General features: G+C 52.3%; 104 protein-coding genes and 6 tRNA genes (2 of these 110 cut by a window edge). 68 read left to right on the top strand and 42 right to left on the bottom strand.

What is annotated here, in order from left to right; translation table 11 throughout:
* The 6 genes from cysS to QMG15_RS08385 all read left to right on the top strand — a co-directional run.
* Positions 1-1,190 carry the 3' portion of a cysteine--tRNA ligase gene (gene cysS, locus QMG15_RS08410; RefSeq protein ID WP_281788228.1) on the top strand. It extends 184 nt beyond the left edge of the window, so only the last 1,190 of its 1,374 coding nucleotides appear in the window; the start codon falls outside the window, past its left edge; it ends in the stop codon at positions 1,188-1,190.
* A gap of 6 nt (positions 1,191-1,196) precedes the next feature.
* Complete coding sequence (locus QMG15_RS08405; RefSeq protein ID WP_233246944.1) at positions 1,197-1,838, top strand: DNA-3-methyladenine glycosylase 2 family protein; 642 nt, start codon at positions 1,197-1,199, stop codon at positions 1,836-1,838.
* A 21-nt stretch (positions 1,839-1,859) separates the two neighbouring features.
* Entirely contained in the window at positions 1,860-2,837 is a 978-nt protein-coding gene (locus tag QMG15_RS08400; protein WP_281788227.1) for an acetyl-CoA carboxylase carboxyltransferase subunit alpha, read from the top strand.
* The gene (tilS, locus tag QMG15_RS08395; RefSeq protein ID WP_281788226.1) at positions 2,800-3,768 is read left to right on the top strand and encodes a tRNA lysidine(34) synthetase TilS; all 969 of its coding nucleotides are present in this window, start codon (positions 2,800-2,802) and stop codon (positions 3,766-3,768) included. Before QMG15_RS08400 ends, tilS begins: the two co-directional genes overlap by 38 nt.
* 35 nt (positions 3,769-3,803) lie before the next feature.
* Entirely contained in the window at positions 3,804-5,072 is a 1,269-nt protein-coding gene (locus QMG15_RS08390) for an aspartate kinase (protein WP_281788225.1), read from the top strand.
* A 23-nt stretch (positions 5,073-5,095) separates the two neighbouring features.
* Positions 5,096-5,188 (top strand) — tRNA-Ser (locus QMG15_RS08385).
* Positions 5,189-5,433: 245 nt separating this feature from the next.
* Here QMG15_RS08385 and QMG15_RS08380 read toward each other — a convergent pair.
* From QMG15_RS08380 to QMG15_RS08350, 7 genes are all read right to left on the bottom strand, one after another.
* A complete protein-coding gene (locus QMG15_RS08380) occupies positions 5,434-7,119 on the bottom strand; it encodes a recombinase family protein (protein WP_281788224.1) in 1,686 nt (561 codons plus the stop codon).
* Positions 7,116-7,505, bottom strand: a complete 390-nt coding sequence (locus QMG15_RS08375; RefSeq protein WP_281788223.1) for a DUF2924 domain-containing protein — start codon at positions 7,503-7,505, stop codon at positions 7,116-7,118. The genes QMG15_RS08380 and QMG15_RS08375 overlap by 4 nt, the downstream gene beginning before the upstream one ends.
* Positions 7,502-7,780, bottom strand: a complete 279-nt coding sequence (locus QMG15_RS08370; protein ID WP_281788222.1) for a DUF3489 domain-containing protein — start codon at positions 7,778-7,780, stop codon at positions 7,502-7,504. The genes QMG15_RS08375 and QMG15_RS08370 overlap by 4 nt, the downstream gene beginning before the upstream one ends.
* 400 nt (positions 7,781-8,180) lie before the next feature.
* A complete protein-coding gene (locus QMG15_RS08365) occupies positions 8,181-9,278 on the bottom strand; it encodes a TRAP transporter substrate-binding protein (protein WP_281788221.1) in 1,098 nt (365 codons plus the stop codon).
* A gap of 278 nt (positions 9,279-9,556) precedes the next feature.
* On the bottom strand, positions 9,557-10,177 hold the full coding sequence (locus QMG15_RS08360) for a FecR domain-containing protein (RefSeq protein WP_281788220.1): 621 nt from the start codon (positions 10,175-10,177) through the stop codon (positions 9,557-9,559).
* On the bottom strand, positions 10,170-10,877 hold the full coding sequence (locus tag QMG15_RS08355; protein ID WP_281788219.1) for a response regulator transcription factor: 708 nt from the start codon (positions 10,875-10,877) through the stop codon (positions 10,170-10,172). Before QMG15_RS08355 ends, QMG15_RS08360 begins: the two co-directional genes overlap by 8 nt.
* A 9-nt stretch (positions 10,878-10,886) precedes the next feature.
* A complete protein-coding gene (locus QMG15_RS08350; RefSeq protein WP_281788218.1) occupies positions 10,887-11,723 on the bottom strand; it encodes a shikimate dehydrogenase in 837 nt (278 codons plus the stop codon).
* A gap of 268 nt (positions 11,724-11,991) precedes the next feature.
* Here QMG15_RS08350 and QMG15_RS08345 point away from each other — a divergent pair, with 268 nt between their 5' ends.
* From QMG15_RS08345 to QMG15_RS08330, 4 genes are read left to right on the top strand one after another with little or no spacing between them, the layout of a single operon-like run.
* Entirely contained in the window at positions 11,992-12,363 is a 372-nt protein-coding gene (locus tag QMG15_RS08345) for a polymer-forming cytoskeletal protein (protein ID WP_281788217.1), read from the top strand.
* A gap of 49 nt (positions 12,364-12,412) precedes the next feature.
* Positions 12,413-13,423 (top strand): M23 family metallopeptidase, encoded by a 1,011-nt coding sequence (locus QMG15_RS08340; protein WP_281788216.1) that lies wholly within the window; start codon positions 12,413-12,415, stop codon positions 13,421-13,423.
* The gene (locus QMG15_RS08335; protein WP_281788215.1) at positions 13,392-13,883 is read left to right on the top strand and encodes a polymer-forming cytoskeletal protein; all 492 of its coding nucleotides are present in this window, start codon (positions 13,392-13,394) and stop codon (positions 13,881-13,883) included. Before QMG15_RS08340 ends, QMG15_RS08335 begins: the two co-directional genes overlap by 32 nt.
* 32 nt (positions 13,884-13,915) lie before the next feature.
* Positions 13,916-14,614, top strand: a complete 699-nt coding sequence (locus QMG15_RS08330) for a helix-turn-helix domain-containing protein (protein ID WP_281788214.1) — start codon at positions 13,916-13,918, stop codon at positions 14,612-14,614.
* 45 nt (positions 14,615-14,659) lie between these two features.
* Here QMG15_RS08330 and hemH read toward each other — a convergent pair whose 3' ends face one another.
* Complete coding sequence (gene hemH, locus QMG15_RS08325) at positions 14,660-15,757, bottom strand: ferrochelatase (protein WP_281788213.1); 1,098 nt, start codon at positions 15,755-15,757, stop codon at positions 14,660-14,662.
* A gap of 21 nt (positions 15,758-15,778) precedes the next feature.
* On the opposite strand from hemH, the gene QMG15_RS08320 reads away from it, so the two are divergent.
* On the top strand, positions 15,779-16,474 hold the full coding sequence (locus QMG15_RS08320) for an HAD-IA family hydrolase (RefSeq protein ID WP_281788212.1): 696 nt from the start codon (positions 15,779-15,781) through the stop codon (positions 16,472-16,474).
* On the opposite strand, the gene hpnE is transcribed toward QMG15_RS08320, so the two are convergent.
* Genes hpnE through QMG15_RS08305 form a run of 3 tightly spaced genes read right to left on the bottom strand, consistent with a single transcriptional unit; the run spans position 16,415 to position 19,386 of the window.
* The gene (gene hpnE, locus QMG15_RS08315) at positions 16,415-17,701 is read right to left on the bottom strand and encodes a hydroxysqualene dehydroxylase HpnE (RefSeq protein ID WP_281788211.1); all 1,287 of its coding nucleotides are present in this window, start codon (positions 17,699-17,701) and stop codon (positions 16,415-16,417) included. The genes QMG15_RS08320 and hpnE overlap by 60 nt on opposite strands.
* A gap of 18 nt (positions 17,702-17,719) precedes the next feature.
* Positions 17,720-18,559 (bottom strand): presqualene diphosphate synthase HpnD, encoded by an 840-nt coding sequence (gene hpnD, locus QMG15_RS08310; protein WP_281788210.1) that lies wholly within the window; start codon positions 18,557-18,559, stop codon positions 17,720-17,722.
* Positions 18,560-18,606: 47 nt separating this feature from the next.
* Positions 18,607-19,386, bottom strand: coding sequence for a squalene/phytoene synthase family protein (locus QMG15_RS08305; protein WP_281788209.1), 780 nt, complete (start codon positions 19,384-19,386; stop codon positions 18,607-18,609).
* 148 nt (positions 19,387-19,534) lie between these two features.
* On the opposite strand from QMG15_RS08305, the gene QMG15_RS08300 reads away from it, so the two are divergent.
* The 11 genes from QMG15_RS08300 to QMG15_RS08250 all read left to right on the top strand — a co-directional run bounded on the left by QMG15_RS08300 (position 19,535) and on the right by QMG15_RS08250 (position 31,872).
* The gene (locus tag QMG15_RS08300) at positions 19,535-20,572 is read left to right on the top strand and encodes an efflux RND transporter periplasmic adaptor subunit (RefSeq protein WP_281788208.1); all 1,038 of its coding nucleotides are present in this window, start codon (positions 19,535-19,537) and stop codon (positions 20,570-20,572) included.
* Positions 20,573-20,579: 7 nt separating this feature from the next.
* Complete coding sequence (locus QMG15_RS08295; RefSeq protein WP_281788207.1) at positions 20,580-23,699, top strand: efflux RND transporter permease subunit; 3,120 nt, start codon at positions 20,580-20,582, stop codon at positions 23,697-23,699.
* Positions 23,700-23,751: 52 nt separating this feature from the next.
* Positions 23,752-23,838: transfer RNA gene (locus tag QMG15_RS08290), tRNA-Leu, on the top strand.
* 61 nt (positions 23,839-23,899) lie between these two features.
* Positions 23,900-25,210, top strand: a complete 1,311-nt coding sequence (tig, locus tag QMG15_RS08285) for a trigger factor (RefSeq protein ID WP_108359931.1) — start codon at positions 23,900-23,902, stop codon at positions 25,208-25,210.
* Positions 25,211-25,230: 20 nt separating this feature from the next.
* Positions 25,231-25,839: an ATP-dependent Clp endopeptidase proteolytic subunit ClpP gene (clpP, locus tag QMG15_RS08280; RefSeq protein ID WP_108359930.1), complete on the top strand. Its 609-nt coding sequence runs from the start codon at positions 25,231-25,233 to the stop codon at positions 25,837-25,839.
* A 35-nt stretch (positions 25,840-25,874) separates the two neighbouring features.
* The gene (gene clpX, locus QMG15_RS08275; protein WP_281788206.1) at positions 25,875-27,140 is read left to right on the top strand and encodes an ATP-dependent Clp protease ATP-binding subunit ClpX; all 1,266 of its coding nucleotides are present in this window, start codon (positions 25,875-25,877) and stop codon (positions 27,138-27,140) included.
* 31 nt (positions 27,141-27,171) lie between these two features.
* A complete protein-coding gene (lon, locus tag QMG15_RS08270) occupies positions 27,172-29,589 on the top strand; it encodes an endopeptidase La (RefSeq protein WP_281788205.1) in 2,418 nt (805 codons plus the stop codon).
* Between the two features lie 57 nt (positions 29,590-29,646).
* Positions 29,647-29,722: transfer RNA gene (locus tag QMG15_RS08265), tRNA-Gly, on the top strand.
* A gap of 49 nt (positions 29,723-29,771) precedes the next feature.
* Positions 29,772-29,845: transfer RNA gene (locus QMG15_RS08260), tRNA-Cys, on the top strand.
* 125 nt (positions 29,846-29,970) lie between these two features.
* A complete protein-coding gene (locus tag QMG15_RS08255; RefSeq protein WP_281788204.1) occupies positions 29,971-31,362 on the top strand; it encodes a hypothetical protein in 1,392 nt (463 codons plus the stop codon).
* Positions 31,363-31,377: 15 nt separating this feature from the next.
* Positions 31,378-31,872, top strand: a complete 495-nt coding sequence (locus QMG15_RS08250) for a hypothetical protein (RefSeq protein ID WP_281788203.1) — start codon at positions 31,378-31,380, stop codon at positions 31,870-31,872.
* Positions 31,873-32,059: 187 nt separating this feature from the next.
* Here the strand turns inward: QMG15_RS08250 and QMG15_RS08245 are convergent, their stop codons facing one another.
* Complete coding sequence (locus QMG15_RS08245) at positions 32,060-32,497, bottom strand: hypothetical protein (protein WP_281788202.1); 438 nt, start codon at positions 32,495-32,497, stop codon at positions 32,060-32,062.
* Between the two features lie 790 nt (positions 32,498-33,287).
* Here QMG15_RS08245 and QMG15_RS08240 point away from each other — a divergent pair.
* The 19 genes from QMG15_RS08240 to QMG15_RS08150 all read left to right on the top strand — a co-directional run bounded on the left by QMG15_RS08240 (position 33,288) and on the right by QMG15_RS08150 (position 58,086).
* Positions 33,288-34,496, top strand: a complete 1,209-nt coding sequence (locus QMG15_RS08240; protein ID WP_281788201.1) for a capsular biosynthesis protein — start codon at positions 33,288-33,290, stop codon at positions 34,494-34,496.
* Positions 34,497-34,500: 4 nt separating this feature from the next.
* On the top strand, positions 34,501-35,283 hold the full coding sequence (locus QMG15_RS08235) for an ABC transporter permease (RefSeq protein ID WP_281788200.1): 783 nt from the start codon (positions 34,501-34,503) through the stop codon (positions 35,281-35,283).
* The gene (locus QMG15_RS08230) at positions 35,280-35,951 is read left to right on the top strand and encodes an ABC transporter ATP-binding protein (protein ID WP_281788199.1); all 672 of its coding nucleotides are present in this window, start codon (positions 35,280-35,282) and stop codon (positions 35,949-35,951) included. Before QMG15_RS08235 ends, QMG15_RS08230 begins: the two co-directional genes overlap by 4 nt.
* A complete protein-coding gene (locus QMG15_RS08225) occupies positions 35,951-37,108 on the top strand; it encodes a chain-length determining protein (RefSeq protein WP_281788198.1) in 1,158 nt (385 codons plus the stop codon). Before QMG15_RS08230 ends, QMG15_RS08225 begins: the two co-directional genes overlap by 1 nt.
* Positions 37,109-37,110: 2 nt before the next feature.
* Entirely contained in the window at positions 37,111-38,850 is a 1,740-nt protein-coding gene (locus QMG15_RS08220; RefSeq protein WP_281788197.1) for a polysaccharide biosynthesis/export family protein, read from the top strand.
* Positions 38,851-40,362 (top strand): hypothetical protein, encoded by a 1,512-nt coding sequence (locus QMG15_RS08215; RefSeq protein ID WP_281788196.1) that lies wholly within the window; start codon positions 38,851-38,853, stop codon positions 40,360-40,362.
* Positions 40,363-40,496: 134 nt separating this feature from the next.
* Positions 40,497-43,010 carry a class I SAM-dependent methyltransferase gene (locus QMG15_RS08210; RefSeq protein ID WP_281788195.1) on the top strand — a complete coding sequence of 838 codons (2,514 nt, stop codon included), beginning with the start codon at positions 40,497-40,499 and terminating at the stop codon, positions 43,008-43,010.
* Entirely contained in the window at positions 43,007-44,149 is a 1,143-nt protein-coding gene (gene wecB, locus QMG15_RS08205; protein WP_281788194.1) for a UDP-N-acetylglucosamine 2-epimerase (non-hydrolyzing), read from the top strand. The genes QMG15_RS08210 and wecB overlap by 4 nt, the downstream gene beginning before the upstream one ends.
* A 12-nt stretch (positions 44,150-44,161) precedes the next feature.
* Positions 44,162-45,427: a UDP-N-acetyl-D-mannosamine dehydrogenase gene (gene wecC, locus QMG15_RS08200; RefSeq protein ID WP_281788193.1), complete on the top strand. Its 1,266-nt coding sequence runs from the start codon at positions 44,162-44,164 to the stop codon at positions 45,425-45,427.
* A gap of 91 nt (positions 45,428-45,518) precedes the next feature.
* Positions 45,519-47,861 (top strand): glycosyltransferase, encoded by a 2,343-nt coding sequence (locus QMG15_RS08195; protein WP_281788192.1) that lies wholly within the window; start codon positions 45,519-45,521, stop codon positions 47,859-47,861.
* Between the two features lie 416 nt (positions 47,862-48,277).
* Entirely contained in the window at positions 48,278-48,913 is a 636-nt protein-coding gene (locus tag QMG15_RS08190; protein WP_281788191.1) for a methyltransferase domain-containing protein, read from the top strand.
* Positions 48,914-49,158: 245 nt separating this feature from the next.
* On the top strand, positions 49,159-50,019 hold the full coding sequence (locus QMG15_RS08185) for a glycosyltransferase (RefSeq protein ID WP_281788190.1): 861 nt from the start codon (positions 49,159-49,161) through the stop codon (positions 50,017-50,019).
* Positions 50,016-52,166, top strand: a complete 2,151-nt coding sequence (locus tag QMG15_RS08180; RefSeq protein WP_281788189.1) for a capsular polysaccharide biosynthesis protein — start codon at positions 50,016-50,018, stop codon at positions 52,164-52,166. Before QMG15_RS08185 ends, QMG15_RS08180 begins: the two co-directional genes overlap by 4 nt.
* Before the next feature lie 26 nt (positions 52,167-52,192).
* Positions 52,193-53,356, top strand: a complete 1,164-nt coding sequence (locus QMG15_RS08175; protein WP_281788188.1) for a hypothetical protein — start codon at positions 52,193-52,195, stop codon at positions 53,354-53,356.
* Positions 53,349-54,716 carry a cytochrome P450 gene (locus QMG15_RS08170; protein ID WP_281788187.1) on the top strand — a complete coding sequence of 456 codons (1,368 nt, stop codon included), beginning with the start codon at positions 53,349-53,351 and terminating at the stop codon, positions 54,714-54,716. Before QMG15_RS08175 ends, QMG15_RS08170 begins: the two co-directional genes overlap by 8 nt.
* On the top strand, positions 54,716-56,104 hold the full coding sequence (locus QMG15_RS08165) for a cytochrome P450 (RefSeq protein WP_281790105.1): 1,389 nt from the start codon (positions 54,716-54,718) through the stop codon (positions 56,102-56,104). Before QMG15_RS08170 ends, QMG15_RS08165 begins: the two co-directional genes overlap by 1 nt.
* 35 nt (positions 56,105-56,139) lie before the next feature.
* Positions 56,140-56,445, top strand: coding sequence for a hypothetical protein (locus tag QMG15_RS08160; RefSeq protein WP_281788186.1), 306 nt, complete (start codon positions 56,140-56,142; stop codon positions 56,443-56,445).
* A gap of 23 nt (positions 56,446-56,468) precedes the next feature.
* On the top strand, positions 56,469-57,731 hold the full coding sequence (locus QMG15_RS08155) for a glycosyltransferase (RefSeq protein WP_281788185.1): 1,263 nt from the start codon (positions 56,469-56,471) through the stop codon (positions 57,729-57,731).
* A gap of 10 nt (positions 57,732-57,741) precedes the next feature.
* Positions 57,742-58,086 carry a hypothetical protein gene (locus QMG15_RS08150; RefSeq protein WP_281788184.1) on the top strand — a complete coding sequence of 115 codons (345 nt, stop codon included), beginning with the start codon at positions 57,742-57,744 and terminating at the stop codon, positions 58,084-58,086.
* A 62-nt stretch (positions 58,087-58,148) separates the two neighbouring features.
* On the opposite strand, the gene QMG15_RS08145 is transcribed toward QMG15_RS08150, so the two are convergent.
* Positions 58,149-58,721 carry a site-specific integrase gene (locus tag QMG15_RS08145; RefSeq protein WP_281788183.1) on the bottom strand — a complete coding sequence of 191 codons (573 nt, stop codon included), beginning with the start codon at positions 58,719-58,721 and terminating at the stop codon, positions 58,149-58,151.
* A gap of 642 nt (positions 58,722-59,363) precedes the next feature.
* Here QMG15_RS08145 and QMG15_RS08140 point away from each other — a divergent pair.
* On the top strand, positions 59,364-59,723 hold the full coding sequence (locus QMG15_RS08140; protein WP_281788182.1) for a DUF6876 family protein: 360 nt from the start codon (positions 59,364-59,366) through the stop codon (positions 59,721-59,723).
* A gap of 96 nt (positions 59,724-59,819) precedes the next feature.
* Entirely contained in the window at positions 59,820-60,134 is a 315-nt protein-coding gene (locus QMG15_RS08135) for a hypothetical protein (RefSeq protein ID WP_281788181.1), read from the top strand.
* A 3-nt stretch (positions 60,135-60,137) separates the two neighbouring features.
* Here the strand turns inward: QMG15_RS08135 and QMG15_RS08130 are convergent, their stop codons facing one another.
* Positions 60,138-60,872: a hypothetical protein gene (locus QMG15_RS08130; protein WP_281788180.1), complete on the bottom strand. Its 735-nt coding sequence runs from the start codon at positions 60,870-60,872 to the stop codon at positions 60,138-60,140.
* Between the two features lie 298 nt (positions 60,873-61,170).
* Here QMG15_RS08130 and QMG15_RS08125 point away from each other — a divergent pair, with 298 nt between their 5' ends.
* The 4 genes from QMG15_RS08125 (at position 61,171) to QMG15_RS08110 (ending at position 64,230) form a co-directional block, all read left to right on the top strand.
* Complete coding sequence (locus tag QMG15_RS08125; protein WP_281788179.1) at positions 61,171-61,449, top strand: hypothetical protein; 279 nt, start codon at positions 61,171-61,173, stop codon at positions 61,447-61,449.
* Positions 61,450-61,545: 96 nt separating this feature from the next.
* Positions 61,546-62,127: a hypothetical protein gene (locus QMG15_RS08120; protein ID WP_281788178.1), complete on the top strand. Its 582-nt coding sequence runs from the start codon at positions 61,546-61,548 to the stop codon at positions 62,125-62,127.
* A 150-nt stretch (positions 62,128-62,277) separates the two neighbouring features.
* Positions 62,278-62,544: a hypothetical protein gene (locus QMG15_RS08115; RefSeq protein ID WP_281788177.1), complete on the top strand. Its 267-nt coding sequence runs from the start codon at positions 62,278-62,280 to the stop codon at positions 62,542-62,544.
* 183 nt (positions 62,545-62,727) lie between these two features.
* Positions 62,728-64,230, top strand: coding sequence for a hypothetical protein (locus QMG15_RS08110; protein WP_281788176.1), 1,503 nt, complete (start codon positions 62,728-62,730; stop codon positions 64,228-64,230).
* 154 nt (positions 64,231-64,384) lie between these two features.
* On the opposite strand, the gene QMG15_RS08105 is transcribed toward QMG15_RS08110, so the two are convergent.
* On the bottom strand, positions 64,385-64,726 hold the full coding sequence (locus tag QMG15_RS08105) for a hypothetical protein (protein WP_281788175.1): 342 nt from the start codon (positions 64,724-64,726) through the stop codon (positions 64,385-64,387).
* A gap of 92 nt (positions 64,727-64,818) precedes the next feature.
* On the opposite strand from QMG15_RS08105, the gene QMG15_RS08100 reads away from it, so the two are divergent.
* Positions 64,819-65,208 carry a hypothetical protein gene (locus QMG15_RS08100; RefSeq protein WP_281788174.1) on the top strand — a complete coding sequence of 130 codons (390 nt, stop codon included), beginning with the start codon at positions 64,819-64,821 and terminating at the stop codon, positions 65,206-65,208.
* Between the two features lie 149 nt (positions 65,209-65,357).
* Complete coding sequence (locus tag QMG15_RS08095; protein ID WP_281788173.1) at positions 65,358-65,645, top strand: hypothetical protein; 288 nt, start codon at positions 65,358-65,360, stop codon at positions 65,643-65,645.
* 59 nt (positions 65,646-65,704) lie between these two features.
* Here QMG15_RS08095 and QMG15_RS08090 read toward each other — a convergent pair whose 3' ends face one another.
* From QMG15_RS08090 to QMG15_RS08080, 3 genes are read right to left on the bottom strand one after another with little or no spacing between them, the layout of a single operon-like run.
* Positions 65,705-66,976, bottom strand: a complete 1,272-nt coding sequence (locus tag QMG15_RS08090; protein ID WP_281788172.1) for a Y-family DNA polymerase — start codon at positions 66,974-66,976, stop codon at positions 65,705-65,707.
* Positions 66,973-67,794 (bottom strand): endonuclease, encoded by an 822-nt coding sequence (locus tag QMG15_RS08085; RefSeq protein WP_281788171.1) that lies wholly within the window; start codon positions 67,792-67,794, stop codon positions 66,973-66,975. Before QMG15_RS08085 ends, QMG15_RS08090 begins: the two co-directional genes overlap by 4 nt.
* Positions 67,794-68,234 carry a S24 family peptidase gene (locus QMG15_RS08080; RefSeq protein ID WP_281788170.1) on the bottom strand — a complete coding sequence of 147 codons (441 nt, stop codon included), beginning with the start codon at positions 68,232-68,234 and terminating at the stop codon, positions 67,794-67,796. The genes QMG15_RS08085 and QMG15_RS08080 overlap by 1 nt, the downstream gene beginning before the upstream one ends.
* Before the next feature lie 330 nt (positions 68,235-68,564).
* Here QMG15_RS08080 and QMG15_RS08075 point away from each other — a divergent pair, with 330 nt between their 5' ends.
* The 4 genes from QMG15_RS08075 (at position 68,565) to QMG15_RS08060 (ending at position 71,192) form a co-directional block, all read left to right on the top strand.
* Positions 68,565-69,164, top strand: coding sequence for a type IV toxin-antitoxin system AbiEi family antitoxin domain-containing protein (locus tag QMG15_RS08075; protein ID WP_281788169.1), 600 nt, complete (start codon positions 68,565-68,567; stop codon positions 69,162-69,164).
* A complete protein-coding gene (locus tag QMG15_RS08070) occupies positions 69,161-70,009 on the top strand; it encodes a nucleotidyl transferase AbiEii/AbiGii toxin family protein (RefSeq protein ID WP_281788168.1) in 849 nt (282 codons plus the stop codon). The genes QMG15_RS08075 and QMG15_RS08070 overlap by 4 nt, the downstream gene beginning before the upstream one ends.
* A 13-nt stretch (positions 70,010-70,022) precedes the next feature.
* Entirely contained in the window at positions 70,023-70,523 is a 501-nt protein-coding gene (locus QMG15_RS08065; RefSeq protein WP_281788167.1) for a hypothetical protein, read from the top strand.
* Between the two features lie 351 nt (positions 70,524-70,874).
* Positions 70,875-71,192 (top strand): hypothetical protein, encoded by a 318-nt coding sequence (locus QMG15_RS08060; protein ID WP_281788166.1) that lies wholly within the window; start codon positions 70,875-70,877, stop codon positions 71,190-71,192.
* 261 nt (positions 71,193-71,453) lie between these two features.
* Here the strand turns inward: QMG15_RS08060 and QMG15_RS08055 are convergent, their stop codons facing one another.
* From QMG15_RS08055 to QMG15_RS08035, 5 genes are all read right to left on the bottom strand, one after another.
* Positions 71,454-72,809: a DUF3987 domain-containing protein gene (locus tag QMG15_RS08055; protein ID WP_281788165.1), complete on the bottom strand. Its 1,356-nt coding sequence runs from the start codon at positions 72,807-72,809 to the stop codon at positions 71,454-71,456.
* Positions 72,806-73,687, bottom strand: a complete 882-nt coding sequence (locus tag QMG15_RS08050) for a plasmid partitioning protein RepB C-terminal domain-containing protein (RefSeq protein WP_281788164.1) — start codon at positions 73,685-73,687, stop codon at positions 72,806-72,808. The genes QMG15_RS08055 and QMG15_RS08050 overlap by 4 nt, the downstream gene beginning before the upstream one ends.
* The gene (locus tag QMG15_RS08045) at positions 73,684-74,586 is read right to left on the bottom strand and encodes a ParB/RepB/Spo0J family partition protein (protein WP_281790104.1); all 903 of its coding nucleotides are present in this window, start codon (positions 74,584-74,586) and stop codon (positions 73,684-73,686) included. The genes QMG15_RS08050 and QMG15_RS08045 overlap by 4 nt, the downstream gene beginning before the upstream one ends.
* 2 nt (positions 74,587-74,588) lie before the next feature.
* Positions 74,589-76,154 (bottom strand): recombinase family protein, encoded by a 1,566-nt coding sequence (locus QMG15_RS08040; RefSeq protein WP_281788163.1) that lies wholly within the window; start codon positions 76,152-76,154, stop codon positions 74,589-74,591.
* Between the two features lie 151 nt (positions 76,155-76,305).
* On the bottom strand, positions 76,306-76,758 hold the full coding sequence (locus tag QMG15_RS08035) for a hypothetical protein (protein WP_281788162.1): 453 nt from the start codon (positions 76,756-76,758) through the stop codon (positions 76,306-76,308).
* Between the two features lie 346 nt (positions 76,759-77,104).
* Between QMG15_RS08035 and QMG15_RS08030 the strand changes: the two genes are divergently transcribed.
* Positions 77,105-77,794, top strand: coding sequence for an NYN domain-containing protein (locus tag QMG15_RS08030; RefSeq protein ID WP_281788161.1), 690 nt, complete (start codon positions 77,105-77,107; stop codon positions 77,792-77,794).
* Between the two features lie 300 nt (positions 77,795-78,094).
* On the opposite strand, the gene QMG15_RS08025 is transcribed toward QMG15_RS08030, so the two are convergent.
* From QMG15_RS08025 to QMG15_RS08015, 3 genes are read right to left on the bottom strand one after another with little or no spacing between them, the layout of a single operon-like run.
* Complete coding sequence (locus QMG15_RS08025) at positions 78,095-78,496, bottom strand: hypothetical protein (RefSeq protein WP_281788160.1); 402 nt, start codon at positions 78,494-78,496, stop codon at positions 78,095-78,097.
* On the bottom strand, positions 78,493-78,789 hold the full coding sequence (locus tag QMG15_RS08020) for a DUF1330 domain-containing protein (protein WP_281788159.1): 297 nt from the start codon (positions 78,787-78,789) through the stop codon (positions 78,493-78,495). The genes QMG15_RS08025 and QMG15_RS08020 overlap by 4 nt, the downstream gene beginning before the upstream one ends.
* A gap of 11 nt (positions 78,790-78,800) precedes the next feature.
* Positions 78,801-79,052 carry a DUF3297 family protein gene (locus QMG15_RS08015; protein ID WP_108360046.1) on the bottom strand — a complete coding sequence of 84 codons (252 nt, stop codon included), beginning with the start codon at positions 79,050-79,052 and terminating at the stop codon, positions 78,801-78,803.
* Positions 79,053-79,099: 47 nt separating this feature from the next.
* Here QMG15_RS08015 and QMG15_RS08010 point away from each other — a divergent pair, with 47 nt between their 5' ends.
* Positions 79,100-79,555 (top strand): hypothetical protein, encoded by a 456-nt coding sequence (locus QMG15_RS08010; protein WP_108401511.1) that lies wholly within the window; start codon positions 79,100-79,102, stop codon positions 79,553-79,555.
* Between the two features lie 132 nt (positions 79,556-79,687).
* Here the strand turns inward: QMG15_RS08010 and QMG15_RS08005 are convergent, their stop codons facing one another.
* Positions 79,688-80,257, bottom strand: coding sequence for a twin-arginine translocation signal domain-containing protein (locus QMG15_RS08005; protein WP_281790103.1), 570 nt, complete (start codon positions 80,255-80,257; stop codon positions 79,688-79,690).
* A gap of 163 nt (positions 80,258-80,420) precedes the next feature.
* Between QMG15_RS08005 and QMG15_RS08000 the strand changes: the two genes are divergently transcribed.
* Positions 80,421-82,349, top strand: coding sequence for a radical SAM protein (locus QMG15_RS08000; protein ID WP_281788158.1), 1,929 nt, complete (start codon positions 80,421-80,423; stop codon positions 82,347-82,349).
* On the opposite strand, the gene mgtA is transcribed toward QMG15_RS08000, so the two are convergent.
* The gene (mgtA, locus tag QMG15_RS07995) at positions 82,343-84,910 is read right to left on the bottom strand and encodes a magnesium-translocating P-type ATPase (protein ID WP_281788157.1); all 2,568 of its coding nucleotides are present in this window, start codon (positions 84,908-84,910) and stop codon (positions 82,343-82,345) included. The genes QMG15_RS08000 and mgtA overlap by 7 nt on opposite strands.
* Before the next feature lie 85 nt (positions 84,911-84,995).
* Between mgtA and QMG15_RS07990 the strand changes: the two genes are divergently transcribed.
* Both QMG15_RS07990 and QMG15_RS07985 read left to right on the top strand, forming a co-directional pair.
* A tRNA-Gly gene (locus tag QMG15_RS07990) sits at positions 84,996-85,071 on the top strand.
* A gap of 63 nt (positions 85,072-85,134) precedes the next feature.
* Positions 85,135-86,061, top strand: coding sequence for a DUF535 family protein (locus QMG15_RS07985; RefSeq protein WP_281788156.1), 927 nt, complete (start codon positions 85,135-85,137; stop codon positions 86,059-86,061).
* A gap of 24 nt (positions 86,062-86,085) precedes the next feature.
* Here the strand turns inward: QMG15_RS07985 and QMG15_RS07980 are convergent, their stop codons facing one another.
* Positions 86,086-86,463, bottom strand: coding sequence for a hypothetical protein (locus QMG15_RS07980; protein WP_281788155.1), 378 nt, complete (start codon positions 86,461-86,463; stop codon positions 86,086-86,088).
* Between the two features lie 153 nt (positions 86,464-86,616).
* Between QMG15_RS07980 and QMG15_RS07975 the strand changes: the two genes are divergently transcribed.
* Both QMG15_RS07975 and QMG15_RS07970 read left to right on the top strand, forming a co-directional pair.
* Positions 86,617-86,706 (top strand) — tRNA-Leu (locus QMG15_RS07975).
* Between the two features lie 28 nt (positions 86,707-86,734).
* Entirely contained in the window at positions 86,735-87,364 is a 630-nt protein-coding gene (locus QMG15_RS07970) for a DUF6806 family protein (protein WP_281788154.1), read from the top strand.
* A 101-nt stretch (positions 87,365-87,465) separates the two neighbouring features.
* On the opposite strand, the gene QMG15_RS07965 is transcribed toward QMG15_RS07970, so the two are convergent.
* Both QMG15_RS07965 and QMG15_RS07960 read right to left on the bottom strand, forming a co-directional pair.
* Complete coding sequence (locus QMG15_RS07965) at positions 87,466-89,016, bottom strand: fumarate hydratase (protein ID WP_281788153.1); 1,551 nt, start codon at positions 89,014-89,016, stop codon at positions 87,466-87,468.
* 144 nt (positions 89,017-89,160) lie between these two features.
* Positions 89,161-89,472, bottom strand: a complete 312-nt coding sequence (locus tag QMG15_RS07960) for a c-type cytochrome (protein ID WP_108359920.1) — start codon at positions 89,470-89,472, stop codon at positions 89,161-89,163.
* 180 nt (positions 89,473-89,652) lie between these two features.
* Here QMG15_RS07960 and ilvD point away from each other — a divergent pair, with 180 nt between their 5' ends.
* The 6 genes from ilvD to QMG15_RS07930 all read left to right on the top strand — a co-directional run bounded on the left by ilvD (position 89,653) and on the right by QMG15_RS07930 (position 97,158).
* A complete protein-coding gene (gene ilvD / locus QMG15_RS07955) occupies positions 89,653-91,509 on the top strand; it encodes a dihydroxy-acid dehydratase (RefSeq protein WP_281788152.1) in 1,857 nt (618 codons plus the stop codon).
* Positions 91,510-91,527: 18 nt separating this feature from the next.
* On the top strand, positions 91,528-92,343 hold the full coding sequence (gene lgt / locus QMG15_RS07950; protein WP_281788151.1) for a prolipoprotein diacylglyceryl transferase: 816 nt from the start codon (positions 91,528-91,530) through the stop codon (positions 92,341-92,343).
* A gap of 116 nt (positions 92,344-92,459) precedes the next feature.
* Positions 92,460-93,128, top strand: coding sequence for a GntR family transcriptional regulator (locus QMG15_RS07945; protein WP_281788150.1), 669 nt, complete (start codon positions 92,460-92,462; stop codon positions 93,126-93,128).
* A 19-nt stretch (positions 93,129-93,147) separates the two neighbouring features.
* Positions 93,148-94,584 carry a malonyl-CoA decarboxylase gene (locus QMG15_RS07940; RefSeq protein WP_281788149.1) on the top strand — a complete coding sequence of 479 codons (1,437 nt, stop codon included), beginning with the start codon at positions 93,148-93,150 and terminating at the stop codon, positions 94,582-94,584.
* 71 nt (positions 94,585-94,655) lie between these two features.
* Complete coding sequence (locus QMG15_RS07935) at positions 94,656-95,609, top strand: tripartite tricarboxylate transporter substrate binding protein (RefSeq protein ID WP_281790102.1); 954 nt, start codon at positions 94,656-94,658, stop codon at positions 95,607-95,609.
* Between the two features lie 13 nt (positions 95,610-95,622).
* The gene (locus QMG15_RS07930) at positions 95,623-97,158 is read left to right on the top strand and encodes a malonyl-CoA synthase (protein ID WP_281788148.1); all 1,536 of its coding nucleotides are present in this window, start codon (positions 95,623-95,625) and stop codon (positions 97,156-97,158) included.
* 216 nt (positions 97,159-97,374) lie between these two features.
* On the opposite strand, the gene cphA (QMG15_RS07925) is transcribed toward QMG15_RS07930, so the two are convergent.
* Together cphA (QMG15_RS07925) and cphA (QMG15_RS07920) are read right to left on the bottom strand one after the other, a co-directional pair.
* A complete protein-coding gene (gene cphA, locus QMG15_RS07925; protein WP_108401506.1) occupies positions 97,375-99,957 on the bottom strand; it encodes a cyanophycin synthetase in 2,583 nt (860 codons plus the stop codon).
* Positions 99,957-102,170 (bottom strand): cyanophycin synthetase, encoded by a 2,214-nt coding sequence (gene cphA / locus QMG15_RS07920; protein WP_281788147.1) that lies wholly within the window; start codon positions 102,168-102,170, stop codon positions 99,957-99,959. Before cphA (QMG15_RS07920) ends, cphA (QMG15_RS07925) begins: the two co-directional genes overlap by 1 nt.
* A 195-nt stretch (positions 102,171-102,365) precedes the next feature.
* Here cphA (QMG15_RS07920) and QMG15_RS07915 point away from each other — a divergent pair, with 195 nt between their 5' ends.
* Both QMG15_RS07915 and QMG15_RS07910 read left to right on the top strand, forming a co-directional pair.
* The gene (locus tag QMG15_RS07915) at positions 102,366-104,651 is read left to right on the top strand and encodes an ABC transporter ATP-binding protein (RefSeq protein WP_281788146.1); all 2,286 of its coding nucleotides are present in this window, start codon (positions 102,366-102,368) and stop codon (positions 104,649-104,651) included.
* Complete coding sequence (locus QMG15_RS07910; protein ID WP_281788145.1) at positions 104,648-105,127, top strand: DUF1854 domain-containing protein; 480 nt, start codon at positions 104,648-104,650, stop codon at positions 105,125-105,127. Before QMG15_RS07915 ends, QMG15_RS07910 begins: the two co-directional genes overlap by 4 nt.
* Before the next feature lie 15 nt (positions 105,128-105,142).
* Here QMG15_RS07910 and QMG15_RS07905 read toward each other — a convergent pair whose 3' ends face one another.
* The 9 genes from QMG15_RS07905 to QMG15_RS07865 form a co-directional block, all read right to left on the bottom strand.
* The gene (locus QMG15_RS07905) at positions 105,143-106,792 is read right to left on the bottom strand and encodes a phosphoethanolamine--lipid A transferase (protein ID WP_281788144.1); all 1,650 of its coding nucleotides are present in this window, start codon (positions 106,790-106,792) and stop codon (positions 105,143-105,145) included.
* 33 nt (positions 106,793-106,825) lie between these two features.
* Entirely contained in the window at positions 106,826-108,190 is a 1,365-nt protein-coding gene (locus QMG15_RS07900; RefSeq protein WP_281788143.1) for an MBL fold metallo-hydrolase, read from the bottom strand.
* A gap of 46 nt (positions 108,191-108,236) precedes the next feature.
* The gene (dnaJ, locus tag QMG15_RS07895) at positions 108,237-109,376 is read right to left on the bottom strand and encodes a molecular chaperone DnaJ (RefSeq protein WP_281788142.1); all 1,140 of its coding nucleotides are present in this window, start codon (positions 109,374-109,376) and stop codon (positions 108,237-108,239) included.
* A gap of 104 nt (positions 109,377-109,480) precedes the next feature.
* Positions 109,481-111,403: a molecular chaperone DnaK gene (gene dnaK / locus QMG15_RS07890; protein ID WP_281788141.1), complete on the bottom strand. Its 1,923-nt coding sequence runs from the start codon at positions 111,401-111,403 to the stop codon at positions 109,481-109,483.
* A 71-nt stretch (positions 111,404-111,474) separates the two neighbouring features.
* A complete protein-coding gene (gene grpE, locus QMG15_RS07885; protein WP_281788140.1) occupies positions 111,475-112,053 on the bottom strand; it encodes a nucleotide exchange factor GrpE in 579 nt (192 codons plus the stop codon).
* A gap of 153 nt (positions 112,054-112,206) precedes the next feature.
* On the bottom strand, positions 112,207-112,557 hold the full coding sequence (locus QMG15_RS07880; protein WP_281788139.1) for an FKBP-type peptidyl-prolyl cis-trans isomerase: 351 nt from the start codon (positions 112,555-112,557) through the stop codon (positions 112,207-112,209).
* A gap of 118 nt (positions 112,558-112,675) precedes the next feature.
* Positions 112,676-113,863, bottom strand: a complete 1,188-nt coding sequence (locus tag QMG15_RS07875) for an ABC transporter substrate-binding protein (protein ID WP_281788138.1) — start codon at positions 113,861-113,863, stop codon at positions 112,676-112,678.
* A 69-nt stretch (positions 113,864-113,932) separates the two neighbouring features.
* Positions 113,933-114,637: an ABC transporter ATP-binding protein gene (locus tag QMG15_RS07870; RefSeq protein WP_281788137.1), complete on the bottom strand. Its 705-nt coding sequence runs from the start codon at positions 114,635-114,637 to the stop codon at positions 113,933-113,935.
* Positions 114,634-115,343 carry the 3' portion of an ABC transporter ATP-binding protein gene (locus QMG15_RS07865; RefSeq protein ID WP_108401504.1) on the bottom strand. It continues 19 nt past the right edge of the window, so the window shows 710 of its 729 coding nt (coding positions 20-729); the start codon falls outside the window, past its right edge; the stop codon is at positions 114,634-114,636. Before QMG15_RS07865 ends, QMG15_RS07870 begins: the two co-directional genes overlap by 4 nt.

Below are 115,343 nucleotides of genomic sequence, written 5' to 3'. Positions count from 1 at the left end.
TGACCTATGTGCGCAACATCACCGACATTGACGACAAGATCATCAAGCGTTCGTTAGAAAACGGCGAAACCGTGCGCGGCCTGACCGATCGCATGATCGACGCCTTGCACCAAGACGCCGACGCTTTGGGCATCGAGCGCCCCACGCACGAGCCCCGTGCCATGGACTATGTGCCGCAAATGCTGGCCATGATTGGCATCTTGCAAGACAAAGGCTTGGCCTACCAAGCCAGCAACGGCGATGTGAACTACGCCGTGCGCAAGTTTCCCGGCTATGGCAAGTTGTCCGGCAAGTCGCTGGACGAGTTGCAAGCGGGCGAGCGCGTGGCGGTCGACGATGGCAAGCAAGACCCGCTGGACTTTGTGCTGTGGAAATCGGCAAAAACAAGCGAGCCCGACGAAGTGAAATGGGCCAGCCCCTTTGGCGCAGGCCGCCCCGGCTGGCACATCGAGTGCTCGGCCATGAGCTGCGAGATGTTGGGCCAAAGCTTTGACATCCACGGCGGTGGCGCTGATTTGCAGTTCCCGCACCACGAAAACGAAATTGCCCAAAGCGAAGGCGCGAACGGCCAAAAGATGGCCAGCGTGTGGATGCACAACGGCTTCATCAATGTGGACAACGAAAAAATGTCCAAGAGTTTGGGCAATTTCTTCACCATCCGTGATGTGCTCAAAGAATTTGACGCCGAAACTGTGCGTTTCTTTGTGGTGCGCAGCCACTACCGCAGCCAGCTCAATTACAGCGATGTGCATTTGAACGACGCCCGTGGCGCCTTGAAGCGCCTCTACACCGCGTTGGGCACAGTGACGCCTGATGAAGTGACGATCGATTGGGCTGAGCCCCATGCCGCACGCTTCAAAGCCGCCATGGACGAAGACTTTGGCACCCCCGAAGCCGTCGCCGTGTTGTTTGAACTCGCCAGCGAAGTCAACCGCACGCAATCGGCGCAGACCGCTGGTTTGCTCAAAGCCTTGGGCGGCGTGTTGGGTTTGTTGCAAGACGACCCCAAAGCCTTTGCCCAAGCCGGTGCAGGCGTGGACGAAGAAGCCATTCAGGCCCAAATCGCGGCCCGCGCTGCCGCCAAGGCGGCCAAGAATTTTGCCGAGGCAGACCGCATTCGCCAAGCCTTAGCTGCTGATGGCATCGTGCTTAAAGATTCGCCCACGGGCACGACATGGGAGCGTGGCTAAGTGATCGTGGGTCAAGACAAAGTCACCATCGCCACGCCCGAGTATTGGGCAGAGGCATGCAAACACTTGGTTAAAAAAGACCGGGTGATGAAGCGCCTCATCCCTCAGTTTGGTGAGGCTTCGCTGCAGTCACGCGGAGATGCTTTTGTCACGCTGGCTCGTAGCATTGTGGGTCAGCAGGTGTCGGTCAAGGCCGCTCAAACTGTGTGGGACCGCTTTGTCAAGCTGCCTCGAAAAATCACGCCCGCCAATGTACTGAAGCTCAAGGTGGACGACATGCGCGCAGCCGGTTTGTCGGCCCGCAAGGTGGAGTACATCGTTGATTTGGCGCTGCACTTTGACAACGGCGCTTTGCATGTGAAAAAGTGGTCCGAGATGACGGACGACGCCATCATCGAAGAACTGGTGGCCATTCGCGGCATTGGCCGTTGGACGGCTGAGATGTTTTTGATCTTTCACCTCATGCGCCCCAACGTGTTGCCGCTGGATGATGTGGGCCTGATCAATGGCATCAGCCACAACTATTTTTCAGGTGAGGCGGTCAGCCGCAGCGAAGCCCGAGAAGTGGCTGCGGCATGGGCCCCTTATTGCAGTGTGGCAACTTGGTATATTTGGCGCTCGCTAGATCCGCTGCCAGTGGAATATTGAGCAGCTAAGGAGTAATTAATTTTGGCTAAAAAAACCTTCCTCGACTTTGAACAACCGATTGCTGAACTTGAAGGCAAGATCGACGAACTGCGCTATGTGCAAAGCGAGTCAGCAGTGGATATTTCGGACGAGATTGACCAGCTCAGCAAGAAAAGCTTGCAGCTGACCAAAGAAATTTACAGCGACCTCACACCTTGGCAAATCACCAAGATTGCCCGCCACGCCGAGCGTCCTTACACGCTGGACTACATCAACGACATCTTCACCGACTTCGTGGAAATGCATGGCGACCGCCACTTTGCCGATGACTTGAGCATCGTGGGTGGTTTGGCCCGTTTCAACGGCAACGCCTGCATGGTCTTGGGTCAACAAAAAGGCCGCGACACCAAAGAGCGCGCTGCGCGTAACTTTGGCATGAGCCGCCCTGAGGGTTACCGCAAAGCCTTGCGCTTGATGAAGACCGCCGAGAAGTTCAAGCTCCCCGTGTTCACGTTTGTCGACACGCCCGGCGCTTACCCCGGCATTGACGCGGAAGAGCGCAGTCAGTCCGAAGCCATTGGCCGCAACATTTTTGAAATGGCTCAGCTCGAAGTGCCCATCATCACCACCATCATTGGTGAAGGTGGCTCGGGCGGCGCGTTGGCCATCAGCGTGGCAGACCAAGTGTTGATGCTGCAGTACTCGGTGTACTCGGTCATCAGCCCCGAAGGTTGCGCCTCGATTTTGTGGAAAACATCTGAGCGCGCCGAAGACGCTGCGGAACAGCTGGGCATCACTGCCCATCGCCTGAAGGCTTTGGGCTTGGTTGACAAAATCGTGAACGAGCCCGTGGGTGGCGCACACCGCGACCCCAAGCAAATGGCGGCTCAGCTCAAGCGCGGCTTGAACGACGCATGGCGCCAAGTGACCGACATGAAGGTCAAAGAGCTGCTCGACAAGCGCTACGAGCGTCTGCAAAGCTATGGCCGTTACACCGACACCAAAGCTGACGCCCGCTAACTTTCCCTCGCTGGACGCGCTCCAGCATTTAGGCCCATTCGCCGTTGCGCTCAGCGGCGGGGCCGATTCCACCGCTTTAGTCATCGCTTGTGCCACTCGCTGGCCGGGCAGGGTGTATGCCGTGCATGTGCATCACGGCTTGCAAGCGGCTGCGGATGGTTTTGAGGCGCACTGCGTGGCTTTGTGCGAACGCTTGCATGTGCCACTGGTGGTGCAGCGCGTGAATGCCACGCACGTCGCAGGCGAAAGCCCAGAAGACGCGGCCCGCCAAGCCCGTTACCGCGCACTGGCCGAGGCGCTGCAAAACAACTGGGGTGGGCAGATCCAACACATGGCCTTGGCCCAACACGCGGATGACCAAGCCGAAACCTTGTTGCTGGCGCTCTCGCGTGGCGCGGGCTTGCCGGGGCTGGCGTGCATGCCTGCTGTGGCACAGCGCCAGGGTGTGACCTATCACCGCCCTTGGTTGGATGTGCCAGGCTCGCAACTGCGTGATGCTTTGAAAGCCGCAGGCGAGACTTGGGTCGAAGACCCCACCAACACTGACACGCGCTACACGCGCAACCGCATCCGTGCGGCGTTGCTGCCCGTGATTGAGCAAGCGTTTCCTTCATTCAGACAAACCTTTGCACGCAGCGCCTCACACGCGGCACAAGCGCAAACCTTGTTGCAAGAGGTGGCGGATCATGATTTGCAGCTTGTGGGCAACCCGCCCGCTATCAAAGCCTTGCAGCACCTGAGTGAGGCGCGGCAATCGAATGTGTTGCGTCATTGGCTGGCGCTCGAACATTCGCAAGCCAGTGCGGCGCAACTGCAAGCGTTACTGGTTCAAGTGAAAGCTTGCACCACGCGAGGCCACCACATCGACATCAAGGTGGGGCGTGGGTTTGTGCGTCGCGATGGGGCTGTGTTGCGTTGCTACAATCTGTAGGTTTTTTGCCCATAACACAACACTTTTAAATAAATATGGCATTGATTGTTCATAAATACGGCGGTACGTCGATGGGCTCAACAGAGCGCATTCGCAACGTCGCCAAGCGCGTGGCCAAGTGGGCCCGTGCGGGTCACCAAATGGTGGTGGTTCCTTCCGCGATGAGCGGCGAGACCAACCGTTTGCTCGGCCTCGCCAAAGAATTGGCCCCCTCTAAAGCCGACTCGGCCTACAACCGCGAACTCGACATGCTGGCCTCCACAGGCGAGCAAGCGTCATCGGCGCTGTTGGCCATTGCTTTGCAAGCCGAAGGCCAGCCTTCGGTGAGCTACGCGGGCTGGCAAGTGCCGATTCGCACCAACAACGCCTACACCAAGGCTCGCATTGAGTCGATTGATGATGCACGCGTTCGCGCTGACTTGGATGCAGGCAAAGTGGTCATCATCACCGGCTTCCAAGGCAAAGATGAACACGACAACATCACCACCTTGGGCCGTGGCGGCTCTGACACCTCGGCCGTGGCCGTGGCAGCGGCCCTCAAAGCCAAAGAGTGTTTGATTTACACCGACGTCGATGGTGTGTACACCACCGACCCACGTGTGGTGCCTGAAGCCCGTCGCTTAGAAACACTGTGTTTTGAAGAGATGCTGGAAATGGCATCTTTGGGCAGCAAAGTTTTGCAAATTCGCTCGGTTGAGTTTGCCGGTAAATACAAGGTGCCGCTGCGCGTGTTGTCCAGCTTCACCGCGTGGGACATTGATATCAACGAAGAAGCCAAATCAGGCACGTTGATCACCTTTGAGGAAGACGAAAAAATGGAACAAGCAATCGTATCGGGCATCGCATTCAACCGCGATGAAGCCAAAATTTCTGTGGTCGGCGTGCCCGACAAACCAGGCATCGCTTACCAAATTTTGGGCGCTGTGGCTGAAGCCAACATTGAAGTGGACATGATCATCCAAAACATCAGCAAGGATGGCAAAACCGATTTCAGCTTCACCGTTCACCGCAACGACTACGCACGCACCACCGATCTGTTGAAAGACAAAGTGTTGCCAGCCTTGGGCGCAAGCGATGTGCAAGGCGACACCAAAATTTGCAAAGTGTCGATCGTCGGTATCGGCATGCGCAGCCACGTAGGTGTGGCCAGCAAGATGTTCCGCTCATTGAGCGAAGAGGGCATCAACATCCAAATGATCTCGACCTCTGAAATTAAGACCTCCGTTGTGATCGACGAAAAATACATGGAACTCGCAGTGCGCGCGTTGCATAAAGCTTTCGATTTGGATCAGCCAGCTGCCTAAGTTAAGGCATAATGTGGCCTGCTGGAAACGTGACCGAGTGGCCGAAGGTGCTCCCCTGCTAAGGGAGTATGGGGTGTAGAGCCTCATCGAGGGTTCGAATCCCTCCGTTTCCGCCAGCTAGTTTGAGCCCCTGAGTAATCAGGGGCTTTTTCTTTGGAAGTCCCACACCGTGCGGGCTTGCGGGGCGCGATCACTTTCTCTGAATTCCAAATCTCGCCATTTCAGAGCTGATTAGGCCCCATTTCTCTCCGTATTCTCAGAAGCCATTTCAGGCAGTCCATAGTTTCACTGGACCTTTTCTCTGCTTGGGCAATGACTAAGGGCGCCGCAGCGCCCTTTATTACCTCTTTTGAGTGGTGGCCTACCTTTCGGGTACTCCAAGCAGTTTTCTTTGCTCACCCCAGTTTGCAGGCAGCGGCAAATGGCTGATGAGCTTTTTGGCGGTAAGTTGGGGTGGGTGCTCACCCTTGGATATCCGCTCAATGATGTCTGGAGCCAGCATGGCCATCAGCAGAAGCCGAGAGACATAGTTGACTGTGACCTCTTCCTCTTTGGCAATCATGGCCAAGCTATCTACATCACCATCTCTGAGACGTTTGAACCAAATGTGACCTCTTGCAATCAACGCGAGCAGCTTTAAGTCTGGTTTGCGAACTTGGTCTTCAGGTCCATTAACGATTAACCGCATGGCCATTCCGCATCGTTTGAGTTCGACAGGTACTGAAATCCAAAATGACTCGCTAATGCTCGCGGTATTAGTTAGAGCAGATTGCTTGATTCCAATTTCGACTTTGCCTTCATGTATCAGTACTTGGTTCAAGAGCTTATTCAAGGTCTCAATCGGCGCACTCTGTAGCCCAAGCGCATGTTCCTTAGCCAACTCCAAGGTGGCTTTTATGTCTGTACTGCTGGAGTCCCCATCTTGGGTTGAGCCTAGCCAGTCCAAAAGCCTTGCGCCATCAGTTAGAAACGATTTGAGACCTTGAATCACTGCTCCTTCGAGCTCTTGTGCTGGGATTCGAAATCCATCCACATCTTCGGCTGCTCCTTGATGAAGTTCATTGCTCACGTAATAGCGGTATCTGCGTTTGCCTTTCTTCGAATGAGTCGGTGTGAGGTGATGGCCATTCGCATCAAAAATGAGTCCAGCTAACAAGCTTGGATTCATCGCGTTCTTACGATTGCGATATGACTGCAGATTCGTTGCCAAGCGTTCTTGCACTGCATGCCATATTTCAGGATTAATCAGGGCAGGGTGGTTACCGGGGAAGACTTCATCTTTGTGAACGATCTGTCCGATGTAGACGGGGTTACTCAGAATTTTGTACAGGTGACCACGACTGAACTCCCGATTGCCCATCGCGCCTTCGCGCTTGGTTGTTCGTGCAGGTGTTTTCCACCTACGCGCATCCAATTCATCTTTAAGCTGTCGGACACAACCGAGGTCCAGATACAGCTTGAAGATCTCACGAATTCGAATGGCATCTTCTTCGTGAATACACAAGGCCCGATCTTTAGGGAAGTAACCGATGGGAGCTAACCCTCCCATCCAAATACCGCGGCGCTTTGATGCCGCAATCTTGTCCCGGATACGTTCGGCAGTAACCTCCCGCTCAAACTGAGCAAACGACAACAGCACATTTAAGGTCAGCCGTCCCATTGAGGTGGTTGTGTTGAATTGCTGAGTTACAGATACAAATGACACACCGTATTCATCGAACAATTCCACAAGCTTAGAGAAGTCAGCCAATGACCGGGTCAATCGATCTACCTTGTAGACCACAATGACTTTAATGCGTTTAGCTTTGACATCAGCAAGCAGCTGTTGAAGAGCTGGGCGATCTGTATTGCCGCCAGAGAAGCCACCATCGTCATAGATGACAGGTGAATTAACCCATCCAAGAGAGCGTTGGCTCACGATGTAGGCTTCACAAGCTTCACGCTGTGCATCTAATGAGTTGAAGTCTTGCTCGAGTCCGTCCTCTGAGGATTTTCGCGTGTAGATCGCGCATGGGATTGAGCTCACTCTTGTGACAGCTTTGGTCATGGCTTTAATCCAAAGAAGAGTGGCCCTGACCAAGCTGTGCCTGTGATTTCTCTAGCAATTGCACTAAGGCTTGAGTAGGCCTTGCCTTGATGCTCAAAGCCTTTAACCAGAACAGTCACCTGATGTACTTTGCCTTGCCACTCTCGCATGAGTCGAGTGCCGGGACTTAGTGTGATCAAAGGTGTTGTTTGCTTGAGGAATCGAGATAGCCGAGCAGCTCCGATTGAGCCTTTCCAATGACTGTCAGCTTGCATTTGCTCATGCCATGACAAAGCCAGCTGAATCAGTTTGTATTGGATGTGCTTAGGAACTTTGCTTCCGAATGACTTGGACCATCGTTTGTCGAGTTCGATTCGGTTTGCGCGCATCTCCATCACCGCACTCATGATGTCTTCACCTCCGTGATTCGGTAAGTGCGTGTACCGCTTGCTCCGGCGATGCTCACAACGTTGAGACCAAGGCGTTTTTTAAGTGCGCCGCTGATGATCCCTCTGACAGTGTGAGCTTGCCAACCGGTGAGGATCATCATCTCCTCAATCGTGGTGCCAGTTTTCTTTTTAAGCAGATCGATGAGCTGGGATTGTTTGCTTTGTTTTTTTGCAGGCGGTTGAGCCTTAGCTGGCTTTTTTGCTTTAACAGGGGCGGATGTTTTGGTTTTCATGGGTACTCCTATGGAATCTCACGCAACCTTTGCGTGGTTCAAGTAGTACCGCTCTGTTTCCGATGTGTATCAACTCAAATGAACTGAGTAGTGGCTTAATAGCGACGAAGTACATTCTGTGGACGCCTGTTTCACCATACACAAGGGCTCGGAAAATCTCCGAGCCCATTTTCTTTGCTCCAAAGGCCTGTATTTACTGACTTCCGGCGAATGACCTTAAGGACGAATCCATAAGGGAAACCTAGGTTTTATAAGGGTTTTCGGGAGGTCTGTAATCCCTAGCTGTGCATCAGCATGGAGGACTAATTAAAAACCAATCCTCCATAAAATTTTTGATTTTTTTCAACGAACAGTATTCTTAAGTTCTGGATAGGGAGCTAGAGCAAACGAAATTGGCACGTTATTTTTTACTTGTCCTAGCACCAGTTGACGACACATAGTTGTCAAAAGGGCGTTCAGAGATGCTGAACCAAGCAATTTGATCTGCTTTGAATTTTTTCCAAGGTTCATAAATTTTCTTGAACTTAGGATTTTTATCTGCAATCTCATCGCAGTGTTCAACAGTTGCAGCGTGAAAAGCATCAAGAATTTCTTTGCTAAACATCCGAAGTTGTGTGCCAGAGCCAATCAATCGACGAAGCGCTTGTGGATTGCGTGCATCGTATTTGGCTTGCATGTCCATTAAAGCTTCAGCACATGCCATTTCAAGTATGTTTTGGTAGTCCTTGGGAAGTGTTTCCCATGCTTTAAGGTTTACATACAGCGAGACCTGTGCGCAACCCTCCCACCAACCTGGTGCATAGTAGTACTTAGCAACTTTGTTGATTCCTAATTTCTCATCATCGAATGGCCCCACCCATTCAACAGCGTCAATGTTTCCTCGCTCAAGCGCGGGATAAATATCACTAGCAGGGATTTGCTGGGGTACTACGCCAAGCTTGGACATAACTTGTCCTGCAAAACCACTGACGCGAAATTTGAGGCCCTTGAGATCGGAGACTGATTTCACTTCTTTACGGAACCATCCACCCATTTGTGCGCCTGTGTTTCCACATGGAATGTTATAGATGTTGTAGTCCTTGAAGAAGTCTCGCATTAGTTCAAGTCCACCGCCCTCATACATCCAAGCCGTTTGTTGGCGACTATTCAAGCCAAATGGAATCGATGTATCAAATGCGAAGGTAGGATCTTTGCCAACAAAATAATAGCTAGAGGTTTGACCGCACTCAACAGAACCGGAGTTAACAGCATCAAGCACAGCAGGGCCCGGAACAATCTCGCCAGCGGCAAAGGGTTGAATTTGAAATTTCCCATTTGTTGCTGCAGCAACTCGCTTTGAAATCAGCTGAATTGCACCAAAAGCGGTATCTAAACTTTTTGGAAAGCTAGATGCTAAGCGCCATTTGATTTCAGGACTATTTTGAGCACTAGCTGAACTAGCAACGACAGAAGCACCTAAACCTACGCCTGTTGAGTGCAAAAACTTTCTACGCTCCATGCTATTCCTTAACAATGATTGGGATGAGCGAATCGTATGAAGACAGTATGGGTATGTCTAATACCGTTAAGGTATTAGATCAATACCTGTTCGTGTGGTGACTAATTAAGGATCGATTGGATGCGTGTAGTCCAATGTTCGCATGTCGAGTCTTGCTGAATTTCTGGATAGTTATCCATCCGTTCTTGCTTGCGAGACGTGGGGGGGCGCAAGAAGTACGAGTACCCGCATCTGAACGACGTTGACGAGCTGTCGGATGCCCGACCACTCGACATCGGCTAACCTACGCGAAATTCGGTCCCTCGCACGCCGGTGATGGACAGTGGCGTACGGACTTCAAAAGGTGTGGTTTTTGAGCGGCCTTTGTAGACATCAAGCTCCACACGGCCATGTACCAAATCAAGTTGTACCTCTGGGCTTGATTCCATGGCATTTTTACGCAGGACTGAAATCTTGATGGCTGCGCTAGACGGAAGTCGAATGATAGAGCTGTCTTCGAGGCGCATTGACACATAGCATTCAGCAGGAATGTCAATCACCACACCTTCTTCCAAAACCGTGCCGATATAGATGGGCTTGAGCGAGCTGCCCGCACGAATCATCCTTGCGCATGAGATGCTGATGATGGTGGCATGTGATGGTTCTTGTTTGACCGCCTCTCGCGGAACTTTCAGAAATTCACCGGCAGGCAGCAAGTCAATGCTGCGCAGATGATTCAACGTTCGAATTGCAGCAAGGTCTGCAGGCTGGCGCAAGTATTTTTGGGACAGCTGCGAAAGGGTGTCACCTGTTTGTATTTTGTAAACAATCAGGGGTTGTTCAACGGTCTTCTCCAGCTGTTGCGCATGCGCGGCGATCAGCCAAATCGCACCCATGAACAGTGCCCATGTTTTACGCATCTGTGCTTGCATTGACCGCCATCAGTCGGTAGCCAAATCCGTAAATGGGTTTGAGTCGCAAGTGAGGCGATGTCGCTGCAAGATCTAGTTTTTTACGCAGCCACGAGACATGCACATCAAGCGAGCGCGAAAGTGCGTCACCTTCACCATGCCAAACTTCTTGCATCAGTCGTTCACGTGAAACAGCACGTTCATGGTTTTCAAAAAGGAACAAAGCCAGTTTGAATTCTTTTTCAGACAAGCTGACTTGTTGGTTGTCGAAATGGACAGAGTTGTCCAGTTTATTGAAAACGTAATTCAACAAGTTGCGGGTGGTGTCTTGGTCGTTGCGGTCAGGGTAGGTGCGGCGCAACAAAGCGGTCACGCGCGCGAGAAACTCTTGGGGGCGAACTGGCTTTGTGCAGTAGTCATCTGCTCCCGCGTTGAGCGCCTCAATGATGTCCTGTTCATCTGTGCGGCTCGTGAGAAAGAGCACGGGCTCTTTGAGTCCTCGCACGTCACGGATGTGTTTGAGAACTTCGAGCCCGGACATGCGAGGTACTCGCCAGTCGAGCACAAACAGGTCGATGGTGTCTCTGCCAATGGCTTTGACCATGTCTGCGCCATTGTTGAAAACGCTGGTGCTGTGGCCTGCGTTTTCAAGAATCTCGCAAACGTGTTGTGCGAGGTGAGGCTCGTCTTCTAAAAGTCCAATGTACATGGATCAATTTTAGAAGGTTTCGATGATGGCTTGATGTAGTTCAGGTGTCACTTCTGGCATCACACCGAACCAAGCGCGAAAGGCGGGTCGTGCTTGATGCAAGAGCATTCCCAGGCCATTGACCGTGGTGTTGCCGCGCAAGCGTGCTGCGGCGAGCAACGAGGTTTCTAGTGGGATGTAAATCGCATCGGAGACCAAGGCTGAGGTTGGTAATTGTGTGAGTTCAATGTCCAGTGCGGGCTGTCCGTGCATGCCTTGGTTGGTCGTGTTGATCAGCAAGGCGGCCCCCGCTAAGGCTTCACGGCGTTCGGACCAATTGAAAGCGGCGACAGGTGCGCCAAATTCTTCCGCCAGTTCGTCGGCCTTACTGCGTGTTCGGTTAAGGAGCCGGATTTCCGTTGCGCCTGCATCTATGAGGCTCACAACAATGGCGCGCGCCGCGCCGCCTGCCCCCAAAATGACGGTTGGACCAGCAGCTGCGTGCCAGCTGGGCTGCGCCTCACGCAGACTTTCTAAGAAACCGAAACCGTCATTGTTGAAACCATGCAAGGCGCCGTCGGCTTGCACCACGATCGTGTTGATGGCCCCCATCCGTTGGGCAAGTGGGTCAACCCAGTCCATGAATTTCATGGCTTCCACTTTATGCGGAATGGTGATGTTGCTACCAGCCAATCTCAAGGCCTGAATGCCTCGAATAGCGGCTTCGAGATCGTTGGGGTTGACTGGAAACAAGCCGTAGGCACCGTTTAGGTTGTATTGACGAATCCAGTGGTTGTGAATGGCGGGGGAGCGAGAATGGGCCACAGGCCATCCCATGACGCCTGCCATGGTGAATGTGTTGTTCATGGTGAGTGATGAAAGCAGATACCCGATGGTAGCCAATCAACGTCTGTCTTTTATGACTACTGGCGGCTTGAATGTCCTGTGGTGAATGTCGCTTTGATACTTTTCACACTTATATCGAATTCCAGTTCTTCGAGAGTTAGGAAGCACATTCAAAAAATACGCTAAGTGGTTGCGTTCAATGAACTTTTCTTCACAAATAAACAACAATAAATTGCAATTAATGTAGTTTTTGGTGGTTTGTTTGCTAAAATTTGAGCAAGGAGTCCATATGTCTAATCAATCTGATTCGCTCGAAAGTGTTGTTATCGGTGACGGCGTTGTCGTCAAAGGTACGTTCACTGTTCCCTCAAAAGCCATCATCAATGGCGTGATTGAGGGAGATTTAACTGCAGAAGAAGTGTTGATCGGCCCAACAGGCAAGATCACAGGCCGCGTTTCGGCCAAGGTCATTGATGTGCGTGGTCAACTCCACAACACCATCATTTCCGAGAAGAGCTTGATTGTTCGCTCCACCGGCAAAATTGCTGGCAAAGTTCAGTACTCAGAAATTGAGATTGAAAAAGGCGGCGAAATCGAAGGTACCTTGAGTCAAGATGCCAACGGCCCCGTCATTCACGTCGGCGGCTCGACGCCCGCTTAATTAACTGACTGCGGTTTAAATGTTGCGCCGACTCTTTTCCACTGTTCGCATGCTCCCTGGACTCGTGTCCAATGGGTGGGCGCGTCAGTACGAAGATGCGCGCATCATTCTTGAGCAAAACGGTGATCTTCACTACCTGAACGTCAGTGGCCGCATGCAGCGCATTTTGGTGCGTGGTGGCATTTTGGTGACGGGTGCTATGTTGGTGGCGATTGGTGTATTGTTTGCAACCAGCATCAGTCTCATGTTGAGCCGAGCGAAGCTTGAGCGTTCGCACGAAGAGGTCTACCGCGCTTTGCTGAGTAGTGCGTCCGATTCCGAAGGCATCGACCAGTTGAGCATGAGTGACGAGCAAATGGTGTCGCTGGCGCAGACCATCCGTGACCGAGACATGAGTATTCGCCGTTTTGTGGATACCTCAATGGTCGCGGTTTCTCAAGAGAACGTGACCATGAAGTCGCAACTTGAGTCTTCTGGTTTGACAGAGAAGATTGTCAAAATCATTCAGCAAAATGCGGCGAATGGTGGTTTCAACTTGGAAGACGATGTCAAGAGCAACCCCTTGCTCCGTGGCAAAGTGGCTGATGAGTTGTCAACCAACCGTGGTTTGCGCGAAGTTCTGTACGCATTGCCCAGTGTGATGCCTGTGCCGAATTACAGCGTGACATCGGACTTTGGTGTTCGCCGTCATCCCATCTCTGGACAAACACACTTCCATACGGGACTCGACTTGTTGAGTCAGACGGGCGATGAAAAAGTTCACCCAGTCAAGCCTGGCGTGGTGGTGCTGGCGCAGTTTCATACGCAATACGGCAACACCGTGGTGGTTCGCCACACCAATGGCGTGGAGTCGCTCTACGCGCATTTGGCAAATATCGAAGTGAAGTTGGGTGACAAAGTCACTAACGAATCTGTGCTGGGCAATATCGGCAGTACAGGTTCTTCGTCGACAGGTAAGCACCTGCATTTGGAAATCTTGATTGGTGGTTATCCAGTCAATCCACAAAAAGTTATACGGACGGCACAATATGTTCAACAAATCCAAAACCAACAACGTTAATTTGTCGCAAACGAATGCGTCTGCCGTCGACGACGAGCAAATTGAATCCGTGGTTGACGAGGCTGTGTCGGAACAGCAACCTGCAGTCGCAACGCCTGCCCCTATATCTAACCAACGAACCAGCATGATGGACATGATTTCAACCACTGCCACCAAGCCTTCTATCCTGAGCGAAGGTTTCTCGTTCCGCGGTGAAATTGCCGCCAAAGGCGCCATTCACGTGGAAGGTGCCTTGAACGGCCAAATTCAAGTGGACGAGCTCACCATTGGTGCGCGCGGCCAAGTCGAAGGTGTTGTGACTTGCAGCAGCTTGCACATCAAAGGTAAGTTCTCTGGTACTGCAACTTGTAATGAGTTGATCGTGACTTCGTCTGCCTCTGTGGATGGTCATGTGGTGTACCAAACCCTGTCGGTTCAAAAGGGTGCGTCCATCAAGGGCGAACTCTTGTTGGTCAAGTAACTCACTGAGACGGCGTCACGCCTCGTGTGTTTATGAGCCAAGAAGAACTCTTCATCAACGGCGATTTGTTGCGCCTGCGTCGCGAAACCCAAGGCTGGGCTTTGAGCGATATGGCGATCCGCGCTTGCATGTCGGTCAAGCAAATTCGCCAGTTGGAAGAGGGCGGTATGAGTGCTTTTTACAGCGCTGCCGTCAAAGCAACCGCTGCAAAAAAAGTTGGCGCCTTGTTGGGTGTCTCGGCCGAAGAAGTCTTTGGCCAAGTGGTTGAACCGCTTGAAGCCGAAAGCGCACTTGAAGAACCGTTGATTGCTGATGTTGCCGCTGTGCCCGTTGAGACAGCCGCGCCTGCACAGACCCCGATCGCTGAACCTGCCGAACCTTCTGCGCAAATCGCCGCCCCCGACAAAGAGCCGGTTGTTTTAGCTCAGCCAGAAGAAACAAAGTCCAAAACATCACTTTGGGTCATTGCAGGTTTGTTTGCGGCAGCGTTGGCGGTGGCTGCTTACATGCAGCCGCAAGACGAGTCCGCTGCTGAGCCTGCACCACCTTTGCAAGTTGTGCCGTCCGAGGCAGCAGACGCTGCAAGCGCTGCAGAAGCACCAGCCTCCAACGCCTCTGCTTCTGTAGAAGCTGTGGTCGTCCCCGCAGCTCAAAAACCAGCATCTTTGGTAAACCCACCTGTTGCTGTGGCGACGCCTGCACCCGCACCCGCAGCAAGTAAGGCGCCTTGATTCGCTTTGCCTTGCAATTCAAAAAGCCGCTTTTCAGCGGCTTTTTTAGTTTTTAGCGCCCAAGGCCAAAGCTTCTCGACGGCTGGTGGCTAATGGCTCAGCGTTTGGCGCTTGCATCGGCCATCCACCCATGTGTGTTTTGCTGAGTTCGTACAGGCCTTGCACCCATGTTGCGCTGTCGTTCAAACAGGGGATGTAATGGAACACCTCACCACCTGCGTGCAGATACGCTTCTTGTGCTTCTTGCGAAATTTCTTCCAAAGTTTCTAAGCAATCGCTGGTGAAACCTGGGCAAATCAGGTCCACCCGTTTCACACCTTGTTGTGCCAGTGCAATCAGGGTGGGCTCGGTGTAGGGCTCCAGCCATTTGGCTTTGCCAAAGCGGGATTGGAAGGTCACCATGTATTGCGCTTTGCTCAGACCCAATGCCTCGCCCAGTAGGCGTGCTGTTTTGTAGCACTCGCAGTGGTAAGGGTCGCCCAAGTGCAGGGTACGTTCAGGCACGCCGTGAAAGCTCATCACCAAACGTTCGGGTTGCCCGTGAGTCGCCCAGTGTGTACGCACGCGCTCGGCCAAGGCTTGGATGTAAGCGGGGTGGTCGTGGTAGTGGTTGATAAAGCGGAACTCTGGCAACACGCGGCTGCGCAAGCCCCAGTGGTAGACCGCATCAAACACGCTGGCTGTGGTGGTGCCTGAGTACTGTGGATAGGCTGGCACAACCAAGATGCGGGTGAAACCTTCGGCCTTGAGCGCGTCGAGTTGACTGGCAATCGACGGGTTGCCATAGCGCATGGCGTAACGCACGCTGACCGCTTCACCGTTGGCGCTGAACACGTTTTGCAGTGCTTGCGCTTGTTTGTCTGTCCACACCTTCAAAGGCGAGCCTTCTGCGGTCCAAATCGTGGCGTATTTGGCTGCCGATTTGGCTGGACGCACGCGCAAGATGATGCCGTGCAGGATGGCCATCCACACCAAACGGGGAATTTCAACCACGCGGTGATCTCCCAAAAACTCGGCAAGGTAACGGCGCACGGCGGGGGCGGTGGGCGCATCGGGTGTGCCCAAGTTGCATAACAGCACGGCGGTGCGTGGTGTTTGACCGTGGGCAAAAGGCGGTTCGGGATTGAAGGCAGGTTTGATCATGATGCGGTATTCTCGCCCAGCATGTTGAACCTTTCCAAAATCCAAGCCATAACCCTAGACCTTGACGACACCTTGTGGCCGGTCTGGCCCACCATCGCGCGCGCGGAGGTGGTTTTGCAAGATTGGCTGGCGTTGCACGCCCCGCAAACTGCGCTGTTGTGCGCGCAGCCTGGCGTGAAGCAAGCGATCCGTGCGGAGATCAATCAGCGTCATGCCGACAAAGCGCATGATTTGACTTTTTTGCGTCGTGAAGCCATTCGCGAAAGCTTGCTGCGTGCTGGCGAAGCGCCGCATTTGGCCGATGCTGCCTTTGAGGTGTTTTTTGCGGAGCGCCAAAACGTGCAGCTGTATGACGGTGTGCAACCCGCGCTGGCACGCTTGGCGGCGCGTTACCCCTTGGTGGGGTTGTCAAACGGCAACGCCGATGTGTTTCGCACAGAGGCGGGACCGTACTTTCAGGCGGCTGTCAGCGCGCGAGTCTTTGGAGTGGCCAAACCCGATGCGCGCATTTTTCATGCGGCAGCGGCGCAGCTGAATTTGCCAGCTGAGGCCGTGTTGCACTTAGGTGATGACGCCACAACCGATGTGTTGGGCGCCCTCCGTGCAGGCATGCAAACCGCGTGGGTCAACACTCAAGGCCACGATTGGCCGCATGATTTAGCCCAGCCGCTGACGGTCAGCCATTTGGCTGAGCTGTGTGACCACTTGTTGGCCTGATCGCACCGCACCTTCGAGTGTGGAGGGGTAGGGGCCGCAAATGTAGTCACCGCAGGCCCAAAGTCCTGGTGCGATGAAGGGTTCGGGCCGATTCAGCAGCGGCGTGCATGCCAGCGTCGCACGTTTTTCGACCACGGTTTGCACCACTTCCAGATTCGTCAGTTCAAGTTGCTCGCACACTTGGTCGTACACCTGTTCGGTCACTTCATCGCGCTCTGCCGAACAGGCACTGACGACGGCGGCCAATAAGCCAGGTTGTGCGGTCAATGCGCCACGGTCGAACACAAACTGTGCAGGGGCTTGTGCATCGCTGTACAGCGCCATCATGGGTCGGGGTAGCCCCGCAAAACCAGCATCTGTGCAACGCAAATACACGGTGGCAATGACGGTGTGCTGCAACTCCGCGCATGGGTAAGCCCACTTGGGTGCTAGGTCGGCGCTCAGGCGGGCTGCTTCCCACGGCGGGCAGGCCAAGAGGGTGGCTTGTGTGGGGGAGTTTGCGTGAGTCAAGGCCTCCAGTGCGCCAGCTGTGATGCGCTGTCCTAAACGAATGTCGGCGCCTTGTGTGCTGAGCCACTGCAAACAAGCATCTGGCAGCAAGGCCCCTAAATCGATGCGAGGCACAAGCAGGTCAGAACTGCCTGATCCACCCAGCAACGCATCTTGCAGCACGCGCAAAAACACGGTGGCACTGGCTTGATGCAAGGGCGTGTTGAGCGCGGATAGACACAAGGGTTCGATCAACTGCAGCATCACGCGAGGGCTCAAGCGCGCATCTTCGCAAAGCTGCACCACGGTCCATGTGTCGTCACATGTGAAGCCCGTGCGTTGCCAGTGCCATGAGGCTTGTATCAGGCTGGCTTTGTCTTTCAAAGACCAGCCATTTGCGCGGGCCACGCCTGCGAGCAGGTTGAATGGCAGGGGCCAATCGGGCAAGCTCAGGCCTTGTCCATCAGGGAAGCGCAGATCAAGTGGCAGGCGCTGTAGCAGGGCCTCGGGATTTAAGCCCACGGTTCGCATCAAGGCGAGGGTGTCGCGGTACGCGCCAATCAACACATGTTGGCCGTTGTCCAGGGGCTTGTCCGCAAAGTTTTGTTGCAAGCTGCGAGCGCGACCGCCCGCGAGCGGTGCGGCCTCAAACAGCGTGACCTGCCAGCCCGCTTGGGTGGCGGCCACGGCAGCAGCCAAACCGGCCCAGCCTGCACCCACGATGGTCAGTTGCTTCATCACACGAGGCAGGGCGGGTTAGAAGCGGCCCAGCGCTTGCATTTTCCAAGCGAGCCAGAGTTTGCGCAGCGGGGTGAGGGCCACGCGTTGTTTGAGCACGGGAAACTTCTGGGCTTCGATCTCACGCAGCAAGGTGCGGTAGATGCTGGCCATCATCAAACCTGGTTTTTGATGCTTCCAATCATTCGCGGGCAGCAGGGCCAAGGCTTCGTCGTACAGGGCGTGTGCGCGTGCAGCTTGGAATTGCATCAGTTGCTGAAAGCGGTCCGAGTCCACACGGTTCAAAATTTCATGGGCTTTCACGTCGAACTGTTGCAGCTCGCTGACGGGCAGGTAAATGCGGCCACGCAGAGCGTCTTCACCCACGTCACGCAGGATGTTGGTGAGTTGAAACGCTTGGCCCAGCTTGTGGGCGTAGGCGGTGGTGGTCGCCTCTGTTTGGCCAAAAATCTTGGCTGAGACTTCGCCCACGACCCCTGCCACCAAGTGGCAGTACCGCGTGAGGTTGGGGTAGTCGAGGTAGCGGGTTTGCGTCAGGTCCATTTCGCAGCCATCAATCACGGATTGCAACGAGGCTTCTTCAATGCCGAACTCCGCCACCCAAGGCATCAGCGCTTGGGTCACGGGGTGGTTGGGTTTGCCTGCAAAGGCTTGGCGCACTTCGTTGTGCCACCACGCCAGTTTGCTGGCGGCGACGCCTGGGTCGGTCACCTCATCAACAACATCGTCTACCTCACGGCAGAAGGCATAAAACGCCGTGATGGCGGCGCGGCGTGGCGGGGGTAGAAAAAGAAAGGCGTAATAAAAGCTGCTGCCCGAAGCAGAAGCTTTTTGCTGAACGTAGTCTTGAGGTGTCATGTGTGCCTGATTATCGGGCACGCCGATCAGGCTTCAGGCGCCAGGCTTCACATGCGGATGCAACGCCAGAGGATGCGAAGGGCGTCTGTTTTTTGCAGCGTTGGGCGCTGAAGTTGTGTGGGGTCTGCGGTTTCAACGCGCGCATCCAGCTTGTCCAAGATCCGTAAGCCACCTTGCACCACGGCACGCAGCTCCCAGCCCGCACGTCCTTTGACGCGGTGGACCAGCGGCTTGCCCTCCTGCATCAACGCGCGGGCAAAGCGACGTTCTTCTGCCAGTGTGTGACCCAGGGGCAAATAGTCTCGGCCACGGCGCAAATCTTCAGCACGGTCTTGCCAAAAGTTGATGAGTTGCAGTGCTGTGCAGATGGCGTCGCTTTGTGCCAGCGAGGTGTTGTCGCTCACGCCGTACAAGTGCAACATCAAGCGCCCCACGGGGTTGGCTGAGCGGCGGCAATAGTCCAGCAGTTCGCTGCGGTCTCGGTAGCCTTGACCGACGCTGGTGTAGACCACGTCTTGCTCAAAGGCGTCGAGCAGGTCGAACAAGGGTTGTGCTGGCAACTGGTATTGCTGCACGGCGCGTTGCAGTGGGTCAAAGACCTGAGGCCAGCGCTGGCTAGGCGTGGTGGCGCTGCTGAGGCTGTTGGTTAAGTCTGCGCGGTATTCTCCGAGCGCTTCAAGGCGGTGGTGTGCGGGGTCGTGGCCTTCGTCGGCCAAATCATCGGCTGTGCGTGCAAAGTGGTACAGCGCTTGAACAGCGGGGCGCAAATGTGCAGGGCACAGCCAAGAGGCGACGGGGAAGTTTTCGTAGTGCTCAATGCTTGACATAAGTAATCCCTATTGTCGTTCCCCCTTGTAAATGAGAGGGGAATCCAAATCGGATACATTAATAACCAATCAGTCATTAAAAAATCAATACTTTATGTTGTCCCCATTTTTGCCTTCAAGGCGCGTTGCACTGGCCTTATTTTTCTCTGTGACTTTGGCTGCATGCGGCAAAGGTCCAGAACCTCAAGAGCCTGTGCGGGCGGTGAAAGTGTTGACCGTGGGCGAGTCCGGTTCGACGATGGATTTGGAGTTTTCAGGGGAGGTCCGCGCGCGCGTGGAATCGAGCCTTGGGTTTCGCGTGGCTGGCAAATTGCTCAGCCGTCCAGCTGAAATTGGCCAGCGCGTGAAGGCCGGTGAGTTGCTGGCGCAGCTCGACCCACAAGACTACCGCGTGACAGCCGATGCCGCTGCCGCCCAACTGGTGGCGGCGCAATCCAACCGTGATGTGGCGAGTGCAGATTTCAAACGTTACCAAGATCTGCATGCGCAGGGCTTTATCAGCGTGGCCGAGTTGCAGCGCCGCGAGGCCGCCTACATCTCAGCCCAGGCCCAGTGGAAGCAAGCCCAAGCGCAAAGCTCGGTGCAAGGCAATCAATCGGGCTACACCCGGTTGTTGGCCGATGGCGCAGGCATTGTGACGTCGGTGGACGCAAGTGCAGGTCAAGTGGTGGCCGCAGGCCAGCCGGTGGTGCGCTTGGCGCTGGATGGCCCGCGTGATGTGGTGTTCTCCGTGGCAGAAGACAAACTGGGTTTGTTGAAAACAGGCGCCAAAGTGAAGGTCCGTCAGTGGGTGGACGGCAAGGTTCTCGAAGCCGTGGTGCGCGATGTGTCTGCCAGTGCTGACACGGTGACGCGCAGCTTTCTGGTCAAGGCTGCCTTGCCAAAAGAGGCCACGCCTGTGCTGGGGTCTACCGTGACGGTCACGTTGTCGCTGGGGGATGCTGTGGCCGTGAAGTCGATCAAGTTGCCGACCAGCGCATTGCGTTTGGAAGCGGGCGCCACATCGGTGTGGCTGCTTGATCCCAACACCATGACCGTGAAGGCACAAACCATTCAAGTCAACACCGCCGAAGGCAACGATGCCGTGGTCACGTCGGGCTTGCAAAACGGTGATCAAGTGGTGCTGTCGGGTGTGCATGTGCTGACCGCTGGCCAAAAAGTGTCGATCTTTGCGGCGCTGAAGTGAGTTGAACATGGACGATAAATTCAACCTCTCCAAATGGGCGCTTGACCATCCTGCGCTGACGCGTTACTTGATGGTCGTGCTGATGATTTTGGGCGTGGCCGCCTATTTCCAACTGGGCCAAGACGAAGACCCACCGTTTACCTTTCGCGCCATGGTGGTGCGCACGTATTGGCCAGGCGCAACCGCGCAACAAGTGGCTGAGCAAGTCACGGACAAGCTTGAGCGCACGTTGCAAGAGGTGCCGCATGCCGACAAGATTCGCAGCTATTCCAAGCCGGGTGAATCGCAAATTATTTTTCAACTGAAAGATGCCGCTAAACCCAGCGATGTGCCTGGTGTTTGGTACGCGGTGCGCAAGAAGATTGGCGACATGCGCTACACCTTGCCGCCAGGCGTTCAAGGGCCGTTTTTCAACGATGATTTTGGTGACGTGTATGGCGTGATCTATGCGCTTGACGCCCCGGGCTTCACACCCGCAGAGGTAAAGAAGTTTGCCGACGATGTGCGTCAGCAACTGCTGCGTGTGCCCGATGTGGCCAAGGTCGAGCAGTTTGGTGTGCAAGACGAAAAAATCTTCATTGAAATTCCACAAAAGCGCTTGGTTCAACTCGGTCTCGATGTGGGCGCGGTTTTGGCGCAACTCAGCCAAGAAAACGCGGTAGAAAACGCGGGCAGCGTGCAAGCGCCGCTGGATGTGCTGCAAGTGCGCATTGGTGGCCAGTTTGAAACCGAAGCTCAGTTGCGTGCCATGCCCATTCGCGGCAGTTCGGGCCAGCAACTCAAGTTAGGTGACATTGCCACTGTTACTCGCGGCTATGTAGAACCAGCCACCGTCAAGGTTCATCACCAAGGCAAGCCTGTCATTGCATTGGGCGTCTCGATGGCCAAAGGCGGCGACATCATTGCGCTGGGTAAATCATTAGAGGTCGCGACGGCACGCATTGAGAAAACATTGCCCATCGGCGTGAGTTTGGTGCAGGTGCAAGACCAACCCAAAGCCGTTGAAAAGTCGGTGGGTGAGTTTGTGCGAGTGCTGATTGAAGCGGTGTTGATTGTGTTGTTGGTCAGCTTCGTGGCCTTGGGTTTGCACAAAGGCGGACGCTACGGCTGGTATGTGGACATGCGCCCAGGCCTGGTGGTGGCGATCACGATTCCGTTGGTGTTGGCCATGACGTTCTTGGCCATGAATTATTGGGGCATTGGCCTGCACAAAATTTCGCTGGGGTCGCTGATCATTGCGTTGGGGTTGTTGGTGGACGACGCCATCATCGCTGTCGAGATGATGGTGCGCAAAATGGAAGAGGGTTACGACCGGGTGCGTGCCGCCACCTTTGCATATGAAGTGACCGCCATGCCCATGTTGACGGGCACGCTCATCACCGCAGCAGGCTTTTTGCCGATTGGCATGGCCAAGTCCACGGTGGGTGAATACACCTTTGCCATCTTTGCGGTGACGGTGATTGCGCTGGTGCTGAGCTGGTGGGTGTCGGTGTACTTTGTGCCGTATTTGGGCACCTTGCTGTTGCAGGTCAAACCCCATGGCGAGCACGGAGGTGAACACGAGCTGTTTGATGGCCCGTTCTACCGCCACTTTCGCACCGCAGTGACTTGGTGCGTGGAATACCGCTGGAAGGCGATTGGCATCACTTTGCTGATTTTCGTGTTGGGCTTGGTGGGCATGGGGCGTGTGCAGCAGCAGTTCTTCCCAGACTCTAGCCGTCCTGAAATTTTGGTGGACTTGTGGTTTCCTGAAGGCACGGCGTTCAAAGCCAACGAGGCTGTCACGCAGGCCGTGGAGCAGCGTTTGCTCAAAGAGCAGGGCGTGCAAACGGTGAGCACATGGATTGGCTCGGGTCTGCCGCGTTTTTACCTGCCGCTGGACCAAGTGTTTCCACAGAGCAATGTGTCGCAAATTGTGGTGATACCCGAGAGCTTGGAGCGCCGCGAGTTGTTGCGTTTGGCTTTGCCTGCCATGCTGGCGCAAGAGTTTCCAGAAGCCCGTGCGCGTGTGAAGCTATTACCCAACGGCCCACCTGTGCCATACCCCGTGCAGTTCCGCGTGGTTGGGCCTGACCCCAAAGTCTTGCGTGCACGCGCCGATGAGGTGAAGGCGCAAATGCGTGCCAGCTCATCTACGCGTGGTGTTAACGACAACTGGAACGAAGCGGTCAAAGTTGTGCGTTTGGAAGTGGACCAAGCCAAAGCGCGCGCCTTGGGTGTGACCAGTCAATCCATTGCACAGGCCATGCGCACCTTGTTGGTGGGCTCGACCGTGGAGCAGTTCCGCGAGGACAACAAGCTCATCGACATCGTGTTGCGTCAGCCCCTCAATGAGCGGGATGCCATCAGTGACTTGACCAATGCCTACATCCCCACCGCGTCAGGCCGCATGATTCCGGCCACGCAGATTGTGAAACCCGTGTTTTCTTGGGAGCCGGGCGTGATGTGGCGTGAAGGCCGCGAATACGCCATCACCGTGCAATGCGACATCATTGAAGGCTTACAAGGCGCCACGGTCACGCAGCAACTGCTGCCAGACCTGAAGAAGCTGGAAGCCAAGTGGATGGAGACCGACACCCAGTCATACCGCATTGAAGTGGCGGGCGCGGTGGAGGAAAGCTCTAAAGGCTCTAGCTCCATCTCGGCAGGTATGCCCGTGATGTTGTTCATCACCTTTACTTTGCTGATGCTTCAGTTGCACAGCTTCAGCCGTGCCATGTTGGTGTTTTTGACCGGCCCGTTGGGTTTGGCTGGCGTGGCCGGTGCTTTGCTGGCGCTGAACCGCCCATTTGGTTTCGTGGCTTTGCTCGGCGTGATTGCCTTGATGGGCATGATCCAGCGCAATTCGGTCATCCTGATTGACCAAATTGAGCAAGACCGTGCCAGCGGCGTGCCCGCCTGGGAAGCGATTGTCGAGTCCGCTGTGCGACGCTTGCGTCCCATCGTGCTCACGGCGGCGGCGGCGGTGTTGGCCATGATCCCGCTCACACGCAGCGTGTTTTGGGGGCCCATGGCCGTCGCGATCATGGGCGGCTTGGTGGTGGCCACCGTCTTGACGCTGCTTGCCTTGCCCGCTATGTACGCGGCGTGGTTTAAGGTCGAAAAGCCGTCTAAAATGCAAGGCTGACCGATTTCAAGCGGGTGGTCTACCCTGACCACCCGTTGTTATTTAGAAACCCGCGCGGGTGGCGAAATTGGTAGACGCACCAGGTTTAGGTCCTGACGTCCGCAAGGATGTGCGGGTTCGAGTCCCGCCCCGCGCACCATTTGATTGATAGCAAGCGGCCACAAGGCCGCTGCTGACCATGCCAATTTAGGAGAAACCACATGGCCGTGACTGTTGAAACTTTGGAAAAATTGGAACGCAAGATCACCTTGTCGTTGCCTGTGGACATCATCACCAAGGAAGTGGACGTGCGTTTGAAGCGCGTGGCACGCCAAGTCAAGATTGACGGTTTCCGTCCAGGCAAAGTGCCGATGAACATCGTGGCTCAGCGCTACGGCTACTCCACCCAGTTCGAAGTGATGAACGACAAAGTGGGCGAAGCATTCCAATTGGCGACCAACGAAGCCAAATTGCGCGTTGCTGGCCAACCCCGCATCACTGAAAAAGAAGGCGCGCCTGAAGGTGAAATGCAATTCGAAGCCATCTTCGAGGTGTACCCAGAAGTGAAATTTGCTGACATGGCCGGTGTTGACGTTGAAACCGTGTCTGCCGAAGTGACAGACGCTGCCATCGACAAAACCATCGACATCTTGCGCAAGCAACGCCGCACCTTCGCCCAACGTGGCTTGGACGGTGCCGCTCAAGACAGCGACCGCGTGACCATTGACTTCGAAGGCAAGATTGACGGCGAGCCATTCCAAGGCGGCAAAGCCGAAGACTTCCAGTTCTTGCTCGGCGAAGGCCAGATGCTCAAAGAATTTGAAGATGCGGTGCGCGGCATGAAGTCGGGCGAAAGCAAGACTTTCCCCCTGAGCTTCCCCGCTGACTACCACGGCAAAGACGTGGCCGGCAAACAATCCGATTTCTTGGTGACTTTGAAGAAAGTCGAAGCCGCTCACTTGCCAGAAGTGACCGACGAATTGGCCAAGTCTTTGGGCGTGGCCGAAGCCACCGTGGCAGGCTTGCGCGCTGACATCAAGAAAAACTTGGAGCGCGAAGTCAAGTTCCGTTTGTTGGGTCGCAACAAGCAAGCCGCGTTGGACGCAGTGGCCACCAAAGCTGAACTCGACCTGCCAAACGCCAGCGTGCAAGCTGAACTCGACCGCATGGTCGAAGGCGCTCGCGCTGACCTCAAGGCCCGTGGCATCAAAGACGCGGACAAAGCCCCAATCCCTGACGATGTGTTCCGCCCACAAGCTGAAAAGCGCGTGCGCATGGGCTTGGTGGTGGCTGATTTGGTTCGCGCCAACAACCTGCAAGCCACCGCTGAGCAAATCAAAGCGCACATCGAAGAACTGGCCTCTAGCTACGAGAAGCCAGCCGATGTGGTGCGTTGGTACTACAGCGACATGAGCCGTTTGGGCGAAGTTGAAGCCATCGTCATTGAAAACAACGTGACTGACTTCATCTTGTCTAAAGCTAAGGTCACCGCCAAAGCGATTTCATTCGACGAATTGATGGGTCAAGCCTGATCCTCCTACAAGGAAACAACATGAGCGCACTGGATACACAAGCCTTGGGCATGGTCCCCATGGTCATTGAGCAGTCGGGCCGCGGCGAGCGGTCTTACGACATCTATTCACGTTTGCTCAAAGAGCGCGTGATCTTTTTGGTGGGCGAAGTCAACGACCAAACCGCCAACTTGGTGGTGGCGCAATTGTTGTTCCTTGAGAGCGAGAACCCCGATAAGGACATCTCGCTCTACATCAACTCCCCCGGCGGCTCGGTGAGTGCGGGTATGTCGGTGTTCGACACCATGAACTTCATCAAGCCTCATGTGTCCACGCTGTGTATCGGCATGGCCGCCAGCATGGGCGCGTTCTTGTTGGCAGCGGGCGAGAAGGGCAAGCGCTTTGCTTTGCCTAACTCCAAGGTCATGATTCACCAGCCTTTGGGCGGTACTCGTGGCCAAGCCACAGAAATCGAGATTCACGCCCGTGAAATCTTGAAGACGCGCGACCAATTGAACCGCATCTTGGCTGAGCGTACCGGCCAGCCGCTTGAGAAAATCGAGCGCGATACCGAACGCGATTACTATCTGAGTGCCGACGAGTCCAAAGAGTACGGTTTGATTGATCAAGTGATCAGCAAGCGCGGCTAAACGACAGACAACGCACACACGAACATAAGCACGACATGGTTGATAAAAAAAGCGCTTCTGGCGAGAAAACGCTGTACTGCACCTTCTGCGGTAAGAGCCAGCACGAAGTCAAAAAACTCATCGCAGGCCCTTCGGTCTTCATTTGCGACGAGTGCATTGACTTGTGCAATGAAATCATCCGTGACGAGTTGCCAGGCCTAGAAGCCGCCAAAGAAAAGGGCAGCGACCTGCCCACGCCAGCGGAAATCAAAGCCAACCTCGACAACTACGTGATTGGCCAAGAGCCGGCCAAACGTACGCTGGCCGTGGCGGTGTACAACCACTACAAACGCCTGAAGCACAAAGAGTCGTCCAAGAAAGACGATGTTGAGCTGACCAAGAGCAACATCTTGTTGATTGGTCCCACAGGCTCTGGCAAAACTTTGTTGGCCCAAACCATGGCGCGCATGTTGAATGTGCCTTTCGTCATGGCTGACGCCACCACCCTGACCGAAGCCGGTTATGTGGGTGAGGACGTTGAGAACATCATTCAAAAGCTGCTGCAAAGCTGCGAGTACGACGTGGAGCGCGCACAGCGCGGCATCGTCTACATCGACGAAATTGACAAGATTTCACGCAAGTCTGACAACCCCTCCATCACCCGTGATGTGTCGGGTGAGGGCGTGCAACAAGCCTTGCTCAAGCTGATTGAAGGCACGATGGCGAGCATTCCACCCCAAGGTGGCCGCAAGCACCCCAACCAAGATTTCTTGCAAATTGACACGACCAACATCTTGTTCATTTGCGGCGGCGCGTTTGCTGGGCTTGAGAAAGTCATTGAAAACCGCACAGAAGCCTCTGGCATTGGCTTTGGCGCCACCGTCAAGAGCAAAGAATCACGCAGCTTGTCCGAAGTGTTTGGCGAGGTTGAACCCGCTGACATCATCAAGTTTGGCTTGATTCCTGAACTCGTGGGCCGTATGCCTGTGGTGGCTACCTTGGCCGAGTTGACCGAAGACGCTTTGGTACAAATCTTGACCGAGCCAAAGAACGCTTTGGTCAAGCAATACAGCAAGCTCTTGGCCATGGAAGGCGCGGAGCTGGAAATTCGCCCTGCAGCCTTGCGTGCGATTGCCAAAAAAGCGTTGGCGCGCAAAACAGGTGCACGTGGTTTACGGTCTATCCTTGAACAATCGCTGATCGACACCATGTACGAATTACCCAATTCGCCCAATGTCGAAAAGGTGGTGGTTGAAGAGGCAACCATCGACGAAAATAAACCTCCTTTGTTGGTGTACCGAGAGGCCGCCAAAAAGGCGTAACGCCTGTCCCTTTTTTACTGGAAGGCTGACCATGTCTGGACAACCCTTACTCCCCGCGACCCCTCTTGAGCTGCCCTTGTTGCCTTTGCGCGATGTGGTGGTCTTCCCGCACATGGTCATTCCCTTGTTTGTGGGACGTCCTAAGAGCATCAAAGCACTAGAGGCGGCGATGGCCGCAGAGCGACGCATCATGTTGGTGGCCCAAAAGGCCGCTGCCAAAGATGAGCCTGCTGTGACCGACATGTTTGAAGTCGGTTGCATCTCCACCATTTTGCAAATGCTCAAGCTGCCTGACGGCACCGTGAAGGTGTTGGTCGAGGGCCAACAGCGCGCCAAGGTGGATGGCATTGAAGATGGCGAATCTCACTTCACAGCCCATGTCACACCCATCGAAGTCTTGCCCGCCGAAGCTGGCAGCGAAGTCGAGGCCTTGCGCCGTGCCGTGATGCAGCAGTTTGACCAATACGTCAAACTGAACAAAAAGATCCCACCCGAAATACTCACTTCGATTGCCAGCATCGATGACGCTGGCCGTTTGGCCGACACCATTGCCGCGCACTTGCCCTTGAAGCTTGAGAGCAAACAAGTGGTGTTGGACTTGTCGCCCGTGCGCGACCGTTTGACAAACCTGTTTGAGCAAATCGAACGTGAGGTTGAAATCCTCAACGTTGACAAAAAAATCCGTGGCCGCGTGAAGCGCCAAATGGAGAAAAACCAACGCGACTTCTATCTGAACGAGCAGGTCAAGGCCATCCAGAAAGAACTGGGCGAAGGCGAAGAGGGCGCGGACATTGAAGAGATCGAGAAAAAGATCAAAGCCGCGCGCATGCCACAAGAGGCTCGCAAGAAGGCCGAGGCTGAGTTGAAGAAACTCAAACTCATGTCACCCATGTCAGCGGAAGCCACTGTGGTGCGCAACTTCCTTGATGTACTGGTGGGCTTGCCTTGGAACAAGAAAACCAAAATCAAACACGACCTCGGCAATGCCGAAGACGTGTTGAACGAAGACCATTATGGCCTTGACAAGGTCAAAGACCGCATCTTGGAATACCTCGCAGTGCAACAACGCGTGGACAAGGTGAAAGCGCCTATTCTTTGCTTGGTAGGACCTCCTGGCGTGGGTAAAACTTCGCTCGGTCAATCCATTGCCAAAGCCACAGGCCGCAAGTACGTGCGTATGGCCTTGGGTGGTATGCGTGACGAAGCTGAGATTCGCGGCCACCGTCGCACCTACATTGGCGCGATGCCAGGCAAGGTGCTGCAAAGCTTGACCAAGGTCGGCACGCGTAACCCCTTGTTCTTGCTTGATGAAATTGACAAGCTCGGTATGGACTCGCGTGGCGACCCTTCCAGTGCTCTGTTGGAGGTGTTGGACCCCGAACAAAACAACAAATTCGCCGATCACTATGTGGAGGTCGATTACGACTTGAGCGATGTGATGTTTGTGGCCACCTCGAACTCGATGAACATTCCACCAGCTTTGCTGGACCGCATGGAAGTGATTCGTTTGTCGGGCTACACCGAAGACGAAAAAACGCATATCGCCATGAAGTATTTGCTGCCCAAGCAAATGAAAAACAATGGCGTGAAAGATTTTGAGCTCTCGGTGGACGAAGCCGCTGTGCGCGACATCGTGCGCTACTACACGCGTGAAGCTGGCGTGCGCTCGTTAGAGCGTGAAATGTCCAAGATTTGCCGCAAGGTGGTCAAGGCTTTGCTGCTCAAGCAAATGACGCCACAAGTCAAAGTCACGGCAGACAACTTGCCCGACTTCCTTGGTGTGCGCAAGTACACCTATGGCCGTGCTGAGGCCGATAACCAAGTGGGTCAAGTCGTAGGCTTGGCTTGGACCGAAGTGGGGGGCGATTTGCTCACCATTGAGGCCGCCATCATGATTGGCAAGGGCACCATCACGCGTACGGGTTCACTCGGCGATGTGATGAAAGAGTCTGTCGAAGCAGCTCGCACTGTGGTGCGCAGCCGTGCACGTCGTTTGGGCATCTCGGAAGAGTTGCTCGAAAAGCGCGACATCCATATCCACGTGCCCGATGGCGCGACGCCTAAAGACGGTCCCAGTGCGGGCGCTGCCATGACCACCGCCTTGGTCTCCGCCCTGACAGGCATCCCTGTGCGTGCGGATGTGGCCATGACGGGTGAGATCACCTTGCGTGGCGAAGTCACAGCCATTGGCGGCTTGAAAGAGAAGCTGTTGGCGGCCTTGCGTGGTGGCATCAAGACTGTGTTGATCCCAGAGGAAAACGTCAAAGACTTGCAAGAAATTCCAGAGAACGTGAAGAACGGTTTGGAAATCGTGCCGGTGCGTTGGATCGACAAAGTGCTGGAAATTGCGCTGGAGAAAATGCCCACGCCGCTGCCAGACGAAGTGTCTGTCGTTGCGGCAACACCTGCAGCTGTTGCGGGCGTCAAAGCCGAAGCGATCAAACATTAAGATTTTTCTAGCGCATGCCTAAACAGGCTGAAAAATGCGCTATAATATGCGTCTTATGCGGGAATAGCTCAGTTGGTAGAGCGCAACCTTGCCAAGGTTGAGGTCGCGAGTTCGAGCCTCGTTTCCCGCTCCACATTCGATAAGGGAAGCACACCATGCTTCCCTTTTTCGTCAAAGCAGATGGCGCGATAGCAAAGCGGTTATGCACCGGATTGCAAATCCGTTTAGCCCAGTTCGACTCTGGGTCGCGCCTCCATATAAATCAAGCACTTAGAGCAATCTAAGTGCTTTTTTTTGCCCAAAAATCAATTACACGGTAATTACACGTTTCATTCGTGAAGTTTGGTTGCTCTTTTGAGTAAAGGTCCGTAAACTGCACACATGAAGGAAAGAAGCCCTGAGACCGTAGTTGTGCGCGACAACGAGATTCGTTTGGTGCGCCGCCCTGATAGTGACCGCTGGCAAGCTCACTTCAAAGTTGAAGCCATTGGTAATTGGATTCGCAAGGCTACGGGTACTGCGGACTTAGATAAAGCCAAGGCGTTGGCTGAAGAGCAGTGGTTCGAAGCCAAAGTGCTGGCCAAGGCTGGACACCCAGTAGTTTCCAAGAAGTTCAAAGCTGTAGCTGAGGTGGTGCAGCGTGACTTGGAGATTAAGGTCGCTGCAGACAAGACCAAGCGTGGCAGCAACAACGATTACATCAATTCGATTAAGACCTATCTGATCCCATTCTTTGGTGGGTACAACGTTGACCGTATCAATCAAGCCGTATTCACAGAGTTTTGTGAGTGGCGGCGAGTGAAGGTTGGGCGTGAGCTGAGCCATAGCGCACAGGCAAACCACAACGCCGCACTAAACCTAGTCTTTGATTACGCCATTGAGCGTGGCTATATGACTAGCCTTCAAAAGCCAGTTTTGAAGAACACAGGCGAGCAGGGTGGACGTAGGCCTGATTTCTCTGCCAAAGAGATTGAACAGATTCTGGAGAAGCTGCCTGCGTGGGTTCAGGAAGGGCGAGTGGGTAGGACTCGTAATCTCCGAGAGCTCTTGTCGGTCTACGTGCCGTTTGCAGCTGCCACTGGCATGCGACCAGGCACTGAGATGGAGTTCTTGGAGTGGCGTCACATTGAAGTCCATAACCTGGGCGGAGAGCCCGTTTTGTACGCGCACATACAAAAGGGTAAGACGGTCAAGAAAAACAAGCCTATGGGGGCTGTATTGCATCGTAGCTGCTGGCTTTACTTGGAGAAGCTGCGTCAAATGGCTCCAGAGTTTCAGGGCAAGACCATTTACGAAGTTTTGGAGAGTAAGCACGAGGCGCGAATCTTCAGAGCTCGTGACGGTGTACAGCCTGTTCACTTGATTGCCCAGTTCAAGCAATTGTTGGAAGACTTGAACATGCTCAACTGTCCAACGACTGGTCAAGAACGTACCTTGTACAGCTTACGTCACTTTGCCATTACACAAATGGTGGCCAAGGGATTAACAGCTGAGCAGATTCAAAGCCAAGTGCGAACCAGTGCCACCATGATTGCCAAGTTCTATAACCACATGAAGCCTTTGATGAATGCGGCAGCATTTACGGGCCAGAATGAAGCAGTGGGAGAAGATGCGGTGGCTCAACTTCTGAACAATGCGCCCAACGACAACCTCATGCACTTTGCTGAACTCAGCACTGGTTTAAATCTCGCTCTGGTGATGCAGAACAAGCCCGCGTTCGAAGATCTTAAGGAGGCCTTAGAGCAGGCTTCAGCGTTAGCAGCTCCCAACTGATCAAGGAATTTAGACATGACTACACCTATAGCCACGACTGAATCCTCAAAACATCAGTTGGTTCTTGACTTTGAACGTATGGCGAATCGTTCGTTTGAGCTTTGCATGCAGGAACTTATGAAAGTGGACTTCTATGCTGGCTTGTTACGTAGGTTGGAAGCAGGACAGTCCATTGCAGATGAATTGCCAGTAGTTGCAAACATGAGTCCTGAGCTCGTAAAGCTGACTGTTCAGAGACTTAAAAAACAAGCTGAGCTTGCAGCTAACGAAGCCTGGGAGTTGCCTAACGAGTTGAAGGGCAGTTTCGTCACGACTGTTCGCTCAGCAGTGACTCAGGGTGAGTTGATTCCTCAATACTGCGTGGATTACGTGGCAGAGACAAAAGTAGGGCAGGTGCGAGTAAAGGCCAAAAATTGGCGACGCAACGTTACTGTTGAAGTTGACGGTAGTGCTGAGGCAATTAAAGCTGCATATGTACAGATGGTGTTTGCAGGGCTTCAAGCTAGTTAGAAGCGTTACATGTTGTAACGATACCGTCAACACTATCTGTCGCTAGTTCTGCCAAACCCCGTAGCCCAACGTTTGCAACCTGATGGCTAGGTTAAGTTACCGGGATTTAGTGTCCCCTTTTGGTGTTGGGAAGATTTTCTCGTAGATCTCAGGTGTCAGCCGAATTAACTAATTCATGGCTTAATTTTTAATTCTTGTTTTTAGAGTCAATTTTGTGCAGATGTTGCTGCGTCAGTAAAAAATCTAGTAACGCTGAAATCAGCTTTTTATTTGCATCTGTTAACAGCGACCAATCGTGCAAAACTGATTCAGCTAATTGCAGTTCCGTGAAGTTTAGATCTACAGGCTGTTTAGAGCGAGCAGATCCTGTAGCTACCAAATCATTATTTGGCCCCCATCGTAGCCATTCAGCGGATGTTCCGAGCATTTTTGCAAGGACTTGAATCTTCTCCATTTTTGGCAGAGTAGGGCCGTATAACCATTTTCTTGCTGCATTTGTACTAACTGGTGACCCTCTCCAGCGTAAGTTGAACTCTCGTGCAAGCAGGGTTGGGCTAACAGGCTTCCCCCTCAGTAGAAGCTGACTTTGTAGTCGTTTTGCAAATGAGTTGAGATCTTGGTTCATAGGTGCTTTTGATAGCAACTAATTTACGTCAAAAGCAAATCAAAAAAATAACTATAGTTGCTAATCTATGGAACTGAAGTTATATTTACTTTATGAAATTGACAAATGAAAATTGCTCCTTGCGCAGTTATTTGAACGAGAAAAGTAGGTCCTTTAAATCCGAATCATGCATGCTAATAATTTATAACTTATTGTTTTATATAGTATTTTTGGATTGCCTGGGCTTAAGTTTTATCTGCTTTTTCTCATTAATTTCTATCTTTCTCATTTTTACGGATTTTGGCAATTCAAAGTTGCGAAAACGTAACCGAAGCAACTAATAGTTGCCAATTTAAAAACAAAAATACATACAGATATGACAAGTACACCTGAGCTCGTCAAACATCGCTTCTCGGAAGAGTTAAGGCGGTGCTGCGGTAGCCATTACCAAACGGTTCCGTCGAATGAACAGTTCGCACGCGACCTGTATCTGTCATCCAAATACGGTCTCAAGGTGAGCAGGGAGACTGTACGGAAGTGGTTTAAGGGGGATTCATTTCCTGATTTAGATCACCTCTTACATCTCATCAGGTGGCTCGGCTTGGATATGACGAAGGTATTTGTCGATGAGCTGCAGCACGAGAAAAACAAATTAGAGGCATCCCGACTGCAGTACTTAGACATTAGCTCTATTGAGCAGATAACACCGGAACAGATTGACTCCTTTGTTGGGCTTTTGAACTCAATCAAAAACTCAGACTTAGTCAAGAGTCGCAGGCGCTAAAAAGTAGAGCAAGTGGTGAAGAGAGAGTTGATTTCAAAGCAAAAGGTCAGCGAGAACCCAGCACTGGCTGTGTTGAAAGCTTCCAAAACCGTGCTTTTGTTGCAAGGGCCTGTTGGGCCATTTTTTGACCGACTGACTCAGTGGTTGACTGCAAAAAACAAGCAAGTACACCGCATCGTCTTTTCTGGCGGAGACCTGCATGACTGTCAAGCCATCAATCCCATCAAATTTGCAGGCCAGCTCGATGAATGGAGCACCTTTTTTGTCACGCAATGCGTTCAACTTAAGGTTGACGTCGTGGTTCTGTTTGGCCAGTCGCGCTCGTACCACCAGCAAGCGCTTCAGGCCGCAAACCAACTCGGTATTCAAGTCATCGTTTTGGAAGAGGGTTATTTCAGGCCCGGCTTTGTGACGATGGAGTTAGACGGCGTGAATGGCAATTCCTCCACGCTCGATCGCTTTAGCTGGGATGGTGTGCCAGAACACATCACCAGTGCGACAGACAAGCATCCATTTTTAAACTCAACTTATTTTGCGGCCAAGCATTACGCGCACATGTTGTTAGGGCATTGGCAATTTCCTAGCTACGAGCATCACAGACACCGCTCACCGCTGCACTACTTTGGCTATTGGATGTATTCGTGGTTCAGAAAATGGAGCCATCTCAAGATTGACATGCGCAAGCAGAAACAGTTGCTTGATAGCAGGGCTTATTTTTACTTCGTACCCCTGCAGTTTGAAGGTGATGCCCAGTTGAGGTTGTTCTCTAGCTACAGCTCAGTTGAGGAGTTCTTGTCCAAACTCATTCGTTCATTTTCCATTCATGCGCCCAAGCCGGCGATGCTTGTTTTTCGTGAACATCCCCACGGTCGTGGCATGGGCGGTTATCGATCATTCATTCGTCAAATCGCCAAGTCATATGGGGTCGATTCGCGCATCGTGTATTTGGTCGAAGGCGACACACCTGTATTGGTCAAGCATTCGGCTGGCGTGATAACCATCAACAGCACGGTGGGTGTGCGCGCTTTGAAATCGCAGGTACCCCTTAAGGTCATGGGGGCTGCCATTTATCAACGGCCAGGCTTGGTGTTTGAGGGGGAGCTGGACGAGTTTTGGATCAAGTCCATACCCGCTAAGACAGAGCTTTCAGAAGACTTTGTGTTGCAGCTCAAAAACCTGACACAAGTCCCTGTGTGTGGCTATGCCACGCGCAACATCCCGATTGATTGGCGGTAACAGCTTGGCTACCCGTTCTCCTTGGCAAGTCATGTGGTCTGTGTGGAGCGCATTGTTTTTGCGCGAAGCATTGGCGCGTTTGTTCTCTAGTCGCGGTGCTTGGGCTTGGTTGTTGTTGGAGCCTATTTTTCACATTGCGTATTTGGTGATTATTTTTACGGTCATTCGCATTCACTCTGTGAGCGGTTTTGATACGGGGCTTTGGATTGTGGTGGGCTTGTTGGCATACTTCACCTTCGAGCGTGCAAGCGGTCAAACAGCCAATGCCATCAACGCCAATAAATCGCTATTTTCGTATCGCCAAGTGCAGCCGATTGACACCATGTTTGTCCGTGCCTTCCTTGAGGTGCTGCTGTTGAGTGTGGTGGCGATTGTTATTTTTAGTACAGCCGCCATGCTTGGGCACGATGTGCTGCCGCATGACCCGTTTGAATTGTTTGTCGCCATCTTTGGCTTGTGGCTTTTGGCGCTGGGTTGGGGCTTGGTGCGTGCCGTCTTGCATGACCTCGTGCCTGAGCTAGAAATTGTGTTGAACTTTGTCATGAAACCCATGTACATCATCTCTGGTGTTATGGTTCCCTTGGCAAGCATTCCGTTGCCATACCGTGATTGGTTGCTTTACAACCCAGTAGCCCAAGGGGTTGAGGCTGCACGCGCTGGCTTTTCTGCCACTTACCACCCTGTATCGGGTTTGAGTGTCTCGTATCTGTTTGCATTTGCGTTGGTGCTTTTCTTCATGGGCTTGTTGCTCATGCGCAGATTTGCTGTGAGGTTGGTGACAGCATGATCGTGGTGACAGACGTACACAAGCGCTACCAAACAGACCATGGCCCAGGGCCTTGGGTGCTGCAAGGCGTCAACCTCACCATTCCTCGCAATGTCAACGTAGGCTTGGTAGGTGGCAACGGTGCTGGCAAATCTACCTTGCTGCGAATCATGGGCGGGGTTGATCAGCCAAACAAAGGCAGTGTTCAGCGGACATGCCGTGTCTCTTGGCCCATGGGCTATGGGGGTGGTTTACAGGGCTCACTCTCTGGTCGGCAAAACGCCAAGTTTGTTTGTCGCATCCATGGCCACACATCGCATGCAGACCTGCAAGACCGTTTGCAATACATCCAAGACTTCGCGCAGTTGGGTGAATCGTTTGACGAGCCTGTCAAAACCTACTCGTCAGGCATGAAGTCGCGTTTGCAATTTGCCTTGTCTCTCGCCATTGAATTCGATGTCTATATTTCAGATGAAGTCACAGCCGCTGGCGATGCATCTTTTACCAATAAGGCTGCCGCGGCTTTTAAGGGGTTGGCTGATAAAGCTGGGCTCATCATGGTGTCGCATGCTGAGGGCACGTTGAAGCAGTTTTGCCAGTCTGGCATTTGGCTGAATAAAGGCCAAGCACACTGGTTTGAAAACATTGACGATGCTCTGGTGGCTTACAAAGAAAGCCTTCCTCAATGATGCCCAAGGCATTAGTGCAGGCTCTGAAAAAACGAGACTGGGCTGCAGGCCAGTTGCGAGCCAAGCAACTTGCTATTGCTCAGCCCATTTGGACCGCAGCCTTTGCGTTTTTTGTTGCTATGGCGGCCTATTGGCTGGTGCTGGCTTCTGATCGCTATGTGTCTACAGCGCACATCGTCATTCAGCGCACTGATTTGTCAACGGGTGCCACAGCGGGTGACCTAGCCAGTTTGATTGGCGGTGTGTCTGGTGTAAACCGTGCCGACCAGCTCATGATGCGCGACTACCTTCTATCAGTGGGTTTGTTGCAAAAGCTAGATAAAGAACTTGACCTGCGAAGCCATTTCAGCCACTGGCGTCGAGACCCATTCTCTAAATTTTTATTCGCCAACGCACCAGTCGAGTGTTTGCACCGCTACTACCTCAGCCGCGTGTCTGTAGAGCTGAACGACTATGACGGCGTATTGGTGGTCAATGCCCAGGCCTACACGCCCGAGATGTCAAAAGCGATTTCAGAAAAACTCGTGCTCGAAGGCGAAGCGTTCATGAACAACGTTGCCAACAGCTTGGCACAAACGCAGGTTGATTTCTTAGAAAAACAAGTTGTGCAAATGCACGACCGTTTGTTAAGCGCTAGACAAACCCTGCTTGATTACCAAAACAAAAAAGGCCTCGCGTCACCCATGGCCACGGCAGAAAGCACCGTTGCCATTTTGGCCAAGCTGCAAGCCAGCTTGACTGAGCTGCAAACTCAAAAAAGCGCATTGCAGTCATACCTCGTCGCCAGTCACCCCAGTGTGGTTCAACTCAACCAGCAAATCGCCGCAGTCGAAAAACAAATGCTGCAAGAGCAAGCCAAGCTAGCCTCGCCCACCGGCAAGCCCCTGAACAAAACAGTGGAAGAGTATCAGCGCTTAGAAATGCAAGCCGCATTTGCGGATGCTGTTTATAAAACGGCACTCTCCGCTCTAGAGCGTGGCCGTATTGAAGCCACGCGCACCATTAAAAAAATCAGCGTCGTCCAAGCCCCCACCTTGCCCGAATACCCGCTTGAGCCTCGGCGCATCTACAACACCTTGGTGGCCTTATTGACGGCCTTTCTGCTGGCGGGCATCGCACATTTGCTGTGGGCTGTGGTGCAAGACCATAAAGATTAAACATGTTCCATCGTTTCTTATCTCTTCGCTGGCTGCTACTGGGCAGTGTGGTGTGCATAGCGCAATCCACTCAAGCGGCTGACTACACCGACCCATTGGGTGTGAACCAAGCATTGGGCTTGACCACCAAGCCACCCGCTGCCAATGTGGGTGCGTCCACATTGCCCCCGCAGCTTGCAAATGCACCTGCAGAAATTCGTCCCCAAGCACCTCAGCAAGCTGACTATCTAAAAAATACCCAAAGCGATACCTTTGGCGCCAACTTGTTCACGGGGGCATTTGCAAGGCAGGGTGCCACACAGTTCAACCCCGAATACGCCGTGGCCGTGGGCGACAAAATTCAAGTCCGCTTTTGGGGTGCATTCAACTTTGAAGCATTGTTAGTGGTTGACCCTCAAGGCAATGTGTTTGTGCCCCACGCAGGCCCTGTGCGCGTGGTGGGTGTACGCAACCAGGACTTGCAGCGTTTGTTTGAAACATCGATTGGCAAGTCTTTCAAGTCCAACGTCTTTAGCTACGCCAGCTTGGCCGAGGCTCAGCCCGTGCGCATATTTGTAGGCGGCTTTGTCAATCGCCCCGGCCTTTACAACGGCACTAGCATGGACAGCCTGTTGCACTTCCTTGACCAAGCCGGTGGTATCGATCCAGATCGTGGCACGTTCATTGATGTGCAAGTCAAGCGGGTAGGGCAGGTGCGTGCCACCGCTAGCTTGTATGACTTCATGCTCAACGGCACCATGCCCCTCATTCAGCTCAGCGATGGAGATGTGGTGTTTGTGCCCCCTCGTCAACACACCGTCATGGTGGGCGGCTTGGTGCAAAGTGCGAAGCGTTTTGAGTTTCAAACCACCCAAACACCTACTGTGCAAACACTGGCTGCCCAAGCCAAGCCCCAAGCATCAGCTACCCATGTGCGCATCACACGCAACACAGGCACTGTGCGCAACACCGAGTACTACCCCTTGGCCAAGGCTGCCGACGTTAGCCTGATCAATGGCGACGAGCTTGAGTTCACGGCAGACAAGCTACCCGGCACCATTACCGTGCGAGTAGAGGGGGAACACACCAGCCCCCAAGAATATGTGTTGCCCTACGGCACCCCGCTGGGGCAGCTGATGAAAGACATTCAGCTACGCCCCGATGCCGAGGCAGAAAGCCTTCAGCTATTCAGGCAGAGTGTGAAGCAACGCCAAAAAGAAATGTTGGCTACCAGCCTGCGTAGCCTAGAAGCTGCCTTGCTAACAGCGCGCAGTGGCAGCAGCGACGAAGCCCGTCTGCGCAAAGACGAAGCCGACCTCACCCTGCAATGGGTCGAGCGCGCCAAAAAGATAGAGCCTTTGGGCCAAGTGCAAATTGCCCAAGCTGCAGACCGCGGCCAATTGTTGCTGGAAAACGGCGATGTGCTGCGCATACCTCGTAAAGATGGCTTGGTGCTTATCAGTGGCGAAGTGTTGTTTCCAAACGCCGTTGCCTTTGAGAAGAAGCTGGGCTTAGCTGACTACATCAACAGAGCAGGCGGCTACACCCAGAGCGCAGACAACAGCCGAGTGGTAGTGGCTAGGCGCGATGGCAGCTTTGAGCAAACCAAGCCAGACAGCTACATGTCGAGTGTGAATGTTCGCGCGGGTGACCAAGTGTTGGTGCTACCAAAGGTGGATGAGAAAGACCGTCAGTTCTGGAAAGACATGACCCAAGTGATTTACCAAATTGCGGTGAGCGCAAAAGTTGTTTTTGGACTTTAAATGAACAAGATTATTTTGCTCGGGCATGCCTCTTCCGGGCTACACGAGGTCGAGGCTTTGTTGTTGTCATCGGGCATGCAGTCAGCACGACCCTCTAAGCGCGACAACCTAACGCCTGCAGATGTCGTGCAAACGCTTTGCCAAGCGCACCAATGCGCAGATGTCAATGAGGCAACCACGGAAGACGACTTTGCACCTGTCAAAGCCGGAGCTATTTGGAGTGGCTTGGCCATGGATTTGATGCTCGGCAACTTGCAACAACCCCTCTGGGGTTGGGCTGATACCCGCAACATCTATTGGTTGGACTACTGGGCTGAGCTTGACCCCCACGCCACATTTGTGATGGTGTATGACCATCCATACAAGGCATTGCAAGCCATGTCTGCCCAACTGGTAGATAAACCGCTAGAGATGGAAATGGCTCGCTTGCTAGAAAACTGGCAAGCCTACAACGGAGCGATGTTAAGTTTTTACTCGCGTCATACATCTCGTTGCTTGTTGGTCAACGCTGGCTGTGCACGTGAGCAGTTGCAGTTGTATTTAGAACAGCTTGGTACGCAACTCCATGGCAAAGTGCCAAAACTAGATGGTGCTGCTCTTGCTGCGCTTGAAACGAATGGCAAAGCACCTTTACCTTTGCAAGCCAATTTGGCTTTGGCTATCTCTGAGGCGCCAGAAATAGCTGCACCCTCAATCACTGCTTGGTTTGGTGGAGACACTGATTTAGACCAGCACCTGTTGCAACAGCTACTGCAAGACCATCCAGTTGCGCTGCAAGTTTTTGCAGAGCTTGAAGCTGCTTCAACTGTTTCTAACCCTCCGGTCGATTCCTCTGATGTGCATCCTGGCACTGCTTGGCTCCAGTTGATTCAGCAGCGACAAGCTACCGCTGATTTGGTCATGGCCTTGTATGAAAAACTGCAAACGCAGCTGTCTCAGCTGCAGGCACAGCAAAGTCAAATTACCAAGTTAGCGAATGAGCTGGATCAATCTAAAAAGTTGTTAGCCAATCCGCCGACTCAAGTGCAGGCCTTGCCCGCACCTAAATTGAAAGAGCTTGAGGAAGAAAGCGACCTGCTGCTGACACAGTTACACCAAGTGCAAGAAGAGCTAGAGCGTTATTACCTGGAAAATCAATCACTCAAAAAAAATCAAGTCAAACCAAAAGCGACGCTCTATGGCGCAGCTGATCGCATCCAGCAACAACTCACATACCGTCTAGGTGCCATACTCATTGCCAACAGCCGTAGCTTGGGGGGATGGCTGCGAATGCCTTTTGCGCTTCGCCGTGAAGTGCGCGCCTATCGTGTTGATATGTCTAAAAAGGCTCATCAAAGCCTACCCCCTATTCATTCATATGCAGATGCCTACGAGGCAGAGTGCTACAAGCAGCACCTTTCGTACAAGTTAGGACAAGCTTTTCTTAAATACAACAAAACTCCATGGGGCTGGTTTGTTTTGCCTTTTGCGTTAGCAAGCACAGCTAACAACTTCAAAAAGGCGAGGTTATGAGCAAACCGCATGTGACCTCAGTTAGCAACTTGCCTTCCTGGCTAACCATAGTTGCTAAGGTTTACCCGCCCAAGCAAGTAGCCCTGGTAGGTGCTGGCAATGGAACTGGTCCTCTTGTGCAGTGGCTGCATAACTTGACTAGTGATGCAGGGCAGGGCGCCCCTGCCGTGACCCTGCTGGAACCCCACGCCCCCAGCATGGCCCAGCTGGCCAAGCGGCTGGCAGGAATTGAGGCGTGCGCTGATTGGCAGTTGTTGCCCGACATGCTGACCCCAGCACGGGGCGAGCACGTGTTCTATCAATATAGCCTAGCAGCCGAAAACAGCTTGTTGCCTCTAGAAGCGTTGCGCCCCTTGTGGCCAGGCCTACTGCTGCAAAGCGAAAACTTCAATGAAAGCGTGGAACTGGCCAACCTGTTGCCTGCCAGTTGGCTGCTGGTGGACTGCCTTCCCGCTGCTAATTTGCTGCAGAGCACTCGCTTGCCCGCCAGCACTCAAGTTGTGTTGGCGCGTGTTCTGCTTGCAAATGACGCCCCAAGTGGCGCAAGTCTTACGGATGTGCATGCGGTTTTGAATGGCTCCGGCTTCAAAGCGGTGGCAGCCTTTGCAGAACGAAACAGCGCTATTGGCAAAGTCCTGTTTGTGCGCGATCCTGCTCAGCTACAAAGCCAGCTAGATCAAACGCGTCAAGCCCTAGAAGCCGAGACCCAAGACAGGGCGGCAGAGCAAAAGGCCAAAGACCAAGTGTTGGCGGAAATGCGTCATTGTTGTGACGAGCTGACGAAAGCTAGAGAAGAAGAAGCCAAAGCCAAGGTCGAGCTCCAAAGCCAGCTAGATCAAACACGTCAAGCCCTAGAAACCGAGACGCAAGAGAGGGTTGCAGAGCAAAAGGCCAAAGACCAAGTGTTGGCGGAAATGCGTCATTGTTGTGACGAGCTGACGAAAGCCAGAGAAGAAGAAGCCAAAGCCAAGGTCGAGCTACAAAGCCAGCTAGATCAAACGCGTCAAGCCCTAGAAGCCGAGACCCAAGACAGGGCGGCAGAGCAAAAGGCCAAAGACCAAGTGTTGGCGGAAATGCGTCATTGTTGTGACGAGCTGACGAAAGCCAGAGAAGAAGAAGCCAAAGCCAAGGTCGAGCTACAAAGCCAGCTAGATCAAACGCGTCAAGCCCTAGAAGCCGAGACCCAAGACAGGGCGGCAGAGCAAAAGGCCAAAGACCAAGTGTTGGCGGAAATGCGTCATTGTTGTGACGAGCTGACGAAAGCTAGAGAAGAAGAAGCCAAAGCCAAGGTCGAGCTCCAAAGCCAGCTAGATCAAACGCGTCAAGCCCTAGAAGCCGAGAACTCAGCTATTAAAAAAGATTTTCACAGCATCAAATTTAAGTTATTGCAAAGCGAAACATTGCTGCAAACCACCCTCACCGTAGGCTCTGAAGCATCCACACAACTTCGTTTCAACAGCAAATCAGACGGTATTTACAAAAACAAGCAAGGTCTAGTCAAGTACGACCTACCAGGCAATACCCCTGCTTATTTGGTTAGCAACGAGGCGGGTGACTTTGACATTGCACCCAAGCTGAATTCATTGCGCCTTGAGCCCAACAAAGCCTATGAATTCACGGGCACAGTTATTTTTGAAGGCCCTATCCAACCCGTGGTTTGGTTGTTTGAATATGACCAACACAACAAAAAGATCAACAGCCACACATTCACAACCCAAAACGGTGAATTCAGGGCTTTTTTAAAAACACAAGCCAACTCAGCTAGCTACGCCATAGGTATCAGGCTGGCGGGCTCTGGCAGCCTTAACCCGCAAAACACGGGTTTTAAGTTGGAAAACAGCTTGGCCATAGAAGTGGCCGAAGCCATGCAGCACAGCCATACAGGGTTTGACAAAAAGCTGATTGAGCTTCAAACCAAACTGCAAAAAGAGCTACAAAGCCAAAATCAAAACAGCTTGCGTCAGATTGAATCGTTCTTGCGCCTTCAAAACTACTGTGGCGATCGCATGGTGTTGCCCGACATGCACGGCTGGCCTGTTAGCCCTGATCTGGGTGTTTACATCATCCGGTTGGTCGAAACAGGTGGCTTTGATGCCATTGTGGAATTTGGCTCCGGAGTGTCCACACAGCTCATTGCGCTGGCGCTTCAAAAGGCGGCTGACCAACCTGACAACAGCGCCAGTACACCGTTTTTGAGCTTCGAACACCTCGAGCCGTACCTGCAGCAAACACAAGCTCAATTGCATCAAGCTCAGTTGAGCGAATCCGTGGAGCTTGTCTACGCGCCCCTCATTGAAACATCAGGGGCTCAAAACAAACCATCTCTCTATTACGACTGTAAAGACACTCTGCAGCAACTCAGGCAGTCAATTACCAAGCCGAACCCAAAGTTGCTCGTATTTGTAGATGGCCCACCTGCGGCCACAGACCCGTTGGCACGGTTCCCCGCCATGCAGGCCATAGAGCAGGCCTTTGAAGGCAGGGCCGAAGTGCACTACCTCATGGACGACTATATCCGTCAAGACGAACGGAACATCGTTGATTTGTGGCAGGCGCACCTTCAGCAGCAAGGCCGCCAAGTTGAAAAACAAGAACTCAAACAGTTTGAAAAACAGGCCTGTTTGCTCATCACCAAGGCCCAGTCATGAAAAAAATTCTCTTGGTGTTCGGCACACGCCCCGAAGCCATCAAAATGGCTCCGGTTTATAAAGCCCTAAAAAACACACCCAGCATTGACGTGCGAGTGTGTGTGACTGGACAGCATCGGCAAATGCTTGACCAGGTGCTCGAACTCTTTGGCATCAAGCCCGAGTTCGATCTCAACCTCATGAAGCCCGGGCAAGACCTCACGGACATCACCAGCAATGTGCTGTTGGGTTTGCGCAATGTGTTCAAGCAATGGTTGCCCGACATGGTGCTGGTGCATGGCGACACCTCCACCACCCTAGGGGCCAGCATGGCGGCCTATTACGCCAAGGTGCAGGTGGGCCACGTAGAAGCCGGGCTGCGCACCGGTAACAAATATGCACCCTGGCCTGAAGAAATGAACCGCCGACTCACTGGCGCGTTGGCTGACCTGCACTTTGCCCCCACCGAGCAGTCACGCCAAAACCTGCTTTCTGAAGGTGTTGAAAGCCAAAACATTTCGGTGACGGGCAACACAGTGATCGACGCCCTGTTGCAAGTGGTGGAGCGGGTGCAGACAGACACTGCCTTGCAAACCAGCATGGCGCAGAGGTTCAACTTTTTGGACGGTGCCAAGCGCATGTTGCTGGTCACAGGTCACCGCCGCGAAAACTTTGGCCAAGGCTTTGAAAACATTTGCCAAGCCTTGGCCCAGCTGGCGCAGCGGGGCGACGTGCAAGTGGTCTACCCAGTGCACCTCAACCCCAATGTGCAAGAGCCCGTCAACCGCATATTAGGTCAGTGCCCCAATGTGCACCTACTTGAGCCACAAGACTACCTGCCTTTTGTATACCTCATGCAACGCAGCAGTCTGATCTTGACGGATTCGGGCGGCGTGCAAGAAGAGGCCCCATCTCTGGGCAAACCCGTGCTGGTGATGCGCGACACCACCGAACGGCCAGAGGCTGTGGCCGCAGGCACTGTTCGCTTAGTTGGCACAGGCACAAAGCGCATTGTGGATATGGCCCAGCTATTGCTCAATGACCTAGTGGCCTACCAAAGCATGGCACGAGCACACAACCCCTATGGCGATGGACAAGCCTCACAGCGCATTGCCCAAATGCTCGCCACACAGCCCCAAGGGCAGCTGCTACCAGCATAAAAGTCACCAAATATGAATACCTTTACCACCATCTCCATGATCGGCTTGGGCTACATCGGCCTGCCTACCGCCACCCTGTTTGCATCTAGAAAACTTAAAGTCATTGGCGTTGACGTCAATCAACACGCTGTCGATACCATCAATCAAGGCAAGATCCACATCGTGGAGCCCGATCTGGACATATTGGTGCACGCAGCTGTGACCGAAGGCTATCTGCGTGCCACCACGAAGCCAGAACCAGCCGACGCATTTTTGATTGCTGTGCCCACCCCATTCAAAGGTGAGCACAAGCCCGATCTCAGCTACATACAAGCTGCAGCGCATGGCATAGCACCTGTGCTGAAGAAAGGGGACTTGGTGGTGCTAGAAAGCACATCACCCGTGGGTGCCACAGAGCAGCTTGCCGACTGGTTGGCGGCCGCCCGACCCGACCTGAGTTTTCCGCAACAAGCGGGGGAGCAAGCTGACGTGCAAGTGGCTTATTGCCCTGAGCGTGTGCTGCCTGGCCATGTGGTTCGAGAGCTGGTCAGCAACGACCGAGTCATCGGCGGCATGACGCGCAAAGCCAGCGACATGGCGATTGCCCTTTACAAAACTTTTGTGGAAGGCGAGTGCATCGTCACCAACTCGCGAACGGCCGAAATGTGCAAGCTGACCGAAAACAGCTTCCGCGACGTGAACATTGCCTTTGCCAACGAGCTGTCCATGATCTGCGACAAGCTGCAAATTAACGTGTGGGAGCTGATTAAGCTGGCCAATCGGCACCCACGCGTCAACATCCTGCAGCCCGGCGCGGGTGTGGGAGGGCACTGTATTGCCGTGGACCCTTGGTTCATTGTCGATACCACGCCCGAAGAAGCACGCATCATTCGCAACGCGCGCGAGGTTAACGACCATAAGCCCGAATGGGTGTTGGGGAAAGTAAAAGCAGCCATTGCCGACGCACTCGCCCGCAGGCCCGGCAGCACCATGGCCGATATCAAGGTTGCATGCCTAGGGCTAGCCTTTAAGCCCGATATTGACGATCTGCGCGAAAGCCCTGCCGTAGAAATCATCCAGAATATTGCCCAATTCGGTTGCCAGGTTCTTGCGGTAGAGCCCAATATCGCAGTGCTGCCAAAAAAGCTTGCTATTCCCAAGCTCTCATTCAGTGGCCTGGACGACGCGCTCACGACCGCAGATGTGGTGTGCGTACTCATCAAGCACCGCCTCTTTGTACAAGCCGTCGCCAGCATACGCAGCCACGCTCTAGTTATTGATGTAGTCGGCCTTCTGTAAGACCGTCACAAACAGGTACAACACATACTATCTAGGATAAAACCTAGTAATAACTAATAGAAGTCAAAATCTAAATCCTTATAAATAAAAAATGAAAATTTCACATGTGGCTTTAGCATTAAAAAAATACCGTGAAGGCAACTACTCAGCTGCATTAAAAATTTATAAACACCTAGGAATCCAAATGGGTGAAGCACTCTTTTTGGTAAATATCCGTATGTGTGAGAGGCGAATTGATGAGCAGAAATCTGTGATGCCCTTGAAGAAAATAGAAGCAGAAATAAAAACGAAGGAGCTTAAGCAGGAAAACATAAAAAATAAACAAGTTTCATTTATTGAGACAGAAATTTTTGATGCCCTTTACAAAAATGGCGTAAGCGTAATCATTCCCAGCTGTAAGGGTGCAGGCACAATAAAAAAGTGCCTGGATAGTTTAGCTTTGCAAACACTTACAAAAAAAGACTTTGAAGTTATTGTTATACTTAATGGTGAGCATGACGGCACCGAAAATATTTTAAGTAAATTCAAGAACGAAAATCCTGAAATAAATCTATTGATAACACGTAACGAGTTGGTTGGAGCCGGTGCCGCTAGGAATCATGGGCTTTCACTTGCGACACGTAAGTTTGTTACATTTATCGACGACGACGATTTTGTATCGAAGGGGTTTTTGCAAGGACTCCTCGCTCACTCTATCCACAGCGATATTGTTATTTCTAATATTAAAGACTTTAACGACTTTGGTTTTTTTGAAAGCTCGATTAACCAGCAAATTGATAAAGCTGTGATAGATGGGCAAGTTAAGTACGAAAGCATAACTTCAGCGATTACGTTAAATGCGTGCAAGCTTGTTCCAACAGGTATCGCAAAGAGTATTCAATATAGCAATCAACTCAAGAGTGGCGAAGATGTAGTCTATTTTACAAAGCTAGTTTCCCTTTTTAAGCCTTGCTTTAGTATTGTTAATAAAGAAAATGATGCGATTTACTATCGTCGTGTAAAAGATAACTCCGTTTCTAGGCAACCGAAATCATTTGAATTCAATGTAAAGCAGCGTTTGGAAGTTGTAGTCGAGCTTGAAAAAATTGTATCAAATGATGAAATGAAGGCTTTCATAATTGGTAAAGTCAACTCTCAGCTTGGTTTTGTAAACAGATACTTGTTGGAAAACCCCGGTGAATGGGTGAAATTTAAAGACTTTGCAGAGCGACTAGATATCAGCCCTAGGGCATTCCAGTATGTAAACGAGAAACAGTCAAATACTTTAGTAATTTCTTACTGTTTTCCGCCATACATAGATACTGCTGGAATAGTCTGTGCCAAGCGGATTATTCAAAACAATAAGCCCGTTGATGTGATTTCAAATACTATGAAAGGCGTGCGGGAGCGAGACGATAGTCTCTGGGATTTAGTGAAGCCATATGTTGGTAACTTCCAAGAAATTCAGGCGTTCCCTAGTTTCGCTAACTGGAAAGCTATAGAAGACTTTTGTAAAAAAGCGGTAACTGCTGCTGAGAGAAATATTGAAAAATACACCGATGTTTATAGTAGGTCAATGTGGCCTGGCTCACATTTTGCTGCCGCTCTTTTGAAAATAAAGTATCCGAAATTAAGATGGGTTGCGGAGTTTTCTGATCCTCTTCGCATTGATGTTCAGGGCCAGGAAAGACTCATAGATATGGATAGTGCCTGGCTTGCCGTGAATGGTTTCACAAACGCAATTGAAAAAAGTGTATTTAAGATTGACGGCAAGGCTCGTCTTTTTTATTGGTGTGAGATGTTGCCTTATGTTTTTTCTGATCAGATTATTTTCACTAACGAGTCTCAGAAAGCTTATATGTTAAATATGCTGTCTGATCATGGATTAAAAAGTAGGGTTGAGGAAAGAGCTTTAGTGTTAAGCCATCCAACATTGCCCGAAAAATTTTATAGGTTATCGAATTTTAATTATCCACTAGAGAAATCAAAATTTAATATTGGATATTTCGGTTCATTTTATGTTAACCGTGGTATTGGTGATTTAATGAAATCACTCGCTATCGTGTCGGATGAGATAAAAGAAATAATTAGGGTCCATATCTTTACTCCGAGCCCTGAGTCTGTAAATGTCGATCATAAATTTAATAATAACCTGCTCGTTAATGAAATAGTTCCATATCTTGACTTTTTGGCAGTCTCGAAGTCCTTTGATGTTTTAGTGGTTAATGATACAGAGACTAAGAATATAAAGTGGATTAACCCTTATTTGCCATCGAAGTTAAGTGACTACATAGGAAGTGGGACTCCAGTATGGGCCTTGTGCGAAGAAGGAAGTGAGCTTGATAGATTAAAAATTGCTCCACCATTTTTTGTTAAATCCAGAATTGGTGATATTCACGAAAGTGCTAGGTTGATGATGAAAATGACTGAGTTGAAAATAGAAAAAATTAGCTAAAATATATTTTAGCTTCTTTATAAATAGTGACCAATGCGTATTCAATAAAGATAATGTTAGCTAAATTTTTTCCAAGATGTCATCAGGCGAAAGCTACAAAGTCTCTTCGAGTCCGTAAACTGTTCGGTATATGCATCTAGAAATATTAGCTATGTAAGGCGTGCCTGTTATGTGACCCTGACTAACGGGGCTGACTATTGAGGTCAAAACTGACAGCGCTCACAACAAAACTCTGGATCAACCTGTATCTAACTGTTTTTTGTGGTGAGTCGAAAAGTTACTTGGGGATTGAGGGGTTTATGGCAATAGAAGCAGAACATGAATGAGATAACTGAGAATTATTAAATGAAAAAATAGAATTAGTCGACTTAATTGACTCCCTTTCCTCGTCTGAGCGCTTTGATCTCTACAAAGAGTTGCGAAGACTTGTTGTAACTGATTTAGCTGATCAGCTTGGTGGCCAAACTCCAAATGAAATTCTTTCTAAAAATGGTGCGCAATCATATGCATTTCTGATTTCCATGCTCCCAATGATTTGGGAACGATTAACCGAAAACAAAAGATTTACTGAATACTCTTGGCTGGACGTCGGACCTGGCGCAGGGTTTGCGGCTAATTTTCTCGCCGACATGCATAGCAGTTGGACTCTTGACTACAAACTAAACCTTAGCACACTCGATATCATCAGCAGATATCACAAGCTGATGGATTTTGTTGGCGAAAATATCAAAGAAAACATTAAGGATGATGTCTACGATCTTAATAGTATTTTTGACTACGTCTCTTGCTCTCACGTCATCGAACATGTTCCGAATCCTGAGAAATTCATATTTAAACTGCAGGCGCTCGCGAAGAAGCGTGTCTTTGTGTTAGCCCCATGGAAGGAGCGCCCAGAAATACTGACTAAAGGTCACATCAATATTTTCGATGAGACATTTATTGAGAAGTTGGGAGGGGTTAATTACAAACTCCTGAAGTCCCCAGCGTGGGGTGCTTTTCTCGATCCGCCGTATGAGATGTTATTTCTCGACCTGCCCGGAAGAGCAGTCTAGGAGCGCGCAGCTAAAAAACTAACTCTTTAAAAGGTCGACTTCTGAATCCGCCCTTATTAGAGTGATGCAAAATCTCTAAGATACAGAAATTGTGAATTAAGAATATTCTATTTGATGGTTTCAATTTGAAGATAGCGCTCGTTTCAGATGATTTAACGGCTAATGCTTTGGCTCTCCAAACTTCGGTCCTCCACCTCACGCCTTTTAGCAGGCATTTTGCGTTGCAGTTGTATCGGCCCGATGTATTGTTTGTTGAGTCTGCTTGGAATGGTTGGCGAAACAAGTGGAAGTTCGGCATCGCGTCCTACCCCGACCATCCCAACCGTAACAACAGCAAGTTGCGTCACTTGGTTGCCCGTGCCCGTGACTTGGGCATCCCCACTGTGTTTTGGAACAAAGAGGACGGTGTGCACTTTGAGCGTTTCATTGACAGTGCGGCGCTGTTCGACACCGTGCTTACCGTTGATGAAAATTGCATTCCCCTCTACCGCGAGCGCTTGGGTTCAAGCGTGAAGTTGGGGGTGCTGCCTTTTGCGGTGCAGCCTGCCATTCACCACCCGCTGCCTCAGGCCCCCAGTCTGCGCCGTGCCAACTTTGTGGGTAGCTACAGCCACCACATTCATAACAACCGCCGCGAGTGGCAAGACTTGATGTTTGCCGCAGCCCAGCCACTAGGTTTGACGGTGTATGACCGCAACTCTGGCCGCAAGGCAGACCATTACCGCTATCCAGCATTGCCTTGGCTGGAAATTCGTAACAGCGTGCCCTACGCCCAAACGGCCGACATTTACAGACATCACATGGTGTCCCTGAACGTGAACACGGTAGACGATTCGCCCACCATGTTTTCGCGTCGTTTGGTCGAAATTGTGGCCTGTGGTGGTTTGGCTGTGACCAATCCGTCGCCTTCGGTGGACCGGTTTTTTAAAGACTATGTGGTCACCGTTCACAACCAAGAAGAGTGTGCCGAGTTGATGCAGCGCATAGCCAAAGACGGTTTGAGCAAAGCCGACCGTGACCGTGCGTTGGCGGGCGCCGACTATGTGCTCAAGCACCACACATGGCAGCACCGTTTGCAACAGATAGCTGAGGTAGCTGGCATTTGAAACAAGCCAGTCAGTGGTGGTTACCCTTCTGGAGCATGGGCTTGCTGCGCTTGCCTTTGTTGGCTTCGTTTTTGGGCCAACAGCCTCGCGCCAGCGCATGGCCATGGCGCAAAGGCCAAGACGGCGCATGGCTGGGCTGGGGCAGAAAGCGCAGCATGGCATCTGCCAAGTGGTGCGCAAAGGTCGGGAGTAGTCAGGTGGCTTGCCTTGAGGATGGGTTTTTACGCTCCTTTGGCACAGGCCAAGCTGTCCCCGCACTGGCCTTGGTGCTGGACCATGCAGGCATTTATTACGACTGTTCCCGCCCCAGCGCGCTGGAGGTTTTGCTGACCAGTTCCCATGACGTGTTATCAGACCATGAGGTGCTGGTAGATCAAGCCTTGCGCGTGCTGCGTGTAAAAGGTTTGAGTAAATACAACCACGCGGCAGACTTTGATCTGAGATTGCTTCACTTCGATCGCAATGACGAGGGGAACTCGAGCAATGAAGGGTTGATGCAGCGTGTGTTGGTGGTTGATCAAACGATGGGTGACATGAGCGTGTCGCTGGGTGGTGCGTCGGCTCAAACTTTCGCAGACATGTTTGCAGCGGCCAGGGCAGAAAACCCAGACGCTACTATTTTTGTGAAGACGCACCCCGAAGTGTCTTCAGGCCGCAAGGGCGGCTATTTGACGCAGGTGCAGCCTGATGATCGCACCGTGTTGCTGCGCGATGCGGTCAACCCCATGAGCTTGCTCGGCCACATGGACAAGGTGTATGTGGTCACCAGCACCATGGGCTTTGAGGCCTTGCTGGCGGGCAAACCTGTCGTGTGCTTTGGGGTGCCTTGGTACGCAGGCTGGGGCGTGACGGATGACCGTTGCAAAGATTCACCTGCTTGGGAGCGGCGCACGCGCCACCGATCGATGCGCGAGTTGTTTGCGGCGGCTTACATCCACTACACCCGTTACCTCAATCCGGTCACGCACCAGCGGGGCAGCATTTTGAATGTGATCGATTGGTTGGCATGCCAAAAAGAGATGGCCAATCGCATGCACGGTGAGCAACGCCAAGGGCGTGTACTGGGTGTTGGTTTTCGGCGCTGGAAGGCGGCTAACCTAAAGCCCATGCTTGGCTTGCATCGTGAGCTGGTGCAATTTGCTCCAAATGTAAGTGGTTTAGAAAAGCTTTCACCTCAACCTAAAGAAACTTTAGTTTGTTGGGGGGCTAGTCCTCCCCCTGAGCTTTGTGTGTTCGCGCAAGACAAGCAACTAAAACTCCTCCATTTGGAAGACGGCTTTGTTCGCTCAGTAGGTTTGGGCTCCGACCTCATTCGTCCTCAGTCTTTAGTTCTGGATGAGCGCGGCATTTACTTTGATGCCACACGTCCTTCGGATTTAGAACACCTGCTGGCCAATCGAGAGTTCACGTCAGACGATGTGCAGCGGGCGCAGCAGGTGAGGGCGTTCATCGTTGAACACGGCATTACCAAATACAACTTAGAGCCGCGACAAACTGTGCAATGGCCAAGCCGTGGGCGTTTGGTGGTGCTGGTACCAGGGCAGGTAGAAACCGATGCCTCTATTGGCCTAGGCTGCACCTCTGTGCAGACCAACTTAGATTTGCTGCGTGCTGTTCGCCAGGCTCGGCCTGATGCGTTCATTGTGTACAAGCCACACCCAGATGTGTTGAGCCTCAACCGCAAAGGGCGCGTGGCCTTGGCGGCCGCACGCGAGTATGCAGACCATGTAGAGGCGGGTGTGTCGGTGGTGAGTTGTATTGAAGCCAGCGATGAGGTACACACCATGACATCGTTGACAGGGTTTGATGCTTTGCTACGCGGTAAAAAGGTTGTGACGTATGGCCAGCCTTTTTATGCAGGCTGGGGCCTCACCGAAGACTACGCAGAAAACGCCACTGCGTTTGAGAGACGGCAGCGCCGTTTGACCTTGGATGAGCTGGTAGCAGGGGCTCTGCTGCATTACCCCATTTATTGGGATTGGGATTTAAAGGGCTACACCACATGTGAAGCAGTGTTGCATCGCATTGTTGAACAGCGTGCAGCCTTAGAAGCGAATGGTGGTTTGCACAAACTGCGTGTGGGTTTTGTGCGCCGACAGTTGCGCAAGGCCAAGGTGTTGTTTGACAGTTGGACAGGGCGGTTGTGACAAAGCAGCCTTCATTACACCGCCGCGTGCATTATTTCAGCGGTTTTGACCCACGAGGTGCGGCCTGTTACCACCGCTTGTGTGAAGAAGAAGCAGCCAAGCCGCAGGTGCAGGGCGGCAACTTGAGTGTTGGCCGCCGCAGACGCATGGGCAAGCTGTTCAACCATTGGACAGTCAGCTGGCAAAGCAGCGGCAAAGATGCTCAGTCGGTTGAAACCCAGCATGTGTTTATGAGTTGGGACGACATCATCCGCAACCATTGGAGCAAAAGCCCTTGGGCTTTAGCCAAAGAGTTTTGGCTTGCGTATCGCGGCATTATTTTTGATGTGGATTTGTCGCGGGTGAAGCAAATTTTTGAGGGCGTTTATATGACCGGTATATTGCCGGGGGCCTATTTGCTGGGTTTGTTGTTGCTTGGTGTTTTGCTAGCTTTGGGTTTGCAGTCACTTACTGCGTTGATGTCGGCGCCCCAATGGCTGCAATGGGTGTGGCAAGTGTTTGCTTGGCTTATGGGGGCTGGGTTGGTGGTGGTACTGGGTGTGTATGGCGAGCGCAGGGGCTTGTTTTGGCTGCTTCGAATTTTTACGTATGTCATTCGCATGGGGCGCAGTGGCATAGAGGGTGCAGAACAACGTACCCAGCAATGGGTAGAGCACGTGATACAGAGCCAACAAGAAGACCCAGTGGATGAGGTGCTGCTGGTGGGCCACAGCATTGGCACCTTGATGATGGTGGGCGCTGTGGATGCTTTGCTGCAAGACCCACGCTGGCAGGCGTTGCAGCAGGGGCGAAAAACCAAGGTGCTGACTTTGGGGCAGTGCTACCCGTTCATTGCCATGGTGCCAAGGCCGAAAGCCCAGTTATTCAAAGAAGCTTTGCAGCGCTTGAGCTTCCATACACATTTGCTGTGGTGGGATGTGACGGCCAAGATTGACCCACTGTGTTTTTACCGTGCGCACCCCTTGGTCAAAACAGATGTGGACCACAGCAAGGCCCTGATGCCTGTGTTGCACAGTGCCAGTTTTTTCAAGATGTACACCCCTCAAAGCTGGGCGTTGATTTGGCAAAACAAACTAGACGCGCATTTTTTGTATTTGCGTGCGCCAGAGTTAGCGGGTAACTTTAATTTGTTTGACGTGCTGTATGGCCCCAAATTGTTTGAGCAGCACATTGAGAGGGCGCATGCCTAAGTTCACACCACCCATTCCTACGCCGCTACAAAAAAGCAAGGTGGGGGTGCTGGGCTTTTGGCGAGTGGCCCACTCGTGGATAGACGCACTCAGCCACAAAAGCTACGAGATGCTGCTAGGCCACTTTTGGCTGCCAGCCATGCGTGTATTCATCGTCAACGACCCCAAGTGGGTCGAGCGCATTTTGGTGAAAGAGCCAGCCAACTACCCCAAACACCGTTTGATGCACGAGTCGTTAGAACCGTTGATTGGCTCTAGCCCATTCACCACCAATGGCGCAGTGTGGCAGCGGCAGCGGCGCATGCTGGACCAGGCCTTTGGTCATGCTCGTTTGAGTTTGGTGTTCCCGCTCATGCAGCAGGCGTGCCACGATATGTTGTTGCGGTTTGAGCAGCAGGACCTTGGCAAGCCCCTAGATGTCGATGCCGCCATGACGCATGTGACGGCAGACATCGTGTACCGCACCATTTTTTCAGCGCCGTTGGGTGAGGCCGAAGCAGCTAGCCTGTTTGCTGCTTTCACCCGCTACCAAGAATTTGCGCAAAAGGTGATGGTTTGCAAACTGCTGCGTTTGCCAGTGCTTTGGTATGACTATCGCCGTCGCCAATACGCGGCAGTGATCAAAGCCTTTTTGGGTGAAAAAGTGCGCCGACGGTTTGAGTTTTTAACCACTTGCGAAGAGCAAAACGGTGCTGACATTTTGTCTGGCTTGCGTTGTGCCATAGACCCAGAAGACGGCGCTGCTTTGACCGAGCAAGAGGTGCTAGACCAAGTGTGCATGCTCTTTTTGGCAGGGCACGAAACATCGGCTAGTTCGTTGAGCTGGTGCTTGTATGTGTTGGGCGAGGCACCCGAGCTACAAAAACAATTGGTAGATGAATTACTTCAGGTTGCCCCTACGGGTGAACTGAACTTTACAGAGATGCGGCAGCTTAGTGTTGTGGCTGCTATGTTTCGAGAGGTCTTGCGTTTGTACCCGCCCGTTGGCTACTTTCCGCGCGAGGCGATGCAAGACCAAGAAATTCGCGGTGCTAAGGTGAAGAAGGGTGATGCTTTGCTGGTGTTTCCGTGGCTGTTGCATCGGCACAGACGCTGGTGGCGTGAGCCCGATGTGTTTAATCCTGAACGTTTCTTGAACAAAGACAACGCCCCCGTGCGAGGCACTTACTTGCCCTTTGGTTTGGGAGCACGTGCCTGCATTGGGGCAGGCTTTGCCATGCAAGAAGCCGCTTTAATTTTGAATGCTGTGATGAAGAACTACGACGTGTTGCCCGTACCGGGGTTTGAGCCACAGGTGGTGGGGCGTTTGACTGTGCGATCAGCCAAGGGCATACAAGTGATGCTGAAGAGAAAGTTGTGATGCGCCATTTTTGCCCTGTGTACCCCAAGCCTCGCCAAAGCAAGGCTTCAGCCTTGCTGATGTTTTTCAGCGCCAGACGTTCGTGGCTGGATGCCTTGTATGAGCGCAGCTACCGCATGCGCATGGGCGAGGTGCACTTACCTGGCTTAGACCTTTACATGGTGAACGAACCTACTTTGGTGAAGCAGGTGATGGACACGCAGGCTGAGGCTTTCCCTAAAAGCAATTTGCTAGGTGAGGCCTTGAAGCCTTTGTTGGGAGAAAGCATCTTTACGACATCGGGTGACCAATGGCGCAAGCAACGCAACATGATGGACCCCGCATTTGCACAGGCGCGCCTTAATGTGGCTTTTCCAGTGATGCAAGCAGCGGTTGGTGACATGCTGACGCGTTTGTCTGCTTTGCCAGATGGGGCGGAGTACGACCTAGAAGTTGAGATGACGCATGTGACGGCAGACATTATCTTTCGCACTATTTTTTCGGTGCCCATGGAGGGCGCTGATGCCAAGCGCATCTTCACAGAGTTTGCAAGGTTTCAGGCCATTGCGCCTCGGCTGATGCTGCCGTCTATCTACGGGCTGCGTTGGTTGGTGTGGCCTTGGGATGTTTGGCGCAGTCGGCGTGCGGCAGCTGCCATTCGCGGGTTGTTAGGGCAACTGATTCGCCCGCGCTTTGATGCGCACCGTGCAGCTAAGCCGAATCACACCACAGACATCTTGCAATCGTTTTTAGATGCCAAAGATGAAGTATCAGGCGAGGGTTTTAGCTTTGAAGAGTTGCTAGACCAAGTGGCTATGTTGTTTTTAGCAGGGCACGAAACTTCGGCCAGCGCCTTAACCTGGGCTGCTTATTTGATGGCCAACGCACCCGATATACAAGAGCGCATGCACCAAGATGTGGTGATGCATTTGGCAGATAGGCAGCCCGAGCTGTCAGACATGCGCTACCTAGACTTGGTGCGCAATGTGTTCAGAGAAACCTTACGCCTGTTTCCGCCTGTGGGGTTCATGGCTAGGCAATCTACTTCTGTATGCCCCATGCGCAAAAAGACGGTAGAGCAGGGGGCGACAGTGGTGGTGTCGCCATGGCTCATTCAGCGACACCGTGAGTTGTGGGATGACCCTGATGTGTTTAACCCCGATCGTTATGACAACGACGCTTCACGCGAGTCATTGAAGCAAGCCTACTTGCCGTTTGGCATGGGGCCGAGGGTCTGCATGGGCGCGGCCTTTGCGTTGCAAGAGGCGACGTTGATCTTGGCAAGCTTGGTACGTGACTACCGGATTTCAGCCTTGCCAGAGCACGAGCCACAACCTGTGGGGCGTTTGACGATTCGTTCAGCGAACGGGGTGCGGCTGAAGCTACATAGACGAAGCGAAGCTGTATGAGGGAGAGGGCGGTTGGCTTTATTCTTCTGTGCGCGTTGATCCCTTTAGCCGTTTTTGGTTATTGGATTCTTGTTTGGATTGGTATTTTCGGACCTAATTCACGAGGACGTGCAGGTGTTCGTGCAATGGATAACTTTGTGAATGCAACTATTTTTAATGGCTACGCATGGGAATCGATTTCTTCTCATGCGTGGCGTGAGCGCGACAAGCGCTGGGCGAAAGTGGTGATTCGCATTACCGATAAGTTTCAACCGGGCCACTGCCAGCGCGCGAACAAGCGGGAGCAGCCGGTGGTGGACTTGATTCGCAAATCCAAGCTCGACAGCCAAACCATTTTTTGATGCTCAGCAGTTAAAGCAACCCTTTGTCAAAAATTCTGATTTGTACACGCGGCTCTTTGGGAGATGTACTGCCATACATCGCCCTTGCGCATGGTCTGCAAAAAAACGGTCATCAGGTCTTGATGGTTGTGAATGCTTCAAATTTAGGCGTTGTGAAAAAACAAGGCATTGAATGCGTGGCATTTGATGTTGGCCAAGATGCTGATGCGCAAAACACAAAAGCTTTTAAAGGTTTATCGCAAAGCCTTTTGGGAAGTTTGAAAGTGCTTCGCAAGCTTGGTTGGCACCTACGCGAAGAAGTGGCATGCATTCAAAGGTTGGCTCCTAGCTTTGACTTGATTATTGGTTCTCAAACCAGTTTGGCTGCGCCATTAGTTGCACGTGCGCTGGGCAAGCCTTGGGTCTTTTCGGGTGTGTCGCCGATGGCGTATATCTCATTCACAGACCCACCTTATTTGCATGGCTTGCGCTGGCTAGGCAAAGACTCGGTGCTGCCAAATTGGTGGAAAGCTGTCTTACGGTGGTTTTTCTTAAAACTATCAGACGTGATTTATGTGGATTACCGCCAGATAGAGCAAGAGCTTGGGTTGTCCCATCAACACCCCTTGTTTGCAGGGCGTTACTCACCTTGGTTGAACTTGGCTTTGTTCTCGCCGTTGCTGGCTAAACCTCAAGCTGATTGGCCTGCGAAGACGGTTCAGTGTGGTTTCGTGAAAGAAACGATCCGTGTAGCGCATCAGACTCACGATGTAGGCCTTGAACATTTTTTGGCATCTGGTCCGGCACCTGTTGTTTTTACATTAGGTTCTGTTGCTAGGGTGGACCCACAAGATTTTTATGACTTGGCTCTCAAGGTAATTGCAAAGCTTGGTGTGAGGGCTGTACTCATAAAGCGCGAGGGTGTCCCATTAAATTTTGGCCAATCAATGCCTGTACATGTGTGTAGCTTTGCTGATTACTCAGTGCTCTTTAGGGCATGTCAATGCGTGGTGCATCACGGAGGCGTGGCAACGCTTATGCAGGTGATTGCTGCTGGTAAACCAAGTTTGATTCTTCCTAGAACACTAGATCAATTTGACCAAGCAGTAAGGGCTCAAAAAATCGGTGTTGCAGAAGTCTTACCTTTTAAAAAGCTATCCGAAGATGAACTACTTGCGGGTGTGTTGAGCGTGTTGTCTGACTCTAAAAAAACTGATGGAAAGTTAAGAGACAGTGCGCAATCTTTCACACTAGAAGATGGCATCAGGGTTGCATGCGAACAAATTCATCGTTTATTGATCACGTAAGGCGTTAAAGATGAACAGTTATTTGAAATTTACTAATTTAAAAAATGCGCTTGAAGAAGAGTTCATGCAGTTGCACGCTATCAGTCAATTTGAAATGAAGCTTCTTGAGGTTATTTCTGTAAGAGCTTCGATAAATCAACCATTAAAGATTACAGATGTTATGGGTTCTAGACAGCTTGGATCTCCTTGCACAATTCACCGTTCCTTATGGTCGATTAGAGAGAATGGTCTTGCTAAAGCTTTTCACTTGGGATCGGATCGACGTACAAAATATTTGTGTGTAAGTGATATTGTTTACACTTATTACTCACACCTTGGTGCTGCTTTAATTGAGGCTGTAACAGACGACTCTTAAATTGCGCCTATTACTTGAGAAAGATGAGCTCACTTTTAGTGAGCTTTTTTTTGAGCTAAAGCTTAGGCTAACTCAACAACAGCGCGCAGCTGCGCGGGGCTGCTGTACAGGTAAGTGGCAGTGGTTTGGATGCTGCGGTGACCAGCAAGCGTTTTGAGCAAATGAATTGCTGTACCCTTGTTGGCAAGGTTTGTAAGAAACGTTCTGCGCCCACTGTGACTGCTTGCGCCCTCAAGCCCAGCACCCTCGTACAGCAGGGCAAATGTTTGTGACAAGCTGTTTGCGCTAAATCCTGCCTTGACGCTTTTTTGGCTTGCAAAAAATGGGTAACTACGATCTACACACTTTGTTTGTGCTGCGTAGGCTTGCAATTCAGATTTTAGCTTGGCATTTATAAACACAGTACGAGCGTGACGGCCCTTGGTCATGTCGGGCAGCAAGCGGATCTCATCTTTAATTTTTCCGTCTGTGGTTGTGACATCGCACCAGCGTAAACAAGCAACTTCACCAATACGCAAACCTGCCCAGTGCGTTAGCAGCATCATGCTTCTGTTACGGGCTGCGTACTTGCGCGTATTGATGTAGTTCAGTAGTTGATCCAGTTTTGATGCTGTGAGTGTTTTTGCTTGTGCCATTTCGTCTCTCCTAAATCATGTGTTTGCGTTAATTGCATTGTGTTTTCATATATTTATCTGGACAACCTGAGTCCGTCCAAACTGTCGGGTTTCTGAGCTGGAGCAGGGCGAAACGAACTGACTGTGGATAACTTTTTAGCGGTTTTTTTCTTCAATGATTTCAACGCCCAAACTTTGAAATCTATTAAAAGCAGCATTTTTCGTGATTTTTTTTGGATAACTCACGCGAGCTGTGGATAACCAGCGCAGGTTGCATAGAAAGCCCTACAAGCGCTGATCTGGGTTCTCAGCACTCAAAGTATTCGGGCTCAGAAATCGACGTGCTGTAGGGCGTTTTAACGCGTAGAAATTTGCTAGATATGAGAGAAATTTTGAAAGTAGTGCGGTTTGCAACTGCTGCCCGAATGGGTCTTGCATCCCAAAATTTCTGGGTTGCGAAAAATTTTGAAATCGGATTTTTCAACCCCTGGTGTTTTTTACTCGGTACCCGTCCAAGTTATCGGGTTACCAATTTTTCGGTTGTCCATCTGTGCGTCTGAAAACAAACTGTAGTTACACAAACAACAGAGGACATGCAAATGGATAGTTATACAAAAGAGCAAGTCAATAGACAAGCTGAGTTGGCTAAGTTGGAGGCGTGAAATGAAAAAGAAATTTGACTCAACCCAACTTACGCAATTTATTGGCACAACGGGCTATTACCGAATCAGTCGCAGACACTTGCTCACAGATGGCACCAAGTATCTGGCTGAAGAGGCTGAGTGCTTCTGGATGATGGATGCGATTGCAAGCCATCTGTCCGAAATTGGGACACAGGACTGGTTTGTTCAAGTGCGTATGACAGTGAAGAACAGCAAGGCAACCATGTACTACGAGGATGGAAACGGCAAAGAGCATGCTCGTCAACAGATCCCTTATACAGACTTTCCGATGCAGGGTATTACTTTGTACGCCTGTTGGGACGGTGAGCACTGGGTGATCATGTTGCCCAGCGAGTATTGAAATTAATGTTAACTGAGCCCTTTGAAAATGAATATTTCATTTTTTCTAAGCTGCTTTGAATGATCATATCAATCTCAACTTTACAGGAGATTGGTTATGGGAAATTATTTGGTAATGAAGTGTGCTTGTTGTGAAAATAAATTCAGTCAAATTGAAGTGCTGCGGTTATCTTCTTCTCGAAGAGATGAAATTGCTAAAGGGTTAGCTAGCAAGTTGCACGTTATAGGCGCTAGAGGGACTGCTCAGATCGTTCAGATTAATGAAATGATTGTCGGGGCCATTTACGATTACGCTGACCAAAATGAAATTACACGTAGTGATGAAATATGCGAAGCAATCGAGTCCGTTTTTCAAGATTTAAATGAAAACTTAGAACGCGTTTGTGAACCAATATTGATTGACGTGCAATAAAAACTAATCAATGCACGGAAATCGGCCGTGAGCTGCATTTATAACAAGTTTATTGGCTTGGTCTTTATATCTGCTTGCAGCCATTTCTCTGCGTTGATGTTCCTCTCTCTTGGTTAATTCTTCTTGTACAGATCGACCAAGATGAATTTCAGCTAGTCCAGCAACTTCTGCAAGTTCATATAACAAGATCTCAGGTTTCTTGTGCAGGATCTCGGCTACAAGTACTAACTGTGGCAAAGTTTTCTCATGTAACTTGCTCTTATGAAGTTTGACCTTCGCAGTGCTTTGAGCCCAGACATCTAAATCACGACCTGGGTGATGTTCATCTAGTAGTTTATTGATCTGCTCAAGGACGGTTGTCCTACGTAGTCCCAAGGGAACATCCAAGATCAGAAAGCTCTCGGATTCCACATTCAGTTTTGTAAGTGCTCTGTCTTTGGTGATTGCGCGAACCTTCGGGTAGTCATGTCGCTCACTAAAGATAACTCTTCCCGTACGTCTCCACCATATGGGCCATTTAACCCGCACATCTCCAAAGTTTGCGTAGGTTTGGGAAAGTGCGTGGTTACGACCTTCCACTTCGCAACATTCCAAGTACTTGCTACTTGCTCGCAGACAGCGCCACCACATGTGATAAAGGCTCCCTTCAACTTCGCGAGCTTCTTCTTCCGAGGGTAGTGGTTTTCTGAATGATCGGGGAATCGCCTTCAATCTGCCAAGTTCTTCATCTGTAATCATTTTGGACTTTAGCTGAGTTAGTTTGAGCTCATTATTTCACTTAGTGTCATTAATTTCAAAATCTGTATCTATTGTTGATTGGCACTTTTAAATTTAAATCGTATTAAAGATTTTTTTGTCGTAAGGGTTTCTTGTGAATTGGACGTGTTAACAAAATCTTCTTTAAATCATTGTTTATCCTAATACGGCATTCATTTTATTACAGTTCGATCATCAGTTTTACGGAGGTAGATATGTAAATGGATGGATTATTAAATATCAAATTATGGATCTTAAATTATAAGCAAGGAGTGATTCTATGAAAATAGAGATATTGGGTAGAGAAATTGAAATTAGTGATCAAACAAAGTCAGCATTTGCCAAACATAAAGGGTTTTGCAGTGCTGGAAATGATGTACTTTTGCAGGTTGATCCTGATTGCGCTAGGGAGCAAGCATTAATTGATGAGCTGAGTATTGCGCTAGAAAATGATTGTAATGACTATTTATATAGTGCAAAAGAAGAGATGAGAGATCATATTAGAAATAACATTCATGATTGGATTCATGATTTGGCTGTGATACTTTCCAATGATTAAGTTGGTAACAAACTAACCTGTTAATTAAGTAAATTGAAGCGATGCCAGAGTATGGAGTTGCTCAAATATTTGAGTTTTTTAAATTAAGGATTGAAAATGAAAAAAGTATATCATTATACAAAGGGTTATAAAGTTGGTTCAATTATTTTGAACCAAGAAATTAATGCAATTGCTCCCGCGATCGTGGGTTTGCCGAATGAAAATTTGGTTTGGCTAACTAAGGAAGATTCATATCCGACTAGTGCATTACCGATGATTCCTGAGTTGCCAGAAACGAGTTTAATTAATCAATTAAAAAGTCGGGCGCCAGTAGATCATTTAAAAGTTGCTAAATATTTGGGTGGAATATGGCGATTTGCATTTGATTTCGACAAACATCCAGAAATTAAAGCTTGGTATGGCAGTTATCAACGTAACAAGCTCGTGAGGACACCTTATGGAAAAACTCTTGAGTTAACAGCCAAAAAAGTTGGTGATCGTGTCGATTTATGGGCGATTGCATCACGACGATTGTTAATTAACAATTCAACACTGCAGCAGTTGACCCCGCAGGGTTGGGTAAGTCGAATCTCATTCTTTAAAGAAGGCAACGAGAGCATGGTGGAAGAATTCAACGGCGCTAGCTCTTCAAAGATTGTGCGTGATAGTATGAGACTTAAGCAGAGCTTACTTGGTTGACAGTACAAATTACAAGAGCATATTACTTGCGCTAATGCATTGGAGCAATGTTCCAATGCATTAAGTGCGGATAGCTAGCCAATTGGTATTGGCTATGCTTTATGGTCGTCCGTGTTGGAAATTTTTAATTTTTTTCTAGGAGCAAAGAGGATGAAATTTACTGTTAAGCGTGAGACAGTTGTTGTTACTAGCTGCAGCTTTGAATTGGATCAAAAATCCACAAACGATTTGATCAATTTATTATTGACCAACTACGATATTGATCTATCTAATGCATCAACGCCTGTTGATTTTGTCAATGCAATTCAGAACGATGGCCTGGAAGATATCATCTTCAGTCTACTTAGTAACTGCAAACCTGATCAAATGCAGGATACCTACAAAGACGGCGAAGAATATCAAGTTACGTTAGTTTGAAAAAAAATATGAACTGCAAGTGACCAATCCAAGTATGCAGTAATAAGTCCGCAATGGGCTGGTCGGCTTAATTACTATAAGCGTGTTACTTTTTCTTTAACACACCTACTTTGCATAATGCACACACCTATTTTGTGACGGGATAAATAAGTTAATACCACCCACGCAAATTAAGGGGGATAAATGATCAAGATTAATGTTCGGCCTGAAGTTGAGCAGGCCTTGGCTGCGGCATTTCCGCTTCCTAAAAATTCGGCCAAAAGAGCTTTAGCTAAATATGTAAAAACTTTGGAGGGGTTGGTGTGTCAGGCGCTTATGCATGGGCAAAGCCCTGTGCAGAGAAAGTTAGGCGCATACAGCATTTCATTACAACGTTTGGCAAATTTAGGTGGGCAGATTGGCGAAAACCGAAAGCGTGTGCATGCGTGGCTTAGGGAAAACGGTTTAGAGCTGGTGCGAACAGTTACGCAAGGATCAAATCTGACAGGAAAAATCTCCGATGTTAAGTTGACGGAACTAGTGGTGATGACAGAAGAATGGGATGAGCTCGAAGAGCCGCTAAGTGTTGCTGTATCTGGGTGTATGAATACTGCAGAACGTTGGAGTCCTGATGAGTACGATGCCTTGCAAGTCAATCAAAAGTCATTGCAAGCCTACATTCAATGGCTTACTGATGAGTCAAGCTTGATGAAAGTTGAGAGCAAATCCTTGGCGCTTAGGCAGGCGCGAACCATATTGGCAACTGCAATTAGTGAAGGTGGCTGGTACTACCAACGAAAGAGGCCCAGCTTCTTTGGTCGCATTTACTACGAAGGCACCAGTATTCAAAACGTGAATAAACAGCTACGTAGTGCTATCTTGGGTGATTGCTGGGAGTATGACATTCGATCTAGTGTGATTAGTTGGAAGATGGGCTTTGCCAAAAGTGTTCTTGCGGCTAATCAGGACGGTCGTACTGTGCGTGAAGCATTTTCTGTAACAACGGGTTATTTGGAAGATAAAGCAGACTTCATGCGGACGATGCGGCACTTCACTTTTTTGGAGGGCACCAATGTTCCAAAAGAATTACAGACTAAGCTGCTCAAGGCAGCTGTCACAGCGATCAGTTTTGGTGCCAGAGCTACTACAACAGGGTGGTACGACATGACTGGAGCATGGAAAAATTCTGCACTTGTTGACATCATTAAGAATTCCGAGGAGCGCAAGAGATTCCTAGGAGACGCAACGATACGCAAGTTCATACAGGAGCAGAATTGTTTGGATAACTACATATTCAACCACTTTCAAAATGACGCAGGCGATATCTTGACAAGTCCGTTCCTTCAGACTTCAAGCGGGCGATTGAGTAAATCAAAAGTCCTGGCTTTTTATTACCAACAAAGTGAAACGCAGGTCATGAACGTACTGCGTGAAGTTGCGGCAAGCCACGGAAGAAAACCGCTGGCAAATGTGCATGACGCTGTTTTTTTTCGTAACCGATTGGGTGCTGATCTCAAGAGTGAAATTGAGATGGAGATACAAGAAAAAACAATGAATCACTACTGGCGTTTGGAGTCTACTCAGCTGTTTAAGTACACATCGGTGAGCAAGGACGTGCTTTTGTACGAGGCAGAGCATAAAGCACGGTTGGAAAATGCAGAGCGAAGGGCTGCAGGATGTGAATTTTCATCAACGGTCTACATCTAGCCGGTAACCATTGAGCTGGGTGTACAGATTGAGGATGTTTCGCCAAAAGTTGGTCTAGCGGAAATGAATAAGTGACTTACGTTGTTACTGCAAAAATTTCAGCTGATTAAATGAATCATCAGAGTGATCGCCGATTAGGTGGATTTTTTTCTGACTATAAGTTTGAAGAAATTTTGGGATTGTTGATGCTCGAGAGAGTCTTAATTGCGCGCTGCTTGGCTTGCCTATTTCGCTCAATCTTTAGTGCGTCATTAGCTCTGTCCTTGGCCGCCCTGAGGTTGTCCAATCGCAATTGTTCTGGTGTCTTAGGTTGGATGATTTCAGTGATCTCATTATCTTCATGAATCTCTGTAGGAGCAGATACCAGTGCGTGAAAACCATAAATGGCCTGTAGTAGCCATCGTGCATCCGTAGAGTTTTGCGCTGTAATTTGAGTTGGAACAGCGCGAACGTTACCGTTGACTGTGGCCTTGATCAATGCGGTGAAAGTCTTCATGCAGTATTTATGCCGATTCCAATCGTGAGTGAATTCGTAACACCATGAGATGTCCATTTCGGCGCATAAATACTTTATGCAATGAGGAGGTCATGATGATCAATTTTGATGAAGAACTCTATGGAGCTATGTGCAAAGCTTTTCCTGAAACGACTGTTAGGTCTATCAGCCGGGCGATGGGAATGAGTGATGGCTATTGGAGCAGTGTGACCTCTCAAGGGTTGAAAATTTCAAATTCTGCACTTATCCATCTGAATGAGCATTTGGATGTTCAGCGTATTCGATTTGATAGGGATAGCGCCAAGTCAAGGCTGGTTAAATTTATTCAGACGATGATTGCGAGAGAGATCGTTAAACGCTTTTCTCACGAAGTCGAGCTAATGGACAAGGTTTGGGATGAGGCTTCCTTACTAGGATACCCAAAAGATGATGAAATTTCGGGAGTCTTTGGCGCTATGCCATTCGTGATGGTTCGAGGATAAATTCAACATGGTGGCCAACTAACATAGCCAATTCAAAGAGATTATTTGCCCCTAATTACGCTCCGTTAAGGTGAAATACATCTGTCTAGCCGAATCCCCAAGCCGGTTCGCTAGTTACCTATTTGACCTTTCAACGAACGGAGCAGAGCATGAACAAAGAATCCCTATACGACGAAGCCTGGGAAATTGTTAGTCGTAACGAGAGCCTCTATGACCGCTGGGAAAACCATATCGCTGCGTATATGAGCAAGCGCTGGCCTGAAGGGTATGCGCTTGCCCAATCTGAGTCTGGATCAGATAAGCTGACTGTTATGGAAGTTGCGGATGTTGGGGCAGCTGAGATTGGCGATCACGACTCTTTTCTTGACGACCTTAGTCAAGTTTTTCGTACTTTAGCTAAGGGTTGCCAATTGAGTATTAATGGCGATTGGTGTTGACCTAATGAATGGACGGTACTGAGTGCTCATGCACTTGTTGGACATGCAGTACTAGCTGATCATTGGGCATGTGGAAGCTCATTCCAGTTAGTTGTGTAGCAAGGTGACTTTCTCTCCTGCTTCATCTGCCACCCTTTGTGAGCGCCTTGTGTTGATATCTTTACCGCGCCGCGCCCAAAGCGTTGGTTTAACTGGTCAATGGCAGTCATCAGCTTAGTGCTTCCAGTCTCTGTAATTTCAGGCGCTAGCAGGTCACCTTGATAGTGAGTGACAGGTGAGATCTCACTCAACACGATGCCAGCCTTTTTGTACTGGTACTCAGGCTTATACATTTGCTCTACTAAAAATCCGGCCCACTTGTTAACCGCTAAGCTGTCATTGGTCGGGTAGGGCAGTGGAATAGCTAGGCATGGCATGTACTGGGGCAAGTCTTTGCGGAACCGATTGGTGTGCAGGAACACTTGTATCAATGCTGCATGAGATTCCTGCGCTCTGAGCTTGGCACATGCGTTAGCTACAAATGTGCTCATGGCATCTTTGAGTACGTCCACATCCTGGACCATGCTGCCAAATGAGCGACTGGAGATGATTTGCTGCTTGTCAGGCACTACTTCTTGTAAATCAATGCATGCAATTCCTTGTAGCTCGCGCTGAGTTTTTTCCATTACGACGCCAAACTCTGAGCGAAGTGTTGGAGTGTGTGCATGTCTCAGTTCTTCGACTGTATGTATGTTGTGTTCTGCAAGCCGTTTACTAATTCGCCTGCCTACGCCCCAGACTTCATCCACAGTGATTTGTCCTAGTAACTTGGCTTGTCGCTGTTCATTGAGATCGTTGTAGTTGAAGACGCCTTTAGATCGTGGGTGGCGTTTGGCCACAAAGTTTGCAAGCTTTGCCAAAGTCTTTGTTGGGCCAATGCCTACACATACAGGTATGCCAGACCAGTTAATGACGTGCTCGCGCATTTGGTAACTGACATCCCTCAGTTTGGCCGTGCCTGTCAGGTCAACAAAGCACTCGTCAATGCTGTAAACCTCGTGTCTTGGTGAGTAAGTCGACAAGATCGACATCACACGGTTGGAAAGGTCGGCATACAAAGCGTAGTTACTGCTCAGGGCTAGAACGCCATGTTCTTTTGCCAGTTCCTTGCATTCAAACCAAGGCTGTCCCATGCGTATGCCAATGGCTTTGGCTTCATTGGAGCGTGAGACTACGCATCCATCATTGTTAGACAGTACAACGACAGGAGTCTTTCGGATGTCTGGACGAAAGAGTCTTTCACAACTCACATAGAAGTTGTTGCAATCGATCAAGGCGAGCTGCTGCTTCATACTTCTTCAACAGTGACAGTTCCCAGCATGATTGGCTTGACGAGGATCTTGTAGGTATCAAGATCAAAGGACGTCTGAGCGGAGTCGAGATGGCTTTGTGCTTTGGAGCACCATGAGCCAAGGTGTCTCCAGTTATGTACGCGGTGCTTTTGTGTCCACCCGTCTGTGTGCTCTATCAAATCGATTGCGCCTTTATAGGGCCAAGCATGCACTTTCATGTCCAACAAGGCAGAGAACAGGCGTTGGTCATGAACTTGCCGCTCTTCCTGTCCAACGCAAGCGCCACGGCATGTCTTTATTTGCAGGCCAAAGCAACCTCGCTTGCTTAGCTTCTCCAAGCCCAGTAACGCGTTACAGAGTTCGTGCTCTATGGCTAATTCGCGCAGTCGTTCTTGCGCAGATCGTTGTGAGCTGAATAGTCCGTAGAGACCTTCAACCTGTCCAATCTCTGTGTCCTTACTGCTGACGATTTCAGGTTTCGCACCAGTCTCAGTTTGAGTCAGACGAATGGAGTTCATGTTCCTCAGTCGTCGCAATCGAATGTTGAACAAAGGGCTGTGCGTTTTGATCATTTGCGCTTCAAGCAACAAAGCGCCAATCTCACCAGCAGTCTCTATGAAATCGATTCTTCTGGTTTGAGCAATCATCCTTGCTTCATCTGGCGTGCGCAGATGCGATAGCACGCGTGAGCGAATGTCCACGCTCTTACCAATGTAGAGTGGTAGCGTGCCGTCTCCACGAAAGATGTAAACCCCTGCACTACGGGGCAGGGCATCCAAGCTTTGAGAGTCGATTTGATGTGCAGGCTGTTTGTCCATCAGCACAACTTGTGAAGGTTAAAGGTCACTACACCCCAGATAGTCAGCTCCTCTTCGGGTTTGATGACGCGGGGAGGGTAGATGGGGTTCTCTGCAACCAGTTTGAAAACACCGCCTCGTCGATAAAGTCGCTTGACTGTGAACTCGTCATTCAAGATGGCTAGAACGATGCTGTTGTGCTTTGCCTCAATGCTGCGGTCAACTACTAGTGTGTCGCCTTCATAGATGCCAGCGCCCGTCATAGAGTCACCGCGAACACGGAAGAGGAATGTTGCTTCTTTATTGCGAATCAGGTGATCGTTGAGATCAACTCGTTTTTGAGTGTGATCGGCAGCAGGGCTGGGAAAACCTGCGGATACTTTCCACCCGCACAGCTCTAGCCACAGGCTGTTGGGGCTTATTTGAATTGGTTGATCTGCTGAAATTGACAAAACTGGCATGGGCGCACTATACTGTATGAAAGAACAGTATCGCAAGATTAGGGGCTCAGTAATGCCAGAGGTGCAGTTGAAGACACGAGAGAAGGGCGGTTGTCAGTGCTGCGTCCATGTGCTTCGCGGTGATACGGCGCATCCCACTTTGCATTGTGGGTATGAGTACTTCCAGCAACCAGCCAAGGAGCGCAAGGTTGTGAAGCTCAGCAGTTTTCCTGCTGTGGCTGCTGAGCATTCGTGTGGTCAGTGGTGTTCAAAGTCCTCCTAATTAAATTCTTGTTTTATGAAATTGCATGTACTTGTTGACAAGTACAGACAAAAACGTAAAATATGGGCATGCATCCGATCTCTCAACACCCAGCCCTCGACCTTGCAAATAAGCAGGGCTTTGTTCGTGCGCGTGAACTGGCGCTAGTCGGCGCAGCTGGGGGAACTCTTCAGCAACTCCTCAAGACAGGCAGCTTGGTCAAAGTAGGCCGAGGTGTTTACGCACCAGCAGGGCGTAAGCCGACAGAGCTGGACGACCTGGGCCCAATTGCAATTAAGTATCCGCGCTTGGTTTTTTGTTTGCTTACCGCATTGCAGCTGCACGGGCTAACAACGCAGTCCCCACATGAGGTGTGGGTTGCTGTTGGTCAGAAGGCGCGTGCTCCAAACATTGAATACCCGCCACTGCATGTCGTGCGTATGAGTGACGTGGAATACGGCATTAAGACAGCATCAGTCGATGGTGTGGTGCGAATCCCTGTGACGGATGTCGCCAAGACAATTGCAGACTGTTTCAAGTTTAGAAACAAGATTGGGCTTGATGTGGCACTTGAAGCCCTGAGAGATGCTTGGCAGCAAAAGAAGGTCACGATGGACGAGCTATGGCAAGCGGCTGAACACTGCCGAGTTGCCAACGTCATGCGCCCCTACATGGAGAGCTTGGTATGACGGTGAAAAACATTGGCGCTTCTGTTCGAGCGCGTATCAACAATAAAGCCAAAGCAGATAACGTCAATACACAGTTCCTGTTGACGCGCTACGCATTGGAGCGGATGTTGTATCGATTGGCTGTGTCTGAGCATCGTGACAGCTTCTTGCTCAAGGGGGCTTTGCTATTTGATCTTTGGTACGACGTGCCACTACGACCAACACGCGACATCGACTTGTTGGGTTTTGGCATGGCAGAGATTCCACACCTCATCAAAGTGTTTGAAGACTTATGCGCAATTCAAGTCGAAGACGGTATCAACTTTGAGTCAGCAAGCATCACTGCAGAAGAGATTCGCAAAGACGCAAATTACTCAGGCACACGAGTGACAGTCGTAGGCACGATTGACGGCGCTAAATGTACTGTCCAAGTTGACGTTGGCTATGGTGATGCCGTTACGCCAGCGCCAGAAATGGCAATATACCCTGTCATGCTCGAAGACATGCCAGCACCTGAGTTGCGTGTCTATCCGCAGTACACAGTGATTGCGGAGAAGTTTGAAGCGATTGTTTCGCTGGGTATGGCTAACAGCCGCATGAAGGATTACTTTGACTTGTGGGTGTTGCTGCGAAATGCTGACTTGGATCAGCAAATTCTTGAGCAAGCGGTGCATGCGACGTTCAACAGAAGAGTGACAGCGATGCCGACAGTGATCCCAGTAGGTCTGAGCGATCAATTCGCGCAAGGAAGAACTCGCATCGCGTTGTGGGATGCTTTCGTCGGCCGCAATAAATTGAACGCGGAGTCACTTTCAGCCACAGTGATTTATCTTCGTGAGCGATTTGCTTTTGTAATGAAGGGTTAGTTGGGTGAGTCTTATGGATATGGATTACTTTTTTTCAGAACCCACACTGCCCCCTGAGTTGCGTGCATTTCGTGAAAAATTAGAAGCATACAAATTTTCAGATAACGTTGCATGGATTTTGAATACGCCTGTTTTGATTCCAGAAAATGCATTCACAGATACAAAAGGGATTGCGCCCGATTTGAAGAGAAGCTTGATGATCAATGAGATTGAAGATCAGCGCAACATCAGATACACAGGTGGCCAACGAATTCAACTAGTGGTGTGTGACAAGAGTTCAGGAACTTTTGATGACGCTCCTGATTACGCCAAATTCAATGTCATGTACGTGATCCACAACGGTAAGTGTGTGATGGATGTGCTAGTCGACTACGGCTTGAAAGGTCGCAGACGTGAATACGGCGTAAAACATATATGCGAACTGACCGTCCATAGATTTGAAGATGGTCCATGGGTTAGTGATCTAGTTAAGCTCACCGATTTTCTGAAGAAACAACGCTACAAAAATGCTTGAGTCCAGTTAGTTCGTGCGGCTGAAATTTGTTTTTAAGTGAGGTGTGCATGAGTGCCTATGTAATTTTTGATGTCGAAATTCGTGATTCAGTTCGATACCAGGATTTCATGAATCTAGTTAAACCAGCGCTTGCCGAAGCTGGGGCAAAGTATTTGACGCGTGGCGGTGAACACCGCATTTATGAAGGTGACTGGAAGCCAAGGCGAGTCGTGATCTTGGAGTTCCCATCCATAGATGCTTGGGAAACTTTCTATCATGGCCCTGTTTACCAAGGGCTAAAGGCAATCCGAGACGAGTGTAGTTCTGCGCGATTGGTGGCGGTTGAAGGCTGTTAGATACTAAGGAATAAAAATGAGCTACGAAGAAAAAATTCAAACTGGTGTTGAGTTACTCAAGTTGTGTCAAAAACTTCAATCCGAAAAAGACGGTGTTGCTCGTCCTGAGCCTGGGGTGACTGACAAGACAAAGCCGCTAGATAAGTTTGCAATAGACGTAACGCAGTCAATCACTTATATGGCTTCACTGCACCAGCTGATACCAATCAACACTAAACTGGCTGAGCTTGGTCGAAAGTTAGAACTTGAAGGGAAGATTGCACCAAGAGTTGGCGATGACTACTCTCAACTAGCTCTTCAATATGTCTTAAAGGAGCATGGCATTACTGATTGAGTGGGGAAAAGGTAGGTCTGATTTCTCGACTAGAAAGAGAAATCGTCAACACAAAGCACCAATTTTTGAAGAAGCAACGCTACAAAGATGGCGCAGCACCGATAGCACATGTACAAAATAATCGCTAGTGGTGTAATGGCCATTAGGGTAAATGATTGAGCTGAGTGGTACATAAATGCGAAGTTTGAGAATCTAGCGAAATTATTTATCAATCAATGATTTATAACGATTTTTCGTGTGCGAACCTTGCGAAATTTTTGGCTAAATCAAGGTGTACAAATGCGATGGAGCGCCAGGTTTTTGGTCTGAGCGCGCCATTTTTTCTACTTTAATCTGGGGTGGAGATGTAGACAGAAGGTAGTTTAGGCAGCGGTCAATTTGTGATTTACTGGCATGTCCCTTGAAACAATGTCTACTTATGTCACTGCGCGTCGCTGTCTTTCGTTGTGACAAAAATTTCAACAATAAGTGAGAGTGTTCAATGGCTTCGGTTGTACGAACAGATTCGCTGGCTGTCGTGAACACGAATTGAATTGAGTCAGTGAAATAGTTGATCCAAGCGTTTGCTGCATCTAGATGCGCCGTTTCAATATGGATTGTCTTGTCGCACATGGCGAAAACCATAGCTAATCTCAAAAGCAGTGGAGCACGCCTTTCAAGCATTGCATTGACACGTTCAATGCCGTGATCTTGAGATAATTGCTTTACATAGATGGCGTTGTACTTCGCTTTGGCTTCAGGGGTTATCGCCATTTGAATCTGGTTTTCTTTATGGGATGAGCCCCCAACTTTTGCAAAATTTAGTACGTTCAAGGTTCGTTCGGCAAGCTCTGATATCGTTGCATTTGGCGTTGATTGGGGGAACGCTGTAATTTGCGTTCGTTCTGCCCAAATTATTAAAAAACGATTTGCAAAGCCGTTACTCAATTCTCTAGCTCCAAGGAGCGATATCAGTTCATCTGGAGTAATCGCACCGCTCATGCAAACATGTGGGCGACTAGCAAATACGCGATTAGTCTTTGTTGCTGGTTTAATGCAAACCCCATCCCAGCAATCACGTAGTGCCGTAGATAGTGTGTTGCCTTGACGGCGGCCTTGCTGAAGAATGTTCGCAAACTCTGACTCGACAACCCAGAGTCTTTTATCTTCTACTGCTGGGACTTCTTGATTTCCTTGTTTGAATCCATCATGAATTAGTGTTGCTAGTCCCTCTCTAGACGACAGACCTCCACGGTGAATCTGAGGGCTAATGCATGGGTCTCGTGAGTTGATAGCTTCATGAATTTTTATGACTAGAGAAAGCGAGTCACCCTTGCGGCCGCGCCCAGATCTGCCAACATGAAGACCAAATAGGCGAGGGTGATGCGCGGTGTTTCCCACTGGCAGATAAATCCCTCGACCTAACGCACAGGATATGTAGCTCAGAAAATTGAGTGCTATCGCGAATGGATTAGTCTCATTCCCATCACTTCCCGCAAGAGCAACATCACCGACGAGTCCGTATAGGCATTTCGGATCTGCTGTGGGAATGTTTCTGTGTAGCTGACTTTCAGGAAACGCCTCAACGGTTTGTCTCTCTCTGACCGTTAATGATTCAAATTTATTGAACTGACTCATTTGTCTAATGAATCAGTCTGAATGATGTTGACAAATTCGGCATGAACTTCAGGTTGAAATTGTTTGATGTATCTAGATGCTGTTGGGTTATCAAGCAACTTGACCAAAAAACCTTTAGCAAGAACGAGATTCAACACATCTTGCCCGTATGAGTCTTCTACTAGTTTGTACTGCTCTTGCAAATTTCCCATTTCTCGTTCCATCTTGACCATTTGCTCTGCACTGACGCCACGTATTTTTTTGGGCGTAAGTTCATCAGTAAGTAATGATGCAGGGGATGCGGCGAGAAGTGCTTCCGCATAAGTCACCGTAATGTTGTTTGCAGAGAGCATTAATTCGACGCACTCAATTTGCCGAGTTGGCTTCATTTTTCGAAGAATTCCGCCAATTTTTATTGAGAAAATTTGATCTCTTAAAAGTTCAGCAGCTTCTGTGCAAACGCCGTCAAGTAAACGAACTTTTCTCATGATGTTGCCAAGGTCAATGTTTAGACTTTTTGCAAGTTTTTCTGGTGATACTCCTCGATTTATAGCCCGCTTGATCATTAAATGTTCTTGGACAGTTGATAGTCGATTAACCCTATTGTTGTATGTGTAGGTCTCATCGTCTGTCGCTAGCAGACATTGAGACTCAGTGAATCCAAGCTCTCGCATTGCATGAAGGCGAGTGTGTCCATCAAGCAGTATGTGCATACCTGAGTCAGTTGTTGCCGAGCAAAGAGTTAAAGGTTCAATTAGTCCTATCGAACGTATAGATTCGAGCACCTGCTTGTATTTTCGAGAGACGTCAATGTTTCCCGGTAATTTGCGTGATGGGAGTATTTTTTCAAATTGAACCAGCATGGGTTCAGGGATGAAGCCAAGCGCGACTTGATTCATGTGGAGACTCCTACAGGCCAAACACGTTCAGCTAAAAAAGTGGGTAGTGTGTCTAAACCTTCTGCACGCAATAGGGTGGAGAAACTTTCCTCCGCAAGCAAAGACCGTAGTGCTCCGATTACGAACATGAGTTTTTGTTGAGTGAAGTCTGACTTCTTGATAAGTAGTTTTTGTCTTTCAACTTCACGTTGATAACTTCTGACCAAGCTTGAAGATGTAACGCCAGCATCACGTTTGTTTTTGATGCGGTAGCCGCCCAATGTCTTACCTAATGCTTGGCGCTTCTCAACTAAACGCTTTGCGTTTATCAGTTGTTTTCCCTTCAACTTCCCCGATTCATATGCTTCTTGCAAAGCTATTTGTATTGCTTTGTCATCATTGCCTGCTCCATTAATTGCTAGGGCTACGTACAAGGGGATTTTTCCTGCTTCTACTGCGGTTAGCAAACGATCTTCCTTGTTGCCAAGAAGTTGAAGAATTCCTTGAATGTAGTCAGTGCTTAGACCAGTTTTTTCAGCAATAGTCGACTTGTCATATCCCTGATCGCGCAAACGTTGGATGCCAGCAAGCAACTCGACGGCACGGCAGTGTCTTCGTGCTATGTTTTCAGCTAGGCTCATGATGAATGCATCATCATCACTAACGTTCACAATCATTGCGGGAATGCTTGTTTCGCCTAGCGCCTTAAATGCTTTCATTCGTCCTTCACCGCATACAAGCAAATAACGCTCTTCGCCATCTGGTCCTGGCCTAGATGTCACGGTGATTGGTTTTTTCAAGCCAATGGCTTTGATGTTTCCAACTATTTCTTCGAAGATTTTGTTGTTTCGTTCCCTTGGATTAAGTACCTCAATGGCATCAATAGGGATCAATCTCAATTCACCCTCACGCGGAATCATATTCACGCTGCTCTCCTAATGCGGGTTCTCTCCGCCATGCCGTATAGATATTCAAGGTCTTCAAAGCGATAGCTTTCGAACTCAATTCCGTTGCGTTCAGCCAAGCTGATGCCTTGCGAACCAAAATCAAGTCTCGGCAATAGGTAATAGTCCAAAGCAGAGGAGTTGTCCTGGTTCAGCCTGACAGCAACAGTTATGTCTGGCTGCAAACTTGTGTCAAATCTAACTTTCCATCTAAGTCGACCGGTTTCAAATGCCTGGCATCGCGCAAGAACAATCGACACTGAGAACTCTTTATTCACAGTGATTAGTTCGGTGCTGTTATCTCGTTGGGTGTATCCGCCGATGTCATTAATCTTTTTTTCAGTGTCATTAACTATCTGCGGGTGCATTTGTCGTAGGTAGCGATTAACTTCTAAGTAGCGATAGTCTCTGTCTGGTGTGAAACCAACCGTTTCATAAGCGCGAATTAAGCTTCCAAATCTTTGTATGTAGGCTGACGAGGAGGGCATTCCTTCTGTCTCATCGATGACTAGACCAGACAAGTAGCCACGATTTCGGTAAAGCATCCGAAGCTTGTCAATTAACTCTTCATCGGTAAATCTGTGAGTACGTGCACGAATCATTCCTTGTACCGTGTAAAACGCTTCAGTGGGAACAATGGCTTCAAATGCTGACTCTTTCTTGATCCACATTTGCGGGGTGTTGATCACGCGAAGCTTTTTGAGCTTGTATGAAATACGGTTATAGACGTTGTTGCCAATGTATTTTTCATTTGTGAGAATCTGATGGACTGTCGAGCGTGTCCATGGTCGATCTAAGTCAGTTGTTATGCTTAAACCGTTGAGTCGAGTGGCAATTTCCGCTTCGAGGATGCCATCGTTGATGAACCAGTCGTAGATTTGATTGACGACCCTGATTTCTTCTTCCGGCCCTGGCATCAAGATAACGCGATCTGTTTGCAGGCTTTTATGTTCGCCTCGGGTTAGTTCGCCTTTCATCGATCCAGTTTGATCAATTAAGACGCGTCGCAATCCATATCCGGCTGGACCACCTTGCCGATATCCCATTTCAATGAGACGGCATTGGCCTGCAAACACCTTTGTTGAGAGCTCACGGCTGTATTCACCAGCCATTGCCCGTTTTACACCTTTCACAATAGTGGAGACGGGAGAGCCATCATTTTCAAATTGCTCTGCGCAGTAGGCGACTTGGATACCCTTACGTCTACAGATGTATTCGTAATAGGCACTTTCATCAGCGTCTTGAAAGCGCCCCCAGCGGCTAATGTCATAAACCAAAATGATTTGAAAATCAGCTTGCCCTGACTCAACTACTCTTATGAGCTCTTGAAGACTTTGCCGTCCTTCAATCCGAAGTCCACTTTTACCTTCGTCGGCATACGTTCTAATAATTTCGATGCCACGCTTTTCCGCATATTCTGTGATCTTGTCGGCTTGGTTTTCCGTTGAGTACTGTTGGTGTTCAGTAGACATGCGGACGTATCTGACTGCTTTGAAAATTGACTTCTGAGTCGCTTCAACATTTGAGGGGGTGCCATACTGCATTTTTTTATCGCTTCAGTTTTCTTTTTTTGACTCCTGAAGCCACATCAGCTGAATGTGGCACACCCCAACCATCTCTTGTGCCATGACGAGAAGGAGTTTCAAAAGCTCTTAGGGCATAAGGTAGCCAGAAGAGCCTTAGATGGCTATCAAGTCATCTCTTGATATCTGTTGTTTGATGCTTAGAACCCGCATCAAATCTAGTGATTTCGACAATCCATGAGTCCATCTTTACATTGGGTACTGGAGCGATGACTTTGAGCGTGAACAACCCATCCGCAAAGGGAATTCCAGATGATTGCGCATCCATCTTTACTTTGTTGGAGAGTTCCCGCTTGATTGGAATTTGAGCCACTTTTGCAGGCTGGATTTCATGATCGCGTTCAGATTCTCGGTACTTGCGCCAGTAATCATGATTCCGAGTGGCCCAAGCTTTTTGAGCGCGTGCTTGGTTTTCTTTGTAGTCTGGATCAGTCTTGAGTTTGTTTGTTTGCCATTTCTTGCGGCGCTCTTTTTGGCAAGCCATTGAGTTGCAGTAGGTCTGCTTGGTAGCTTGTGGTGCTGGTTTGAAGGTTTTTCCACAATTCACGCATTGCTTGGATTTCATTGATGTTCTCCGTTTAAAGGGAGTTAAATGAAAACGCCAGTCATGCTCATGCCCGAGGGTGCGTTAAAGAGTGTTCCGTATAGAGTTTTCGAATTGCAAAGGCTCAGTTGCAGAACTGAAAAGATTGCAAAAATAGTCATAATGCTCTACACTGCACATGTGCAGTGTAGAGCAATGTGTAAGGTAAACGCTACAAACGGTGTGAATGACGTTGAATTGGTTCGCGAAACTTCACAAACTAGCACTAGAATAAAAACACAATCCCTTCGCGGTGTCATTAGGTTGGCTCAGGCTTAGGGCGAAAAGGTCATCGCAAGATGGCCTTTTCACTTTCTAGGCGCAGAACTTGTCACGAACCATCATCTACATCGACGGCTACAACCTCTATTACTCAAGGTTGAAGGGCACGCCTCATAAATGGCTAGATGTGGGGGCGCTGTTCCGTGATCAAATCCTTAAGCCGCAGGATCCCAGTGCAAATGTCATCTGCATCAAGTACTTCACTGCACCTGTCAAAGCTTCCTATGCTCGGCATGGCGTTGCATCTGAACATGCCCAAACTCAATATCACCGTGCCTTAAAAGCGATTCATGGTGACTTGATTCAGATCATTCAAGGGTTTCACATCTTTGGCAAAACCAACATGCCAATGCATGTTGAGGGGGCTGAGCCAGATAAGCAGAACCTAGCACCTGTCTGGATGATCGAGGAAAAGCAGACAGACGTGAACTTGGCTTTGCAGGTTTACAGAGATGCGGTGCGAGGTGAGTGTGACCACCAAGTCATTTGTACGAATGACAGCGATCTTGAGCCCGCCTTGCAGCTGGTTCGTCAAGATGCGCCAAATGTCCAGATTGGTCTAGTTGTCCCGCTGCGAGAAAAGGGGCTTTCTGGTGATGCAGTTTCAAATAAGCGCCTAACCAAGCGAGTCCATTGGGTTCGTCAGCACATCCTGGATGCAGAGCTTGAGAGCTCTCAATTGCCTAAAAACGTCAATACGAACAAGAAACCCGCTAAAAAACCGGCACATTGGTAGTTCTGAAGTTTGCTCAGATTTAGTGTTTTGATGCTTGCCTGTGTTTGAACGGTCGAAGATTAAAAATAGCTGGATAGAGTTCGGTTCTTGTTTTTAGAGCCATACTTTTATTACACGTTTTATTACACGGCTCAAGAATGTATATATAACCTATTGATTTATATAGGTTAATTTAGACTTATATACGTTGCAAATCCGTTTAGCCCAGTTCGACTCTGGGTCGCGCCTCCAAATAAAAAGCCGTTACTGTTCGCAGTAACGGCTTTTTTCTTGCCTGTTTATTAGCCAGGTTGACTGTGCTTATCCAACGTCTCGGTTGAGGTAAGTATTCAAGCGGTAAAGGGCCGCGGCGAGCAGGTTAAAGAACAAGATAGAAAGTGCAAAGTTGCGATACCACTTGGTTTCATTGTTTGCTTTTTCTTGCGTTAACAAATCCATTGCATGATCCGTACGCGCATGGATGTCCGAACCTTGGTTGCAGATTTGATGCGTTGCATCGTAGGGGTGTGCTTTGCCCTCGGCATTTTTTTCGCAATTGCGCAGCAGCTTGTCTGTGCTGAGGTGCAGTGCCTGCTCTTTGTTCAGCGTTTCGGTGAGGTTGGCTAAGTTTGCTTCGTAGCGCCAATTGGCAATCCAATAGGCTGGCAGTAGGGTGCAAACAAAGAAGACGAGGCCCATCTTTTGAATTCGTGTCAGCTTCATAGGTCGTAACCATCGACCAAAGCGAGCGCCCCTGTGGAGTTGTTGAGGCGGTGTTGAAGGATGGCTTGGTAGGCTTCGCTGTTGTACCAAGCTTCAGCAATTTCACGGCTCGGAAACTCCACCACCACGTTGCGTTCGCCTTGGGCTTTCCCCTCCAATTGAGTGGCATGGCCCCCACGGACCAAATATTTGCCGCCAAATGCCGCAATGGTGTGCGGTACTTGTGCGGAATACACCGCATAAGCTTGCGGGTTGGTGACCGTGATTTGGCCGATCAAATACGCCTTACTCATACTTGGTGTTCTTACTTGTAGAACGCTTCGACTTTGCCTTTGATTTTGATGAGCAGAGGTTTGCCTTTACGGTCGAGCGTTTTGTTGGCAGGAACTTTGACCCAGCCTTCAGACAAGCAATACTCTTCCACATCGAAGCGTTCTTTGTCGTTGAAGCGAATGCCAATCTCGTGTTCAAACACCGCAGGTGCATAGTGTGGGCTGCGTGGGTCGATCGACAGGTGGTCGGGCAGGGCGGGGCGTTGTGTAGTTGCGTCAGTCATGTGCATGATTTTCCACGATTTAGACCGTCATAAAATCTCAACACCTTATGCCTCAATATTTACTCATACTGTTCGTGATTGCCATGCAACCCTCGGCTTGGGCCGGTTGGGTGTATTTCACGAACAACAACCACGCCTCGAACGAGTATTACTTCGCGCCCGTGGAGGACAAAGGCAAGGTGAAGGTGCTGCGCACGTTTTCGCAGCTGCCCGTCGATGCCAAGGTGCCTTATCACACGCCGAAAGCTGTGGTGAAAGTGACCTTGTACAACTACGCGTCTGAGCAATCGACTTATGAGCTGAATTGCCAAGATCAAACGATTCAGTTGACCGAGCGTATTTTTTACCGCGATGGGGCAGGGAAGACACCGTTCATCACGCACACGATGAAAGACGCTTTCATTCAAGGCAGCAATTCAGAGTTTGCCAAGCAATTCATCAAAACGCCGTTGCGCTTTGATGACATCAAGCACTACCGCATCCATGAGGTAGCGTGCAAATAAAAGGGGACCGCTCTCGGCGGTGAATTGGAGTCCACACGCGCCCTCAAACTTCGGGCTGGTGGCGAGAGCGGTCATAAACCATAGCAACCTTGAACCCTTTGTATCGGCGCAAGGTGCTAGGGCTTTAGCGGTTTAGCCGATCAAATCGACACGACCGTCCAAGCTCATCACGCCGGTGATGACGCTCAACTTGGGGTGGCGCTTTTGAACTTGGCGGCGGAACTCATTCAAAGCCTCTGCATGCGCTTCGGTTTCATCGTGCTTGTCAGCCACCTTGTCGTCACCGAACGCCAGTTTGGCCGCGCCGCAATCGCGGTGGGTGATGCCCACGACGCGCTTGATGTGATGCAACGAGACGGTGATGTCCAAGTTGTCCCAATACGCTTTGTGCCAAGCAGAAAACTTGGGGTGCACCGCGCCAATGGGGCCGCCTGCGATCACGAATTGGCTGTAGTTGTCCGTTAACTTGTCGCGGCTGATGCCTTGCAACAGGCCCATGTATTGCCAGCTCAGGGTGGTGAAGCGCGGGTCAATGCAGTTGACCAGCATGGCTTCGTAGTTGCCGCTTGCAGCTTGGGCTTGGAAGGGCATCATGCCCATCATGCCGCCAGCCACCGTGGCAGCGCCGGCCGCTAAGAAGCCTCGGCGTGAGTGATTGCCGGCCAATTGAAGCGGGCCGCAGCAGGCGCAAGTAGGGGTCATGTGGCTCACAGTGGTGTCCTTGTTGAGTTTGAAAAAAGAGTTAGCCATTGGAGTTCGGCATCAAACCTATAACCTTGAGTGGTTTTGTAGGTTTTGTTGATTTTTACAGATATCCGATGGTGCCCGTGCGGCCAACAGGGGGCACCGATAATGGGTGCACATCATGTCTGAATCTCACTTGCCAGCCCCCACCTTTCGCGTTTTGAGCCTCATCCCTCCGATGACGCAGCTCAACACGCCTTACCCCTCCACCGCCTACCTGACGGGGTTTTTGCGTTCCCAGGGCGTGGATGCTGTGCAGGAGGATTTGGCTTTGGCCTTGGTGTTGGAGTTGTTCACACCGAACGGTTTGGCCCAAGTGCGAGCGTCTGCCTTGGCGCAGCCAGAGGCCCAGCGCAGCGCCAGCGTGAATTACTTTTTAGACTATTTCGAGAGCTACCAATCCACCATTGCCCCCACCCTTGCATTTTTGCAAGGGCGTGATGCCACGTTGAGCCACCGCATTGCAGGCCGTGGCTTTTTGCCGGAAGGCCCGCGCTTTGCTTCGCTGGACGCCTATGACGATGAAGGCAGTGGTGACCCCTTGGCTTGGGCCTTTGGGGCGTTGGGTCAACAAGACCGCGCACGCCACTTGGCCACTTTGTATTTGAACGACTTGGCCGATGTGTTGCGCGATGCAGTCGACAGCCGCTTTGAATTTGTGCGTTACGCCGAACAGCTGGCGGGCAGTCAAGCCACGTTCGAGCCCTTGGCCCAAGCCTTGGCCGCCGCCCCCACGCTGGTGGACGACACACTTCAAGCTTTGACGCTGGCGGTCATTGCCAAACACCAGCCGCAGTTGGTGTTGCTTTCCGTGCCTTTTCCTGGCGCGGTGTACGCAGCTTTTCGCATGGCGCAGACCATCAAGGCCCATCACCCACACATCCACATTGGCTTAGGCGGCGGGTTTGTCAACACCGAGTTGCGCGAGCTGACCGAGCCTCGCGTGTTTGACTATGTTGACTTCATCAGCCTCGATGCCGGCGAGCGGCCTTTACTGGCTTTGCTTGAGCACTTGCAAGGCAAACGAAGCGTGCAGCGGTTGGTGCGTACCTTTGTGCGCAACGATGCAGGCGAAGTGCGCTTGATGAATTGGGCCGAGCCCGATGTGCCGTTTGAGGATGTGGGCACACCCACTTGGGATGGCTTGCCGTTGGACCGTTACCTGTCGCTGCTTGACATGCTCAACCCCATGCACCGCTTGTGGAGCGATGGCCGTTGGAACAAGCTGACGGTGGCCCACGGCTGTTACTGGAAGAAGTGCAGTTTTTGCGACGTCAGCCTGGACTACATCTCGCGCTACGAAACGGCATCGGCAAGCACGTTGGTCGATCGCATTGAAAAAATCGTGGCCGAGACAGGGCAAACCGGTTTTCACTTTGTAGATGAGGCCGCACCACCCAAGGCCCTCAAAGCTTTGGCCGAAGAGCTGTTGCGCCGCAAGGTTCATATCTCTTGGTGGGGCAATATTCGATTTGAAAAAACCTTCACGCCCGAGTTGGCTGAATTGCTTGCGCAGAGCGGTTGCATCGCCATGTCCGGCGGTTTGGAGGTTGCCTCAGATCGGCTTTTGAGTTTGATGAAAAAAGGCGTCTCGGTCGAGCAGGTGGCGCAAGTCACCAAAGGCTTCTCGGAGGCAGGCATCTTGGTGCACGCCTATTTGATGTACGGCTTTCCGACGCAGACACTGCAAGACACCGTGGATGCGCTGGAGTACGTGCGCCAACTGTTTGAGAACGGCTGTATTCAAAGCGGTTTCTTCCATCGCTTTGCATGTACCGTGCATTCACCTGTGGGGCAAAACCCCGCTGACTACGGTGTGCAAGTGGTGCCCCTTCCAGAGGTGAGTTTTGCGAAAAACGACATTGCTTTCATCGACCCAACCGGCACAGACCACGACACCTTAGGCCTTGGACTGAAGAAGGCCATTTACAACTACATGCATGGCGTGGGGGTGGAAGAGGACGTGCGCCAGTGGTTTGACTTACCAAAGGCCAAGTGTCCGAAAACTACGGTGCCGCGTCACAAAATTGCCAAAGCCTTGGGCTATTGATGGCTCAAGGCGCGTTGGTAAAAAATGCGTTTCACCACCTCGACCACGCCCAGATAGGTGACCACCATCGCCCCCAAGATGCCATAAAAATACGCAGGGGGTGCCACAAAGCCCAGATGCGATCCCAGCGGTGTGAGCGGCAGCCCGATGGCCGTGGCCACAACCGCAATTGAGGTGAAGGCGAGCAACGGATGCGGCTTGCTCTTGAACGGGTTGCCGCGCGTACGAATGATGAAAATCACCAACACCTGTGTGCAAAGCGATTCCACAAACCACCCTGTTTGAAACAGTTGTTCTTCGGCTTTCAAAACTTCCAGCAGTACATAGAAAGTCAAGAAGTCGAACACCGAGCTGATGGGGCCGATGACCAGCATGAAGTTTCGAATGAAGTCGAGGTCGAGCACGCGCGGTTTGGCTGTCTCTTGGGCATCCACTTCGTCCAAAGGAATTGGAATTTCAGAGATGTCATACAGAATGTTGTTCAGCAAAATTTGCGTGGGCAACATCGGTAAGAAGGGCAAAAACAAAGCCGCTCCCGCCATGCTGAACATATTGCCAAAGTTTGAGCTGGTGCCCATCATGATGTACTTCATGATGTTGCCAAACGTCCGGCGTCCTTCCAAGACGCCAGCGTGCAACACATTCAAATCTTGTTTCAACATGATGATGTCGGCGGCTGCCTTGGCCACATCAACGGCTGAGTCCACAGACAAGCCCACGTCTGCTGCGTGCAGCGACGGTGCATCGTTGATGCCATCGCCCATATAGCTCACCACATGGCCATTGCCCTTGAGCGCCAAGATGACGCGCTGTTTTTGCCCGGGGTTCACACGACAAAACAGGTTCGCAGTTTCTACGCGGCGTTGCAGCGCTTGGTCGTCGAGTTGGGCAATTTCTTTGCCGGTCAACACGCCCGTTACTTCAATGTTCAATTGCGCGCACACATGACGCGTGACCAAATCACTGTCGCCTGTGACCACCTTGATGGTGACGCCCGCTTGTTGAAGTTTCGCAAGGGCAGGGGCTGCACTTTCTTTGGGAGGATCAAGAAAGGCGGCAAAGCCTGCCAACACCAAGGCCGATTCATCGTTCACCACGGCCATGGCGTGATCGCGCTGCACTTCGCGCCACGCCACACCGAGCACGCGCAAGCCGTCGCTTTCCAGTGCGTGGTAGCGATCACGAATCGCTTGCAAGCGAGCATCGTTGACTTCGCTGGGTGCGATGCAGCCCTCCGCGTTGATTTCTACATGCGTACACAAGCGAACAATGTCTTCGGCCGCACCTTTGGCGACCAGCCAGCGTTGCGTGCCGTTATCGACCAATACCGAGACGCAGCGGCGCTCAAAGTCAAACGGGATTTCATCAATTTTTTGCCAAGCGCTGACGTCGATGGTTTGGTGATTCAGAATGGCTTCGTCGAGCGGACTTTTCAAACCTGTTTCAAAAAAGCTGTTGATGTAAGCCAGCTCTAAAACACGGGGGCTGTCTTGGCCACTGAGGTCTAAATGGCGCTCAAGGCGAATCTTGGCTTCCGTGAGCGTGCCTGTTTTATCGGTGCACAGCACATCCATAGAGCCCAAATCTTGGATCGCCGTTTGTCGCTTCACAATCATTTGGAGCTTGGCCAGTCGAATGGCACCACGTGACAGCGTGACCGACACCACCATCGGTAACAGCTCTGGCGTCAAGCCCACAGCCAACGCCACCGCAAACAAGAACGACTCCAACCAAGGTTTATGAAACCATGCGTTCACCAACAGCACAAACAACACCAACACCACGGTCAATCGCATGATGAGCATGCCAAAGCGACGCGTGCCTATTTCAAACGAGGTGGCGGGCGTGGGCTTTTGAATGCTGTCTGCAATGTCGCCCATTGCCGTTTGCGTGCCCGTCTTGACGACCCATACACGTGCGCTGCCACCAATGACCGAGGTCCCCATGAAAACGGCATTGCTGGCTTCTTGCAAGTCGGTGGACGTTGGGAGCAAGGTGCTGGGATGTTTTTCCACGGGGTAGGCCTCACCCGTGAGCAACGATTGGTTGACGAAGAAGTCATTGGCTTCTAATACCAAGGCATCTGCAGGCACCAAACTGCCGGCACTCAACAAGACCACATCGCCAGGGACCACATCGCGTACCGGTATTTCTACAGATTGGCCATCACGCAGCACCGTGGTTCGTACCGAAACCGATTGCCGGAGTTTGTCCGCTGCCGCATTGGCTCGGAACTCTTGCACAAAGTCCAAGGTGACGCTCAGCAGCACGATGCCGCTGATGATGATGAAGTTTGTGATTTCACCCGTCAGTACCGACACGGAGCTTGCCAGCAACAGCACCACAACCAATGGATTTTTGAAGCGGGCGAGAAACTGGCGAATCAGCGACGGACCTTGATGGCGCGACAGTGTGTTGGGGCCAAAATTGCGGATGCGTTCCAGCGCTTCTGTCGATGACAACCCGCGACTTGCTGTTTTTTCTGTGTATTCGTTTGGCGCAGCTATCCACCAAGGCGCCGCGTTGGCGTTGATTTTGGGGCCTGCTGAATCTTGGGGCATCACCATCTTTAAATTTTCTTGATCGTAGTCCTGAAATCGGGTGAATTTGAGATTAGAATTACGGCTTCGGAATTAAACACTCCACGCGGGAATAGCTCAGTTGGTAGAGCGCAACCTTGCCAAGGTTGAGGTCGCGAGTTCGAGCCTCGTTTCCCGCTCCAATTTCAAAGAGCCCCTGAAACACATGTTGCAGGGGCTTTTTTGTATCTATCGAAGCAACACCAATGACCCACAGAAGTTTGGATGCACCCACCTCGCAAGAGTTATTCCGCCTGACCGACAACGGTTCTGGTGGATGGTTGCAGACTGCCAAGCGTCGGTTGAAATTTCGTTTGCGTTATTGGTGGTGTGAAGCACATTTGCGACGCATTCACAGCTTCTTCCAAGACCATGGATTGGCTGAACTCACGCACACCGAACTGCCGGTGATGTTGCGTCCCATGCGCCCTTATCTGTGGGGCGGTCTAGGGGTTGAGGCACGGACCAACGCCATGCTCGCGCATTTTGAGTGGTTGATGGCGCGTCACTCAGCCCAAGCGGTGGTTGATTTTTACAAGCGCGGCTCGTACACGTTCTTCAAACAAAGCTATCCCGAGGGTGATATCACCATTGATATCGAGCCTGGACGAGGTTTAGGGCGTGAAGGTGAGTTTGAGCTTCACCTCAAGTTCAACGGCGCTGCAGTGATGCGTGCTGCATTTAGCATCTTGCCTGCTCAGATGGTGGGTATGCAAGAGCCCGGTTTTGTCATGGCAATTGGGAACATGCAAGGCCAGCGTTTTTTGAATCAAGAAATCAAAATCGTCACGCAAAAAATGGAGCGCACACGTCCACAAAATATTTTGATGACTGCGTTGCAGGGCTTGGCTTCAGGCTGGCAGTTAGTGGGGATGGTGGGTGTATCTGATGTCGCCCACGTTTATTCCGGTTATCGCAGTTTGTCTCAGCGTGTGGGCCAGAGCTACGACGGCCTGTGGGCAGAAATGGGCACCACGGGGGCTTTGTCGAAGGTGCATTGGAATTTACCGATCCAATGGGTCGCACGCTCAGAGCAAGATGTGCCTTCTAACAAGCGATCGCAATTGCGCCGCAAAAACGAAATTCGCCAAAAGATTTTTGACGAAGTGGCACGCAACAGCGCAGGTCTTTGACCTCCTGCGCCGTGGACTTCTCGCTTACTTTTTAGGCAGTGCACCGCCACTTTTCACACATTCATCCAGGGTTTTGAATTCGGTGAATTTTTTAGTGCGCTCGTAGCTGGTGCTGTTTTTGTCGTGACAAATGCCGGATTCCGATTTTTTCACAATCGGCTCAGCCGCTGCTTGACCGGCAACGGGACGGCCACCGCTCTTGATGCACTCGTCCATTGAGGCAAAGCCTGTGAATTTTTTGGTGTTACCAAAAGAGGCGCTGGTTTTGTCATGGCAGATGCCTGAATCTGATTTTTTAACCACGGGCTCTGCAGCTTCTTTTTTGTCTGCTGCATGTGACACGCTGAGGCACAAGCCCAGCAGGGTGGCCAGCAAAAGTTGGTGTGTGGTGCGCTGTGTCATGGATGCTCTCCTATAGGTTGTTCAACGGTTTCAAGTTTTAAGGCATGCTTAAAAATTTCCAGTGCCAATATAGACTAAAAATATGAAAAATCAGCGTTGCTTAGCGCACGTCACAGAGGTGGCTGGCGTAAAATCAGCGCACACAACGACACTGCCCGAGTGGTGAAATTGGTAGACACAAGAGACTTAAAATCTCTCGCTTCCGTAAGGGGCGTACCGGTTCGATTCCGGTCTCGGGCACCATCAATAGGCACAAGGAAGGAGTTTCGTCATGGCACGCTACAACGCCGCGTATGAAATTCATGTGCATGGACTGATTCCCCTACAGGCCGAAGTTGGCCTGGAACAGTTGCAAGACGCGTTGCGCCCTTTGTGGCAATACGCAGGCGCCTCATCGCTTGAGGACGGCGCAAGCAGCTCATACCCCGAAGAGCCCGGTATTCGTTTCAACCCCGAAGAGCGCACATTGCAGATGTGCTGGACAGTCTCAGGCGATGACGATTTTCGTCAAAGCTTGGATGAAATGTGCATGAGCTTGAACGAGCTCACCGCCGCGGGTGCGCCCATTGAAGTCACGTTTTATGACAACGACTTTGACGAAGAGGACGATTCACGTGGCCAAGACTCACGCGATGATTTCATGATGCTGTTTGTAGGCCCCACACCTGCCGATATCATGCAAGCGCAACGCGACATGTTGGTCAACGACGTGATTCACCTGATGGAGCGCCACTTTGACGGCGCCGAATTGGGCGGCGTGGTCAACGAAATTGACAAGCTCTTTTCAGAGCGCTTTGACAACTTGGTGAACTCGCTCGATTTGGGTCGCCCTCCGCGTGGACCCAACGGCGGTCACGGTGGTGGCGGTCATGGTGGTCGCAAGCCACGCCATTTGCACTGACGCACAAGACGACAAATCGAAGCGCCATTGCTTCGGATGTTTGAAACCATAAAAAACCGGCCTCTGCAAAGAGAGCCGGTTTTTTCTTAAGCGTCGCAGGCTCAGTTGGATTTGATGCCGATGCCTTTGAATTCACCCGTGGCAATGCGCTTTTCCCACTCAGCAGGGCCGGTGATGTGGGCGCTGGTGCCGCCTGAATCCACAGCCACGGTCACGGGCATGTCGACCACGTCAAACTCATAAATGGCTTCCATGCCGAGGTCGGCAAAACCCACCACTTTGGCGTGCTTGATGGCTTTGGACACGAGGTAAGCCGCGCCGCCCACTGCCATCAGGTAGGCCGACTTGTGCTTCTTGATGGCTTCAATGGCGGTTGGGCCGCGTTCGGCTTTGCCCACCATCGAGATCAAGCCAGTTTGAGACAACATCATCTCGGTGAACTTGTCCATGCGGGTGGCTGTTGTTGGGCCAGCTGGTCCAACCACTTCGTCACGCACAGGGTCGACGGGGCCGACGTAGTAAATCACGCGGTTGGTGAAGTCCACGGGCAACTTCTCGCCCTTGGCCAGCATGTCTTGGATGCGTTTGTGCGCCGCATCGCGGCCGGTGAGCATCTTGCCGTTGAGCAGAATAGTTTGACCAGGTTTCCAGCTCGCCACTTCTTCTTTGGTGAGGGTGTTGAGGTCCACGCGCTTGCTCTTTTGTGTGTCTGGGGTCCAGTTGACATCGGGCCACAGGTCGAGCGAGGGCGCTTCCAAATACACAGGGCCTGAGCCATCCATCACAAAGTGGGCGTGGCGTGTGGCGGCGCAGTTGGGGATCATCGCAATCGGCTTGCTGGCCGCGTGCGTGGGGTACATCTTGATCTTCACGTCGAGCACGGTGGTCAAGCCGCCCAAGCCTTGTGCGCCAATGCCCAACGCGTTGACCTTGTGGTATAGCTCCAAACGCAGTTCTTCAACTTGCGTGAGCTTCTCGCCCTTGCTGGATTTCTCCAGTAACTGGTACATGTCGAGGTCGTCCATCAAGCTTTCTTTGGCCATGAGCACGGCTTTTTCAGCGGTGCCGCCAATGCCAATGCCCAACATGCCAGGAGGGCACCAGCCCGCGCCCATGGTGGGGACAGTTTTCAGCACCCAATCGACGATGTTGTCGCTGGGGTTGAGCATGTACATCTTGGACTTGTTCTCGCTGCCGCCGCCTTTGGCTGCCACGGTCACGTCCACTTTGTTGCCAGGCACGATTTGCGTGAAGATCACGGCGGGTGTGTTGTCTTTGGTGTTTTTGCGCGCGAACTGAGGGTCATCGACCACCGAGGCGCGCAGCATGTTGTCGGGGTGGTTGTAGCCACGGCGCACGCCTTCGTTGATGGCGTCGTCCAAGCTGCCGGTGAAACCTTCCCAGCGCACGTCCATGCCGATTTTCAAGAACACGTTCACGATGCCCGTGTCTTGGCAAATGGGGCGGTGCCCCATGGCGCTCATCTTGCTGTTGGTCAAGATTTGCGCAATAGCGTCTTTGGCGGCTGGGCTTTGCTCGCGCTGGTACGCGCTGGCCAAGTGGCTGATGAAGTCGGCGGGGTGGTAGTAGCTGATGTACTGCAGGGCAGCGGCGACCGATTCAATCAGGTCGTTTTGGCGGATCGTGGTCATGGATGAAGTCCTGAAAAAGGCCAGAGGTAATAACAGCGGGTGAGTTTACTCAAAGCCCCTGTCGGGATGCTGTCAGCTTGTGCGTGACGTTTGGGCATAAAAAAACCGCTGAGGTGCGCAGCGGTTTCTCATGGGGTGACGTCGTTACTTGATGGTCAAGACCCAAGCGGCCAATTTCTTGGCTTCTGCATCATTGACTTGTGTGTTGGCGGGCATAGGCACGGGGCCCCACACGCCCGCCCCACCTTTTTGAATTTTGGTGGCCAGCTTGTCTGCGGCAGATTTGTCGCTGGCGTATTTAGCGGCCACATCTTTGAAAGCGGGGCCAACCAGTTTTTTGTCCGTCGCATGGCAGGCCATGCAGTTCTTGGATGTGGCCAAAGCTTGGTCAGCCCAAGCGGGGGCAGACACCGAGGTGACAGCGAAGGTGAGCAAAGTTAAAAGATTCTTTTTCATGTCGTGGCCCCTTCAATGCGTTAAGTCGTAGACGTTGTGCCAGTTTATATCGGTCTGTGTGCGGTCACGTTTGTCCCCGCCCGGGGTGATGACTTGGCATGTTGGCTTCGGGGAAGGCGTGATGCGTGGGCGATAATTAACCAAGACTTTTATTGACGCTTTTTTGACCGGAGCCCTCACATGCCTGCTTACCGTTCCAAGACCTCTACCGCTGGCCGCAACATGGCGGGTGCTCGTTCGCTGTGGCGCGCCACAGGCATGAAGGATGACGACTTCAGCAAACCCATCATCGCCATTGCCAACTCGTTCACACAGTTTGTGCCAGGCCATGTGCATTTGAAGGACTTGGGCCAACTGGTCGCTCGCGAAATTGAAGCCGCGGGTGGCGTGGCCAAAGAGTTCAACACCATCGCTGTGGACGACGGCATTGCCATGGGCCATGACGGCATGTTGTATTCGCTGCCCAGTCGCGACATCATTGCGGATTCGGTGGAGTACATGGTCAACGCCCACTGCGCTGATGCGATTGTGTGTATCTCCAACTGCGACAAGATCACCCCCGGCATGTTGATGGCCGCCATGCGCTTGAACATCCCCGTCATCTTTGTGTCGGGTGGCCCGATGGAAGCGGGCAAAGTGCGTCTGGCCAACCCAGAGACGCAAGTCATGGAATTCAAGAAGCTCGACTTGATTGACGCCATGGTGATGGCGGCGGACGACAAAGTGTCAGACGCCGATTTGGCTGAAGTCGAACGCTCCGCTTGCCCCACTTGCGGTTCATGCTCGGGCATGTTCACCGCCAACTCTATGAACTGCTTGGCTGAAGCGTTGGGTTTGGCTTTGCCAGGCAACGGCACCGTGGTGGCAACACACGCCGACCGCGAACAACTGTTCAAACAAGCCGGCCGCACGATTGTGGATTTGTGCAAACGTTATTACGAACAAGACGACGCATCGGTGTTGCCACGCTCCATGGGCTTCAAAGCCTTTGAAAACGCGATTGCGCTTGACATCGCCATGGGCGGCTCGACCAACACCATCCTGCACATCTTGGCGATTGCCCAAGAAGCCGAGATTGAATTCACCATGGCCGACATCGACCGCATGTCGAAAATCGTGCCTCAGTTGTGCAAGGTCGCACCCAACACCAACAAGTACCACATCGAAGACGTGCACCGCGCGGGCGGCATCATGGGCATCTTGGGCGAGCTGGACCGGGCAGGCAAGTTGCACACCGACGTGGGCACCGTGTTGGGCAAGACCATGAAGGAAGTGCTCGACGAATGGGACATTGCACGCAACCCATCAGACGCTGTGAAAAAGTTTTACATGGCCGGCCCCGCAGGCATTCCGACGCAAGTGGCCTTCAGCCAAAACACCCGTTGGCCTAGCCTCGACACTGACCGTTCCGAAGGTTGCATTCGCTCGCTCGACCATGCATTCAACAAAGAAGGCGGCTTGGCCGTGTTGCGCGGCAACATCGCGCTCGATGGCTGCGTGGTGAAGACGGCTGGCGTGGACGACAGCCTGTTGGTGTTTGAAGGCCCTGCCCATGTGGTGGAAAGCCAAGACGAAGCCGTGGAAAACATCTTGAGCGACAAAGTCAAAGCAGGCGACATCGTCGTGGTGCGTTACGAAGGCCCCAAGGGCGGTCCCGGTATGCAAGAAATGTTGTACCCCACGAGCTACATCAAGTCCAAGGGCTTGGGCAAGGCCTGTGCGTTGTTGACCGATGGTCGTTTCTCTGGCGGCACTTCTGGTCTGTCGATTGGTCACTGTTCGCCCGAAGCGGCGGCTGGCGGCACGATTGGTTTGGTGAAGAACGGCGACCGCATTCGCATCGACATTCCGAATCGCAGCATCAATGTGTTGGTGAGTGATGAAGAACTGGCCAAGCGCCGTGTCGAGCAAGACAAGCTGGGCTGGAAGCCTGTGTTGGCGCGTCCTCGCAAAATCTCTGCTGCACTTAAAGCGTATGCCTTGCTGGCCACCTCGGCAGACAAAGGCGCGGTGCGTGATTTGTCTATGCTCGACTAATCAACAGGCTTAGCGCGCATGTTGATTCACCCGCAAATTGATCCGGTGGCGTTGGCTGTCGGCCCGTTGGCCATTCACTGGTACGGCCTGACTTACTTGGCTGCATTCGCTTTGTTTGTGGGTTTGGCGCGCTTGCGTTTGACGCATGAGCCCTATGCCGCGCAAGTGGTGCTGGGGTCGTGGTCTAAACAAGACATCGAAGACATTCTGTTTTACGGTGTGATGGGCGTGATCTTGGGCGGGCGCATTGGCTATTGCGTGTTCTACAACCCCGCGTATTACCTTGAGCATCCACTCGAAGTGTTGGCTTTGTGGCAAGGCGGCATGAGCTTTCATGGCGGCATGTTGGGCGTGTTTGTGGCCACGGCGGTGTTTGCGTGGCAGCGTCATCGCCCTTGGTTGTGGGTGACCGACTTCATTGCGCCTTGCGTGCCGACGGGCTTGGCCGCAGGTCGCGTGGGCAATTTCATCAATGGCGAGTTGTGGGGCAGGGCGGCAGACCCAAGTTTGCCTTGGGCCATGGTGTTTCCACAAAGTGGCAGCCTCATCCCGCGTCATCCTTCACAGATCTACCAATTCTTAGGCGAAGGCCTTTTGCTGTTTGTGGTGCTGTGGTTGTACGCCCGCAAGCCACGTGCTGTGGGGGCGGTGTCTGGTGTGTTCATGATCGGCTATGGCAGCTTGCGCTTTGTGGCCGAATACTTCCGCGAACCCGATGCGCATCTGGGTTTGCTGGCACTGGGCATGAGCATGGGCCAATGGCTGTGCGTGCCCATGGTGTTGGTGGGTGTGGCCTTGTGGCTGCACGCGGTGCGCCAAACAAATCCCGTTTAATTTTTCGATTTAAGGGTTAATCCTTTGAGGGAAAGTCCCTGCGAATTAGGGCTGGTTTTTCGCTGTTTGAATCTCATAATTACGTGTAATTACAGAGATGCATCAACCCAAACCCAATGCGCACACTTCCTAGCTCCTTGCACGACGATGTGGCTTTGCAGCTGCGCAACTACATCTTTGACGGCCAGCTCAGGCCCGGCAGCTTCATTGACGAAGTGACTTTGTGTGAGCTGTGGTCCATCTCGCGCACGCCGTTGCGCGAGGCGCTGAAGGTGCTGACGGCCGAAGGCTTGGTGCGCCATGAACCGCGTCGAGGTTGCTTCGTGAACGAGGTGACCGAGCAAGACCTTGATGACATTTTTCCTGTCATTGCCTTGCTTGAAGGGCGCTGCGCTTTTGATGCCACCCAACGCGCCACGCCAGCCGATGTTCAGGCGCTTGAGGTGTGGCACCAGCGCTTAAAGCAGCACGCCGAAGCAGGCCGCATCAACGACTATTACGAAGCCAACTTCGCCATCCACGAAGCCATCATCCAGCTGGCCAACAACAAGTGGCTGGCACAAACCATTGCCGACTTGCGCAAAATTTTGAAGCTTGCGCGTTTGCAACAGCTGCATGCACCCGGGCGTTTGAAGCAGAGTTTGAAAGAGCACCTGGCGGTGTTTGCTGCACTCAAAGCGGGTGATGCCGCAGGCGCAGACCTAGCCATGCGCAATCATTTGTTGCAACAGCGCGAGGCTTTGCGTGAGCTGGCCTTCGCCAAACGCAGTGTGTTGACGGCTTGACGCCAGAAAGAAAACAGGAATGAACGCGACCACTTGGCTCAGCAGCAAAATCAATTTACTTCGTAACTCGGCTCCGGCTGCTGGTGAGGTATCTAAGCCTGAAGACCGCTCCACGCGTGAGCGTCTGGATGCCACATTGCGACAAAAGAAAGAGGCCTTATCACCGCGTTCATTGCGCCGCACGTTGACCCTGTTGCAAGCCGTGGTGGACCCACGCGTGAGCGAAGTGGAGGGCGGTCGCCGCGCCAAAGCCTTGGCCGATTGGTATGCCAAAGCCGAGGCCGCAGAGCGTCAAGATTTGTGGCTGCTCATCAGTGAGCAGTTTGGACCAGACGCCGTGAAGGTGCGTGCCGCGCGCGACGACTACGACGCAGCCTTGGGCACCGTGGATGAAGGCCCTGCTGAGATTCGTTTGCGCCGTGCCTTGGTCTCGCCTCGCACGCGTTTGTTGCAACGCTTTGCAGCGTCGGCAGGTGGCATGCGCTTTTTGGTGGACTTGCGTGCTGAGTTACTCCCACATCTCAAAGGCAACAAGCGGTTGTTGGCGCTGGACGCGGAGTTAGAGAATTTGTTCTCTACTTGGTTTGACGTGGCCTTTTTAGAGCTACGCAGCATCAGCTGGGATTCTCCCGCTTCGCTGATTGAAAAGCTCATCAAGTACGAAGCGGTGCACGACATTCGCAGTTGGGCCGATTTGAAAAACCGTTTGGACAGTGACCGCCGCTGCTACGGCTTCTTCCATCCCAGCTTGCCCAACGAGCCTTTGATTTTTGTGGAAGTGGCCTTGCTGCACGAGATGGCAGACAACATCATGCCGTTGCTTGACGAATTGGCCGCACCGGAGGATTTGCAAAAGTCAACCGTGGCGATTTTTTATTCCATCAGTAACACGCAGGGTGGTTTGAAGGGGGTCAGCTTTGGCGACTCGCTCATCAAACGTGTGGTCGAAACTTTGCGTGGTGAATTCCCCAAGCTCAAAACCTTTGCCACTTTGTCACCCATTCCTGGCTTGCGCCCTTGGTTGTCCAAGAATGTCGAGATGTTGCTGGGGCACCTGAATGAGAAAGAGCTGTCGGCTTTGGGGCGTGAAATCAGTTTTGAGCCACCGACAGCCAGCCATGTGTTGGCCGCCATTGAGCAGCCTCAAGTTCTCTCGGCTTTGTCAGCCAAATCGCCGTTGCGCCAGTTCCTCACGCGTGCGGGTGCGCATTACTTGGGCCAAGCCAAACATGGCGAGCAAGTGTTGGACCCTGTGGCACGCTTTCACTTGGGCAACGGGGCGCGCATTGAGCGCATCAACTGGTTTGCCGACCCTTCGGCCAAAGGCGTCAAACAATCGCACGGCTTGATGGTCAATTACCTCTACGATCTCAAGCGGTTAGACAAACATCGTCAAATGCTAGAAAAGGGCATTGCCCCCGCGTCTGGCGATGTGCAAGACATGTATTTCAAATGAGTCAGTGAACTAAAACCTTCAAGGAGACAAACATGAACCATCTCAAAACCAACGCAAGCCGCCGACAGTGGATGGCGCTTACCGCCGCTGCATGTGCTGCATTCAGTCTCGGCGCGCAAGCGCAGACCACATGGCCCACCAAACCCGTGACCCTGATTGTTCCGTTCCCCGCAGGCGGTGGCACTGACGCATTTGCCCGTCCGTTTTCTGCGCAGTTCTCTAAGCAATCAGGCAAAACCTTGGTCATCGACAACCGCGGTGGTGCGGGTGGCAACTTAGGCGCGGGTGTCGCTGCCAAAGCCGCGCCCGATGGCTACACCTTGTTCATGGGGGCGGTGCATCATTCGATCGCACCGTCAATGTATGCCAAGCTCGATTACGACCTTGAACGCGATTTTGTGCCACTGACCATGATTGCCATGGTGCCGCAAGTGTTGGTGGTCAACCCCAAAAAAATCACAGGTGATTTCAAATCATTCTTGGCCGAAGTGCGCAAGAACCCTGGCAAATTCAACTACGGCTCGGCAGGCGGCGGCACCTCGCACCACATGGCAGGTGAGCTGTTCAAGCTGCAAACCAATACGTTCATCACCCACATCCCGTACCGCGGTGCGGGGCCTGCGCTGCAAGACTTGATTGGCGGCAACGTGGACATGATGTTTGATGGCTTGGGTTCATCTGCACAGCACATCAAGGGGGGGCGTGTCCGTGCTTTGATGGTGTCTGGAAACAAACGCAACCCTGCCTTCCCCGATGTGCCTTGCGCCGCTGAGCTGGGCTTGCCCGACTACACCGTCACCACTTGGTATGGCTTGTGGGCTCCCAAGGGCACGCCTGCTGATGTGCAAGCACGCATTCTCGAGGAAGTGAAAAAGGCCTCGACAGGTGATGAACTCAAAGTAGCTTGGGCCAACAACGGTGCAGATTTCCCCAACATGACCAGCGCCCAATTTGGCAGCTTTGTGCACAACGAAATCAAGCGTTGGGCCACTGTGGTGAAAGCTTCTGGCGCCAAACTCGACTAACTGAAAACAGACGATGAATCACAACCTCTATGCGGCTTTGCGTGCCGCGTTCCCCAAAGACTTAAACGCAACAGCCATCGAAACAGACGATGGCTTGTTCTACAGCTGGTCAGACCTTGAGCGCGCCAGCGCGATGATGGCCAATCTGCTGGATTCACTACACATCCCTAAAGGTGCGCGCGTGGCGGTGCAAGTGGAGAAGTCGGTCGAAGCCGTCATGCTCTACCTCGCCACTTTGCGTGCGGGCTATGTGTTCTTGCCCTTGAACACGGCGTACCAAAGCGCAGAGATTGAATATTTCATTGGCAACGCCGAGCCCGCCGTGGTGGTGTGCAGCAGCAAGAACTTTGGCTGGGTCAGCAAGATTGCCTTCAAGGCGGGCACGCAAAACGTGTTCACCTTGGACGACAACCGCACAGGCAGCTTGTTAGAGCGCGCCGCACATTGCTCAGACAAACACCAAGTGGTGCAAAACAAGGCTGATGATTTGGCCGCCATTTTGTACACCAGTGGCACAACAGGTCGCAGCAAAGGCGCCATGCTCTCGCACGGCAACATGCTCAGCAATGCCCAAACCTTGAAAAAATACTGGGGCTGGAAGCCGGGCGATGTGTTGATTCACGCTTTGCCCATCTTCCATGTGCACGGTTTGTTTGTGGCCATCCATGGCGCCTTGCTCAATGGCAGCAAGATGATTTGGTTGTCCAAGTTTGACCCGAAGCTCGTCATCGCCAAAATGTCAGAAGCCACCGTGTTCATGGGTGTACCCACACTCTATGTGCGCATGTTGGCAGAACCAAGCCTGACCAAAGCACAAGCGTCGAACATGCGTTTGTTCATCGCAGGTTCAGCGCCGTTGTTGCTGGAGACGTTCAACGAATGGCAAGAGCGCACAGGTCAAACCATTCTCGAGCGCTACGGCATGAGCGAAACCGTCATGCTCACCTCCAACCCCTATGCAGCCGATGCGCGCTACCCCGGCCAAACCGAACGCCGTGGTGGCACCGTGGGCTTCCCGCTTCCCGGTGTCTCCTTGCGCGTGCAAGACGACCAAGGCCACGCCTTGCCCGTGGGTGAAATTGGCGGCATCCAAGTCAAAGGCCCCAACGTGTTTGGCGGCTACTGGCGCATGCCGGAAAAAACCAAAGAAGAATTCACTGCTGACGGTTACTTCAAAACAGGCGATGTGGGCAAAGTGGACGAGCGTGGCTACGTGGTCATCGTGGGCCGCAGCAAAGACCTCATCATCAGCGGCGGCTACAACGTCTACCCCGCAGAGATTGAGGGCTACATCAACGACATGCCCGGCGTGGCTGAAAGCGCCTTGATTGGTGTGCCGCACCCTGACTTTGGCGAAGTGGGCGTGGCGGTGGTCATTGCCAAGCCCGGTGCCAAGGTGGATGCAGACGCGGTGGTTGCAGCGCTCAAGTCCCAACTGGCGAACTTCAAAATTCCGAAGAAGTGTTTTGTGGTCGCAGAGTTGCCGCGCAACACCATGGGCAAAGTGCAAAAGAACTTACTTCGCGATCAATACAAAGGCTTGTTCTAAGTTCTTCCACGCGCTTCGCCAAGGCGATCAGCCGGTATCCGAGAAGTGGCTTTCAATCTTTTGATTTCCCACACTCGGATGCTGACGGGGCTGAGCGGCGGCTGACGATTTCTGGTGCTCCAGCATGAGTCAGCCGCCGCTCAGCCCCGTCAGCATCCGCGACAGAAAAAAGAAAAGCCACTCAAACGAGTGGCTTTTTCATGGAGCAGTAAAAACTTAGCCAGCCAAAGCCGCTGAGTTCACCCGCTGTGTGATGTGCGCCAAAGCCTCATCCACTTGGTCAATCAAGATCAAGCACAAGTCGCCCTTTTGCAAACGCTCCATCGCACGGTCAATCGCCAAAAACTCGCCGTGAATTTCATCGATGTGTGTCGTGCGTTTTGCACCGTCCAAACCTTGGCGCAAAAGCTTCAACACCTCGCCATCCACACGGCCACGTTGGCATGCGTCTTGGTACAACACCACATCGTCAAACGCTTCACCGATCAGACGCGTTTGTTCGCGGATGTCTTCGTCACGGCGGTCGCCCGCACCGCTGATCACCACACTGCGGCGCTGCGCTGGCAGGTTGGTCACGGCTTGCACTAAGGCTTTGATGGCGTCTGGGTTGTGGCCGTAATCGGCAATGACTGTGGCGCCTTTGTAGTCGAACACGTTGAAACGGCCGGGCACCGCATTGCTGTCGCTCACAAAGGTGGCCAAGCCTTTGCAGATGGTTTGCCAAGGCACACCCACCGCCCATGCCGCACCGATGGAAGCCATGGCGTTTTCAATTTGAAAGCCAATCGCGCCACTGCGTGTGACCGGAATTTCCGACAAAGGAATACGCACCGAGTGGTGGCCTTGCATGGCCACAATTTGGTCGTCTTCTACAAACAGCACGCGTTTGCCTTGCGCACGGTGTGTGGCAATGACGGGGTGGTGCGAGTCCAGGCCAAAGAAGGTCACTTGGCCGGGGCAGTTGTTGGCCATGGCGGCGACGATGGGGTCGGTCGCATTCAATACGGCGGTGCCTGACGCTGCCACGTTTTGCACGATGACGCGCTTCAACACAGCGAGGTCTTCGACGGTGGAGATGTAGTTCAAACCGAGGTGGTCACCCATGCCGATGTTGGTGACCACGGCCACTTGGCAGCGGTCAAAGGCCAAGCCTTCACGCAACATGCCGCCGCGTGCGGTTTCGAGCACCGCCGCATCCACATCGGGGTGTGCCAACACGTTGCGACCGCTGCGTGGGCCGCTGCAGTCGCCGCTGTCGGTTTGGCGGCCATTCACGTACACACCGTCGGTGTTGGTCATGCCCACGCGCAAGCCATTGGCGCGCAGCAGGTGAGAGGTCAAACGCACGGTGGTGGTTTTGCCGTTGGTGCCGGTGACAGCAATCACAGGAATACGACCATCGCCACCATCGGGGAACATGGTGGCCATGACAGCTTCGCCCACGTCACGGCCTTTGCCGAACGAGGGGCTTAAGTGCATGCGCAAGCCAGGGGCAGCGTTGACTTCGACCACGCCGCCGCTTTGTTCTTCGAGGGGACGCAACACAGATTCGCACACCACGTCGACGCCACAAATGTCCAGGCCCACCATTTGCGCGGCTGCAATGGCACGCAAGGCAACTTCGGGGTGCACGTCATCTGTCACGTCGGTGGCAGTGCCGCCTGTGGAGAGGTTGGCGTTGTTGCGCAGAATCACGCGTGCGCCTTTGGCGGGCACGGAGTTGGCCTCAAAGCCTTGTTCTTTCAGGCGCGCAATGGCGATGTCGTCAAAGCGAATTTTGGTCAGCGAGGTGGCATGGCCTTCGCCACGGCGTGGATCGGCGTTGACGATGTCAACCAGTTCACGCACGGTGTTTTTGCCGTTGCCAATCACCAGCGGCGGTTCGCGTCTGGCGGCGGCAACGAGCTTGTTGCCTACGACCAGCAAGCGGTAGTCGCTGCCAGGCAAGAAGCGTTCAACCAATACCTCTTCACGGCAAGCGCGTGCCGCAAGGTAAGCGGCTTTGACGCCTTCTTCGGTGGTGACGTTGACAGAAATGCCTTTGCCTTGGTTGCCGTCGCGTGGCTTGACCACCACGGGTAAGCCGATTTCTTGTGCCGCAGCCCACGCATCTTCGGGGCTGATGGCTGGGCGGCCCAAAGGCACGGGCACACCCGCTGCGTGCAGCAGCTTTTTGGTGAGTTCTTTGTCTTGCGCGATGGATTCGGCAATGGCACTGGTGGAGTCAATCTCAGCCGCTTGAATGCGGCGTTGTTTGCTGCCCCAGCCCAGTTGGACCAAGCTACCTTCGGTCAAGCGACGGAAGGGAATACCACGTGCGATCGCAGCGTTAACAATGGAGGCTGTCGATGGGCCCAGGCGAATGTCTTCATCCAGTTCGCGCAATTGGTGAATGGCGGCGTCCACATCAAAGCTGGTGTTGTTGAGGGCCGCGAGGCACAGCTCGTGTGCCAACTTGATGGCCATGATGCCCACTTGTTCTTCCGTGTACTCCACCGCGACTTGAAACAAACCGTGGTCGGTGGTGGCCGTGGTGCGGCTGAAGGTGACAGGGCAGCCGGCTTCAATTTGTAAATGCAAAGTGGCGGCTTCCAACGCATGCGCCATGCTGAGCTTGACCTTGTGGTCGGTCGGCTGCAAGTTGCCCACACCTGGAAACAAGTTACGCAGGCGGTTTTCAAAGTCTGGGTGTTGGCTCAGATCGACTTCACCCGCGTCACACGTGGCCATGGCTTCCACAGCAGTGTGACGGGTCCAGAGGTTGGGGCCGCGTAGGGCGCGGATACGAGAGACTTCCATTAGCCATTCATCCTTGCAACGTCTTTGGCAACATGTTGGTTTTGTTGCCCAAAATTTTTCAAACCAGCGCGAATCAGCAGTGGCGCGATGTCCAGCGACCAAGCGGTCGCCACAGCGGCCAGCAGTGTCGAAATGTGCAAACCGTCTTTGAGCAAGCGTGCAATCAACTCGAGGTCGAGATGGAACAGCTGCGTTTCTTGGTCGCCGCGCGCCAAGGTGACGTGGCCGTCTTTGCAGAACACCGCACGACCGCCCGCTTGTAAATGGGCCATCAAGGTGGCGTTGTCTTGCTGTTTGGCGTAGTACACCACTTCACCATCACTCAGCTCGGCCAAGGTGGTGACAGCTTCTTCGTCGGCGTTGAGGACGGCGGCGCCTTCGGGCAACACCAAGTCGATTTGTGTGCGAACCACGGTGCGCATTTGTTCTGCGGTTTGGATGTCGTGTTTTTCAATCAGCACGTCATTCGTTGCAGGCATGTTGGTCACGACACCGACCAAGCAGCGGTCGTAGGCCAAGCCTTCGTCCAAGATGTGAGCTGGCGTGGTTTCGAACACGGCAGCGTCCAGCGCACGGTTGATGAGCAAGCGCTCCGAGGCTTCAAAGCCGCGTGAATCGCTTTTGCCCAAATGCTGCTGGTCCATGTACAGGCCATCTTTGCAAGCCAAGCCGGTGCGTTTGCCTGAGAGGTGCAGCAACCAAGCGACGAGCTGAGACAGCTCGGTGGTTTGCTGGCTACCCGAAATGCCCACCACGGGGATGCGGCCAGATTCATTGGGGCCAAACAGGTGCTCGACGATGGCCTTGCCCACAGGGCGGGGTTGACCCACTGCAGGTTTGACGTGCATCAGCAAGCCTGGGCCTGCATTGACCTCGATGATGGCACCCTTGGTTTCTTCCAGGGGGCGTGAAATATCTTGCGTCACGATGTCGATGCCGGCAATGTCCAAGCCAATCACGCGAGCGGCGAGGGTGGCCACGGCCGCGACTTCGGGGTGGACCAAATCGGTCACGTCGTTGTTGAGGTTGCCGTTGCGCTGCACCACCACGATGCGGCCTTTTTCGGGCACGCTGCTGGGCTCAAGACCTTGGCGTTGAATTTCGAGCAATGACATTTCACCGCGTGGGGTGTGCAAGCGAATCAGGTCGAGTGGGAAGCCTTCGGCAATGCCGCGACGTGGGTCGGTGTTGATTTGGCTGTCAATCAATTGCTCCACGGTTGATGTGCCGTCACCGGTGATGTAAGCCGTTTCGCCACGGGTGGCGGCCACCACGCGGTCGCCCACCACCAAGACGCGGTGCTCATCACCCCGCACATAGCGCTCAATCAACACTTCGCTGCCTTCTTTTTCAGCAGCCACCCAAGCTTGGCGCACGCCTGCTTCGGTGTTCACGTCGAGGGACACGCCCCAGCCGCGGTTGCCGTCCAAGGGCTTCACCACCACGGGCAAGCCGATGTCTTGCGCGGCTTCCCACGCTTCGTCTGCCGTTTTGACAATTTGGCCTTCAGGCACAGGAATGCCGCATTGCGTCAGCAAGCGCTTGGTCAGGTCTTTGTCGCTAGAAATGCTTTCTGCGATGGCGCTGGTGCGGTCGGTTTCAGCAGTCCAGATGCGGCGCTGCTTGGCACCATAGCCCAGTTGTACCAAGTTGCCTTCGGTCAGCCGAATGAAGGGGGTTTTGCGTTCGACCGCTGCATCGACGATGCAGGCTGTGCTGGGGCCTAAGCAACGCAAGTCGGCGATCTTCTTCAAACGCTCGACGGTGGCTGCGATGTCAAAAGGCTTGTTGTTGGCGGCGGCCATCACGAGTTCACGAGCGGCCAAAAAGCTTTCGCGGCCCAGTTCTTCGTGTTCGGTACGGAACACCACCTTGTAGATGCCGCGCTTGCTGATTTCACGGGCCTTGCCAAACTCAGCGCGCGCACCGGCCAAGAGCTGCAACTCGATGGAGACGTGCTCCATGATGTGGCCCATCCATGTGCCGCCGACCAAACGGGTCAAGAAGCCGCCACGGTGGCCCACACCGCAATGGTGTTCGACCAAGCCGGGCAACCAAGCGTTGATGCGGTCATTGAAACCGTCAATTTTGTTGGAGGGGTGGTCTTCCATCTCGCCCAAGTCGATGAGCGCTTCGATGATGGGGCGGTAAGTCCAGATATTGGGCCCACGCAAGTAGTTCATGCGCAGGATTTGAATGTCTTTGAAGGCCATAAATTAGCGGAAGTTTTGAGCGGAGGTTTGGTGTGGCTGAAGCAGGGGGAGAGCCGAGGTCACCACAGCGACCTCCGAGGCTGCGGCGATACAATCATTTGTATACGTGCGGGGGTACAACAAAGTCTTGGCTCCTGCTTTTATTTTTATCGCCGTCCATCGATTGACATCGGTTGAAGCAGCAAAATTCCAATAATGAATTCTTCTTTATCGGCTTCCGCCAAAGTTGTTTTGCCCGAGGGCTGGCAAACTTCAGCTTTTGCACAACTGTCTACTCATGAAAACGTTCTAGCCTGGCTAGAGGTTGACTTGAATGCCCAATTGCATTTTTCGCTAGGGCTACTAATTGTGACAGACCAAAGGGTGCTTTTTGGCTCTCAACAGGCGGGTTCAAGCCCTGTTTGGGACAGTTGGACATTGGCTGCAGGCATGAAGATGAAGCACACCGACCATGCGGGTGTGGGCACCTTGAGCTTGGTCGATGCCACGCACCGCATCGCCAGCTGGCGATTCACCCTGACGCACAACGTCACGGCCATGCGCCTGCAAGAGAAGTTTGCCGAACGCCTTGAGGTGTTGACCCATGGCAAATCGCTGGCGACATCGGCTCAGGCGCGTTGCCCTCAGTGCAAATTGCAACTCGAACATGTGGGCGATGAATGCCCTGTGTGCAGCCGCGAGCAGCACGCGCCGCTGTCTACCTGGGGCTTGTTCCGCCTCTGGCGCTTTGCGCATCCTTACCGCTGGCGTTTACTGGCTGGCTTTTTGTTGACGCTGGCGTCCACCGCGGCCACCTTGGTGCCGCCTTACCTGACCATGCCGCTGATGGACGATGTGCTGATCCCGTTCCAAAACGGCAAAGACATCGACCATGATTTGGTCTATATGTATTTGGGCGGCTTGCTGGGCGCCGCTTTGCTGGCCTGGGGCTTGGGCTGGCTCAAAACCTACATCTTGGCCTTGGTGTCTGAACGCATCGGCGCTGACTTGCGCACCACGGCCTATGAACATTTGATGCGCTTGTCGCTCGAATACTTTGGCGGACGACGCACGGGCGACTTGATGAACCGCATTGGTGCTGAGACCGACCGCATTTGCGTGTTTTTGTCGCTGCATTTGCTAGATTTCGCCACCGACGTGCTGATGATTGTGATGACGGCTTCCATCCTCATCAGCATCGACCCCAAGTTGGCAGCGGCCACCTTGCTGCCGCTGCCTTTCATCGTTTGGTTGATTCACACCGTGCGTGACAAGCTGCGCACCGGTTTCGAGAAGATCGACCGCGTCTGGTCGGAGTTGACCAACGTGTTGGCTGACACCATTCCTGGCATCCGCGTCGTCAAAGCCTTCGCCCAAGAGACGCGCGAAGCCAACCGTTTTCGCGATGCCAACAAACACAACTTGGCTGTGAACGACCGCATCAACTTTGTCTGGTCTTTGTTCTCGCCCACGGTCACGCTGATGACCGAAGTGGGTTTGCTGGTGGTGTGGGGCTTTGGCATTTACTTGGTGTCTCACCACCAAATTTCGGTGGGTGTGTTGGCCGCTTTCTTGGCCTACATCGGCCGCTTCTACACACGCCTTGATTCCATGAGCCGCATCGTCTCGCACACCCAAAAAGCGGCGGCGGGTGCCAAGCGTATTTTTGAAATCTTGGACCACGTGTCTAGCGTGCCTGAGACGACTCACCCACAAAAGTTGCCTACGCCTTTGCAAGGCAACATTGAAATTCAAGATGCTGGTTTCCGTTATGGCAACCGCGCGGTGATTCGCGGCATGAACCTCAACATCCGCCCCGGCGAGATGATTGGCTTGGTCGGTCAAAGTGGTTCCGGCAAGAGCACCTTGGTCAACCTGATTTGCCGTTTCTACGATTTGAGTGAGGGCTCCATCAAGCTCGACGGGATCGACATTCGCAACATTGCCTTGTCGGACTTTCGCAGTCATATTGGCATGGTGTTGCAAGAACCGTTTTTGTTCTTTGGCACGATTGCCGACAACATTGCCTACGGTAAGCCCGATGCCACACGTGAAGAAATTGTGTCGGCAGCGCGTGCGGCCCATGCCCATGAGTTCATCTTGCGTTTGCCGCAAGGCTATGACTCGTTGGTGGGCGAGCGAGGTCAAGGTCTGTCGGGTGGCGAGCGTCAGCGCATCTCGATTGCGCGCGCCTTGCTCATCAACCCACGCATCCTCATCTTGGACGAAGCCACTGCGTCGGTGGACACGGAGACCGAACAAGAAATTCAAAAGGCCTTGGACAACCTCGTGCAAGGCCGCACCACGATTGCCATTGCCCACCGTTTGTCCACGCTCAACAAAGCCGACCGTTTGGTGGTGATGGAGCAGGGCGTGGTGGTGGAAGAGGGCGACCACGACACGCTCATGGCGCGTCAAGGCGCGTACTACCGCTTGTATGAAGCCCAAGCGAAAAATGCAGAAGACGCCGTGGCGCGTGCTTCGACGAAGGAGTCTGTATGAGTGCCGCCTTGAACTTGGGCTTCACGTTGGCCTTTGACCCTTTTGGCAAATTGGTGGTCACCTTGGCCGACGGCTCGCAACATGTGGGTGCCGTGGTGGCGCGTGCGTTCCCGATTGCCACGCCTGACCAATGCATTTCCATTTTGAGTGCTGAAGGCAAAGAGTTGGCTTGGGTTGAAAACCTCAACGATTTGCCCGCAAATGAGCGTGACATCGTGGCGCAAGCCCTGCAAGGCCGCGAGTTCATGCCCGAGATTTTGCGTTTGGACGGGGTGAACAGTTTTTCCACGCCCAGCATCTGGCGTGTGCAAACCAACCGTGGCCCCGCGCAGCTGGTGCTCAAAGGCGAGGAAGACATTCGCCGCTTGAGCGCGAGCCGACTCATCGTGGCGGATGCCCATGGCGTGCAATTCTTGATTCGCGACTTGCCGTCGCTCGATCGTCACACCCGCAAGTTGCTGGACCGCTTCTTATAAAACGGCCAGGTCGTTTCAGCGGCCTTCGCAGGTGGCAAACAGGTCGTGCTCGCGTTGGTAGACGGCGGTCTTCACGGCCATCAAGCCCAACACCGAATGGAACAAGTTGTCGTGCGACAGGGGCTTGTGACGTTCGGCTTGCAAGCAACGGGTGCTCACACGGCTGAGCTGCTCAAACCCTGGAGACAACCACGTGATCAGTGGCACGGTCGTTTGTTCGGGGGGCGCCACGCTGTAGGGCAGGCCATGCAAATACATGTTCTTTTCGCCCAGAGATTCGCCATGGTCTGACACATAAAGCATGGCCGTGGTGCTGGTTTTTTCTTGCGTTTTCAGCCAAGCAATGACGCCGGACAAAAAATGGTCGGTGTACACAATCGTGTTGTCGTAGGCATTGACCACTTGGGCACGGTCGCATTGCGAGAGCGAGGTGTCGGTGCACTCTGGCGTGAAGGGTTTGAACGCGGCAGGTGTGCGCTTGAAATAAGCTGGGCCATGGCTACCCATTTGGTGCATCACCACCACCGTACCGTGCGTGCGGCGCTCTGCGGGCAGCTTGGCCAATTCGGCTTCAATGCGTGCAAGCATCACCGTGTCACGGCATTCGTCTCCCGCACAGTGGTCGGGCAATTTCAGGTCTGAGGTGTTCACATAAGGCACGCGTGTGCACTGGCCTTTGCAGCCCGATTGGTTGTCCATCCACAGCACCGCGTAGCCTGCGCGTTGCAGCACATCCAGCATGTTTTCAAATTCGTTGCTGCGGTTGGCGAAATCGGTGCGTCCTAAGTGCGAAAACATGCAGGGCAGCGACTCTGCTGTACTGGTTCCGCAAGAGCTGACGTGGGTGAAGCTGGTGACGTTTTCTTTGGCCAGTTGTGGGTTGGTGTTGCGGGCGTAGCCGTTGAGCGAGAAGCTTTGGCTGCGTGCGGTTTCACCCAGTACAAACACCAGCAGTGGTGGACGCTGAGGCGTGTGACCGGCGCGTGAGGCAATGCGCGCATCCAAGCCCAAACTTTGCATTGGTCCCCGAGGGCGCTCAGCGGGAATGACGGTCATGTCGAGCACCGCATAGATGCTGTTGAGCGGGTTAATTTGGTAGCGCATCTCGGTGTAATTGCGCATGAGCGATGAGAAGTCTTGAAACACCAGCTGCGTGGTGCCAAAGGCTAAAACCAGTGCGCTCGTAAACAACCCGGCATTGCGCAGTAGTTGTTGCGTTAACGGCTGCGTTGTCATGGGTTGTCGCCACAGCCAGATGATTGGCAATATCGCTAAGCCCATCACGGTCCCTAGCAACTGCCAGCTCAGTTGATCGCGCGCTTCACGTGTGTCAGTTTGAAGCACATTCACCAGCATGGGGGTGTCTACGACCACGCCGTACATCAGCATGTAATGCGTGGCGAAGGCCGCCAAAAGTAAAAGCAGCGTGATGGCCGGTTTCAGCGTGAAGCGCCAAGCGAACAGCGACAGCAAGCTTGTCACCACACACGCGATGATCAAGGCAAAAGCCACGCCAAACCCCACGCCATGCCAGCCGGTGAGGTCGGGTAAAAGCAGTAAGTTTTTCCAAAGGGCCAAGTTGCCCAGAACAGCCAACCAAAGGCTAGCGACGATCACCAAAGTGGTGGCTGGGCGCGCAGGGCGGGCAGGGGAATTCAGAAACATGGTGCGCATATCGATGGGCGTGATTCACGGGGTTCAGGTTGGCCACGTGCTGCCGTGCTCCGGCACCACGGCACGCCAGCGCAGCTCGCGCTCAATGCGCTGACGCATGGCATCTGCGGCGTCTAGCTCCCCATGCACCACATAAACCTGGCTGGGAGCGTGCTTCATGTGCTTGAGCCAGCTGATCAGCTGTGTGGCGTCGGCATGGGCGGACGACGATTCAAGTTGCACCACTTCGGCATTCACGGCCACGTCTTGGGCGTGGATGCGCACGGTGCTGTTGCCCTTGGCCAAAGTGTCGCCACGTGTGCCGGGTGCTTGATAACCGGTGAGGATGACCATGTTGCGGTGGTCGGGCAGGTAATGCGCCAAGTGATGCAACACGCGCCCACCCGTGGCCATGCCGCTGGCGGACAAGATCACCATCGGACCGTGGTGTTTGGCCAGCGCCTTGGATTGCTCGGGCGTTTCCACCATCGTGGCGATATGCGCCATTTTGTGCAGCGCATGGGTATCCAGGCGCAGTGCATCCGGGTGACGCGGCAGTAACTCGGTGGTGTGTACCGCCATGGGGCTGTCCAAAAAGATGGGCAAGCTGCGCGGTATGTCGCCACGCTCTTTGAGAAGAGCAATGGCATGGAGCAGCGCCTGCGCGCGACCCACGGCAAACACCGGCACCACAGCCACGCCACCGCGTGAGGCCACGCGCTTCAAGGCCGGCGCCAACTCAGCCAGCACATCTTCTTTTGGATGCGTGCGGTTGCCGTAAGTGGATTCAATCAACACGGTGTCGGCCTCTGGCGGCAGATCTGGTGGGTTCATGACGAGGTCGTCGGGACGCCCCAAATCACCGCTGAACAAAATGCGACGGCCTGCCACTTCTAACAAGATGCTGGCGGCGCCCAAGATGTGGCCCGCAGATGAAAACGTGGCTTTCCAGCCGGGGATGGGCGAAAAGGTTTTGCCAATGACTTCCGGGTGCAGCAAGTTCAGGCTGACGATGGCATCGTGCTTACCGTACAGGGGCAGGGCAGGCGTGTGTTTGGAGTAGCCATGGCGGTTCAAGAACGCCGCATCTTCTTCTTGGATGTGGCCGCTGTCAGGCAACAAAATGGCGCACAAATCGCAGGTGGCAGGCGTTGCATGCACACGGCCGCGAAAGCCTTGGCGGTGCAGCAATGGTAAATAGCCACTGTGGTCTAAATGCGCGTGCGTCAAAAGCACGGCATCTATGTCTGCGGCTTTGATGGGTAGGGGGTTCCAGTTGCGCAAGCGCAGCTGCTTGTAGCCCTGAAACAAACCGCAGTCGATCAGCAGTTGCTTGCCGTCGTGCTGAACCAAATATTTGGAACCGGTGACTGTGCCGGTTCCGCCCAAAAATGTGATGTTGACGCTCATGGGCGAAGTATCCCCTCTTTAAGTGAAGACACTTCGCTTGTGAGGATTAGTTGAAAAAACGCTTGAGTTTGTCCGCCCAGCCACCCTCGGCGGGTGAATGCTTGGCACCGCCTTTTTTCAGCGACTCGTCCAACTCTTTGAGCAGCTTGCGCTGGTGCTCGGTGAGCTTGACCGGTGTTTCCACAGAGATGTGGCAATACAAGTCACCAGGGAAGCTGGAGCGGATGCCCTTCAAGCCCTTGCCACGCAAGCGGAACTGCTTGTCGCTTTGTGTGCCTTCTGGGATGTCAATGGCCGCTTCGCCTGCCAGTGTGGGCACGCGAATTTCGCCACCCAAAGCCGCGGTGGTGATGCTGATCGGCACCGAGCAGTGCAGGTCGTCTCCATCACGCTCGAAGATGTCGTGCTTCTTGACGCGAATCTCGATGAATAAATCACCGGGAGGGCCACCGTTGGTACCAGGCTCGCCGTTGCCAGTGCTGCGAATGCGCATGCCGTCGTCGATGCCCGCAGGGATTTTCACTTCCAGTGTTTTTTGCTTCTTGATCTTGCCTTGGCCGTGACACATATTGCACGGGTCAGGAATGATCTTGCCTGAACCTCGGCAATGAGGACAGGTTTGCTGCACGCTGAAAAAGCCTTGGCGCATTTGCACCTGACCGCTGCCGTGGCAGGTGGTACAGGTTTTGACCGAGGTGCCGGGTTTGGCGCCTGTGCCATCGCAGGTTTCACATTCGTCCCAGCCTGGAATTTTGAGTTGCGCGTCTTTGCCGTTGGCTGCTTCTTCCAGCGTGATTTCCATGGCGTAGCTGAGGTCGTTGCCACGGTAAACCTGACGACCACCGGGGCCGCGACGCTGTTGGCCAAAAATGTCACCAAAGATATCGCCAAAGGCCTCACCAAAACCCGCGCCACCAAAGCCGCCAGGACCACCTGGGCCGCCGCGCATATTGGGGTCCACACCTGCATGGCCATACTGGTCGTAGGCGGCACGTTTTTCGGGGTCGGACAGCATCTCGTAGGCCTCTTTGACCTCTTTGAACTGCGCCTCCGCTTCCTTGGCTTTGTCGCCTTGGTTGCGGTCGGGGTGGTACTTCATCGCGAGTTTGCGATAAGCCTTTTTGATCTCGTCGTCGCTCGCGCCTTTGGAGACGCCGAGCACTTCATAAAAATCGCGTTTGGACATGGTTGGCAGTGCCGTTTTTTTGTGGGGCTTTATCAAGACTTCGCCGCGTGTTCACCTTTTCAGGCGAAACGCGGCGAGATCAGCTCAGAAGTTCAGAAAAGGGTTTAGCCTTTTTTGACTTCTTTCACTTCAGCGTCGACCACGTTGTCGTCGGCTGGTTTGGCTTCAGGGCCAGCGGCTGCGCCGCCTGCCGCTTGGGCTGCTTGCATGTCAGCGTAGACTTTTTCGCCCAGCTTTTGTGAGGCAGTCATCAAGGCTTCGCTTTTGGCATCGATAGTGGCTTTGTCTTCGCCCTTCAATGCTTCTTCGACCTCTTTGATGGCGGCTTCGATGGCTTCTTTTTCGCCAGCGTCGAGCTTGTCGCCGTGCTCACCCAAGCTCTTCTTCACGCTGTGAACAGCGGCGTCGGCTTGGTTGCGAGACTGCACGATCTCTAACTTCTTCTTGTCTTCGGCAGCATTCAACTCGGCGTCTTTCACCATTTGTTGAATCTCGTCTTCTGACAAGCCAGAGTTGGCTTTGATCGTGATCTTGTTTTCTTTGCCAGTGGCTTTGTCCTTGGCGCCCACGTGCAAGATGCCGTTGGCGTCAATGTCAAACGACACTTCAATTTGAGGTGTGCCACGGGCCGCAGGTGCGATGCCCTCGAGGTTGAACTCACCCAAGCTCTTGTTGCCAGCGGCCATTTCGCGCTCGCCTTGGTAGACCTTGATGGTCACGGCGGGTTGGTTGTCGTCGGCAGTCGAGAAGGTTTGTGCAAACTTCGTGGGGATGGTCGTGTTCTTGGCGATCATCTTGGTCATCACGCCGCCCAGGGTTTCGATGCCCAAAGACAACGGTGTCACGTCGAGCAACAACACGTCGGTACGGTCGCCAGACAACACTTGGCCTTGAATCGCAGCGCCCACGGCCACGGCTTCGTCAGGGTTCACGTCACGACGTGGCTCTTGACCGAAGAACTCTTTGACCTTCTCTTGCACCTTGGGCATACGGCTCATACCGCCAACCAAGATCACGTCGTCGATGTCGCTCACCGACACGCCAGCGTCTTTGATGGCCATGCGGCAAGGGGCGATGGTGCGCTCGACCAACTCTTCCACCAGTTGTTCCAACTTGGCGCGGTTGAGCTTGATGTTCAAGTGCTTAGGACCCGAAGCGTCAGCGGTGATGTAAGGCAAGTTGATGTCGGTCGAAGTGGACGACGACAACTCAATCTTGGCTTTTTCAGCGGCTTCTTTCAGGCGCTGCAAGGCCAACACGTCTTTGGACAAATCAACGCCAGATTCTTTCTTGAACTCGGTGATGATGAAGTCGATGATGCGTTGGTCGAAGTCTTCACCGCCCAAGAAGGTGTCGCCGTTGGTGGACAACACTTCGAATTGCTTCTCGCCATCGACGTCCGCGATTTCGATGATGGACACGTCAAACGTGCCGCCACCCAAGTCATACACAGCAATCTTTCGGTCGCCTTTTTCTGTTTTGTCCAAACCGAACGCCAAAGCCGCAGCGGTGGGTTCGTTGATGATGCGCTTGACGTCCAAACCTGCGATGCGGCCTGCATCTTTGGTGGCTTGGCGTTGTGCGTCGTTGAAGTAAGCGGGCACGGTGATGACGGCTTCGGTCACTTCTTCGCCGAGGTAGTCTTCGGCAGTTTTCTTCATCTTGCGCAGAATTTCAGCGCTGATTTGAGGCGGTGCCAACTTGTTGCCGCGCACTTCCACCCATGCGTCGCCGTTGTCGGCTTTGGCAATGGTGTAGGGCATCAAGTCGATGTCTTTTTGAACTTCTTTTTCCGCAAACTTGCGACCGATCAAACGCTTGACCGCGTACAAGGTATTGCGTGGGTTGGTCACCGCTTGGCGTTTGGCCGATGCGCCGACCAAGATTTCGCCGTCTTCTTGATACGCAATGATCGACGGTGTGGTGCGAGCGCCTTCGGCGTTCTCGATCACTTTCGTGGTGTTGCCTTCCATGATGGCCACGCACGAGTTGGTGGTGCCCAAGTCAATACCGATGATTTTTCCCATGTTCTTACTCCAGTGATTTTTAAAAATTCAGATGGGCAGTAGTTAAGGCTAACTCTGCCAATTTCAAGTGTTTATTTAGGGGCCGCAACGGTCACCAAGGCAGGGCGCAGCACGCGCTCTGCAATCAAATAGCCCTTTTGCAGCACGGCGACGATGGTGTTGGCCTCTTGATCGGCGGGCACCACGCTGATGGCTTGGTGTTGGGCGGGGTCAAACTTGGCACCGGCCGCAGGGTCGATGGCGATCACTTTGTTGCGCTCCAAGGCGCTCTTGAGTTGACGCAGCGTGGCTTCAGCACCTTCGCGGATTTGCTCAGGTGTGGCGGTTTGCACGGCCAAGCCAGCTTCGAGGCTGTCGAGCACGGGCAGCAAGCTGTCGGCAAAGCTTTCCAGCGCGAATTTGCGGGCTTTTGAGACTTCGTCGTCCGCACGACGACGTGCGTTTTGTACATCGGCTTGGCCACGTACATATTGGTCTTGCAGTTCAGCGGCTTTGGCTTGCAAAGCCGCGATTTCGGCTTGGGCTGCGGCCAAGGGGTCGAGTGCAGCCGCGGGTTCAGCAGATGTGGCTTCAGGGGCGGGGGCCATGCCGGCCATGTGGGCTGCCAAATGTGCGGCCGCTGTGTCTTGATTTTCTGTAGGTTCTGACATGCTTTGTAGGGCTTGTTGGATGGATATTCAGCGAAGCTGGGGGCATCCAACCCTATTTCAAGAGGGGTTTTGTAAAAAAAGGAACGGAACAAAACAAAGCGGGGCTAAGCCCCGCTGAGTGACGGCAGTTCAAAGAGCTGCCATGGCGCTGGTTTATTCGAGGCTGAGCAGTTCGACGTCAAATTTCAACGTGGCGTTCGGTGGGATCACACCGCCCGCACCGCGTGCGCCGTAGCCCAGTTCTGGGGGAATGATGAGGGTGCGTTGGCCACCGATCTTCATGCCTTGCACGCCTTCGTCCCAGCCCTTGATGACCATGCCTGCGCCCAGAGGGAAGTCAAACGGGTCATTGCGGTCGCGGCTGGAGTCAAATTTGGCGCCTTGTTCGCCATCTTTGTAGAGCCAGCCGGTGTAGTGCACGCTCACGTGCTGGCCAGCGGCGGCTTGGGCGCCGTCGCCCACCACGTTGTCGATGTATTGCAGGCCGGAAGGGGTCGTGTTCATGGCAAATCCTTGAGGGGGTCTAAATTCGAAACCCTAGAGTGTACCGACCCCCGTTTCCAAAAGAAAAAGCCCCGATACCGAGGCATCGAGGCTTTGGGGGCCGTGCAATCGCGAGCGATTACATCTTGCACAAAGGCGAAGGTGGCGGTGTCAAAGACGCTGGGTATGTGTCTTCAATCACGGGGCGCAGGGCACCATCGACCATCTTCACGCGGCCTACGTAGTTAGGCAGCATCAGCTGGTTGTCGGCTGCACGCATGGTGACTTTGCCGTAGATGGTGTTGAGTTCTGCACCGCGCAGGGCTTTGCTCACATCTTCAGGCTTCACGCTCTTGGCCAAACGCACGCCGTCAAACATGACTTGTGCGCCGTTGTAGGCCTGGCCTTCGGCATCGGTGGGCATGCGGTTGAACTTGGCTTTCCATGCTGCCACGAATTCTTTGTTGCGTGGGTTGTTCAAGTCAGCGGCGTAGCCTGAGTTGCCGGGCACGCCTTCGAGGTTTTTACCGGTGGCGTTGATGATGAAGTTGGAAATCAACGCGTGACCAATCAAGGGCGTGTTGGGGATCAGGTTGAACTCACCAGCTTGCTTGACGAACGCCATGGCATCACGGCCCACTTCAGCCACCCAAATACCGTCCACGTTGGCGGCTTTGAGTTGGGCGATGTAAGGCGAGAAGTCCTTGGTGCCCATAGGAACGTACAAGGTCAATGGCACTTTCTTGCCTTGGGCTTCCATGGCTTTCTTGAAAGATTCGCCAGAGTCGCGGCCCCACACATAGTCGGCTGCGATCACAGCAAAGGTGTTGCCTTTGATTTTCTTAGCCCACTCATTGATCATGGCGATGTCCATCGCGTCAGAGTGGTTGGTGCGGAAGCTGCGAGGTTTGCAGGTGTCACCGGTCAGCTTGTCAGACTTGCTGGCTTGGATGAAGTAAGCCGCATCCCAGCGGTCCAAGTTTTGGGCGATGGCCAAAGAGATGGACGAGGGCACCGCACCGATCAACAGGTTGTGGCCATCACGTGCCATTTTTTCAGCCACGCGGCGACCGGCGTCTGGCGTGCTTTCGTCGTCGCCTTCTTGGACTTCCACTTTGCGGCCATCCACGCCACCTTTGCTGTTGGCTTCTTCAATCGCGAATTTCACCGCGCGCATGACTTCTTCGCCTTGCTCAGCGAACACGCCAGATTTGGACGACACCAAACCGACCTTGACCGGCTCTTTGCCTTGCGCCAAAGCGCTCAACGGCAGGGCTGTCACCAGCGCTGCGCTTGCCAACAGTTGATAGATTTTTTTATATTGCATGCTTGTCTCCTAGGTATGAAGGATTGCCGGAATCGGTCCGACGGCCGTTGGGAACTGGATGCGATGGCCTTAGACCATCACATGACTTTCTAAATCTTTGAGGCCTTCGGGCGAGTTGCTCACCACGCCTTGTGCTACCACCGAGCCCTTGGCCATGGCCAAGTAACGGTGCGCCACACGTGCGACGAGGCTCATGTTTTGTTCGATCAACAACAAGGCGGTGCCTTCGTCCGCCACGCGGTTGAAGATGTCGGCGAGTTGGTCCACGATGACGGGCGCCAAGCCCTCGGTGGGTTCGTCCAACAAGATCAAACTGGGGTTGGCCATCAACGCACGGCCCACGGCCAGCATTTGTTGTTGACCGCCTGAGAGCGCTGTGCCCGGTGTGTGGGCGCGCTCTTGCAAGATGGGGAAGAGCTTGTAAATCTCGGGCACAGACCAAGGGCCTTTGCGGCCCACCGCAGCGCCGAGCAAGAGGTTTTCTTCCACGGTGAGGTTGGCAATGATGCAGCGGCCTTGGGGCACCACCACGATGCCGTGTTGTGCGGCCATGTAGGGGCGGGGCTTGCTGATCTCCTGTGCGCCTAAGTGGATGTGCCCGTTTTTGAGGTTGGCCAATCCCAAGATGGTGTTGACCACCGTGGTCTTGCCCACGCCGTTGCGACCAATCAAGGCCACGCGTTCGCCTGCGTTCACATGCAAGTTCAGGCCGTGCAAGATGTGTGCAGCGCCGTAGTAGGCATGCACGTTTTTCAGGTTCAGTAAGGCGCTCATGCTGCACTCCCCAAATAAGCTTCACGCACACGCGGGTCAGCGCGCACGGCGGCCGGCTCACCACTGGCGATGACGCGGCCCAATTCAAAAACAGTCACCACATCAGAGATGCCAAACACCACATCCATGTCGTGCTCCACCAGCAGCACGGACACGTCCCAGCGCGAGGTGAGGGCTTTTAAGTGGTGTGCCAAATCGTGAGACTCTTTGACCGACAAACCTGCCATGGGCTCGTCCAGCAGCAGCACGCTGGGGCGACCCACCAAGGCCAGGGCCAAGTCGAGGCGGCGTTGTTCGCCGTAGCCCAAGTCTTCGGCCATGACATGGGCCATGCGGTCGAGTTCGAGTTCTTTGAGCACAGCATCTGCATCGGCGGCCGAGTCCTGCACGCCCATCTTGTGCGAGGCCAGTTCGACTTGTTTGCGAACGGGCATGCCACCAAAAATGCTGGTGCGCTGAAAACTGCGTGACAAGCCGAGCATGCGGCGTTCGACCACGCCCATCTCGCTCACATCGGTGCCACGCAAGGTGACTTTGCCGCGCGTCAAACGGCGACGACCGGTGATGGCGTCGATGACGGTGGATTTGCCAGCGCCGTTGGGGCCGATCAGGCCGCGAATTTGGCCTTTTTCTAAAGTCAGGGACACACCATCAACGGCTTTGACGCCGCCGTAGTGGATGGCCACATCGTCGGCCTGGAGTACAT

Origin of the sequence: Limnohabitans sp. INBF002, assembly GCF_027924905.1 — a bacterium.
In the GTDB taxonomy this organism is placed as follows: Bacteria; Pseudomonadota; Gammaproteobacteria; order Burkholderiales; family Burkholderiaceae_C; genus Limnohabitans.
Note: the sequence above shows the minus strand (reverse complement) of the source record. Positions and strands in the feature narration are given on the sequence as shown.

What these genes read in the sequence shown, in the direction of transcription:
- tilS (WP_281788226.1), top strand. Translation starts at nt 2,800, where the DNA reads ATGGCCGTTACACCGACACCAAAGCTGACGCCCGCTAACTTTCCCTCG.
- QMG15_RS08390 (WP_281788225.1), top strand. Translation starts at nt 3,804, where the DNA reads ATGGCATTGATTGTTCATAAATACGGCGGTACGTCGATGGGCTCAACA.
- QMG15_RS08380 (WP_281788224.1), bottom strand. Translation starts at nt 7,119, where the DNA reads ATGACCAAAGCTGTCACAAGAGTGAGCTCAATCCCATGCGCGATCTAC.
- QMG15_RS08375 (WP_281788223.1), bottom strand. Translation starts at nt 7,505, where the DNA reads ATGAGTGCGGTGATGGAGATGCGCGCAAACCGAATCGAACTCGACAAA.
- QMG15_RS08370 (WP_281788222.1), bottom strand. Translation starts at nt 7,780, where the DNA reads ATGAAAACCAAAACATCCGCCCCTGTTAAAGCAAAAAAGCCAGCTAAG.
- QMG15_RS08365 (WP_281788221.1), bottom strand. Translation starts at nt 9,278, where the DNA reads ATGGAGCGTAGAAAGTTTTTGCACTCAACAGGCGTAGGTTTAGGTGCT.
- QMG15_RS08360 (WP_281788220.1), bottom strand. Translation starts at nt 10,177, where the DNA reads ATGCGTAAAACATGGGCACTGTTCATGGGTGCGATTTGGCTGATCGCC.
- QMG15_RS08355 (WP_281788219.1), bottom strand. Translation starts at nt 10,877, where the DNA reads ATGTACATTGGACTTTTAGAAGACGAGCCTCACCTCGCACAACACGTT.
- QMG15_RS08350 (WP_281788218.1), bottom strand. Translation starts at nt 11,723, where the DNA reads ATGAACAACACATTCACCATGGCAGGCGTCATGGGATGGCCTGTGGCC.
- QMG15_RS08345 (WP_281788217.1), top strand. Translation starts at nt 11,992, where the DNA reads ATGTCTAATCAATCTGATTCGCTCGAAAGTGTTGTTATCGGTGACGGC.
- QMG15_RS08340 (WP_281788216.1), top strand. Translation starts at nt 12,413, where the DNA reads ATGCTCCCTGGACTCGTGTCCAATGGGTGGGCGCGTCAGTACGAAGAT.
- QMG15_RS08335 (WP_281788215.1), top strand. Translation starts at nt 13,392, where the DNA reads ATGTTCAACAAATCCAAAACCAACAACGTTAATTTGTCGCAAACGAAT.
- QMG15_RS08330 (WP_281788214.1), top strand. Translation starts at nt 13,916, where the DNA reads ATGAGCCAAGAAGAACTCTTCATCAACGGCGATTTGTTGCGCCTGCGT.
- hemH (WP_281788213.1), bottom strand. Translation starts at nt 15,757, where the DNA reads ATGATCAAACCTGCCTTCAATCCCGAACCGCCTTTTGCCCACGGTCAA.
- QMG15_RS08320 (WP_281788212.1), top strand. Translation starts at nt 15,779, where the DNA reads ATGTTGAACCTTTCCAAAATCCAAGCCATAACCCTAGACCTTGACGAC.
- hpnE (WP_281788211.1), bottom strand. Translation starts at nt 17,701, where the DNA reads ATGAAGCAACTGACCATCGTGGGTGCAGGCTGGGCCGGTTTGGCTGCT.
- hpnD (WP_281788210.1), bottom strand. Translation starts at nt 18,559, where the DNA reads ATGACACCTCAAGACTACGTTCAGCAAAAAGCTTCTGCTTCGGGCAGC.
- QMG15_RS08305 (WP_281788209.1), bottom strand. Translation starts at nt 19,386, where the DNA reads ATGTCAAGCATTGAGCACTACGAAAACTTCCCCGTCGCCTCTTGGCTG.
- QMG15_RS08295 (WP_281788207.1), top strand. Translation starts at nt 20,580, where the DNA reads ATGGACGATAAATTCAACCTCTCCAAATGGGCGCTTGACCATCCTGCG.
- tig (WP_108359931.1), top strand. Translation starts at nt 23,900, where the DNA reads ATGGCCGTGACTGTTGAAACTTTGGAAAAATTGGAACGCAAGATCACC.
- clpP (WP_108359930.1), top strand. Translation starts at nt 25,231, where the DNA reads ATGAGCGCACTGGATACACAAGCCTTGGGCATGGTCCCCATGGTCATT.
- clpX (WP_281788206.1), top strand. Translation starts at nt 25,875, where the DNA reads ATGGTTGATAAAAAAAGCGCTTCTGGCGAGAAAACGCTGTACTGCACC.
- lon (WP_281788205.1), top strand. Translation starts at nt 27,172, where the DNA reads ATGTCTGGACAACCCTTACTCCCCGCGACCCCTCTTGAGCTGCCCTTG.
- QMG15_RS08255 (WP_281788204.1), top strand. Translation starts at nt 29,971, where the DNA reads ATGAAGGAAAGAAGCCCTGAGACCGTAGTTGTGCGCGACAACGAGATT.
- QMG15_RS08250 (WP_281788203.1), top strand. Translation starts at nt 31,378, where the DNA reads ATGACTACACCTATAGCCACGACTGAATCCTCAAAACATCAGTTGGTT.
- QMG15_RS08245 (WP_281788202.1), bottom strand. Translation starts at nt 32,497, where the DNA reads ATGAACCAAGATCTCAACTCATTTGCAAAACGACTACAAAGTCAGCTT.
- QMG15_RS08230 (WP_281788199.1), top strand. Translation starts at nt 35,280, where the DNA reads ATGATCGTGGTGACAGACGTACACAAGCGCTACCAAACAGACCATGGC.
- QMG15_RS08225 (WP_281788198.1), top strand. Translation starts at nt 35,951, where the DNA reads ATGCCCAAGGCATTAGTGCAGGCTCTGAAAAAACGAGACTGGGCTGCA.
- QMG15_RS08220 (WP_281788197.1), top strand. Translation starts at nt 37,111, where the DNA reads ATGTTCCATCGTTTCTTATCTCTTCGCTGGCTGCTACTGGGCAGTGTG.
- QMG15_RS08215 (WP_281788196.1), top strand. Translation starts at nt 38,851, where the DNA reads ATGAACAAGATTATTTTGCTCGGGCATGCCTCTTCCGGGCTACACGAG.
- wecB (WP_281788194.1), top strand. Translation starts at nt 43,007, where the DNA reads ATGAAAAAAATTCTCTTGGTGTTCGGCACACGCCCCGAAGCCATCAAA.
- wecC (WP_281788193.1), top strand. Translation starts at nt 44,162, where the DNA reads ATGAATACCTTTACCACCATCTCCATGATCGGCTTGGGCTACATCGGC.
- QMG15_RS08195 (WP_281788192.1), top strand. Translation starts at nt 45,519, where the DNA reads ATGAAAATTTCACATGTGGCTTTAGCATTAAAAAAATACCGTGAAGGC.
- QMG15_RS08170 (WP_281788187.1), top strand. Translation starts at nt 53,349, where the DNA reads ATGCCTAAGTTCACACCACCCATTCCTACGCCGCTACAAAAAAGCAAG.
- QMG15_RS08165 (WP_281790105.1), top strand. Translation starts at nt 54,716, where the DNA reads ATGCGCCATTTTTGCCCTGTGTACCCCAAGCCTCGCCAAAGCAAGGCT.
- QMG15_RS08150 (WP_281788184.1), top strand. Translation starts at nt 57,742, where the DNA reads ATGAACAGTTATTTGAAATTTACTAATTTAAAAAATGCGCTTGAAGAA.
- QMG15_RS08145 (WP_281788183.1), bottom strand. Translation starts at nt 58,721, where the DNA reads ATGGCACAAGCAAAAACACTCACAGCATCAAAACTGGATCAACTACTG.
- QMG15_RS08140 (WP_281788182.1), top strand. Translation starts at nt 59,364, where the DNA reads ATGAAAAAGAAATTTGACTCAACCCAACTTACGCAATTTATTGGCACA.
- QMG15_RS08135 (WP_281788181.1), top strand. Translation starts at nt 59,820, where the DNA reads ATGGGAAATTATTTGGTAATGAAGTGTGCTTGTTGTGAAAATAAATTC.
- QMG15_RS08130 (WP_281788180.1), bottom strand. Translation starts at nt 60,872, where the DNA reads ATGATTACAGATGAAGAACTTGGCAGATTGAAGGCGATTCCCCGATCA.
- QMG15_RS08125 (WP_281788179.1), top strand. Translation starts at nt 61,171, where the DNA reads ATGAAAATAGAGATATTGGGTAGAGAAATTGAAATTAGTGATCAAACA.
- QMG15_RS08120 (WP_281788178.1), top strand. Translation starts at nt 61,546, where the DNA reads ATGAAAAAAGTATATCATTATACAAAGGGTTATAAAGTTGGTTCAATT.
- QMG15_RS08115 (WP_281788177.1), top strand. Translation starts at nt 62,278, where the DNA reads ATGAAATTTACTGTTAAGCGTGAGACAGTTGTTGTTACTAGCTGCAGC.
- QMG15_RS08110 (WP_281788176.1), top strand. Translation starts at nt 62,728, where the DNA reads ATGATCAAGATTAATGTTCGGCCTGAAGTTGAGCAGGCCTTGGCTGCG.
- QMG15_RS08105 (WP_281788175.1), bottom strand. Translation starts at nt 64,726, where the DNA reads ATGAAGACTTTCACCGCATTGATCAAGGCCACAGTCAACGGTAACGTT.
- QMG15_RS08100 (WP_281788174.1), top strand. Translation starts at nt 64,819, where the DNA reads ATGATGATCAATTTTGATGAAGAACTCTATGGAGCTATGTGCAAAGCT.
- QMG15_RS08095 (WP_281788173.1), top strand. Translation starts at nt 65,358, where the DNA reads ATGAACAAAGAATCCCTATACGACGAAGCCTGGGAAATTGTTAGTCGT.
- QMG15_RS08090 (WP_281788172.1), bottom strand. Translation starts at nt 66,976, where the DNA reads ATGAAGCAGCAGCTCGCCTTGATCGATTGCAACAACTTCTATGTGAGT.
- QMG15_RS08085 (WP_281788171.1), bottom strand. Translation starts at nt 67,794, where the DNA reads ATGGACAAACAGCCTGCACATCAAATCGACTCTCAAAGCTTGGATGCC.
- QMG15_RS08080 (WP_281788170.1), bottom strand. Translation starts at nt 68,234, where the DNA reads ATGCCAGTTTTGTCAATTTCAGCAGATCAACCAATTCAAATAAGCCCC.
- QMG15_RS08075 (WP_281788169.1), top strand. Translation starts at nt 68,565, where the DNA reads ATGCATCCGATCTCTCAACACCCAGCCCTCGACCTTGCAAATAAGCAG.
- QMG15_RS08070 (WP_281788168.1), top strand. Translation starts at nt 69,161, where the DNA reads ATGACGGTGAAAAACATTGGCGCTTCTGTTCGAGCGCGTATCAACAAT.
- QMG15_RS08065 (WP_281788167.1), top strand. Translation starts at nt 70,023, where the DNA reads ATGGATATGGATTACTTTTTTTCAGAACCCACACTGCCCCCTGAGTTG.
- QMG15_RS08060 (WP_281788166.1), top strand. Translation starts at nt 70,875, where the DNA reads ATGAGCTACGAAGAAAAAATTCAAACTGGTGTTGAGTTACTCAAGTTG.
- QMG15_RS08055 (WP_281788165.1), bottom strand. Translation starts at nt 72,809, where the DNA reads ATGAGTCAGTTCAATAAATTTGAATCATTAACGGTCAGAGAGAGACAA.
- QMG15_RS08050 (WP_281788164.1), bottom strand. Translation starts at nt 73,687, where the DNA reads ATGAATCAAGTCGCGCTTGGCTTCATCCCTGAACCCATGCTGGTTCAA.
- QMG15_RS08045 (WP_281790104.1), bottom strand. Translation starts at nt 74,586, where the DNA reads ATGATTCCGCGTGAGGGTGAATTGAGATTGATCCCTATTGATGCCATT.
- QMG15_RS08040 (WP_281788163.1), bottom strand. Translation starts at nt 76,154, where the DNA reads ATGCAGTATGGCACCCCCTCAAATGTTGAAGCGACTCAGAAGTCAATT.
- QMG15_RS08035 (WP_281788162.1), bottom strand. Translation starts at nt 76,758, where the DNA reads ATGAAATCCAAGCAATGCGTGAATTGTGGAAAAACCTTCAAACCAGCA.
- QMG15_RS08025 (WP_281788160.1), bottom strand. Translation starts at nt 78,496, where the DNA reads ATGAAGCTGACACGAATTCAAAAGATGGGCCTCGTCTTCTTTGTTTGC.
- QMG15_RS08020 (WP_281788159.1), bottom strand. Translation starts at nt 78,789, where the DNA reads ATGAGTAAGGCGTATTTGATCGGCCAAATCACGGTCACCAACCCGCAA.
- QMG15_RS08015 (WP_108360046.1), bottom strand. Translation starts at nt 79,052, where the DNA reads ATGACTGACGCAACTACACAACGCCCCGCCCTGCCCGACCACCTGTCG.
- QMG15_RS08010 (WP_108401511.1), top strand. Translation starts at nt 79,100, where the DNA reads ATGCCTCAATATTTACTCATACTGTTCGTGATTGCCATGCAACCCTCG.
- QMG15_RS08005 (WP_281790103.1), bottom strand. Translation starts at nt 80,257, where the DNA reads ATGACCCCTACTTGCGCCTGCTGCGGCCCGCTTCAATTGGCCGGCAAT.
- QMG15_RS08000 (WP_281788158.1), top strand. Translation starts at nt 80,421, where the DNA reads ATGTCTGAATCTCACTTGCCAGCCCCCACCTTTCGCGTTTTGAGCCTC.
- mgtA (WP_281788157.1), bottom strand. Translation starts at nt 84,910, where the DNA reads ATGCCCCAAGATTCAGCAGGCCCCAAAATCAACGCCAACGCGGCGCCT.
- QMG15_RS07985 (WP_281788156.1), top strand. Translation starts at nt 85,135, where the DNA reads ATGACCCACAGAAGTTTGGATGCACCCACCTCGCAAGAGTTATTCCGC.
- QMG15_RS07980 (WP_281788155.1), bottom strand. Translation starts at nt 86,463, where the DNA reads ATGACACAGCGCACCACACACCAACTTTTGCTGGCCACCCTGCTGGGC.
- QMG15_RS07970 (WP_281788154.1), top strand. Translation starts at nt 86,735, where the DNA reads ATGGCACGCTACAACGCCGCGTATGAAATTCATGTGCATGGACTGATT.
- QMG15_RS07965 (WP_281788153.1), bottom strand. Translation starts at nt 89,016, where the DNA reads ATGACCACGATCCGCCAAAACGACCTGATTGAATCGGTCGCCGCTGCC.
- QMG15_RS07960 (WP_108359920.1), bottom strand. Translation starts at nt 89,472, where the DNA reads ATGAAAAAGAATCTTTTAACTTTGCTCACCTTCGCTGTCACCTCGGTG.
- ilvD (WP_281788152.1), top strand. Translation starts at nt 89,653, where the DNA reads ATGCCTGCTTACCGTTCCAAGACCTCTACCGCTGGCCGCAACATGGCG.
- lgt (WP_281788151.1), top strand. Translation starts at nt 91,528, where the DNA reads ATGTTGATTCACCCGCAAATTGATCCGGTGGCGTTGGCTGTCGGCCCG.
- QMG15_RS07945 (WP_281788150.1), top strand. Translation starts at nt 92,460, where the DNA reads ATGCGCACACTTCCTAGCTCCTTGCACGACGATGTGGCTTTGCAGCTG.
- QMG15_RS07940 (WP_281788149.1), top strand. Translation starts at nt 93,148, where the DNA reads ATGAACGCGACCACTTGGCTCAGCAGCAAAATCAATTTACTTCGTAAC.
- QMG15_RS07935 (WP_281790102.1), top strand. Translation starts at nt 94,656, where the DNA reads ATGGCGCTTACCGCCGCTGCATGTGCTGCATTCAGTCTCGGCGCGCAA.
- QMG15_RS07930 (WP_281788148.1), top strand. Translation starts at nt 95,623, where the DNA reads ATGAATCACAACCTCTATGCGGCTTTGCGTGCCGCGTTCCCCAAAGAC.
- cphA (WP_108401506.1), bottom strand. Translation starts at nt 99,957, where the DNA reads ATGGAAGTCTCTCGTATCCGCGCCCTACGCGGCCCCAACCTCTGGACC.
- cphA (WP_281788147.1), bottom strand. Translation starts at nt 102,170, where the DNA reads ATGGCCTTCAAAGACATTCAAATCCTGCGCATGAACTACTTGCGTGGG.
- QMG15_RS07915 (WP_281788146.1), top strand. Translation starts at nt 102,366, where the DNA reads ATGAATTCTTCTTTATCGGCTTCCGCCAAAGTTGTTTTGCCCGAGGGC.
- QMG15_RS07910 (WP_281788145.1), top strand. Translation starts at nt 104,648, where the DNA reads ATGAGTGCCGCCTTGAACTTGGGCTTCACGTTGGCCTTTGACCCTTTT.
- QMG15_RS07905 (WP_281788144.1), bottom strand. Translation starts at nt 106,792, where the DNA reads ATGTTTCTGAATTCCCCTGCCCGCCCTGCGCGCCCAGCCACCACTTTG.
- QMG15_RS07900 (WP_281788143.1), bottom strand. Translation starts at nt 108,190, where the DNA reads ATGAGCGTCAACATCACATTTTTGGGCGGAACCGGCACAGTCACCGGT.
- dnaJ (WP_281788142.1), bottom strand. Translation starts at nt 109,376, where the DNA reads ATGTCCAAACGCGATTTTTATGAAGTGCTCGGCGTCTCCAAAGGCGCG.
- dnaK (WP_281788141.1), bottom strand. Translation starts at nt 111,403, where the DNA reads ATGGGAAAAATCATCGGTATTGACTTGGGCACCACCAACTCGTGCGTG.
- grpE (WP_281788140.1), bottom strand. Translation starts at nt 112,053, where the DNA reads ATGTCAGAACCTACAGAAAATCAAGACACAGCGGCCGCACATTTGGCA.
- QMG15_RS07880 (WP_281788139.1), bottom strand. Translation starts at nt 112,557, where the DNA reads ATGAACACGACCCCTTCCGGCCTGCAATACATCGACAACGTGGTGGGC.
- QMG15_RS07875 (WP_281788138.1), bottom strand. Translation starts at nt 113,863, where the DNA reads ATGCAATATAAAAAAATCTATCAACTGTTGGCAAGCGCAGCGCTGGTG.
- QMG15_RS07870 (WP_281788137.1), bottom strand. Translation starts at nt 114,637, where the DNA reads ATGAGCGCCTTACTGAACCTGAAAAACGTGCATGCCTACTACGGCGCT.